This is a genomic window from Pseudoalteromonas sp. P1-25 (assembly GCF_001401805.1).
Lineage (GTDB): Bacteria > Pseudomonadota > Gammaproteobacteria > Enterobacterales > Alteromonadaceae > Pseudoalteromonas.
In genome coordinates, this window is sequence record NZ_LKDW01000007.1 from 1 (window position 1) to 115,343 (window position 115,343).

Consider the following 115,343-nt stretch of genomic DNA (forward strand, 5'->3'; position numbering starts at 1 on the left):
TAAAAAATTCTCATTTACGACTGCATGGATGCAGAAGGTAGAGCAATGCAGGAGCAATTGCCGAGAACAACTAAATAGCGAATTTTTTGCCTTGCCATCAACACGTTTATCCATCCTCAAAATAGATCACTTAATTATGCGGATTGGTATAAATGTTAAATAACGCGCTTCAATAGGCCTCTGTAGTCCAGTTTAAATAAGACTTTAGTCATAAATAGTAATTTTATTTTGAAATTCGAAACTATTAACCCCTTGTTTATAAATATAAATTTTTATAAATACGATTTCATGTAAATGTTTTGTAATAAAAGATGTTGACGTTACATTATTCATTTGTGATTATGCTCACTAGCTGAGCCAATGCTCATTGAGAAGTTTAAAAACACATTTTAGTAAAATGCTCATTTGCTTTAGCTGCACACTGAAAATACACAACACACTAAATAGAGAGTTCATTATGTTAAATAATAAGAAAGCTAAATTTGCGCTAACGTTAGTAGCAGCAGCGTTGGCGGCGCCAGCACAAGCAGATATGTCAGATTACTTTGACCGCCTTGACGTTAACTTTCTAGCAATGCAAAACTTTCAGTCTATTCAAGCTAAAGACGGTTCATTTCGTCCTGAAGATGAAGAGCAATCATCAGGTTTTGGGCGTATAAGAGCTAACTTAATGCTTAAGTTTCATATCAATGAATACATTACTGCCGACATTGATATAGCCGAAGAGCCAAACGATTTTGGCGGCGGCGACCGTGATTTTTCGTTTCATAATGACTTTGCAGGTATTGAATTCGATTTACTTGGCTTATACGGCACACCAAACGAAAACGAAAATTTAACGCTTCGTTTAGGTAATATTGGTGCCTCTCCATTTCAGTTTAAAGGTTTTCAAGATGGCGCTGATAACCAAGGTAATGCCTTAATTGGTAACGGCATTAACGACTACGCAACCGCAGAAAACGGTGCACAATTAAGCTACACAGAAACATTTGACAGTGGTGTGCTTCGTTCTTACAACGTGGCGGGTCATATTACAACATCAAGTTTTGGTGAAGCATTCCAAGAAGATAGAGGCTTTAACTACCGCTTACAAGGTACGTTAGAGTTTGAAGGTGGCTTTAAAGTTGGTTTAAATTACTTACAAGCTAACCAAGGCGACCAGCTTCGTTTTGAAAATGGCGTAGCAAGCTTAGATGGACTTACTACAACAAATTACCGTTTTGGTGATGGCGAAAACTATAACTTTTCGGCTTCTCCTTCAAGCGAACGTGATACTCACGTAGGTGTTATGCCAGGCCTTGATCAGTCTATCATTCAATTAAATTTAGCGTATCAGCCATCAGATCAAACCAGCATCATATTAATGTTAGGTAAATCGTCTGACGATTACACCTTTGCAGACTCTGCAGGTAACGCAGTGGCAGGTATTACCTACTTTGGCACAAATGGCGTAGCAGACGAAAACGGCACCACATTTGATTCAAACAGCGTAATTAAAGGCGAGAGCTCAGTAGAATATTACGCAGTTGAAGCGCAGCAATACATTATTCCTGAAAAACTTTACGTAGCCGCACGCTATGCAGAGTCAGAAAACACTTCCGATTTAATCAGCCAAAACGATAACACCGTTGAGCGCTTACAAGTAGCCGCAGGTTACTGGTTTACTGATTCAACACTATTAAAAGTTGAGTATGTAAACCAAGAAGAAGGCGCAAACTCAGGTGGTCAAATTGGCCGTGGTTTTGACGGTTTCACCTCAGAAATCTCAGTTAAATTTTAAATAGCTTACTAACTTACTGTTTGGTTTAAAGGTAATTTCAGCGTTGTAAATACGTTGAAATTACTCACCGCTTTATTTACTAAGGCGCTTTACAGTTATTTTTTAAGCGTCATTTAACATATTTATGAGGGTTAACCCGATGAAAACTAAATTATTAATGCTCGCGTGTTCAGTTATGGCTATTAACGTAGCCGCTAAAGAAACCATAACCATTGCCACTGTTAACAATGGTGACATGATCACCATGAAAGAGCTAAGCAATCATTTTGAAGAACAAAACCCAGATATTTCATTAAAATGGGTAACACTTGAAGAAAATATTTTACGTCAACGTGTAACAACCGATGTTGCCACAAAAGGCGGCCAATACGACGTAATGACTATTGGCACCTATGAAGTGCCAATTTGGGGTAAACAAAACTGGCTAACTGAGCTTGATAACCTAGGTGAAAATTACGACGTTGATGACTTACTACCTGCTATTCGCAGTGGTTTAACGATAGATAACAAATTATACGCGGCCCCATTTTATGGCGAAAGCTCTATGGTTATGTACCGTACAGATCTAATGGAAAAAGCCGGTTTAGAAATGCCAAACGCGCCTACGTGGAGCTTTATTCAAAAAGCTGCAAAAGCAATGACCAATAAAGATGAAGGTGTTTATGGCCTTTGTTTACGTGGTAAGGCAGGTTGGGGCGAAAATGTGGCTTTAATTACTTCAATGGCAAATTCGTTTGGCGCTCGTTGGTTTGATGAAAATTGGAAACCACAATTTAACACCCCAGAGTGGAAGGCTACACTCCAGTACTATGTAGATGTTATGAAAGAGTCTGGTCCTGCGGGTTCGTCAGCGAATGGCTTTAACGAAAACCTAGCGTTATTTCAAACGGGTAAATGTGGTATTTGGATTGATGCAACGGTTGCTGGCGCATTTGTAACCAATAAAAAAGATTCTGAAGTAGCTGATAAAGTAGGCTTTGCACTTGCACCTGATAATGGCCTTGGTAAACGTGGTAATTGGCTATGGTCATGGACACTTGCAATTCCTTCAAGCAGTAAAAAATCTGATGCTGCAATGAAATTTATTAGCTGGGCTACATCAAAAGAATACAGCCAATTAGTTGCCGATAACAAAGGCTGGGCAAAGGTACCACCAGGGACTCGCGCATCACTTTATGAAAACGAGCAATACATGAATGCAGCACCGTTTGCACAAATAACGCTTGATTCTATTAATTCGGCCGACCCGAAAAATCCTACTGTAAAACCCGTACCTTATGTTGGCATTCAGTTTGTGGCTATTCCTGAATTTCAAGGCATTGGCACGGCTGTTGGGCAACAGTTTTCTGCTGCACTTACTGGGCAAATGACTGTTGAGCAAGCGTTAAGCACATCACAGCGCTTAGTTGAGCGCACCATGCGTAAAGCACGCTACCCTAAATAAGTAGGCGGGTAAGTTAAATGCTTACCTCGTATTTTTCGTCAGCATTAGCATGTTATCTAGTAGCCGTTTGTCGTTGTTACTAAGGTTAATGCTGACTTTTTGAAGGTCACTGATATGGCAACTACACAGTCTCGTACGCTTGCACGCATAATGCTATTTCCTAGTGTAATTTTATTACTAGGATGGATGATAGTGCCGCTGTGCATGACACTCTATTTCTCATTTGTAGATTACAACTTACTTATTCCTGGTGAACGTGAATTTGTAGGCTTTTTAAACTACGAGTTTTTTTTAACAGATCCTGCATTTGTTGAATCCTTTTTTAATACCCTTTATTTAGTAACGGGTGTATTAGCTATCACTATTTGTGGTGGTATTGGTTTAGCTGTTCTCCTCGACCAAGCAATATGGGGGCGAAACTATGTTCGTATTATGGTTCTCGCCCCATTTTTTGTTATGCCAACCGTATCGGCTTTGGTGTGGAAAAACATGTTTATGAACCCTGTAAATGGATTATTTGCACATTTTGCAATATGGCTTGGGTTTGAGCCAATCGACTTTTTTGCACAAATGCCGTTGTTTTCAATCATTATTATTGTTTCTTGGCAGTGGTTACCGTTTGCAGCGTTGATATTACTCACGGCAATTCAATCGCTTGACCGCGAACAACTCGAAGCTGCCGATTTAGATGGTGCCGGGCCTTTTAGTAAGTTTTTTTACATAGTGCTACCGCATTTATCACGCGCTGTTACCGCTGTTATTTTAATTGAAACTATATTTTTACTGTCTATTTTTGCAGAAATTTTAGTGACAACCAGTGGCGGGCCTGGGTATGCATCAACCAACATTACCTACTTAATTTACACCCAATCGTTATTACAATTTGATGTAGGCGGGGGCTCAGCAGGAGGCATAGTTGCAGTAATTATTGCCAATATTGTAGCCATATTTTTAATGCGCCTTATTGGTAAAAACTTAGAGGGTTAATCATGGCTAGTGCAGCAAATAAAAAATCAAAACTAATTTATACCCTGGCAGCATGGACCATCAGTGGGATGATTTTTTTCCCAATTTTGTGGACATTAATCACCAGTTTTAAAACCGAAGCAGAAGCAATATCAGCCACACCCGCGTTATTTGCTTTTGATTGGACGCTGGAAAACTACCAAGATGTGTTAGCGCGCTCGCCGTATTTTGACCACTTTTGGAACTCAGTGGTTATATCACTAGGCTCAAGTTTATTGGGCTTATTAATAGCGGTACCAGCCGCGTGGTCAATGGCGTTTGTACAAACGAAAAAAACTAAAAACCTACTTATGTGGATGCTTTCTACAAAAATGCTCCCGCCGGTAGGGGTGTTAATTCCTATTTATTTACTCTTTAGAGACTTTGCTTTGTTAGATACAAAACTGGGCTTAGTTATTGTTATGACCTTAATAAACTTACCAATTATGGTATGGATGTTATACACCTACTTTAGAGAAATTCCGGGTGAAATTTTAGAAGCGTCACGAATGGATGGCGCAACTATTGGCGAAGAAATATTTCATGTATTACTGCCAATCGCATTACCTGGCATAGCCTCAACATTACTGTTAAACGTAATTTTGGCATGGAACGAAGCATTTTGGACACTCATTTTAACCGCTGCGAATGCCGCACCACTAACGGCATTTATTGCCAGTTACTCAAGCCCAGAAGGGTTATTTTACGCCAAGTTGTCGGCAGCTTCTGCCATGGCCATTGTGCCAATATTAATTCTTGGTTGGTTTAGTCAAAAACAATTAGTGCGCGGCTTAAGCTTTGGCGCAGTAAAGTAGGAGAACACACATGGGCAGCATCACACTAAAAAAAGTAACTAAAAGTTTTGATGAAGTAAACGTAATTAAACCGCTTGATTTAGAGATAAAAGACGGCGAATTTATTGTATTTGTAGGGCCGTCGGGCTGTGGTAAATCAACATTACTACGTATGATTGCCGGATTAGAAGACACAACCAGCGGCACAATTGAGATTGATGGCCAAGATGCAACACAGACGCCACCGGCAAAACGTGGCTTAGCTATGGTATTTCAATCATACGCTTTATACCCGCACATGAGTGTACGCAATAATATTGCGTTTCCACTAAAGCGTGCAAAAGTAAGCCCTGCTGAAATTGAAAGTAAAATAGCAAATGCCGCTAAAATACTCAATTTAACTGATTACTTAGACCGTAAACCAGGGCAATTATCGGGCGGGCAGCGCCAACGTGTAGCAATAGGTCGCGCAATAGTAAGGCAACCGTCGGCATTTTTGTTTGACGAACCGCTTTCAAATTTAGATGCATCGTTGCGTGTAAATATGCGCTTAGAAATTTCAGAGCTACACAAAAGCTTAGCTACAACAATGATTTATGTAACACATGACCAAGTTGAAGCAATGACAATGGCAGACAGAATTGCCGTATTTAATGGTGGCATTATTGAGCAAGTTGGTACGCCACTTGAGCTGTATCAGCACCCGGTAAATAAATTTGTGGCAGGCTTTATTGGTTCACCAAAAATGAACTTTATTGAAGTAGATAACGATAGCCATGCACAAACGCACAGTTTAGGTGTGCGTCCTGAGCACTTTGAAATTTCATCTGAGACAGGTACTTGGCAAGGTACTGTAGGCGTAATCGAGCATTTAGGTTCTGAAAGCTTTTTACATGTAACCATTGAAGGTGGCAGTACGGTTACAGTAAAAGCAGATGGCGATTGCCCACTAAAATATGGCGACACTATCTATTTAAGTGCGCCTGAGCACAAGGTACATAGATTTGATAAAAATGGGTTAACGATTAAAAACCCAACAGTTTAATCCGCTGTTTTAAACCAATACTTTAGAAATAGCAAATTTACCTAAAGTATTGGTTATTAAATTAATGTGACACTTCGGCATTTTATAAATGAATGATATATTTGCAAATATTATAAAATGATTTATCGCTAAAATTAAGCGGCTTATCAAAATAAGAGGTTTATGTGGCAAAGCTATCAAATACAGAAATACGTAAGCTCGATGATGCAGCTAGAGCAGGGTGGCTCTATTATGTTGCGGGTAAAACACAAGACGAAATTGCCAAAAAGCTCAATGTATCTCGTCAATCGGCTCAGCGTATGGTGGCATTATCTGTAAGCCAAGGGCTTATAAAAGTAAGGCTCGATCATCCTATTGCTAAATGCATGGATTTAGCAGAAAAAATTAAAAGCCGCTTTGGTTTAGACTCCTGTGAAGTAGTGCCAAGTGATGGTTCAGATCCAAACTCTACAGTGGGTTTAGCGCAAGCCGGCGCAGCTGAGATACAGCGCCATTTAAAATCGGAAACACCGAAAATTTTAGCTATGGGTACTGGGCGCGTATTACGTGCATGTGTTGATGAACTGCCAACGCTAGATTGTAGCCAACACAAAGTAGTGGCTATGCTTGGTAATATGGCACTTGATGGGTCGGCTTCACCTTATGATGTGGTTGTTAGAATGGCCGAGCATATAAATGCAAAGCATTACCCAATGCCGCTTCCTGTATTACCAAGAAGTGTTGAAGAGAAACAGCAATTGCATTCACAGCATAATATTACCAGTAACTTAAAATTGGCCACTCAAGCCGATGTGACTTTTGTTGGTGTAGGTAGCTTAGGCGAAAAATCGCCATTACATATCGATGGCTTTGTAGATGAGCAAGAACTAAAAGAGCTACAAAATTTAGGAGCTGTTGGCGAAATGATCAGCTGGGTTTACGACAAACGCGGCCAATTAATTGATTGCACTGTAAACCAACGCGTTGCCAGTACGCCATTAAAAATTGAAGGTAATAAACAAATTTATGCCATAGCTGCAGGTGAAGATAAAGTACTTGCGATACTTGGTGCAGTTAGATCAAATATGATCAGCGGTTTAATTACTAATGAATACACCGCAGAACGTATTTTAAGTATGGATTAGCCTAGGTTGTTTTAGGCAACTTTTTAAAACCTACGGTAAAGCTGGCTGAATGAGTTTTTATTTTCAAAAAGGAAACCTAACTGGCTTTTTTAAATACGAACAAACTTTGTATAAATTTAGGCATTTTAAAACGTGTTTAAAAAGTACTGTGATGAATGAACGTTGATGAAAATTACAATCTAAAAGCCTATGTGTTTAAAACTTTAAAGTAACCAACGCTTAAAGTACTTTGTGAGAAATACAGTCAGTAAAGTGCTGAGTGTAATGAATAATAAAAGCGTAATGATCAGGAATAAACTAAAAAGCATAGTTTGCTAAAAACAAACCTAATGTCCGATACCGTCTAGTATTGGACATAGCAGGAGTGTATTACACACTCCTTATTATAATATACATAACTACCTATAATTTATATTATGTTAAATAAGATGAATTATTACATAACCAAAGTAAGTAGCTTCTATTATTTGTGGTTAAACCCCTATTTATGATGTTTTGAGTAATACCGTTTAAAGTTGCTCTTTCAAAGTGCTTTAATACATTCCTATTAAAATTTATGCATGATACATTTATTTAGTCAGCTTTAGTCTCTCTTTTATGTTGGGTTTCCATTTCAGGTTTTAGCTTCTCATGCCAATTCTTTGCTCTAATCCGCATTTTGACTTCGGAAAGACTATTTTCATACAGTCCATCAATTAGTGTTTCATTGTGAATAATTAATCTTTCTAAATGGTATAGTTCTTCTAAGGCATCATTTATTGTTGTGATATTTTTTATATAATCAATCTTTGAATTATATGTCTTCTCAGCATCCTTGAACCTCTTATTAGCTTCATCACTCAAGGTATCAATTAATTTCAAAATACATTTCATATTATCAGCCTCTAAATTAGAGTCAAAAACTAGGCTAGACAATGAATTAACCTTATATTTTAGATTTAGGTGAACAGAATGATATCTAGAAATTAAAACGTACAAATCTCGTTTAATTTTACTTAATTGAACAAGTTCTTCATGCTCTCTAGACATACGCGAATTTTTGTATGTTTTAACACTAATATATACAGCAGAACAACCTATCAAAAAAGTTATCAAGGGTTGAAAAGCTCCTAAAATAAGTAAAAAACTCTCTAAAAGTTTAATCAATTCTATTCCTGTATTTAAAATGTAGTTTTTCAAGTGTCTCCAAAATAGTGGCTTTTCGCAACTTATTTATTATATAAACGCTTCGCTCAATTGTATTGCCATTATCTAAACCTGTTGGGCAACCTTGTAAACAGTTGTCTGCACTTGCACTGTGCGCAAAACATAACCCTGTAAGTACTATTGATGCCTTTATTATTGTGTTCATTGTTTTATCCTCAATTAAATGAGGGTAAAAATTAGCAGTACATTATTACAGCAATATGTATCTAACTAATTGTTTATAAATACAATAATATCGTCTTAGGCTTTTGGTATTACTAATATAAGTCGTGAGTATACAGTTACCCTCGCCTTATATTTAACGCAATAACGTTGTTTGTAGACCTAGCGAATAAAGGGGTTTTTATACACCTACAAGCATTATGTTAAATTGCGCTCTTTGTGGTTTTCTATGTATAATCACCCTAATATAAAGCGTATACGCACACTTATTGCGTGTAAATATTAATCAATTAAAAGCGATTTATACTTTAATGGTTTAATACTAAAAAATAGATGAAAACAAAAAAGCGGTTTGAGTAACCTAATTATATAAAAATTAATACAGCTCTAACGGCATGGTTTTATGTACGTGTTAGCCAAAATGGTTAACTAGGCCTTTAAAACTAAGGTGTTTTGAAACTTTTTATCAGCCAAAAATTCACCCATTAACGAAGTTACTCGTACTAGTTTTTCATCCATTACTCAGTGCCGTGCTTTTTCGGTCCTAGTAGGTGTTACGTTTGCTAATAATTGAACTAATTTAAGTGTGCAACATCATAAAATCTGGGGTTCATGTTCTAAGTTTTTAAACTCACCTGTCATTATTTTTTTGCACTGGGCATTAAGGTACATCAGTATTTTTGAAGTATTTGATACACCATAGTTAAATAAATCGGGTGCAATAACTTTGTGTTATTTGGTAATGTGAAATAAAGGCGTGAACAAATGAAAGGTTTACAGCAAAGTTTATTGGTATGGTACACAACAAAGCTGAGCTGCTTTAATTTTAAAGGCGCATATTCAAATAAAGAATTAAAAATAAAAAGTATTTTAAGTCCTAATAACTATGTCCTTTAAACAAGGGCATAGTAAAAACCATACCCCAATTTATGCACAAAAAAGTGCCCTATTTATTCTTAATGCAGTGCAGCTGTAAAAGGAATGCTTTTACAAATTTCAGCTTCTGCTACTAGTAGCTCTTCTAAACGAACGTCAACTTCTTCTTTATCAAAGTATTCGTACGCTAACTCTACAAATAAGTTTTTATGTTTCTCTTCTGATTTAGCTATGGCTACATAAAAGTCTTTTTCTTTACCCTCTGGTAATGCTTGAGCAACTAACGAAAAACGCTCGTGGCCACGGGCTTCTATTACGCCGCCAACCAATAATCTATCCATTAAAAATCCATCGCGGCCATGTCTAAATAAAGCACGTATTTGTTTGATGTACGGATCTTTTTTGTCATCGCCTAAGTTTGTATCGCGTTCTATAAGCAGTTTAAGCACTTGTTTAAAATGGATTAATTCTTCTAGCGCTAAATCGGTCATGGCTTTTACCAATTTACGTTTGTCTGGGTAATGAGACAGCATAGAAATAGCCATGCCCGATGCCTTTTTTTCAGCAGCGGCGTGATCTTGTAAAAATGTATTAAAGTCGGCTAAAACCGCTTCGGTCCATTCAAATGGGGTGTTGTATTTCAATTCAAACATTTTTTGTACTACTTAGAAAATTATGCGAGGATTTTAGCGTATTTGCCAGTAAAAATCTTGCAGCCTAGCGCAAAATTATCGCAAATAAGGTAAATGCTTATCTATGCGCCCTTTTGCTGTTGAGTCAATTTTTAAAGGGTGTTTTATATCGTTCCAAGCGGTCACTTTGCCGCCACTATTCATTTTTTCAAAGTCGGTGCGCTCGGTTTTAATAGCCAAAAACGCAGTGAGCTGAGCAAAACTTTGTGGATTAGCTATATCAATTTCTAAATAATCGTTATTACGGTGCTTAAAATACTCCCGCGCCTGTGTTAAATGGGTGTCGTAACACGTTGATAAATAATCATCATTGTTAATGTTATCAATGGTTAAGTCATTAAAGGTCGTTAAGTAACAACGTTTAATATGAATATTAAACCCGCCATCTGGGCGCGTTAAATTAGTGTACATACGCTGCAATAATTGCCTAATTGAGGGGATCCAAGCTGTTTTTTCGCGGACTAAATAGATAAATTTAGCGCCGGGGTAATGGTTATCTAATGCTTTGTAGTCATTAAATACAGGGGTATCGGCTATAGCTGTGGCATTTTCAAAACAATACGCGGTGTACGCGGTGTGCGCAGTGGCAATGCCAAACTCTAAAAAAGCGTGGCATACACTCGTGGTGCCTGTACGAGGAAGTCCAATTATAAATAGTTTACTCATAAGGCTATTACTTAACTATTTCGTGTTACAAGTAATATAAAGGCACTAATAACCATTACTAAAAAGGTGGCAATGGTCCCAATTTGGCGGTATTTAAGGTTCTTTTCAACTATGCCTAAATTGTGAAACACGCGCCCTATTAATAATGCGCCACCTAAAATATTACAATAATGGCTGGCAAGGCCTTGGTATTCGGCTAAAAAAAGCAAAATAATCGCAAATGGTACGTATTCCATAAAGTTGGCGTGAGCACGCACAGCACGTTGTAATTTAGTGTTGCCGTTATCGCCTAGCGACACTTGCTCACTGCGGCGCACTTTGATCACATTAAAACTTAAGTAAATATAATAAAACGCTAAAAGCGCAGCATACGTTGAGATTATCACGGTATTGTCCTGTTTTTATTTTTGGCAATAATAACATAGTTTTGCACAATCATAAGTTTACTTGGTAAGTATGCTAAAGTGTGTATTAGTTGAACTTAATAATGCAATTAAAGGAATTTATGTTTGTCCCACGCAAAGTAGCCGACCGCTACCGTGAAATGATCAACAGTATTGGCTTTTATCCTTCTGTACTCTCGGTTGGTTTTTTACTTTTTGCTGTTTTAACCATGTCGCTAGAATATATTGCACCTGTAGAGCAGCTTAAATCGTTTATATCTGTGATGTTAGTAGATAGCGCAGAAAATGCCCGTACAATTTTAAGCACCTTAGCGGGTAGTATTATTTCGCTTACCGTATTTAGTTTTTCTATGGTGATGGTGGTATTAAATTCGGCCAGTGCCAGTTTATCACCACGAGTTGTACCTGGGCTTATTACCCGAAAATCGCATCAAATGGTATTGGGCTTTTATTTAGGTAGCATAATTTACTCAATTATTATGCTCATTAATATTAATAAGCTCGAAGGCGGCGACACGGCTATTCCATCGCTTGGGGTGTTGCTGTCTTTGGTGTTTGGCTTAGTGTCGCTTGGTTTGTTTGTATTTTTTATTCATTCAATATCTAAAGCTATTCAAGTAGATAATGTACTTAATGGTTTATTTAGCCAAACAAAACGCGAAATTAAAGCCATTGTTGATAGGCAATCAGAAAAGCCATTCACTGACTTTCCTGATTTTACACAGTGGCACTCAGTTAATAGTACGACCGAGGGGTATTACAAAGGCGTACACACAGATAAATTATGCGCCATATTAGCCGAGGAAAACATTCGGGTGTATATCTCGGTAAACCAGGGCTATTTTACCGTTAAAGGCTATCCGTTTTTAAAATGTGACAAAGACATTTCTAATAACGATGAGCTAATAGCTAAAATTTTAGATTGCTTTATTTTTTATATAGAAGAGTACATTAGCGATCATTACCGTTATGGTTTAACGCAAATTTCAGAAATTGCCGTAAAAGCGATGAGCCCAGGTATAAACGATCCCGGTACAGCGGTTAAATCGATAGATATGCTAAGTATTTTATTAATTGAGCGGCTGTCGCTTAACGATATAAACTATTCGTTTAAACACAGTGACAATGCCCCTTTGCTCTTTATACACGAAACCAGTTTTGATGAGTTGTTACACGATAACTTTACGCCACTGCGCAATTACGCAAAAGCGGATGCGTATGTGATGACGAACGTTTTAGAAGCTTTTAAAAATATATTGTTTGTGGCGCATAAAGATGAAGATGCACGAAATAGCCTATTTAATTACTTAATCGCCATAGTCGATGACATAAATGAGCATGTGAGTAACGAATATGATAGACAAGAAATTACCAACATGCTCAATGCTATAGCCCGTATTAGCAAGCCTCAAGGGGAAAAACTAGTGGCTCGTTTTACAAACCAACAGACTAGTCAATAATATAAACCGCATAGCTTGACGCAGTTATTTTAATTTCTCCAGCATGATACGCATCAGGAACAAAATTCCCTGGTGCACTATCTGCCACCATCATGGTTTTTTCTGCACGGGTATAAGGCTGCGCAGGTACGTTCATTGGGCTAAGTGACGCCGTATACAGCCCTTTTAGTTCAACACCATAATCTGTACTTAATTCTTTGGCGGCTTTACGGGCATCTTTAATGGCCAGCTTTTGCGCTTGTTTGTGTAGCTCCTCATAATTACTCGCTAAAAACTGAGTTTGGTTTATTTGGTTAATGCCATTATTTACTAAGTTTTGTAACAACTGAGGGTATTTTTCGATTTCAGAGAGTTTAACGCTTAACGTGCGTGATACCCTAAAGCCTTTAAACTCTTGATTACCCGATGTGCGGTTATATTGGCTTTCACGATTTATAGAAATATGCCCTGCATTAATATTAGCGTCTTTAATACCCAGCTCTTTTACTAATTTAATTGCTTTGGCCATGGTTTTATCGGCTTTGTTTTTAGCATCAATTAGGTCTTTATTTATTTCTACAATGCCTACGCTTAATTGTACGTAATCAGGCATAGTGGTAACGGTTGCTTCACCTTTAACATAAATATGGGGAGCGTTAGGCGTTGAGTTTGCATGCGCAGCAAGGCTTAAGGTACTTAAGGCAATTGCGCTACTTAATATAAGAATGTGTGTTTTCATTGCATTATCCATTGTATTTCGTTGTCTCTATTAAAGAGCCTACGTGGTTAACAATAAATGAACAAGCACAAAAAAACAGGCAATTGCCTGTTTTTTATAACGGGCTGTAACACAGTGTACAGCCTTATTTACTTTACGTGACTCAGCGTAATTAAATGCTACAACGTTTGTAGTTACGGTATTTAGGTAACCAGTAATTTTTGTTAATAGCAGCCCACAGTGCATCATCGCTAATCTCTAGCGCTACGCCCTCTTCGATTGCTTTTTTAGCTACTGCAAATGCAATACGCTTACTTAATGTTTCAATTTCGGTAAGTGCAGGTAATAAGCTGCCTTTGCCAGTGTTTGCACGAGGTGATGACTCAGCAAGCATTTCACTGGACATACTCAGCATTGCATCAGTAATGCGTGTTGCCTTTGCTGCAATTACACCCAGACCAATACCTGGGAAAATATAACTATTATTACATTGTGGAATTGGGAACTCTTCACCATTAAATTCTACTGGCTCAAAAGGACTACCCGTTGCTACAAGTGCTTTACCTTCAGTCCATTTAATAACATCGGCTGGGTGTGCTTCAACCTGCTTAGATGGGTTACTTAATGGGAATATAATCGGTTGCTCACAGCCTGAGTGCATAGCGCGGATAACTTGCTCAGTAAATAAGCCCGGTTGCCCCGATACACCAATTAAAATATCAGGTGCTGCACAGTGCATTACATCTAATAATGAAGCGTATTCGCCGCTGTAAGTCCAATCACTTAAAGCCGCTTTTGGTTGTGCTAGTGCTTGTTGGAAGTCGCGTAAGCCTTCCATGCCTTCTGTTAGTAGGCCAAAACGGTCAACCATAAATACTTGGCTGCGCGCTTGCGCTTCGCTAATGCCTTCAAATACCATTTGGCTAATAATTTGTTCAGCAATACCACACCCGGCTGAGCCTGCACCAACAAATACTACTTTTTGCTCGCTAAGGGTTGAGCCTTTAACACGACACGCAGCTAATAAAGAGCCTACCGTTACCGCTGCTGTACCTTGAATGTCATCGTTAAAGCTACAAATTTCGTTACGGTAGCGTTTAAGTAACGGCATAGCGTTTGGCTGTGCAAAATCTTCAAATTGCAGTAATACATTTGGCCAGCGACGTTTAACTGCTTTAATAAATAAGTCTAAAAACTCATCGTACTCATCTTGCGCTATACGCTTATGACGTGCGCCCATGTACATAGGGTCGTTAAGAAGCTTTTCGTTGTTAGTACCTACATCAAGCATTACAGGTAATGTGTACGCTGGGCTAATACCACCACACGCTGTGTAAAGTGATAATTTACCAATAGGAATACCCATGCCACCAATACCCTGATCGCCTAGGCCTAAAATACGTTCACCATCGGTAACCACTATTACTTTTACTTTGCCTTTGGTAGCGTTGCGAAGGATATCGTCAATTTGATAGCGATCTTCGTACGAGATAAATAAGCCACGTGCACTGCGGTAAATATCTGAGAATTTTTCACACGCATCGCCAACGGTTGGCGTGTAAATAATTGGCATCATTTCTTCAAGGTGATCACGCACTAAACGATAGTATAGCGTTTCGTTGTTATCTTGAATGGCACGTAAGTAAATATGCTTGTTTAAGTTATCGTTAAAGCTTGAATACTGCTGATAACAACGCTCAACCTGTTCTTCAATTGTTTCAAAACGTGGCGGAAGCAAACCGGCAAGGTTAAAGTTTTCGCGTTCTTTTTTACTAAACGCACTGCCTTTGTTTAAAAGCGGGGTTTCAATTAGGCCAGGGCCAGAGTAAGGAATATAAAGGTAGTTAGGATCAGTATTAGTTGTCATATTTCCAGGCTTTAACGGAGTCTTAAGTTATGATCTGCCATTATCATTGTAAAAGGTTAAATTGCAATGACAATTCAGCTTGTCAGACCATTGAGAGAAAACACATGCAGGCATCACTGCCTGCATGGCTATTATACATAAATTAAAATTTGATAGTGGCGTTTTTGTCAGTTAAATCCGACAAAGCAACCCCTTCGCGACGCGGGTCGGCACCGCCATACAATTTATTATCTTTGACCTCTACCGCATGTAAACCAGAGTTTAAATCAAGTACACGCACATTATGGCCGCGTTTAGTTAATTGCGGTGCTATGGCTTCAAGCGCGGTGCCTTTTTCAAGGCTAGTGTAATCGTTACGGTTGGTGGTTCTTGGCAGGTTAATCGCCTCTTGGGCCGATAAGTTCCAATCCAGTACACCAATAACCACTTGCGCCACATAATCAATGATACGGCTGCCGCCTGGCGAGCCAACCACTAAACGTAAGCTGCCGTCGTTGTTAAACACCATTACCGGCGACATAGAGCTGCGTGGGCGTTTTCCCGCTTCAACGCGGTTAGCTACTAATTTGCCGTCAATACGTGGCGAAAGCGCAAAATCGGTTAATTGGTTATTTAAAATAAAGCCATTAACCATCACCGTTGAGCCAAACGCCATTTCAATTGAGCTGGTCATAGATACGGCATTACCAAAGCTATCTACAATGGATACGTGAGAAGTTGATGGCAACTCAAAAGAATCATCTTTTGCGTAGCTTAAATAGCCTACGGGGTTACCTGCTACTGCTTTTGTGTCTTGCTCAGTAATAAGCTTGGCGCGTGATGCAATGTACTTTTTATTTAACAGCTCTTTGGTAGGCACTTGCGTAAAATCAGGGTCGCCCATGTACATATTACGATCGGCAAATGCTATGCGTGAGGCTTGGCTAAAGTAATGAATTGCCTCTTCGCTATTAGGCTTAAGCGCACTTATGTCTTTGTGTTCAAGTAAGCCTAAAATTTGTAATACCGCTACACCTCCGCTACTAGGTGGGGCCATAGAGCACACATTATAAGCACGGTATTTAATACACACAGCATCGCGTTGCTTGCTTTTATAATTAGCCAGGTCTGATTCGCTTAATGTACCCGGTGCAATTTTTGAATTTTGCACTGCGTTTACCATTTGTTTAGCGTTATCGCCTTTATAAAATGCATCAATGCCTCGTTTAGCAATGTCTTTGTATAAATTTGCTAAAGGCTGATTTTTTTTAATAGTACCGGCTTTAATTAACTTCCCATTAGGGTAAAAGTACTCGTTAATCACCGGCATGCTCATTACACCTGGGTTTAATTGGCGAGCCAATAACCCGTGTAAACGTGGCGACACCTCAAAACCCTGCTCGGCCAGTTTAATAGCGGGTTTAAATAACTCGCTCCAAGCAAGCTTACCGTATTGTTGATGCGCGTTTGCAAAGGCGTGCAAAATACCTGGCACACCTACAGAGCGACCGCCAACAACCGCCTCAATCCATTTAACGGCTTTACCGTGTTTATCTAAAAACAGGTTTTCGTCTGCATTTTGCGGTGCGGTTTCACGGCCATCAAAGCTTGTGAGAGTGTTATCGGCTTTGTTGTAGTACATCATAAATGTACCACCACCAATGCCCGACGACTGTGGCTCAACTAAGGTCAGAACTAATTGCGTTGCAATTGCCGCATCGACTGCGCTACCGCCTTTGGCTAGAATTTGCTGCCCTGCTTGCGAGGCATAAGGGTTGGCTGCGGCAACCATGTATTGCTCACCTGTGACTAATTGCTTTTGTACAATTGAGGTGGTGGCTTCTGGCTCGCGAATTTCTACTTTGGTAGGTTGTTTGGCTATTGTTGGCAGCGTTACTGCAAACAAACCAATAGTAAATAATGACTTAAGTTTAAAATGCATAAAAATACTAAAAACACTTAATTACGTAGTTGTATTTGGCATCTTAAAGTTAAACGGGCACAATATGCAAAAATTTTGACTAAAAAAATACAATAAAATGCTTAATTTACCGCTTCAACCTCGTTATTTACTTCCACCATTATTTTTGATGCTTTTTAGTATTATTTTTGCTGCATTTGATTTAAATAATTTACTTGAATTTAACCGAGCGCTCATTGAAAACGGCGAAGTTTGGCGGGTGTTTACCAGCCAATTTGTACATGCTAATTGGGTTCACTTAGGGTTAAACGCATTAGGTGTATTTTTAATTTGGTTACTTCATGGTGAGTACACATCGCCTGGGCGTTATGCCTTTAATGTGTGTTTTTTAGCCCTTTGGTGTGGGCTAGGCGTATTATGGTTCTGCCCAGCCATATCTATATATACGGGGTTAAGTGCCCTATTGCATGGTGTCATTATTTGGGGAGCGGTGAAAGACATTACCCTGTCGCTTAAATCGGGTTATTTGTTATTTATAGGCGTGTGGATAAAAATAATAATGGAGCAAGTAAACGGCCCCGATGCCACTATAGGTCAATTAATTGATTCAACCGTTGCTATTGATGCACATTTAATTGGCGCTGTTGGCGGCACATTGCTTGCCTTCCCATTGTTAACTAGCTACGTAAAAAATAAAACGCCACTTAATTAAGTGGCGTTTTTATACGTTTTATAAGCTATTTACAGGGTTTCTTTAAATAACTTATAGATACGGCGGTATTCATCTAACCAGCTTGATGGCTGCACAAAGCCATGCGGTTCAACTGGGAAAATAGCCGTTTCAAAGTTTTGTTTCTCAAGTTCAATTAATCGCTGTACTAAACGAACTGAGTCTTGGAAAAACACATTATCGTCAACCATAGGCGCGTTAATTAATAAGCGCTTGTTTAACCCCTCAGCGAAGTAAATTGGTGAGCTGCGCTCATACGCAATAGGGTCTACATCAGGGTGGTTTAAAATATTAGCCGTGTAAGCGGTGTTGTAATGTGCCCAATCGGTTACTGGACGAAGTGCTGCCCCCGATTGAAACAGCTCAGGTGCAGTAAATAGTGCCATAAAGGTCATAAACCCGCCGTATGAGCCACCGTATGTACCTACTGCGTTGGTATCAACATTGGCGTTTTGCGCCATCCATTTTACGCCATCTGCCAAATCTTGCGTTTCAGGTGTGCCCATTTGACGATAAATGGCAGTACGCCAATCGCGACCGTAACCTTTAGAAGCGCGGTAATCCATATCCATCACTATGTAGCCTTCATCGGCAAGTAATGAATGAAACATAAACTCACGAAAATACACAGACCAACCCATGTGCGAGTTTTGTAAGTACCCTGCGCCGTGGTTAAAAATAACCGCTTTACGGGTTTTGCCTGATTCACCTTCTACATAGTCACTTGGGTAATACACTTTTGCGTAAATTGGCTGGTCGGTATGACTCGATGGCACAGCAACAATTTTAGGTGCGGTGAGCTTTTTAGCTAAAAACTCCTCCGATACAGTGTAAGTTAAACGCGTAGCTTGTGTATTTGCTTTAGCATCGGCAACATAAAGCTCTGTTGGCATTGTAATTTTAGAGTGCTTAAGCAGCAATTTACTTTCATCCGGGCTTAGCGTGTAGTCGGTCATACCGTTTAGATCAGTAATTTGCTCATTTTTACCTGTCTGCGGGTTAACACGGTAAATTTCGTAAAGGCCTGGGTGCTCTACGTTTGCCTTGTAATAAATAGCACTGTTATCGTGCGTTAACGTAATGTCCGATACTTCAAACTGGCCACTCGTTAAAGCGGTTGCTTTGCCATTAAGGGGTTTTTTGTAAAGCTGGCTATAGCCCGATTCTTCTGAGAGGTAATATAAGGTGTTGGAATTATGTAACCAGCCAAAATTGTTAAACGCGTAAGCTATCCACGCATCATCATGTAAGCGGTGCTGCGATACAAGCTCGTTTTTATCAAAGTCGATTGTGGCTATCCAGCGGTCTTTGTTATCCCATGCTTCTAGCATAATAGCGACTTGTGTGCCGTCATCATTCCATACTATGGGGGCTTGGTTTAAACCCCAATTAGTGATTAAGTTAATGCCACGTGGTGACTTTTTAGATTTATACGTTTTACCCTCTCGCGCGTAGTTTTCTTTTTTAACCTCAGCTAAAACATCTTCATCAAAGCCCGGTAGCGTATCAAAGCTCAGTGGCGTTTGTGTTTTATCTACAAGATTAATGTGTATTACACGTGATGTTTGCTCTTTTGCATCAGCAACACGACGGCGCACTTTTTTAGGCTCAATGGTGGCATCATCGGTGATGTAGTTAGGCATAATATCGCCTTTATCACGCCAAGATTGCTGCTTTTGCAGAACAACAATTAAAGCATCGCCGTTTGGAGATAGCTGCGCTTCTTTAATGACGTTGCCATCACCTAAGTAAAAAGCAGTGTTAGCAATGGAGCTATTTTGCGCGTTTATTTGCTCATTGCGTGTTTGACTGTCCTGTTTGTTTTTATGCTGTAGCGCCACAAATTCAATTAGTTTGTGCTGCTCTTTGGCTAGGTAACTACTTGGCTCTTGTAACCCTTTTGGTTCATCTGCCAATTTTAAGTTAACAAGCTCTGTAGTTAGCCCTGTTTTTAAATCAACTTTAAAAAACACATTACCTTGGCGGTAAACTAAATCACCATTATTTAAAAACTGTGGTTTAGACTCGGTTGCAGAGGTAGCCGTTATTTGTTTAAGTTCACCTGTCGTTAGGTTTTTAACAAAAACATTGCCTTTAAACGTATAAGCTTGAAGTGTTCTATCAGATGAATAAACCGCTTTAGAAGCGCCTATGGTATGTAGCTTATCCAGTGATACCTGTTGAGCATTTTTACTATTAATTTGTTGGCTATAAATATCGTTTAGGGTGCTGCCTTGCTGCTTTTGAGCATAAATAATGCTAGTTGAGTCACCTGCCCAGTAGGCATTTTTAGGCTGGTTACCTATCCAATCTGGGTTTGCCATGGCCTGTTCTAAGGTAATATTTTGTGAGCCGGCATCAGCAGGTGTGTTTACAACCGCTGCAACGGGAGTTGCTTGTAAAGCGCTTTGCTGTGATAAAGAGGTATTAGCGGTAGCACTACAACCTGTAAGCATAATGCTTGAGGTTACAGCAAGCGCTACTAATGTTTTTGATGACGATAAGTTAAAAATCATAGTGCTTCTGAACGGTTATTATAATTGAACCGTATTTAAGCAGAAGCACTTGAGTTATTGCAATTTTTTAAGATAAATAACACATTTGCACGGTAAAGCTGAGTTTACTCTATTAGCAAATCTAGCCACACCAATCGATGATCGCTCGATGCGTTTCTGTCTTTTATTAATCTATATTGCTCGCTGTTTTTAGTAGGCCAAAACACGCCGCCGTCTTTTATTTTAAACCCATAGGTAGAAGGTAAAACATAATCTACACGTGCTTGCCAGTTAGCGGTAAAATGCTTAGCGTATGGCTGCGGGTATTGCTCTTTAGCACCAGCGCTTTGTGGTATAAATTGCGAATTTATTAGCGGGTTATTTAAAATTTGATAGGTGGTTTCTAGCCGTGCTTTATCCCCTTCAGCTGCGGCGTTTAAGTCACCTAATATTACAAACCGCGAGTTTGCATCTAACCCGCCTTTTTGGCCTTTATCGTCATAAATATAGGGCTGATTAGCAACATAATCAGCAATTAATCTCACTTCATCGTGATTACGTTTGCCGTTTCTGTCTTCATCACCATCAAATACCGGTGGTGTTGGGTGCGAAGCAAGTACATGCACTGTTTTATTGTTTACGACAACGGGTACATCCCAAAATGATTTAGAGCTGAGCCTAAGCGCTTGCCATTCTTGCGTGTTATACCAATTTTCTTTTGTTTTAGGGTCAATTGGCATTTGCGCATCAGGCATATCTTTATATTTAAAGGTTTGTAATGTACGTAGTTTTTCAATATTAATTGGGTATTTAGACAATACAGCCATGCCATAATGCCCTTCAAAAAAACCAAAGCCTTGTGCATCCCCCATTACTTTTGTTTTTTTACCGTTGTTATCAAGGTCAAAGTCAGTCGCTAAGCCCGTATTCACTGGGGCTATAAAGCTGTATGGGTAATCAATTGGTGATTGTTTATTTTGACTCACATTTAAAAAATGGCGTTTAAAATAATCTATACCTTGCGCTTTTGGTACGTAGTCAAACTCGTTTAATAAAATAATATCAGGGCGAACACGCTGAATTATTTCGGCAATATTTTTTATTTGCTGGTGGTTTGATTTTAGTGCATTAACAAGTGCATCAGGATTAACTTGTTCGCCTTTTGGCGTGTGATTAGTCGCATCCATACTCACGTTAAAGGTGGCAATACGAAGGCTTTCGCTGGCTGTAGCATTTAAACTAAATGAAGCGACAATGGCTAATGCGCCATAAAGTAATTTTTGTTTCATTTTTTTACTTCAAAAAATTAAAAAATAGACTTTACCAGTATTACACAAGTAATACCTATTTTTATGACAAAAAAATACCGGCTAAAGCCGGTATTAAATTACGCTACTCACTTAGCATGAGCGCAGTTGCGGCTTTTAAAACACCGGGGTAGTCCTGCTCAGGAAGGTAATCGGTAAGTTGCCCAAGTTTATCGGCTAAATTGTTAATGCTATCTGCAGATACATTAATATGCCCCATTTTACGCCCAGGTTTTGCTGCTTTTCCGTACCAGTGGCTAGTTACATCACTAACGTTTAAAACCTCGGTAGGAATACATCCTTGGCCCAGCACGTTAATCATGGCGGTAATATGTTTAAGCTCTGTATTACCTAGCGGTAGACCTGCAACAGCGCGCATATGGTTTTCGAACTGTGAACAATGGCTGCCTTGCTGTGTCCAGTGCCCAGAATTATGAACCCGCGGCGCAATTTCGTTAACCAGTAAAGTGCCGTTAACATCAAAAAATTCAATGGCAAGTACGCCAACGTAATTAAGCTCGTTGGCAATTTTTGTAAATGCACTATGGGCTTGCTGCTCAATCAGTGTGTTATTTTTACCTGCAATCGATAATGTAAGCACGCCGTTGGTGTGCTCGTTTTCAGTAATTGGGTAAATAGCTACATTACCGTGTTTATCGCGTGCGCCAATAATAGAGACTTCACGGTCAAACGGGATCATTTTTTCAGCAATAATACTGTGCGGTGCATCCTGAGTGCCTGAGGCAATAAAGTCAGCCATTTCAGACCAAATTTGCTCTATTTGGTCATCTGATTTTAAACGCCACTGGCCTTTCCCATCGTACCCTGCTTGGCAGGTTTTAATAACCAGCGGCTTACCAAGGTTTTTAACCGCTAATTCTAAGTGCGCTTTTTCTGTGATCAGTTGGTAAGGCGCACATGCAACGTTTGTTTTATCGAGTAGCGCTTTTTCTAGTGCGCGGTCCCCACCGGTTTTAATGGCGGCTTTTCCTGGATAAAATTTATTACTGTTACAGCACAGTGTTAGTACATCATCAGGAATGTGTTCAAACTCAGCGGTAATCGCATCAGCGTCACTAATTGCTTGCTCAAGTGTGGTAGTGAAAACTTCACCTGTTAGCGGGTGCATAATCTTTTGGCTGCCTACATCGTACGCAACCACATTTAAATTAAGGGGGGCGCCTGCTAGGCTCATCATTCGCGCAAGTTGGCCGGCACCTAAAATTAAAATTTTCATTTTTACTCTGCAGGATTAGGGTTAGCTAAAATACTCTCGGTTTGCTCTTTACGAAATGCTTCAATTTTTGCAAAAATCTTTGGGTTTTGGCACCCTAAAATTTGTGCAGCCAGTAAACCTGCGTTAGCAGCGCCCGGCTCACCAATGGCAAGTGTCCCTACGGCTACACCTTTCGGCATTTGGCAAATAGACAATAACGAATCGACACCGTTTAAGGCTTTAGATTTAACCGGTACACCTAGCACAGGAAGCGATGTAAATGCTGCTGCCATACCGGGTAAATGTGCAGCGCCACCGGCGCCAGCAATAATCACTTTTATGCCACGATCGCTTGCTGAATTTGCATAATCTGCAAGAAGTTGAGGAGTGCGGTGCGCAGAGACCACTTTCGTTTCGTACTCAATACCAAATTTTTCGAGCATGAGTGCTGCGTGTTCCATGGTTGGCCAATCTGATTTAGAACCCATAATAATGCCAACAGTCATAAATACTCCTCAGTAATGTATTTTAAAAATAGCGGACTTATGTCCGGTTTTAGGCGGGTATTATACCCAAACCAAGTTTAATTGCGACTCACAAAAACAAAAAAAGCCATGTTTAAACATGGCTTTTAAAGAGATGCAATTACAAAGCGATTATACTTCTTTGCTCGCTAGGTATTCACTGTAGTTGCCTCTAAAGTCAATCACCTGGCCGTCTTTAATCTCCCAAATACGGGTAGCAACTGATGATACAAACTGACGATCGTGCGAGACAAATAATAATGTGCCTTCATAGGCTTCTAATGCAAGGTTTAACGCCTCGATAGATTCCATATCCATGTGGTTTGTAGGTTCGTCCATTAACAGTATATTTGGTTTATGCATCATAATTTTACCAAATAACATACGGCCTTGTTCACCACCTGAAATAACTTTTACAGACTTTTTAATATCGTTTTGCGAAAACAACATACGCCCTAAAAAGCCTCGAACCACTTGCTCGTCGTCACCTTCTTGTTGCCATTGCTCCATCCACTCAAACAAGTTCATATCTTTTTCAAACTCGTCAGCATGATCTTGCGCATAGTAACCAATGTTCGCATTTTCAGACCATTTAAACTCACCCGTTTTAGGTGCCAAACGCCCTGCAAGTGTGTTTAGTAATGTTGTTTTACCAACACCATTTTCACCGATAATGGCAATTCGCTCGCCAACTTCCACTAAGCCTTCTAAATTTGAAAACAAGGTATTGTCTTCAAAGCCTTGGCTAAGGTTACTTATCTCCAGCGCGTTACGAAATAGTTGCTTTTCTTGCTCAAAGCGAATAAATGGAGACTGGCGAGAAGAGGCTTTCACTTCTTCTAGCTGAATTTTATCAATGCGTTTTGCACGCGAGGTAGCTTGTTTAGCCTTTGATGCGTTTGCAGAAAAGCGTGATACAAACTGCTGTAGTTCAGCAATTTGGCTTTTCTTTTTAGCGTTTTCGCTTAATAGGCGTTCACGAGCTTGCGTTGCTGCAAACATGTACTCATCGTAGTTACCCGGGTAAATACGCAGCTCACCGTAATCAATATCGGCCATGTGCGTACATACTGAGTTTAAAAAGTGACGGTCATGCGAGATGATGATCATGGTGCAGTCGCGCTGATTAAGTACATCTTCTAACCATTTAATGGTGTAAATGTCCAAGTTATTGGTGGGCTCATCCAGTAACATAATATCAGGATCAGAAAACAGCACTTGCGCAAGTAATACACGTAGTTTAAAACCTGGCGCTATTTCAGACATTGGGCCGTAATGCTGCTCAGTACCAATACCAACACCTAGTAAAAGCTCACCGGCTTTAGACTCTGCAGAATAGCCGTCCATTTCGGCAAATTCAGTTTCTAAATCGGCTACTTTCATGCCATCTTCTTCGCTCATTTCTGGTAATGAGTAAATGCGGTCGCGCTCTTGCTTAATATCCCATAATTCTTTATGACCCATGATCACCGTATCAATTACAGAGTATTCTTCGTAAGCAAACTGGTCTTGGTTTAGTTTAGCCACGCGTTCATTTGGATCTGTACTTACGTTACCTGAAGATGGTTCTAATTCACCACTTAGGATTTTCATAAATGTAGATTTACCACAGCCGTTTGCACCAATTAAACCGTAACGGTTTCCTTCGCCAAACTTTGCAGATATGTTTTCAAATAACGGTTTAGCACCAAATTGCATGGTGATGTTAGCTGTACTAATAATAGCGCTACCCTCCAAGGGGACATGATGTATTTAAATTGCGCGCAGTTTAAACTAAATACAGCTTTTTTTCTATGAAAGTTTAGGGTTGAAAGCACCCGAACTGTACCCTATTCCACTCATTAAATACCTAAATTAATCCCTAGCAAAGAGTGCTTAAAACGTGATTAAGTCAGTGAATGCTTATTCAACTAAAAAATGAGCTTATATCAAATATCACAGTTCGATTCATGCGCCATTACACAATTTTACTTGCCACCAATAAAGCCATTTAACTTAATAAGTCGATTGTTTATCGCAAAGCATTTTATAAAACAGATAGCAGCGTATATATTTATGATATAAAATGATTTTTAGAGTTTTTACACTAGCGTTTTATTTTTATTCAACTTGAAAAATTCTCATTTTTAGCGCAGTTTGAACGCGCGTTTTTTAATCCTATTTAACTAGCTTTTAATCAAATAAAACCCATTCCTTAACAGTATAAAAACACCATTAACCTCCAGTGAATATTTATTCAAATTAGATTCTAATTTCAATGATAATTTTTCACTTTTGAGCCCATAATGGCTTTGCTAGTCTCATCCTTTGAAAATTTAATCTCATATTTAAAGTTAACACACACAAGGCATCACAAATGATTAAAAACTTTGTAACCCTGCTATTAGGAACAAGCATTGTAGTCGCGCCAGCGGTTTCAGCAATAGAGCTCTATAAGGATGATAAAAACACAATTAAAGTGGGTGGTTACCTTGATGTGCGCGTTATTAATACCCAAAACCAAACCGAAGTGGTAAATGGTACATCGCGTATTAACTTTGGGTTTACTCGAGAGCTAAAAAAAGACTGGTCTGCACTTGCGCTAGTTGAATGGGGTGTAAACCCTGTTGGTAGTAGCGATATTATTTACAATAACCGCTTTGAGTCTATTCAAGATGAGTTTTTATATAATCGTTTAGGTTATGCTGGCCTATCTCACGAAAAATACGGACAAATTACCATTGGTAAACAATGGGGAGCGTGGTACGACGTCGTTTACGGCACCAATAACAGCTTTGTATGGGATGGTAATGCTGCGGGTGTTTACACATACAATAAAGACGACGGTGCAGTAAATGGCACAGGCCGCGGTGATAAATTAATTCAATACCGTAATAGCTACAATGAATTTAGCTTTGCAGTTCAGGCACAGCTTAAAAACAGCGAATTTTATACCTGTGATGTTGATAATATTTCTGAAGATGCATGTGAAGCCCTTTGGAATACTGGCGACAGTGCAGCCCAAGAAGTTGAATTTAACTACACATTTGGTGGTTCTGTAACTTATAACGCAACCGATATGCTAACGCTAACAGCGGGAATAAACCGTGGTGAATTTGATGTAACGTACGGTGATGGCACTACCCAAACCGTTGAAGATTTAATTTTTGGTGCCGGTGTTATGTGGGGCAGCATTGAAAAGCCAGGTTTATACGTTGCAGCTAACATTAATAAAAGTGAAAACCACGATACGGATAACCTAGGGCGCTTAATTAAAGACTCTATTGGTGTAGAAACGTTTATGTCGTACCGATTTGACAACGATGTGCGCCCTTTTGTCGCTTATAACATTTTAGACGCTGGTGACGACTATGTTATTCAACCAAACTTTAATGCAGATCCTAACGATGTATTTAAGCGTCAATTTGCTGTAATTGGCGTTCATTACTTAATTGATGAAAACACCATTGCCTATGCTGAAGCACGTAAAGATTTTAGTGACTTTGAAAGTGACGATAAAGTTCAACAAGCGCAAATGGAGCAATCTGAGGACGATGGTATTGCTATTGGTTTTAGATACAAGTTTTAGATGCGACTGAATTTTAAAAAGCCCTGAGATATCAGGGCTTTTTTGTGTCAATTTTGCTATAAGGCCAAGGGTAACCCCTTAATTAAACTTATAATCGAAAATGTTAGCATTGAGTCATGCTTTTTTGAATTTCTGTCCGCGCGTTCAGTGCAATTTCAACAAATGCATCAACTGCGGCGTTGGTAAGTGTTTTTTTAAATTGGATTTCTACTGGTATTTGCGTAGTAATATCGTTAAGTGAAATAAAATGGCACCCTGCACTGTACAACTTGCGAACGCAGTATGGTGCAATAGCGACCCCAAGCCCTGCTGCTACCTCCGTAACTAATGTTTGCATATGCCTAGGTTGGCTAATAATATTTGGCGAAAAACCAGCTTTTTTACATTGCATAATGGTTTCATCAAACAGGCCAAGCGCTTCTTCACGGTTGAAAATAATAAACTGCTCGTTTTTGAAAACCGCTAAATCAATACTGTCAGTAGTAGCAAGTGTATGATTGGTATTTACAATAGCGACTAAAGAATCCACATAGATACAGTGACTAAAATATTCATCAACTATTGAAACCGGTAATGGCCGTGAAAACGCAATATCTATACGCTCGTTTTTAAGCGCCTCTATTTGCTCTGTGGCTGTCATTTCAATAAGTGTAACGTGAACGTTTGGGTATTTTTCTTTGTAGCTACGCACAATCGCTGCCATAAATGTTAAACATGCAGAGCTTAAATGGGCAATGGTGAGAGAGCCAATTTGGCCGATGTGGGCACGTTTTACATTTGTTGTCGCTTGGTCTGTGAGCGCAATAATTTTATTAGCATCATTTAATAATTGCTCACCGGCTTCCGTAATAACTACATCGCGCGAGTTGCGAACAAACAAACTTACACCTAGTTCGGCTTCAAGACCAGATACATGCCTGCTTATTGCGGGTTGTACTGTATGTAATTCTCTCGCCGCAGCAGAGAAGCTCTTATGTTTAGCCACACTAATAAAACTTTTTAGTATTTTAATATCCACAACTTAACCAATAACGAAAATGTATAGATTCTATAAAATAATAACATTTTTGTTATTACAAAAAAGGTTTTATTGTTTACACATTAATTAAACATGGGTATTAAGTATGTCTAGGGTAGAAACTAGTAATCATATAAGTCGATTTTTATTATTGTTAATGACAAGTGCCATTGCTGCAACCACCGCAAACTTGTATTACAACCAACCTATCCTTCCCTTAATAAAAGAAGCGTTTAATTTAAGCGACGCGCAATTAGGAAGCATTCCGGCATTAACACAATGTGGCTATGCCTTTGCACTTTTATTCATATCCCCCCTTGGTGATTCAATCACAAGGCGAAGACTAATCACTATTTTGTCTGGTTTGTTAGTTGCAACGTCGCTCATTGCGGCATTAGCGCCCAATTTAAACGTATTACTTATAAGCGTATTTTTAATTGGCGTAGGCGCTAATATTACACAGCAGCTTATTCCTTTTGCGGCATCAATGGTAAGCGCTGAAAACAAAGGCGCTACGCTGGGTACATTAATGATGGGCTTAACCCTTGGAATATTACTTTCCCGTACGTTAAGTGGTTTTGTGGGTGAGCATTTAGGCTGGCAAAGTGTTTTTTATATGTCGGCAGCATTGGCCTTACTATTTGGCGCCCTTCTCTATGTGTTTTTACCGCTTAATAAACCATCCGCTAATTTACGTTATTTAGCACTTATAAAAAGCAGTTTGAGTTTGTTTAAACAATATAAACAACTGCGTATGTTTACGTTTTCAGGGGCTTGTTGGTTTGCTGCTTTCAATGTGCTTTGGTCAACCCTTGCTATTTATGTAAGTGATGAGCCATTTAATTACAGTGCGCAACAAGCGGGACTCTTTGGTGTTATAGCCCTTGCTGGGGTTATTGGGGCAAAATTGGCGGGTAAGTTTGTAAATAAGTTTGACTCTACAAACGTTATTACACTATCGCTTTGCTTAATTGCGATAGGCTTTTTAATTACAGGACTATTCGGTAGCAGTTTAGTGGCGTTAATCGTTGGCATAATACTCATAGACTTTGGGGTGTTTAGCGCCCAAGTTTCAAATCAAGTACGTGTTTTTAGTATAGAACTCAGTGCACAAAGCAGGATAAACGGCATTTATATGCTCGGTTATTACCTAGGCGGGGCTATTGGTTCTGCTGCGGGTGTAAAAGCATTTGATGTATATGGCTGGTATGGCGTGATCACTATCAGTATTTTTTTCATCGTTACAAGCGCCCTATTTAATGCGCTTGCTAAAAAAGCGTAAATTCAACATAAATTGGAGAGACTATGAATTCACTTAAAGCGGCCGGCAGCTTTACATTATTATGTATAGCTAGCTTAACCATTATGGTTGGCACTCTTTTAGCACCTGGTTTAGTTACCATTGCTGATGGTCTAGGCATACAAAGCAACAGCGTGTTATTAATTACTTTACCTTCTTTAGGTGCTGTGGTGTTTGCGCCTTTGGCCGGCAGGTTTATAGACAAATATGGCGCCTACACCTTACTTATTATCGGCTTATTCTTATACGGCTTATTAGGTGCATGTGCGTATTTTTTACATGGCCCAACCTTAGTATTTATTAATCGTTTTGCTTTAGGCGGAGTAACCGCAGTAGTTATGGCAAGTTGCACTGTATTAATTTCAATGTGGTATAGCGGCACAGCGCGTCTAAATATGATTGCCAAACAAGGCATGGCAATAGAGCTAGGTGGCGTTATATTTTTATTTTTAGGTGGTTTTTTAGCGTCAAAGTATTGGGGGCTACCTCTTGCTTTGTATTTAATAGCTTGGGTGTTTTTAGCAATGTTACTCATGTTTGTGCCCCGAAAACAGCAAATATACACGCAAAACACAGAGCAAACTCAACAAATCAAAAAGAGCAATTCAAACGCATTAACTCTTAAAGGAGTTTATATAGTTTCAACCCTCGCAATGACCATATTTTTTACCTCAACCGTGCTGTTACCTATTACCTTGCACGCACTAAATTTTAATGAGTCTGAAATTGGCCAACTTTTGGCTTTTATATCGTTAGTTGCTGTATTCACCGCGGGTTTTATGCCTAGAGCAACTAAACGCCTTAGTGAAAAAAACGTATTAGCGATTGCATTTATTGCCTTTGGTTTATCTTACCTTTGCTTTATACAATCCAGCACATTGATATTAGTATTAGGCGCGCTATTAATTGGTATTGGCTTTGGTTTTAGCATTCCTCTTTTAAACCACATGACCGTAGAGCTAAGCCCCGAAAACGTTCGCGGACGTAACTTGTCGTATTTTACCATGGCCGTATTCTCAGGGCAGTTTTTTACCTCGTTTATGGAATATATACCAGGGGGTGAACATAACGTATTTATAATATGCAGTATTTTAAGCGCTGTTGTGGCTATCGCCCTTTTTGTAAAACCTAAAGTAACTAAGTAATAATCAAAAGCCGATAGAGTTATCAAATAAGTAGCCAATTATCCCTTATTTGTTGGTTATTTTTATTAATGCACACTCTTTAGCTAAGTTAAGTACTTAAGAATAATTTAGTATGATGTGTTCTTTTACTGTAAGACCACCAGCAATGGTTGTTTATTTTGTAAAGTCAGTTTTTTAGCTTTAGCAAACAAGTATAAATTAAAGCGATTATAAGCAAAAAGGCGCACACTGTATATAAATACAGTGTGCGCCTTTTTTTATAACAAACCAATAAAGTAGATCAGTGCCCCAGCGTTACCCACTGCTTAATTTCAAGTGCGGTCATTATTAGCTCTACAGAAAAAGCGGCCAGTATCATCCCCATTACACGTGTTAAAATAGATGCACCTCCCGTACCTATTAGTTTTATAATTTTGCCCGACAGCAACAACAAAATTAAGGTTACACCCAGCACTGCTAATGTAATTAACGCTGTGCCCATTTGGGTGGTAATCGGGTGAATATGATTATCGGTTAATAATATAACGGCTAAAATAGCCCCTGGTGTCGCGGTAGCAGGTATAGCAAGCGGAAACACTGCAATATCATGCCCTGGGTCTTGTTTTGCTTTATTAGAATCGCTGCCAAATATCATTTGCAGGCCAAACAAAAATAAAATTATCCCGCCCCCTAACTGAAACGATACCAGCCGTATGCCCATCGCATTTAAAATAAGCTGCCCTATTAAAATAGAGCCTAGTAACACAGCCCCTGCATATAGCACCGTTTTAAACGCAGTTTTACGACGTTGTTGATCAGTTAAATGAGAAGTGAGCGCAGCAAAAAGCGCCATGGTACCTATTGGGTCTATGGTGGCCCAAATAACGAGGGCATCTTGAGATAGTTTTTCTAGCATATAAAATCCTTGTTAAGCGAACACGTTTAAAAAACTCGGGTAACAAATTCATTTGCTTACGCTTAACTATAAGCCAAACTGGCTATTTTTTATATTGCATTTGTTCCTCTTATGATGAAATTTACTAACGTGTATAATAAAATACAGCACTAAAACATTCCTAATTCAGCACTAAACGTGTTTATACCAAATAGAATGCTCACCTAAGCTAAAGCCTAATTTAACTAATAAGTTATGCGAACGCGCATTATGTTCACTTACTTGCGCCGCTAAGTAATTAAGCGGTATAGCCTGCTTAAGTGTTTTAACAAAGCCGGTAATCACCTCAAACATAATGCCCTTATCCCAATACATAGGGTCAAGCTCAAACCCAATAAACGCCCTACTTTTACAAGGCGATAAATTATAAAGCCCGCAGGTACCCATTAACTTGCCGTTAATATTATGTTCAATAGCCACTCTTATCACTTCGCCTTCGTAATAGGCGGTAATATCGTCTTGTATTAATTGCTTAACTTGGCACTTACTTAACGGGGTTTGATAGTCGTTAAATTCGCTCACCTGCGGGTGGTTCAAAATAGTAAATAACTGCGGGGCATGCTTATGAGTAATTAAACGCAATGTAACGCGTTCAAGCTGAGTTGTTTTAAACATTTTATACAGGAGTTAAAATAGCGCTTTATGGTTAAGCATTATTAACTTACCATAACGTATTCACAAGCATTATCTTTATAGCCAATATTGAGAGCAATAATGAGCGACGATTTTAAAGTAATTCAACCTACCACAACCGTATACTGCCCTAAACGGGGTGAGGGCTGGACCCTAACAGGCATTACTAATATAAACGAGTTTACTTCGGTAATGTTTAACGGCACACGTTATACACTCCCTGCTCGCGAAATTGTAGAAGAGCTGTTACCAAACCAACTCGCCCGAGAGCAAAATAGCTAGCGCCCGTGTATAAAAGCGGTAGTGGCTGCCAGTGTGCAGCCTCCTATATAAAGCGTAACTAGTGGCTAAAATGTATCGTCTTCACTGTATACATTTACTTTTAATTCGTCTTCATCTTCAAAAACAACAAACGTAATAGGCTTACAACATACTTGGCAATCTTCAATGTATTGCTCATCAGTATCTGCTGCATCTAGCAATACCTCAATACTTTCACCACAATACGGGCAACTTATCGATTTTTCGGTTAACTGGTTCATTTACCACCTGCTACTTTGATCTCAATGTTTTCACTTTAATAAACACACTCTAATAATACAACCGTGTGCTATACGGGTACTCACTCAAATGTGGCTTAAATTAAAAAGAATTACGTACATTACTTAGCACCTTATATACGCCCACGATGAAATAGTAATAACACTTAGTAGGTCTAGCTATTAAGAATATGTATTTAAACTCAAACTAAAGGTAGATTATCCTATGAAAAAATCACTGAAACTTGCATTAACATCTGCCGCCATTTTGTTTAGCACGTTTACTCATGCAGCTAAAACCGAAAAAGCAGAGTTAGCCGGTGGTTGTTTTTGGTGTATGGAAAGCGACTTTGAAAAACTCGAAGGCGTAAAAGATGTAATATCAGGTTTTACAGGCGGTAAAATTAAAAACCCGACCTACAATGGTAACCATCAAGGCCATTATGAAGCAGTACAAATTACTTACGACCCAGACGTAGTAAGCTACAAAGGCATACTTGATCATTTTTGGGTAAATATCGACCCCTTTGATGCCAAAGGCCAATTTTGTGATAAAGGTCCTAGTTATTTAAGCGCCATATTTGTAGCTAACGAGCAAGAACGCAAAATAGCAGAGCAAACCAAACAAGCAGTAATAGCGGAATTCCCTAATCAAACAGTGGTCACGCCAATACTAAATGCCAGTACTTTTTACCCAATTAAAGGTAAAGAAAGCTACCATCAGGATTATTACAAAAATAACCCTATACGCTACAATACCTACCGCTGGCGGTGTGGACGTGACAACCGCCTAGAAGAAATTTGGGGTGACAGAGTCACTCATTAAAAGCCTATAGTAAAATGCTTGATGGGTTAACACAAACCCATCAGCTAAAAGCTAAAAGCTAAAAGCTAACTCTATTTAATCAGCCCATAATTATAAACATTATTTTGATACTGTTTCCTAAAACAGCTTATTTATCTAACTTTATAAATATAATAAATTGCACTCCTAGATTGATAAAACCTAATTCAACAACTGGAGTAACACATTATGTCTGCCACCCAATTACAACTTGCTCGTGCTCTAGCGTTACCTTCAAGAGAAGCCATGTTAAATCGTGAGCACTCAGTACAGCATTTTTGGTACAACAACGACCAACTACTTACACAAGCCTGGAAAGAGTGGGAAGAAACCGAAGTAGATACAACCACCTTTACCCTTGACGATTCATTACTCGATAAAAACTTACGTGAAGCCGTTAATGCTGCATGGCAAAATCCATCAAAAGAGCATTTAGTAAAATCACTACTAGAAGAAGTAGCGACTGATGTGTATCAGTTTCAATTTTTTGATCCTGAACGCCTAGCAGTTTTACGTGGTTACCTAGAAAAAGTATGGAATGCTAATATACCTATGCGTCCACCGTACGGTATTGTATTAAACCGACGCGGCGCCATGCTCGACAAACGCTCAGAGGGCTATTTAGCTGCTCCTAGTTTTCAGGCATTTTATAACCAAGTATTAAATACATACATGCGCCCTATTTCACGTTTATTGTTTCCTGAGATCATAGGTTACGATACGCAAACGTTTGGGTTTTCTATTTATTACGACCCTAACACTGATGCATCTATTCGCCCGCATACTGATGCATCATCAGTAACACTTAATATTAATTTAAATCTGCCAGGAGAAGAATTTAGCGGCTCAGAGCTTGATTTTTATGACCAAAAAAATGGCAAAGTAGTACAACTTAGTTTTAAACCTGGCAGCGCCATGATCCATAAAGGCAGTGTACCACACGCGGCAAAACCGATAACCAGTGGCGACAGAACAAACCTAGTATTATGGCTTTTTGGCGATAATGGCCGTATACCTGCACCGGGTTCAAAGCGCACAGAAATTGATCCAATAGCGCGTTGGACTACACCTAAAACAACACCGGACGGCTATGCTCCTTTTTAAAGCGGAGTTAAACTTGTCCGCATAAGCACTCATATAGCCCATTAAAGTTATTAAATCGTACTTTAATGGGCTATTTACTTGTTATGTAATCACTTAGTTACTATCTTTTGAGTATGATGATTTAAATTATACACCCTAATGAAGTTACCCTTTTTTATAGCAATCACACTACTTTTATTTACTTTTGCCAATACAGCAGCGGCTAAACAAAAACTGGTGGTTGGGTTTGGCGAAACACTGCCGCCATTTGTAATATCACATACACACAGTGGCTTAACCATTGATATTATTAAAGCGGCCTTAACGCCTTTAGGGTACCAAATAGAACCACGCTATTACCCCTATACGCGCCGCGCTAAAGGCTACATTAAAGGCAGAATCGATGTCATTGCCGATATAAATTTAAATACCGCTAACGGAAACCTACTCAATGGGTATATTTCTGATGAGGCGTACGTATACGAAAATATGGCAATATCTCTAAAAAGCAACAACTTCAACTTTACATCAATAGCAGACTTAGCGAATTTCAGCTTAATATCATGGCCCAGCGCAGCCATTCAGTTAGGCGAAGAATACGCAAAAATGGCTAAAGCGAATACGCAATATTACGAGGTTCATGACCAATCGTTGCAAGTAAAAATGCTTTTTTCAAACAAAGCTGATGTCATTCAAATGGATAAACAAAGTTTTGATTACTATCGCTCAACCCTTAAAGGTATTGATACCACACAACCTGTAGATCGTTTCGCGTTGTTTGGTAAAAGCCCAAATGGCTATTTATTCAAGTCTAAAAAGCTACGTGATGACTTTAACTTACAGCTGCAAAAATTAAAAAACTCAGGGGAGTACTACAAAATTTTTGAAAAATACAAACACGCTAATTAATGTTTGTAGTAATTGAGTAAACAAAAATAAAGGCCGCTTTAAGTAAGCGGCCTTTTGATTTTCAGCGAATGAGTGGTCGCTGAACTTTTAGCTTAAAGCATTTTAAAACTTATAGGATGCAGAAAACTTAACGTTTCTTGGTGTACCAGGTTGTACCCACGCATCAGCAAACGAGTTTGTGTAATACGTTTCATCAAACAGGTTATTTACCTCAGCCGTAATGCCAATCGCGTCTGTTACTTGGTAATTTACAAATGCACGTACGGTTGTGTAGCTTGGTAACTCAAAGTCGGTACCAAAAAAGCCATTGCGGTTATCAACATATAATAACCCACCGCCAAATTTTATTGCTTTGCCATGTAGGTCACCCGATTTAACCAGTTGTAAGCTAAGTTGGTGCTCTGGTACGTTTAACAATGGCTCTCCGGCTTCAACGGTGTAGCCAAAGTTAGCATCAAAAAATGAGTTTTCTATTTGAGCATCAACATATGCATACGATGCCCAAATTTCTACACTATCGGTAAGCTCACCCGTTATATCAATTTCTATCCCTTTACTTTGCGCTTCACCAATCGCTGCATAAGTAAACGCGGTAGGGTCATCTACCACTAGCATGTTGTCTTGCTCTACTTTAAATACGGCAACCGTTCCAAATAACGCGCCATCGTTTAATGTAAATTTAACCCCAAGCTCTGCAGAAGTGGATTGGTTAGGCTCAAAACCGTCGCCGTTGGCATCAGCGCCCGAAAGCGGACGAAAGTTTTCACCGTATGCGCCATAAACAGAAACATAATCACTGGCTTCATAAACCACGCCAAGCTGCGGGCTCACGCGTGACTCAGTTTGTTTTGTTTTTGTGCCTGCTAAACGATTATTTAAGCGCTGCACGTAATCATCAAAACGTGCACCAATACGAATATCTAATTTATCGGTTAAGCTTATTTGGTCTTGAATGAAAATGCCTACAGACTCTTGAATTTCTACACGGTCAGTATTCGATGTGGGCGTGGGTAATTCATATGCGCCGTAAACAGGGTTAAATACATTAATGTATTGGTCGCCCCGTACACGCAGAATAACTTGGTCGTTTTCAAATTTATCGCTATCTATACCCATAATTAAACGGTGCTCAAAACCGCCCAGCTCAATACTTCCGCTTAGCTCTGCACGCAATACGTGGTATTTGGCATCAAAGTCGCGGTAGCGTCTAAAGCGATTTACTTCGCCATCTACTACGCCACCAAAACCCGTTTCGGTTGCAAAGCCTTCCATAGAGGTATCGCGGTAGTTTGCACCAAACAAAATGCTCCAGTTATCATTAAAGTCATAAATATATTCTAACTGATGCCCCAGTACGTCGGCTTCAATCGGACCATCCCCCGGCTCGCCTAAAAAGCGACTTTCAGGGATAAGCCCAAGCTCACCGTCTATGGCTAATACGCCTCTATCAAAGGGTACTTCTTGGTTAGAGTATTCAAGTTCGTATATTAATTGGCTGTTGTCGTTTATATTCCACACTATTGATGGGCTAAACCCTTGCTTTGTGGTTTCTATTGTATCTCTAAAGCTTTTTGCGTCTTGGTAAAAGCCAACCAGTCTAATTGCTACGTCGTCGTTAAGTGGCGTTGTGTAATCAACATCGCCGCGGTAAGTATCAAAACTCCCTACTGAAACTTTAATTTCACCTTCGGTATCAAACGTTGGGCGTTTTGTAACTAAGTTTACTGTGCCACCGGGTTCGCCTCGGCCAAATAAAGCGGCACGTGGGCCTTTTAATACCTCAACCGACTCAATACCCGATAAATCACGCGATCCACCAAACCCACGCCCAGCATTAAACCCATTTACTAAATAATTACTGGGTAAGTTTTCATCGCCGACAAAACCACGTAATGCAAAACTATTCCAAAGCCCACCAAAGTTGTTTTGGCGCGCAACAGAAGCTGATAAATCAAGAGCCTGGTCAAGGCTCACTGCACCTGCGTTTTCAAGCGATTCTAAATCAATTTTAAGCTCGGATTGCGGTGTTTCTAAAGGGCTAAAGTTACCTTGATAAGCTTGGCGAGATGCAACAATCGTCACTTTTTCTATTGCGTCATCCTTTACGCCTTTACTTGGTTGGTTTTGCTCAGCAGCTATAACTTGGCTGCTAAATAAGCTTACTAAGCACGTACTTAAATAAGTGAGCTTAAGCCCTGTCGGTTTGGTTTTCATTTTTAACCTTATGAATAATATAAGTATTTTATAATTATGTTGTAATTTAAATAGCGCTAAACAAGTGCGTTTAGCGCTGTATTTTTAGTTACTGCTTTGAGTGGTGTTTTCAAAACGTGGCATGTTTTCAAGTGCTCTTTTTGTTGGCTCGCCTTTGTAAAATAACCAAGGGTAGTAAAACTCCCGCAATTGCTTGTGGTAATCCCTAATTTGCTGCTCATAATCATAAGCTGCAATCGAGTCAGTTTTAGCGGCACGGGTTAAACTACGCTGTAGTAAAAGCGGTGGCGAAATCAACGATACAAAACCAGCTAGCTCATATTTTTTAGCTGCGGCATCGCGGTAGGCTTTCGAAAGCTCAGCGGCTTTTAAATCGCCCATGTGTTGAAATGCGTAATACCATTTCCATTCAAACTCGCTACTCATATCTATATAAGGCGCAAGCGCTGGGTACTCTTTAATAAAAGGTTGCATGGTTGCAGATTTTGGTAAATCCCAAGCATCGTTTACCGCTTCTCGCTGGGTAAGCATAATGTCACCCCCTTTAGGAGAGTGCACAGACTGGTTAATAGCAAGGTCGCCTAAAATAGGAATAATAAAAGCAAATAATACCCATAAACCAATTAAAGAAGAGGCAACACGCGGTGCACTACTGGCATTTTTACCCCACCACACACTAAGCGCGGTCCAAAAGGCAAGATAAGCAATACATAAAACCGATACATAAGCTACTTCAACTGCGTTGGCTCCAGCTATAATTGCCCCCACATAAAATGGCAGCATTAAACACACTATTACTGCTATAAAGCGCACGGTAATACGTGCCCCCCACAATGCAAAGTAAGACTTAGCTGTAGTAACGAGTAAATCGTGCCTGCCGCTGGTACGCTCATTTGCAAATAAATCATGGAACAGCAAAATAATAACCAATGGCGCTAACGCACTAATTACAAATACAAAATCGATTTTACCAGCTTGGGCAAGCTCAGCATTTTGTGCATCGCTTTCGTAAATTTGCCCCTCAAGTGCAAGCAAATTAATACGGTGTTTCCACGGGAATATATCGCGCTCACCTAAAGCCGCAAAGGCAAGCGTTGAAGGCTGCGAATACGTTAAATGAAAACTGTAATACGCTAGCATGCCCGCATCGTTTTGCTTTTGCTGTACTTTAGCGCGGTCGCTTTGATCTGCTGCTTTTAAGCGCTCTATTGTTTGCTGCTGGGCATTTACTTCGCTAAGCCCGCTGTATATAGCAAAACCTGATAAAACAAAGCTACACAGCAACAATACCACTAGGTATTTTTGGCGCAGTAAAAAGCCCCATTCACGTGTAAGTTGTGTAATTAAATAACTCATATCAAACGTTTTCCTACAAATTTAATACCGCCTAACAGAACTACAATCCATAGCAATAACTGTAAAAACGCAGGTACACTCCTTTGTGCACGAACATCTGCACTGTCTACATCAAAGTTAAAGTTTTGCAGTATTTGCCAGTTTTCTGCACTTACACGTGCTTTTTTAGTCGCTACGGCATCGGCATTGCGATTCATATCGGTTTGATAATCAAGTTTTTCAATGTGAACTTTGTTAAGCCCTTGAACAAAATCAAAACGTAACTGCTCGGTTTCGCGTAAAAAACGATGGTGGGTTTCTATACTTGTGCCCACCATAATCATCGACAGCGAGCGAATAGCTACCATATGCGATACCCAACCAAAGTGACGCGATACTTGTGTTTGCTCAAGTTCACTTTGCATACGCTGCTCAGCAAATTGATTAAGCACTTTAGCTTGTTTAGCTTCTGATTCGCTTGCTACTAACCCTCTAAAGTTTACCGGCAGCTCATCAATACTATTTACGTTGTACTTTTTAAGGAGTGATTGTTTAAATTGCTTAAATGCAGGATCGTTGGTGTTATGGCCATCACCTAGTTTTCTAAGCTCAGCTTTAACGGCAAAATCGGTTTCTATTTTACCGGCAGATGGCACAGCTGTTGAGGCACTGGTACTTGCTACGCGTGGCATTACAATGCACAGTAAAATCCATACAAACGCAAGCGCCGTAAAGCTACCGCTGTTTTTACTAAACACGCTCGATGCTAATAAAATAAGTAATACCCACACAGATAAATACAACGCATACCCGGCAACAAAACTTGCAACTGCTAATAGGCTTTCACCCGCCGATAGCGTCAATAAGGCCGATATAGCCAATGGCGTAATGATTAAACCCACAACAGAGAGTAAAGCCAACCCTTTACCGGCAATAAGCGTACTGCCTTTGGTGCCTTGCGCTAATAAGTACGACAGCGTTTGCGATTCACGCTCGCGGCTAATAGAGCTGTAACCAATTAATATAAGCAGTAACGGCGCTAACGTTTGCACTATAAAAGCAGGCGTTAGGCTGCCTAATTTAGTAAGCGCTGTACCTTGGCGCTGCTCTGCAAACATGGCGCTATTTTGTCTGTGCCCTTCTAAAAATATTGAGTTACCTATGTAGGCATCAATCCCAGGGTCAAGTGTGCTAAGTGGTGTTGGCGTTCTAAAAGCGTAATGCCCATAATGCACCATTCTGTGTGGATGACGATCGGGTTGATCAACAAAGTTTTCCTCAGCATGTGTTTGTAGTTCGTGGCGTGCATGGCTAAGTTCGTGCATTGTAATGGCAGTCACCACCACCGATGAAAGCGTTAATAATAAACCGATAGCTAAAACGGTCATTGCCAGTTTAGAGCGACGCCAATAGCGCCACTCATCTTTGGCAACTATCACCACCTTTGATAAATTATTTAAGCCCATTACGCGCCTCTTTGTGCAAACGCAGCATGTACTTGCTCGGTATCAATGCGGCCATTTTCAGGCGCATCAAATTCGCCCACCAGCTCACCGGCTCTTAATAAACCAATACGGTTAGCTACTTGGCACGCGCCGTATACATCATGAGTCACCATTAAAATAGTCGCACCTGTTAATGCCAGCTCGCGTACCAGCTGGTTAAACTCATCTATAGCAACAGGGTCAAGGCCCGAGGTAGGCTCATCAAGTAAAAAGATTGGTGCTTCACGTAAAATAGCCAGTGCAATCGCAGTTTTTTGTCTCATGCCTTTAGAGTACGTTTGCATAGGGCGCTCCCATGCAGCCTGTTGCAGCGCAACACGATTAAACGCTGCATTTACTTGCTCATCTGTTTTTTTAATATCAGCAAGTGATAAAAAATAGTCTACGTTTTCGCGGGCGGTTAAATGCGGGTATAGCGTTGCCGACTCGGGTAAATACGCTGTTTTACCGCGTACAAAATCAAGCGCGTGTGTTACCTCTTTACCCGCTACCTTTACAGAGCCTTGCGTTGGGTTGTTAAAACCCAGTAACGTTTTTAACGTGGTTGATTTACCCGCACCGTTACCACCAAGTAATGCGTAAATTTCGCCTGAAGCTACATTAAAATTTAAGTTTTTTAAAATGGCGTTATTTTTAATGCTAAAACTTAACGAGTCGACTTTAATAATTGCTTCGCTATTAATAGCTTGGGATTTATTCAGCGGTGTTTGATTAATTGCCGTAGGTGTACTCACATTCAAACTCTATTTAGGAAAAAACAATGCGCGGATGTTATACTATATCAAGTAATTTATGCAACACTATAACATCCCCTTTGGTTAACAAATGATAAAATTTTTATATAAAACAGTGCATATTAAAATTTTTTACGCATCACTTACTCATTTTTGGCAAATGCTAAAAACAATCCTAAATACTGTGTGTGTTTTTTAGTTATCAGCCTAATTTATTTAGTAAAATGGTGTAGTTAAGTTGGGTATATAAAATAATGTGCTATCTTTTTATTATATTAAGTGTAAATAAATACGAGCTAACATGCTGCATCGAGGCACAATTGCCATAGCGTTATTGGCAACCTTTGTAACAAATACAACCTATGCAAACGACTTTGATATACAATTTAGTGGATTTGCCTCTTTAACCCTTAGTTACACTGACGACTCAGCTATTGGCTTTGCATCTAGCTACTCAAATGAAAACGACGCCGGTTTTTCCGCAACCCGAGACTCTATTGTAGGTGGACAAGCTAATATATCACTGGCTAAAAAATGGGATTCGGTTTTTCAAGTTGTAATACAAGATCATGCCTTTAAAAGCTTTGATAATTTTTTAGAGCTGGCCTTTGTACGTTACCGCCCTAGCCGCCACTGGGCTATTCGGGCTGGCAGGCTAAACAGCGACCTTTATTTACTCTCTGAATACCCTTATGTTGGATACGCTTATTTATGGGTGCGCCCACCACATTCGTATTACTCGTTTGCTAACATTGCAGGCAATTTTGATGGTGTAGATGTTGAATACAGCAAAGCTATAAACGAGGGCTTTTTACGTATTAAACTTGCCTACGGCAGGTCCACCGCAAAGTTAGAAGCCTATAATGACGACTTTTTTATTGATTTCGATAATTTGGCCACCTTTAGTGCAGCTTATACCTTAGATGCATGGACACTGCGTTTTTCGTTATCACAATCAAACTTTGGTGATTACAAATTAACGTCTTTAGATGAGTATTTAGGTGCCCTTGATGCAGTACCGCAAAGTATATGGCCGCAAGCACGCGCTATATCAGATAAATTTAACACTAAAGGTAACAGCATAGAATACGCTGCGTTTGGGGTTACGTACGATCATAACAACTGGCTTATCCAATCTGAACTAGGTGTTTCAGAGTCTGATTGGATAGTGGCGCCTTCAGTACTAAGCACATATGTTAGCGCAGGTTACCGAGTTGACAACGCAATATTTTATACCGGATTTTCTGGTGCTAAAAATCGTCGTGATGTAGTCGAAATAACCCCCCCTGTGTTTTTGCCAGGCACGCCAGAGCAAGTGTCTCAACCTATACAACAGCTAGCAGCTGTAACTCAATCTGCGGTCAGAATTACCAACGTTCACCAGCACTCTATTAACATTGGCGTAAAATGGCACCTATCTGATCGTATTGCGCTAAAAGCCCAGTTAGACCGCTTTGATATAAAACCCCAAGGCGCTGGTTTATGGAGCTTAAATAACCGCGACGATGCCATAAAAAGTAATACAGTACATATATTTAGTTTAAACGCGAGCATGGTGTTTTAGTTATGATAAATCACCGTACCCTATTCATTAAAGCTGTAGTGCCTATATGCTTACTTATTCTTAGTGTGCATGCACAATCAACAGAGTTTGCCGTAGTCGTAAATAAAAACAACGCAATAAATAGCCTTTCAAAACGCGAAATTATTGATATTTACATGGGCCGCTATTTAACATTCCCAGACGGTGAAACCTCACAACCCTTTGATTTACCCGCACAGTCAGCACTTAAAAACGATTTTTACTTAAAGCTAGTTAATAAAGACGAGCAAAAAATAAATGCTTATTGGGCTAGGCTGTTATTTTCAGGCCGTGCTAAGCCCCCCTCGCCCTCAGCTTCTGTAAAAGATGCGTTAAACAAAATAGCATCATCACCATTTGCGATTGGCTACATTCCGCTATCGCAAGTGACCGATGCAGTAAAAGTGGTTTATACAGTTGATTAAATTTATTAGCCAAAAACTTTATATACGGGTTGCTCTATCAATAGCTATGGTTGCTATTGTTGTGTCTATCGTCTCGTCCATGCTGTCGTATTACTCAGGCTTTAAAGAAAAGAAAAACACCAATTACCTACTCGTTAAACAACTAGCGCAAACAATGGAAAAAACAGCCGCTATAGCCGCTTACTTAAACGACAAAGAATTAAGCCAAGAAATTGTTAATGGCCTTATCAGTAACGATTTAGTACAAGGCGCGAGCCTACAAGGAGAAACAAACGCACAAGGCGAAATAGCGTTGTTTATTGCCAATGGCACGATTAATAAACAAAAAGAAGCCGTGTCAGTGAAGCTCGTTCACCCTTTTTTAGAAGGCGCCTATATAGGGGGATTATCAATATACCCCGACGATAAATTTATACAGCAACAAGCACAGGCAGCACTTAAAAAAGAATTTATTTTAATGCTAATACAATCTATTGTAATCGCATTTTTTGTCTCGCTGGTTGTGCAGCGCTGGCTTACTCAACCCATTCAAAACCTAACCGACAGCTTTGCTAAAATAAACCCGAGCGAGCCAGAAACCCTTAAAATGCTAACGTTTAAGCAAGGCAAACGAGACGAAATAAGCCGCTTAACGCACGGTATAAATGCCCTTATGCACGAGCTACATTTAACCATTAGTAATGAGCAAACACTGCGTAAAAAAACCCAAGCGCTTGAAGCTAAATTTAGACTGATATTTGAACAAGCCAGCGCTGGTATTTGTTTACTTGATGATAAAAACACAATCACCACCTTCAACCCAGCATTTGAGCATTACTTTACGGTACCTGGCGAAAAAGAATTACCAACTTTGCATTTTCCTGAGCTTTTGGGCAATGTAGATGAACTACAAAGCCTACTGGTCGCTATTCGCTCGGCGCAAAACCCACCGCAAACGACCTTAGATATAGAATGCAAAGTGGGTCACAAAACGCTCTGGTTTCATTGCTTATTTGTAAGGCTAACCGACCAAAGAGAAAACAAACGACACTCACACCCACAGCAACTAGTAGAAGTTATTTTACATGATGTAACCGATCGTGCAGAACGTGAACTACAAACCCGCTTTGAAGCCGATCATGACCCACTCACAGGCCTATTAAACCGACGCGCTGGTGAAAAACGCCTTAATAAAGCCTTACAAGAATGCACTGAACACAACCAACACCTAGTTCTTATGATGATAGATTTAGATAAATTTAAACCCATAAACGACACCTACGGCCACGAAGCCGGAGACAAAGTGCTAATTGAAACAGCGCACAGATTTAAAACACTTTTTCATGAAAAAAACGATATGTGTATCCGCTTAGGCGGTGATGAATTTATTGTTGCAAGGCTCGTAACTTTTTACGATAAAGCGGCAACACATCAGCAAGCTATTACTTTACTTAATGAACTACAACAAGCCATTACTATTGCGCCAAGTAAAACATGTGCCATTGGTGCCAGCATAGGTATTGCGATAGCCCCTACTGATGGCACTCAACTTCACCAATTAATGCACAATGGCGATAAAACCCTCTATCACGTAAAAGAAACAGGCCGAGGAAAAGTGGCCTTTTATGAAGATATAAAAAATTAGCTAGCGAATGCTACAGCATTTTTAAGGCTTTTAAATAATCTTTGTTATAAAAATAAGCCGCTAAACCAAAATACGAAATAACACCTAAATAAGCGATTGGAAAGTGACTATATGCGCTAAGGTAGATAAGCAATAATATAAAGAACAGGCTAATGCTAAAGCAAACCACTGCCAAAAGCCTGCCTAACCAAGATATAGATTGGGCAGCAATATTTAAAACAAACAAAACAATAGCGCCAAATATTACATACCCTAAAGTGTTTAAATCTTCGCCATGCGCTAAACCGTCTTCGCTGTAGTACATCATGTAATGAGCAAGCGGAGTCAGTGCTAATAAAGCCCAAAAACCATAACTGCTCCACGTTGATGAAACAAAATAGTGACTACCAATGTTAGGCGCAGGAAACGATGCTTTATATCTATTTTGATTCATAAGAAATGACCTTTCATTTAGTCTGCTAAACTAAAATAGCTACGCTTATTATTGATTTTTATAAAAATAATTACAACTTACTTCATAGTTCACAAATCCACACTAGTAAAAAGTGATAAATCAGCCCTCTAAAACATAGATTTACATCCAAACCTTTAAAGTAAATTGAACAATTAAGTTTTTGATTGCTAGAATGCCAACCTATTTTTCTATAAAGAGATACAATGGCAAATTTCAATACTCATCTTAATACTGCAGTCATCATTACCGGCTTAGGTTCAGCCACTTTATTATCTGCAGGCCATATCGATTTAAACGGCGCACTTTGGTTATGGTTTTTAGGCTCAATTGGCGGCTTATTACCCGACATAGACTCAGATAACTCTACATCACTCGATACTATTTTTAACTTATTTGCACTGAGCGCTGTATTACTGGTGCTGCATTACATAACCACCGAGCTTATTATTACAATTAGTTTTGTAGAGTTAATTGTGGTGCCATTATTAGTGTACGGATTCATGAAATACATTGTTAGGCCCATTTTTAAATGGATAACCGTACATAGAGGTAGTTGCCACTCGTTATTATTTTTGCTGCTATGCGCGCTATTAACCACGCAAGTAACGTGGAAACTTAATGACCAATCAACCGCACACGCCGCTACTTTTGCTTGGTTAGCAGGTGGGTTTGTTTTACTCGGCGGGTTAATTCATTTATTACTCGATGAACTTTACAGTGTAGATTTAAATAATGTCACCATTAAACGCTCTTTTGGTACCGCGCTTAAAATTGCCGACTTTGATAATAAACTGATAACGTTAGCATCGGTTATTGCTATTGCGGGTTTAATTTATGTAGCCCCGCCTATCAAGCAAACGATTACCGCATTAAGTGATTGGTCTGATTTTAGGCTTTTATCTTAATAAGAGGGGTTAATAGCTAAAATCAATGCCACTTTGCTAGTTTAAGTTTAATTAAACGTACACATTTTAGCCTTTTTGTAATTAATTATTATTTTTATTGGTTTAAGTGAAATTTTAAAATCGCTTTACCTGTCTTATAGCGGCAATACTTTCATCTGTTTGATGTGTGCAAAGCGACTGAAACTTTTAAAGCGTCAAATATAAAATTACAAGAGGACCATAATGGAATTTACACATAAACGCACCACCCTAGTTACAGCATCGTTATTGTTGCTATTAGCAATATCACAGGGTATTTATTCAGCGCTTTATACTGCTGAAATTAGTTTTTCAAGGCAGGTTGCGTGGGGGCTAGAGGCACTGGTATTTACTTTACTTGTTGCCTTTGCAGGCACGGCTATGGTGCAAGCAAAAAACGCTCAGTTAGGCTGGTCTGCTATCGCGTTTAGCGCAGTACTTAACATAGTGCAGGTAAGCGTTGGCCTTACGTTGTTTTCAACATTTGGTAAAGTGGCGGGCACAGTAGAAGGCGCACAACCTTTAATTGGTGGTGTGGTGTCGTTGTCATTCATGATTTACTACGCAGCTAAATTATTATTAGGCTTAGCAGCACTTGTATTTGGCTTATCATTTATTGCTAAAGGTGGCAAAGCCGTAGGTAGCCTTACAGCCCTTGCAGGCGCAGTTGCAATGCTTGCCAATGCAATATTAATTACCTGTGGCCGTGACGGGTTCTTGCCATCAGGTGTTGCTGGTGCATCAGGCATGATTGCAACATTACTTTTAGCAATCTGTTTATTTAGCCTTAACCGTAAAGCAGACTAAGGTTTAATACCTTATAAGTAATGTACTTATTTAGATAAGTTATAAACATCGGCGTGTATTAGAGTGCTAATCCGCCGATGTTTTACGTTTAAAGCGTTTAGATTTAAAAAGCTAAACGCCTCAATTATTTATAGCTAATTCATAAAGAGGCTATGAGGCGCTGCGCTTAAGAGGACGTTAATAGTTTGAAATAAAAAGTTTTGGTGTTTAGAGCCAATAGCTGACTTTAATTAGCTAAAAATCACATCAACATGTATTAATCAAAAAAACCAAGTGAATTTAGCAGCGCGAAAAAAGCCCCTAACAAACCTGATAGGGTCAATGTCCAATAGAAGATACAACCAAGTACCCTATCAAATATTGATGTATTTTCGAATAAAGTAGACGAGTTAGCATACATAAATGCAAACTTACTTTTTTCTACCTTGAGCATCCAATTCCTTGGTAGTGAGAATGCTTTAGCTACATTTATTATATCCCAGCCACTTATAAACTCCATACCTAGTAGCTCTTTCGTATTAGGGTTCTTCCTTAATTTGCGCACAGTAACTTGTCCAAAAACGACATAAAGCACAGCACTAAGAAGACAGCCAACGAGAAAAATAACAAACAAAGTTTTCTCAATATCCATTAAGAGTCAAACCACTTCATAATTTCGTCGTATAAGCTACCGCTATTTTCCTTTGTATAATCATTAATTCCTATTGAAGCGGCCGCAGCGGTTCCTGCTACTGCCAATCCACCAACAACAAGACCAACCCAGCCTAAAGGAGTTGCTACAACTAAAAAAGTAAGGGCAGCAGCCCCCGCATTAACAACGCCGATTCCAGTAGCAGCACTTGCAATAAAACTAGTTGATTCTACGAACATTTCGCGCTCCCAGTTATCACCAGCTTTATAAGTGTTGTGTATGTTACCCACCCGACTACCAAAATCAATTACAGCTAAACCGTTCCCTAAAAACTTAGAATATTTAGTAAATTTAACAACATTATCTGCATGAGTAGGAGTTATTAAGTCAAGCTTAGTAACATTACGACTGCTTCTAGCTATATTGGCTCCCCTTGAAAAGTTTGTTAAGGGTGTTCCACGTTTAGACTTGATTTGGTTTGTAACTGCTTTTACTTCTAGTCTAAATTTATTTTGCATTTTATCAAAAGCAAGCTTTGCTTTTTGTTTAGCCGCAGTTTTGGTTGGTGATTTAGACTTGATAGCTTGACGATATTCGAGCAGCGATTTCTGATAATCACTAACTGCATCTGCAAAATCACCAACTCTTTTTGAATAAACGCTAGTCGAAGTTCCCATAAACCCTATATTAAATTCATTTAATTTTGCTGAGATCATGGAAAGTGCTACTAGATTATCACCACCGAAAGAAAGTGATAGATCTGTTAAATTTTTTACATTTGGAATATTGGATATTTTTGCTAAAGAATTTGTACCGGTAGTCGAATTTCCACCTTTCAATAAATATGGTTTGTTCGAAATAACATGTCAGGGTCTGGGCATGTTAAAGAGAATAACCCTTCAATTTCAATACCACACTTGTCTTTTAATGAAGTACTATTCATATTACTTTTACATAAAATTATTTCATCCATTACTCTAGTTCCTTCTAAAATTTTATTACACTATAAATACGTAATCTGCAAAGTCAATTAATTCGTCTTTGACTTAAAGAATTAGGATGACACCCATTCAATTCATTTAGACTTACACCCATCTTAATTTCAAAATTTAAGATGAGTGTCTTATTAATTTTTTGCTTGCTTAAACTTTGATGTATGAAGTCAATATTTGACCTCTTACCGTCTTAATTTCAAAATTTGAGATGGGTGTCTTGTTAAATATTTCTTTTATATCACCCTTATCAAATAGCCCTGCTGAATAGCTACACGGTGAATTTAGCGGTTTAACTAACTTAAGCTTGATGTATGAAGTCAAGATTTGACCCCAATCACCTTACAGCCCTTGCAGGCACAGTTGCAATGCTTACCAATGCAGTATTAATTACCTGTGGCCGTGATGGGTTCTTGCCATCAGGTGTTGCTGGTGCATCAGGCATGATTGCAACATTACTTCTAGCAATCTGTTTATTTAGCCTTAACCGTAAACAAAACTAAGGTTAAAACCTTACAAGTAATGTGCTTATTTGAATAAGTTATAAACATCGGCTTGTATTAGAGTGCTAGTCCGCCGATGTTTTACGTTTAGAGTTATGAGATTTAAAGTGCTAGCCACCTCAATTAGTTATAGCTAATTCACAAAGAGGATTAGAGACGCTGCGCTTTTAGAGGGCTAATAGATTGAATCAAAATTTATATTGGTAGACGCTCTCTTTGACTGAAAATGCTCAATCACTTTCTATAAATAACTTGGTGATATAATTATTGCCGTTATCTTGGATATAATGTATTTCAACATAACCTCCATTAAAAATAACCTTATCGTTATATGCACGGTTTGCAAAAAAATATGGCGCAGTTTGATAGTTATTATATTTAAAAAACACTCCTGACACTAAAAAACTCTGTGTTCGACTTGCTCCTTCTTTTTCTACTAATTTTTCAATTTCGCCTGCTACAACTCTCTGCTCATGCGATTTTATTTTAGCTATATATTGCATTTTCAAATATAAAGAAGCTGTAGAAGCAAGATTGTAAAGAATAAATATAAAAAATAAGACGAAGAAATTAAACTTAAAAAAACGTTTAATATATAAATCGTATAATTTTTTGAGCCTCCCAATAAAGATTAAACTAATAACTATAAAAAGCACATATGGCAAAAATTCAATGCTATTAAAGCTTATTGTTGTTTCGTAGTAAATTTTCATCATATGCACTTAAAATGCCTCAACTTTGGCACGTCTAAATCAAGCACCATGTTCAAAAAAAGATAAAACTTTAAAGACCAATCCATAAAGAGGATTAGAGACGCTGCGCTTTTAGGGGTTATAACTAACTTAGATTAAAAGCTTTTAACAACCCCCATCTTAATTTCAAAATTTGAGATGGGTGTCTTATTAAATTTACTATGACGAGAATTAGGATGACACCCATTCAATTCATTTAGACTTACAGCCATCTTAGTTTCAAAATATAAGATGGGTGTCTTGTTAAGTTTTTATTTTAAACCATCCCCTCAATCACTCTTTCATTTTAGCAAATTAAGGATGGATGTCTCGTTTATTCTGTTCTTACAGAAAGGCAAAAAAGAAAGACCTGACCCCATCCGTTTTTTATGTGTGAAGTCAATATTTGGATCCTTTAGCTCTTAAGTAACTTGTTAAATTTCGCTGTCATCTGCATTTAGTGCCATCTTCAAAAAGCTTGGCATTCTTGGATCTGTAAATTGAAAGCACCCTCTAGCAGGCTTATACAAAATTGTTGTTTTATCGCCTTTAGTCAATAAGGTTAATCGTCTGCTCAAGGCTTGTGGTTCAATTTTAATACCAAACTTTGAAAGAAGCTTCTCTCTTAACTCGACACTTCTGAATTCAGGTGCTTTACAGTACGCTGCGGTTAATAAAAGTAACTTATATTCATTTGGCTTGTTCAATGTTCTTAATGTTGTTTCAAACATTCGCTGGAGGGCACCCTCCGAATCTTTTACTGCTTCACTTAAAGCAACAATAAGAGTTTCTTTAGTTACGTGACGCTCATTATTCGCAATCGCATGCTCGCCACACTTAAGGCTAACTAAATGCGTAAAATGTGGATAACCAGCGCTAATATCGACAATTTTATTTACAACATAATCTTCAGGTATTAAATCCAAGCTTTTCATTCCATTTAAAATAATCTTCTTTAGATCATCATTACACATCCTTTAAAGTGAGACTTCTTTAAGACACCTTTCAACTGATGGATGCCCAGCCGTTAACTCTTCACCTGTTGCCGCTATACCAACTACAACTAATTTAAAATCTGAATTGCTGTCACTTAGCAATTTAATAAGTTCAGCTATTTTCTTCTTGTCATCATCCGATTGTATAGAGTCCGCCTCGTCAATTAAAAAAACACCTGACAAGTCTTTTAACTGATTAGCAACCCATGAGGGCGAGTCCGGTTTAAAGATAGCTGAAGTAGTAGTTTTTATTTCTCTTTTTGATGCAATATTAGCCTTGGCAATTCCAATATCAAGACCTGCTCCAGCCCCCTCATTATGTGTTTGAGTCTTTTCTTTAAAAGAAAAATCAACACCGGAGGCTTCTAATGGTTTCTCAAAAATGGTTGCAAACGTGTCTCTTGAATCACAACTTTTTTCAAAAAAAAGACCTCTTTGTAATTTATGTAAAAGTACCTTACAAGTAGTTTTAGCCAATGATGTTTTGCCCACACCTCTATCGCCATAAACTAAAATATGCTGTCCGGGAGAGTTAATAACACTAACAAGTCTTGTAGCTTCTTCTTCTCGTCCAAAAAAATGTTCTTTTTCATCTACAGGAATATGAGGAGTAAAAATATCTCGAATTCCACTTTTAATTATTTTGAATTCGCGCTCTAGTCCAAACTCACCGTTTGCCACTTAACTCTCCTTTAGAAATTTAACGCCCCACTAAGAGGCAAAAAGCAGCTTACTATAATGCCTGAGGAACGAAGGACAGCAAGCTGCTTTATGTCCTTTTGAATGGCTTATTAGAGCTTAATTAATACAAGACCATCCCCCGAGCACCTGGGCTCAGTAAAGTACAAAACTCAAGAAACCGATTTGAATCATTTTCAAAAACCCACTGAAAACCGTCTGCACCTCTAAAACCTTCAGATACAAACTCCTGAGCATTTATTAAAGGAGCAATTATTGGATCTGAATGTATCTCTACTTGTCCAGGTTCAAGGTACATGTTATGACAACCATTTTTTCTCATAGTACCATCAGCTTTCGTTGGCTGGCCTAGGTGTGATAAAGACGCAACATCCAATAACCACGTTTGTGAAAGTAGATCTGGATTTTTATACATTTCAGTTGTGTTACCGATATTAGGCAAAGCATAAAAAACGGAACGCATACTATTTTGAGCACTCTTTCGTAGAGCATTGAGTTGTTCATGTGGAGTTATGAATTTTCTTTTTGAGTTTTTTTTAAGCACATTATTTGAAGCTTTAAACTGAAAAATCAATAATCTTCCCCCAAGCTTTGTGCAAGCATCGAAACCGGCTTTGGCTTCTTGCTTTTGTGTAAGGCCAAACCAAAATACGTTTTGTCGCCCTTTAAGATGCGCAGAAACTTGAGCGCAAATATTTAATTCCAGTGTTTTTTCAGATAATCGCACAAAATTTCCCTAAGTTCTAACAGCTTATTAAACCCCACTTTTGGGGGGTATAACACCCCAAAACGGCGTATATCACGTTGTTTGATAATTACACCAAGCAACTCATTTATAAACAGGTAATTACAATTGCTACTCAGTAGCCCTTGTTATTTAACCCCAAAACGCCTTTTAATAATGTTATGAGGCAAATTACGCACCACTGTATTTTTATACAGTTCGCGGTGAAAACCATCTTAAATTCAACTTTTAACTAATCGATTTCTAAAATTACCACTCACCTTGAAACCTTGTATCCCTCTCACATGGATCACCATCACCGTCGCCATCCATTTTTGTATTTGGGCAGTTATTTATAAAAAACACCGCCTCTGCACGTGAAGTCATTTGGCTACAGTGCTGCCTGCCATCACAGGTAAAGTTTTGTGAGTTTTGAGGGATCACGATTTTTGGATATTGCTCGTCAAAGGTGGCTAAATCGGTGTTGGTAATAACGGGAGTGTGATTATTAAATTGCTCGTTACTTTTATAGTGGTTGTATTTATTTACTGCGACAAAGCCAAGTACGGCGATAATGCTAATTGAGGCAATTTTGCCTAAAAAGCTGTTGGTAAAATTAGATTTAGCAACACGATGATGGTTTGATTTTTTAGGCGTGACTTTAAGTGCAGCGACGCCTTCAATTCGGCAATTAACGGCTTTGCTTTTACCATCGGGTTGTGTGGCGACTTCAAAATAAATAGTGTCGCCCACTTTTGGCTTGCGGCTCATGTGTTTGAGTGCTGAAATGTGTATAAAGGTGTCGTGCGCTTGGGTGTCTGATTTAATAAAACCAAAGCCCTTTTCGTCATTCCACGCTTTTAACAATCCTTTGTTCATGTATTTACCTGTGCTGATTAAGCTGCGATTACGCAAATTCCATTTAAGTTAACGCTTGTTAGTATACGTTCCTAAATTAGGACGATGCAACCAAATATTCATACTAGGTTAATTTAAATGCGTCAATTAGTTGGTAAAACACCTAACCGTATAGGGAAAATACCGTGCTTTAAGCTATAAAAAACCAGAAAAAAATAGCCTGTTTTATTTTATACATTGCGGCCATTTGTCCTTTATTATTCTACTGCTAACTTTTGCCACCCCACTAGCTTAACAGCTTGTTTACACACGGTTTTGTTATTAGTTATTTCTATCTGAATTAAGCGTTTTTAGTGTGATTTTTCATTCGTTATTTACTTAATTTATCTATACAATCCACACCTTATTTTTACGCTCAGATTTTAAGTGATAATCGCATGCTACTAACCGTTGTTTATATTATTGGTATTACCGCAGAAGCCATGACCGGCGCACTTAGCGCTGGGCGAATGAAAATGGATTGGTTTGGCGTTGTACTAGTTGCAAGTGCAACAGCCATTGGTGGTGGTAGCGTACGAGATATATTACTTGGCAATTACCCCCTTACCTGGGTTCAGCACCCGGAGTATTTATTAATTACCTGTATTGCCGGTATTATCACTACGTGGCTGGCTAAATGGGTGGTTAAATTTAAAGGCATTTTTATGCGCTTAGATGCGCTGGGCCTTGCGGCGTTTAGTATTATTGGCTGCCAAGTTGGGCTAAATATGGGCTTGCATTATGGTATTTGTGCAGTGGCTGCGGTTGTAACCGGTGTATTTGGTGGATTACTGCGAGATTTAATATGTCGCCAAGCGCCGCTTGTATTACATAACGAGCTTTACGCGAGTGTATCGTTACTGGTTGCCTGCCTATACTTAGCGCTGCACTATTATAATATTGATGACAACATCAGCATTATTGTAAGCCTTGTTGCAGGCTATTTAATACGTATGGCGTCAATACGCTTTAAATGGCGCTTACCTACCTTTAGTTTGTTAGAGCAGCACGCTAAATAAATTAGGCTTTAATACAAATTAAGGCAGGTAATATACCTGCCTTAATTAATATAAGTACTAGCGCCTTACTTTATTGCTCGCTTACATCACTCAGCGCCGTTTTTATCCCGCTTTTATTTTGCTTTAGTACACTAAAACTGCCATCGGTTTCGAGCACGACGGCGGCAACATCTTCTATGGCTAATATACCCGCACCACGAATAGCCGCGCGAATTTCTGATTTAGTCACCCGCTGCGATTTAAGAGCCGCCGTGCAGTATTCACCCTCACTTAGTAACAGCGTAGGCTCTGCTTTTATAAGCGAAGCAAATGTAGATGAGCGTACACTTAGCCACGTAATAAAATATTGCAGCCCTATTAACACAATAAACGCGAGCATGCCCTCTAGCAGCGCAACGCTTTTTGTAATGATCACCGAGGCTAAAATAGAACCCAGCGCAATAGTGACAATAAAATCAAACACATTCCATTTAGAAAGCGTACGCTTACCCGATATACGTAGCCAAAATACCAGCGCGATATAACCCAACACGCCAATAATAAGTACACGTATTAAGCCCTGCATATCATCAAAAAACATAGTCACTCCTTTATATGCGATATTTACTTTGTGTAAGTAGTTCCTGCAATAGTTATTTAAACCCTACAGGGCACTTAGTTAAATAACGATGAATAAAGCGCTTTATTTTATTTTGCTAATTGTTTTAAAAACTTAATTTTACTGAGCATCGTACTTTGTTTATCGACATAGCCAGCTATGTGATAGCCATTTGTGATTAACATAGTGAGCATTTGAGGAAACTGGTTCATCGATTTTACATGTATATGGGTATAGCCTTGCTCAGCGGCCCATTGCTCCTGCTGAATAAGTAGCTTTTTAGCTATACCACGCCTTCGGTATTTAAAATGTACGCCACCAAGCCAGCTGTAAAATTGCGTAGTTGATTGTTCATAGCCAATTTTAAAACCGACTAATGTATCTTCAAGGTAGGCCACTAATATAAGTGCTTTTTTATTATTTAAGCGGCTATCCAAAGCTTGGTTATCAATAGTGGTTAAAAGTTCGGGAATATGTTTACTTACAGCGGTTATATCCTTAAATGTGCCCGTGGTTATTGTAATAGCCATGTACTTCCTTATTTTAAAATTGCGCTATGTAATTTAAACGACGGTTGATTATAATAATTTAAGCATTATATCTCTATTTTCGCTTCTTAATTTATACAAAGGATTACCATGTCTAGCTATAACGAATCGCCAGAGCAAATTGAACAAGCCACTAAAGGCTATGTGATGCAACAAACTATGTTGCGTATTAAAGATCCCAAACCGTCGCTCGAATTTTATCAAAATGTATTAGGTATGAAGCTATTAGGTAAGTATGACTTTCCTGAAATGAAGTTTACGCTGTACTTTTTAGGCTACGAGCCAGAGCAGCCGCAAGGTGATGATAAAACCAAAGCTAAATGGGTATTTGGTCGCCCTGCGCTAATTGAGCTTACCCATAATTGGGGCACAGAAGACGACGATAGCTTTGAGGGCTACCACAGTGGCAACCAAGAGCCTAAAGGCTTTGGCCATATTGGTATTAGCGTGCCAGATGTTTACGCTGCCAGCGAGCGCTTTGCAAAGTACGATGTAGAGTTTGTTAAAAAGCCAGATGATGGCTCAATGAAGGGCTTAGCATTTATAAAAGACCCCGACGGCTACTGGATAGAAATTCTCTCACCAGAGGGCATTACTGATATTATTTTTGGTAAATAACCTCAACGCTTGATAAACCAGTCAGCACATACTAAAAAGCCAGCTATTAAGCTGGCTTTTGTGTTTTAAATAAGGGTTACTTATTTACGTAGTGCGTCTATTCGCGCATCAAGTGGTGGGTGAGATGAAAACAGCTCAGCCATCCCTTTTCCACTTGCAATACCAAAGGCCATCATTGAGCCTTGTAATTGCGACGGGTGGTTTTGCTTTAATCGCTCAAGGGCAGAACGCATTTTGTCTGCACCTACCAATTTAGCGGCGCCACTGTCGGCAGCAAATTCGCGTTTACGGCTGTAACTTGCAACCACTATGCTTGCCAGTACACCAAATACAACTTGGAATAACATATCGAATAAAAAGTAAGACCAGCTGCTACCGCCCTCTTCTTCATCGCCATTTAAAAAGTTATCGACTATGCCAGCCAGTACTTTTGCGGCAAATATTACAAAGGTATTTACCACGCCTTGTATTAGCGTAAGCGTTACCATGTCGCCATTAGCTACGTGCGATACTTCGTGGGCAAGTACGGCTTCGGCCTGGTCTTGATTCATGTTATGTAATAAACCTGTGCTTACCGCCACCAGCGAGTTGTTTTTACTTGGGCCGGTTGCAAAGGCGTTCATTTCTGGGCTGTTGTAAATGGCTACTTCAGGCATGTTTATACCTGCTTTTTGAGCTTGTGCTGATACGGTTTGTACAAGCCAGTGCTCGGTTTCGTTGCGCGGTTGAGTAATTACTTGTGCGCCCGTTGATTTTTTAGCAATCCACTTAGACATAAATAACGAAATAAACGAGCCACCAAAGCCAAATACTGAGGCTATAAGTAATATTCCGCCAAGGCTACGATGGCTTAAACCCAGCGCGCTCATTATTATTGAAAGCACGACACCTAATACCAACATAACCGCTAGGTTAGTTAATAAAAACAAAAATATACGTTTCATATTGTCCTCACAAAAATAGGTTTGATCACCGAACATAAAATTAAATTAGGTTAAAGCAATCATTACGCTATGACACACTATGTCATAGCGTTGAGGCTATTCTGTGACAAACTATGTCATAACGCAAGGGTTATTTTTGGGTTTATGAATAAATTTTTAAAGAGGCTTTAAAAAGAGGGAAAGTGCGGCATAACACGATATTGAAACCTCGTTATGCCATTAAAAATAACTAGTTGCGGGTGGTTTTAATACAATTGTTAATGGTTGCCATATCGGTTGGAAAACCACGCTCTGTAGCTAATAATTTAGCAACCTTAGTGATATCTGCATGGTTATGCTGCACAAGGTAGGTCCACTGATGATGAGTGCGATGTGCGTTAATATGTTCATCGTCGCTTAGTAAGCCAAGTTTTGTAAATTCGGCGACTATTTCGTCGGCAGCAATTAAAGTTGATGACGCTTTTACGTTTTCGGCACGTGCATAGCTAATATGCGAATATAAACTAACATCTGCTACGCGCAAAGTGTCGTCTTCGCCAGGGATTTGCTGGCCACCAAACAAGGCATTGTTTTGTGTATTGGCACTTTTAAATGCTGGTACAAACTCGGCTACATAATCAATGGCTTTTTGACTACGTGCTTTTAATACCTGCTGATCCCACCCATTATTAATATAATTTAAATATTTATCAGGCAGTTGTGGCTGCGCCGTTTGCTCAGTAGTATCGGCTAGGCCATCGTTAAACAAGGTAATTGAGTTGGTCATACCATGAATTTGATAAAAGCCATTAGGATAAGGCGTTAGTTGTGCCATGCCCTCGGGTGTACCCCGATTACCATAAATAATAATTTCGGGTATTTGCCCGCCTGCCCCTTGCCAGTGCGTAATGTATGAGGCTTTAAATTCGACCATACGCTTGGGCTTTACGCCGACCATGTCATCAACAACACCAGTTTGAAAGCCACAGGCGTTTATAAGGTAATCTACCTCTACTGTTTGGGTTGTACTGCTTTGGTTGTTTTGGTATTCAATTTGCCATTTTGGCATTTGGCTGCCAGCACTGTTTTGCTCAACTTGGCTAACTTGCTTAACCTCAGTACTGGTAAGTACGTTTGCGTGTTCGTACTGAGCAAGGGCCAGTTGCGCACTGGCCGATAACCTAAAAATATTCCAGCCGTATTCTTGAGCAACAATTAGCGGGTATTTTACTTTGTTTAAGTTTAAGTGCTTAGCTACGGGGATCATCCATTCATCAAGCGTTTTAGGCTGTGCAACTTGCTCTTTTTTACTCAGCGCTATCATTTGCTCATGGCTATACAACTGATAGTAATTATCAGGTTCGCCAAGCACCTTGTTATTGCAATCTTGTTCAACGAGCTCTTTATATGCGTTGGTAATTTTGTCTAAGCGTGGCAGTAAATCGTCGGGTGAATCGTCATCGCGTGTTGGTACTGCAAACACGGTTGGGCGCACGTCTATGGTGTAGGGGTATAGGCGTAAAATATCAATACATTGTTTGAGTAAGTCTATGCAATCTTCGTCTGGTATTTCACGGTATAAGTTACCGCCCGCATGTAAATGACACATGGGCGGGCCATCTATTAGTGACTTTTTTTTCTCAAAAATAGTGGTTTGAATACCAAGCGCAGCCAAACGTATAGCTATTGTTGCTCCCGCTGTGCCGCCACCTAAAATGCCCACACGGGTTTTAGGCTGAGTACTTTGCGGTACTTGCGGCTCTGCCGTGACCTGTGTGTTTTGAGCATAGCGTTTAATATATGGGTGCGTCATATAGCGGGTTATTTCCTTAGTAACAAAAGCTGTAACCTTTAATATGTGTACTAAAGTAGGTAAATTCAAGGCGTAAATACAATTAATAAGCTCATGTATTTAATATAAAAAACTGCTTTGCATTTGAAAATGCAAAGCAGCCCAAATTAGCCTTGTATACTGAGGGTATTAAGTAAGGTTTTGTATATTTGCAGTTTAGGGGTTTGCTCGCTGTATGGGCTTATAGCCAAAATAGGAAATGGCAAGCGTGCTTTTAACGAATCAAGGTTAGCTTGGTATTCGTCCATATTTGGGTCTACTTGGTTGGCAATCCAGCCTACACAGTTTATGCCTAAACTTTGCATATGGGCAGCGGTAAGTAAGGCATGGTTTAAGCAGCCTAGTTTCATGCCTACGACTAAAATTACCGGAAGTTGCTCGGCTTTAACCCAATCGTATAAATAATCGGTGTTATTAATTGGCAGTGCCCAACCACCCGCGCCTTCGGTTAGATGATAATCGGCACCTTGTTGTTTAAGGGTTGCGTACGCTGTGCTTAATTTATCAAGCGTAATAGTGACCCCTACTTGCTCTGCTGCTATATGCGGTGCAATAGGTGGTGCAAAGGCAAACGGATTTATTACATCGTATTTGGCACTTACCGTGGCGCTTTCCATTAGCATAAGTGCATCGGCATTTACTAGCTGATCAAACGCCATTTCGCAGCCTGCTGCAAGTGGTTTAAAGCCAATTGCGTTTTTTTTATGTTGGGCGAGTAGCTTTAACAGCAAACTAGTAACGTGGGTTTTTCCGGCGTCGGTGTCGGTACCGGTAATAAAAAATTCTTTCATTTTACTGCCTTGATCAATTTTAACGTGTGCTACTTACGTATTTGTAATCGGTTTTTTTTAAAGATAATAATACCACATGGTACGACACACACGCTTGATTGTTTAAAAGCGGATATGCCTTGCATACCCGTTGCAAAGCCGACTTAGTTAATAGCCCCTGGCGTGAATTAGCATGGTTTTGCGTGGTAGCACCAATGGCCTTTATAGATTTAATGGCTTTTAGTGGGCTTGAGTAACAATCGGTATATATTACTTTTTGCGAGCTATTAATACTAAACCCCGCTTTTTGGACCGACTGGTTTATATAAGCATGTGTATTAAAGGTATTTACATGGCTGCGGTTATCAAGCGCTGCAAACGCTGTTTTAATTTCGTTAAGCGAGCCCGCCACCACTGTGCTTATATATGCCTGCCCACCTGGCTTTAAGCTTTTATAAAGCGCCTGCATTAATTTTTCAAAATTGGCCGACCATTGCACTGCAAAGTTACTAAATACAACGTCAATACTGTTGGCTTGAAGCGGCAGGTTATCCATATCGGCGCAAACTTTTGGGTTAGTTAATGCAGCGCTTTTAAGCATGTTTAAGCTTAAATCTATAGCGATTACTTGGCCGTATTGTTTGTTTAGCTGTGAAGTATTAACCAGCGGACCAGCCCCTAAATCAACACATAATTTATTTTGATTGTGTGGCTGGGTGTTTATTAATTTAAATAAATCGCTTGCTGCCTGTTTTTGTACATTTGCATGGCTGTTGTATTGCTCAGCTGCTTTAGAAAACTTATTACTTGCCCCCTTTTTAAGGGCTGAATGAGGACGAACTTGCTCAGCATTTATAGCTGAAAGCGCCGGCTTTTTATTTACAGTTTGCGTACTGTGGTTATCAGTTAAGGCCTGCGCAATCATGCTATTGCGCATTTTAAATGCTCAACAAGTGTGGTTATATCTGCACGGGTATGCGCTGCAGTTAAAGTAACACGTAACCGCGCGGTATTATGCGCAACAGTAGGCGGGCGAATAGCCGTTAACCAAATACCCTGCTGTTTAAGCTTTTGCGCTGCGTGCAAGGTTTGCTCGGCGCAGCCAAGTACAATGGGCTGAATAGCAGTGTCTGACTCCATTACAGCAATAGCGTGGTGTTTACAAAGCTGCTTAAAAAAAGCAATGTTACTACTAAGCTGCTGGCGTTTAGTATCTGCGCGCTTTATGGCTTGCAAGCGCGTAAGCGTAAGGGCTGCCATAAGTGGCGACATAGCCGTTGAATAGGTGTAGTCGCGATTAAACTGCAGCATGTAATTAATTAATTGGTTATTTGAAAGTACACAGGCCCCGCTACTTGCCACCGCTTTTCCAAAGGTAATAACCAGTATTTCGGGCAGTGCTAAGCCCTCATCCAACAATACCTCGCAGCTACCTAAACCGGTTTTACCTAATGCGCCAAAACCATGTGCATCGTCAATCATAAGCCAAGCATTGTGCTCTTTAGCTAAAGCAAGCAGCTCTTTTATGGGGGCGGTGTCGCCATCCATCGAAAACACCCCTTCGCTAATAATCAGCTTATTGTGTGCTTTTGATTTTTCGAGCCGCGAACGTAAGTGTTTTAAATCGTTATGATTAAAGCGCACTAGTGCGGCATTTGAGTGCATTGCACCATCAATCAAACTGGCGTGGTTTAGCTTATCTTGAAAAATTGCACTGTTTTGTGCAGCACTTTTATCACTAAACAACGCTTTAATTACACTGCTATTTGCACTAAACCCCGAGTTAAACACCATGCCAGCTTCGTAGCCAAGCGCGCTACATAGGTATTGCTCTAACTCTTGTTGCTGCGCCTGATAACCAGTAACTAAGGGAGAGCTGTGGCTACCAAGTACGTTGTTTTGCTCAAGCTTTATACCGCAATCACCAAAACCTAAGTAATCATTACTGGCAAAATTAAGGTAAGTTGCGTTATTTACTGTAATGGTACGTGCTGTAGCGCGTTGCACCACATGGCGTTTGCGTAATAATGCATCTTGTTGGCGCGCTTGAATATGCGTATTTATAAATTCAAATGGCATAAAGGCTAGGCTTACGCTTCGTAGAATAGTTCAGACGTTGCTTTATCAGCTACTTGCGATGAAAGTGATGCGGCAACGGCTTCGTCTGAGTAGTCTTGGTGTTTTTCTGGGTTCATGCCTAACTTTTTAATTAGCTTCATGTCGGCATCGGCCTCTGGGTTTTCTGTTGTTAATAGCTTATCACCATAAAATATTGAGTTAGCACCTGCAAAAAAACACATCGACTGCATTTGCTCGTTCATGGCGCTGCGCCCTGCCGATAAACGCACGTAGCTGTGTGGCATCATAATACGGGCAGTTGCTATGGTGCGTATAAATTCAAAATGATCTAAATCGTCTACGTTTTCAAGCGGTGTGCCTTTTACTTTTACCAGCATATTAATAGGTACGCTTTCTGGTTGCTGTGGTAAATTTGCCAATTGCATTAATAAACCGTATCGGTCTGCAGGTTGCTCGCCCATCCCTACAATACCACCTGAACATACTTTCATGCCGGCATCACGAACGTGATCTATGGTATTTAATCTGTCTTCAAAGGTACGGGTCGATATAATTTGTTCGTAATATTCAGGCGAGGTGTCGAGGTTATGGTTGTAATAATCAAGGCCTGCATTACTTAGTTCATGTGCTTTTTCGTTGGTAAGTTTACCAAGGGTCATGCAAGTTTCTAGGCCGAGTTCTTTTACTTCTTTTACCATTTTAGAAATATAGGGCATGTCTCTGTCTTTTGGATCTGACCAGGCTGCGCCCATACAAAAACGCGTCGCGCCTTTTTGTTTAGCTAAGCGTGCTTGTTCTACCACTTTTTCTACCTCGATTAAGCGCTCGCGCTCTAAGTCGGTTTTATAGTGCCCCGATTGTGGACAATATTTACAGTCTTCTGGGCAAGCGCCTGTTTTAATAGATAGTAAAGTAGATATTTGTACTTCGTTAGGATTAAAATTAGCGCGATGAACCGAGGCCGCTTTAAACAATAAGTCGTTAAATGGCATTTCAAATAATGCTTTTACTTCTGCGTGGGTCCAATCGTGGCGAACAGGTGCATGTTCCATAGTAGTCTCTTATTTTTCTCAGTGGTGATGTTGGATTAGTCTACGTCTTGAAGTACCATTGTCAACGAAACCCATCACCTCAAAGTTTACATATGAATAAAAAACAAACGATTGACCTAGATTTTGATCGTGACCACATTTGGCACCCCTACACATCTATGACACAGCCTATCCCTGTGTATCCTGTTACTCATGCCAAACACAATATAATTTACTTAGAAACCGGCGAGCAACTTATAGATGGTATGGCGTCATGGTGGAGTGCTATACACGGCTATAATCATCCAATTTTGAATAACGCCATGATTGAACAAATTAATAGTATGAGCCATGTAATGTTTGGCGGCATTACCCATAACAGCGCGGTAGAGCTGTGTAAAAGGCTTATTACAATTACCCCACCGGGTTTAACTAAAGTATTTTTAGCCGATAGTGGTTCGGTTAGTGTAGAAGTAGCCATAAAAATGGCGCTGCAATATTGGCTAAGCCAAGGCATTACCAGCAAGCAAAAGTTAATGACGCCGTATAAGGGTTACCATGGCGATACGTTTGCCGCTATGAGCGTGTGCGATCCGGTTAATTCTATGCACAGTTTGTATAAAGGTTTTTTACCTGAGCATGTGTTTGTACCTGCCCCTGTAAGTAAATTTGATGGCGATTTTGACCAAGCAGAAGCACAAACGCTAGAGCGCTACTTTAAAGCGCACCACCACGAGGTAGCCGCTTTTATAATTGAGCCTATTGTACAAAATGCCGGAGGCATGAACTTTTATCACCCCGCGTATTTGGCCTGCGTTCGTAAATTATGCACGCAATATAATGTTTTACTGATTTGCGATGAAATAGCCACTGGGTTTGGCCGCACAGGTAAATTATTTGCTTTAGAGCACGCTAATATCGAACCCGATATTATGTGTATAGGTAAAGCACTTACCGGAGGCTCAATGACACTTTCGGCAACGCTTACCAGTAATAAAATAGCCACAGGTATTAGCGAGGGGGAGGCCGGCGTTTTGATGCACGGACCTACTTTTATGGGGAACCCCCTTGCCTGCGCAGTGGCGTGCGCCAGTATAGATTTGCTCCTAGCGCAAAACTGGCAGCAACGCATTAGCGATATAAATACGCAACTACAACAACTTAATAAGTGTAATGAATTAGATGCTGTAGCCAATGTACGTACTTTAGGTGCTATAGGCGTTGTAGAGCTAACTGATGTTGCTGGGAGTGTGGATGTTGCAAAAATTCAAGCTTACTTTGTTGAGCAAGGCGTATGGATTCGCCCGTTTGGCAAACTTATTTATCTAATGCCCCCGTATATTAGCGACTCAGCCAGTATAAAAACCCTATGCGATGCTATTTACAAAGCTATTGCTGGTAAGCATTACTGCTAAGCGTTAAATTATACCTAAGAAGCAGAGCCATCATTTGCCTGTTAGGTATTAATTTTTCTCAGGTTTTGAGCTTTTTATTAGCGTATTAGTTATATTGATTTTAGTAAATATTACGGATATGATAATGTCTATCATTTACAATTACCTTTTCGGACTCTCTACTATGAAACACCTTTCTAAATCTGTAAAAACACTAGGTGCAAGCCTATTGTTAGCTTCTGCTTTTGCTACACAGCCTGTGCTAGCTAACGGCCCAATTGGTGAGCACGTAAACCACTTACAAGAAAACATTAAAGACTATTCAGAAGAAGTTGAATGGATGGTTGGTAAAGTCGACACCATGGTAACTGACTACAGCAAAAACGGTGCTAAAGCAGTTAAAAGTGATGATTTAATTGAGTATTGGGAGTCGGTTAAGTTTCATAGTGCTATTGAAACTAACTACGTACCCGTGTACGCCTCTATTTGGCAAGGAATTTATGGCGTAAAAATGGCTATTGATAACAACAAGCCTGCCCAAGAAGTGCGCAAACAGCAAAAAGCCATGAACATAGCCTTGTGGCAAGGTCTTGGTGCTGTTAAGCTTGCCGCAAAATTCCAGCAAAAAGGCTTACTTGATACAGTTAAAGCCACTGCAACAGAAAGCATGACCCAAAGTGCCACAATTGACGAAATCAAGCATAAGCTTGACCGTGTTGTTGCTAAGTTTGCAGAGCGCTTAAACGAAGAAGCCACTGAAATTGTTCACGATACGTATTTACACCTGTTTGAAGGCGTAGAAGGTACGCTTATTGAGCAAGATGCAAAACTAGTAGAAGTACTGGAAAAAGATTTTAACGTAACACTTCCACAAACTATTAAAAGCGCTAAAAGCGTTGATGAAGTACGTGACGTGGTAAGTGATATGCACACTAAATTAGACCGCGCTAAAACGCTAATTGAAAAAGCGGAGAAGTCGCGTAAGGATGTTTTTTAAGTGAAGCGTAGGACCTTTATACAAGGCCTAGCTGCGTTAGGGGTTGTTGGCGCTATGCCACTGCCCCTTTCTCGCGCACTAGCTGCCGATATAGCAAACCCAGTGTCTGTTGATAATTTACCAAAGCTTAAAGGTGATTTAACCTTATACCTTGGCCGTGGTGAAGGTGGTTTGTATGAAAATGTATTACAAGCGATTCAGAAAAAAAATCCCGATTTTAATTTAGCTATTCGCCGAGGTCCAACCGCTGCGCTTGCCAATACCATAGTAGCAGAAGCCAAAGCAGGCGTACGTAGAGCCGATTTGTTTTGGGCAGTAGACTCAGGCGCTATAGGCCTAGTGACTGATGCAGGCCTTGCAAAGCCGCTGCCTAGTGATTTATCTGCGCAATTACAGCCGCAATTTAGATACGATCAATGGGCGCCTGTAACTGGCCGTATACGTACATTACCGTATAACACGTCGCGCTTAACTAAAGATCAAATTCCTACAAGCATAATGGACATTGCAGATAGCGATTTATCAATTGGTTGGGCCCCTGCTTATGCTTCGTTTCAATCGTTTGTAACCGCTATGCGTATTTTAGAAGGCGATGATAAAACGGCTAAATGGCTTAAAAAAGTTAAAAAGCGCGCTAAAACCTACGCCGGTGAACTCGGTGTTGTTATGGCGGTTGAACGTGGTGAAGTAGATATTGGCTTTGCTAATCACTATTACACATTACGTCTAAAATCAGGTAAACCCGATGCTAAACTAGATTTAGCCTTTACCGAGCAAGATGCAGGTTGTTTAGTCAATGCCTCTGGCATACTAACGCTAAACGATGACCCGCTTGCAACCAACTTTATGCGATATTTACTAAGCGAAGAAGTGCAAGGTTATTTAGCTCGCGAAGCTTACGAAATACCGCTGGTTAATGGTATTACTCAACCTCAAGGTTTACCATCGCTAAGTGATATATCTCCACCAAAAGTTGATTTAACGCAACTTGCGGATTTACGCCCTACCATCAACTTGATGCGCAACAACGGCGTTTTATAAATGCGAATACCTGCTTCTTACCCAATGGCGCTGCTTGCAGCGCTCATTACGATTACCCCTGTTTATATTTTAATTACCCTTGCTAGCGACACCAGTACCCTTTTTGACAGTCATAACTTAAAAATACTGGGCAATACGTTATCGCTAATGGGATTGACCGTATTAGGTTCAATTCTAATTGGGGTGCCACTGGCTTTTATTAGTGCATATGTGCATTTGCCTTTTAAGAAAATATGGCTGGTAATTTTTGCCGCGCCATTGGCTATTCCAAGTTATATTGGCGCATTTACTTTATATGCTGCGTTTGGCCCAGGCGGTGAAATAAATAATCTACTTGGCTTTGAAACCCCACCCATGTACGGGTTAAGTGGTGCAGCCATTGTAATGACCTTATATACATTTCCTTTTGTAATGATGACCACACGCTCATCTTTACTTAGTTTAGATGCCAGCATGGTAAACGCAGCGCGTACTTTGGGTATGTCGATGACACAAAGTGTGTTTAAAGTGATTTTACCTCGTGTGGTAAATGGTATTGCAGCAGGCTCGTTATTAGTAGCGCTTTATACCCTTTCGGATTTTGGTACTCCTGCCATGATGCGCTTAGATACCTTCACTCGGGTAATTTACGTAGAATACAATGCGTTTGCGTTAGGGCGTGCTGCTATGTTGTCGTTACAATTAATGGTAATTGTGGGCTTTTTACTATTAATAGAGTCACAAATAAAAACCGCCTCTGAGCGCCACGGTCGTCCACTTGTGTTGTTTCCATCTAAATGGCAAGTAACTGCGATGATTGCTACCTTTGGCCCTATTTTATTACTCGCTATTGGTTTACCGCTGGCAATATTTTTTGTTTGGTTAGCGCGTGATGGTTACAGCAATTTTGACTTTAGCATAGCGTGGAATTCAGCCTATGCCTCAGCGATTGCCGCCATAGTGGCAGTTATTGTGGCTATTCCTGTAGCTCATGCTGCTTTAAGCGGAAAGGCCGGTAGAATTATGGAGCGTGTTACCTACTTTGGTTTTGGTATTCCCGGTATTGTAATGGGCACCGCCCTTGTTTATGGTGGTTTACAGCTGCCATTTTTATACCAAACGTTAGCGCTTTTAATTATCGCTTATATGCTTAGGTTTTTACCACTTGCCGTAGGCTCTGTTCGCACTAGCACAGAACATTTAGATCAAAGCTTAATTAAATCGGCACGCGTACTCGGTGCAAGCCCACGTGAAGCCTTTACTCGCATTACCTTACCATTAACAATGCGTGGAATTATTGCCGGCGCTGCATTAGTGTTTTTAGAGTCAATGCGCGAACTTGAAGCAACACTATTGCTAGGCCCTACCGGGTTTGAAACCCTTTCAACTTATTTATGGCGGGTCTACGAAGCCGGATATTTTGGCCGTGCTGCCATTCCCGGTTTATTGTTAGTGGTGATTTCTGCTTGTGGCTTAGCTATTATGATGTCTGGCGAAAAACGTAACCAACTCGAACATTGAGGATTTAAATACAAATGCTATCTGTAAGCCAGTTGTCTATAGATTACGGCAGTAACCGTGTTGTAAGCGATTTAAATATATCGTTAGGTGACAATGAAATTCTCATGCTAGTGGGCCCTACGGGTTGTGGTAAAAGTACAATATTGCAAGCACTTGCAGGGCTTATCCCTATCAGTGAGGGTGAAATAAACGTAGGTAAGTGGCGAGCAACGCCCACCCTCAATGTGCCTCCTGAAAAACGCAGTGTGGGCATGGTATTTCAAGATTTTGCGTTGTTCCCTCATTTAACCGTTGAGCAAAACATTTGTTTTAGATTAAAAAACACTGCCATTGCGGATCACTGGATTAAACTACTTGGTCTAAATGACTTTAGAGCAAAAAAACCAGCCACCCTCTCTGGTGGTCAAAAACAGCGTGTGGCACTTGCCCGTACACTTGCCCACCAGCCTGATTTTGTGTTGCTTGATGAGCCACTTTCTAACCTCGATGCCGCATTAAAAGATATGCTGCGCTGGGATATTAGAAATGCCCTTAAAGAAGCTGGTGTGCCTGCAGTGTGGGTTACTCATGACCAAGAAGAAGCGCTTTCTGTAGGTGATCGTGTGGGTGTATTACAAAACGGTAAAATACAGCAACTCGATAGCCCTGAACAATGTTTTAGCATGCCAAACAACCGCTTTGTGGCACGCTTTTTAGGTGAGGCAAGCTTTATTGCTGGGCAGTTTGAAAATGGCCAAGCAACCACCAGCATTGGTGTAGCACCTGGCCAAGGTGTAGACTGTGATAGCGGCGATGTAGATGTATTACTGCGTCCCGATGATGTACAGCTTATCCAAAACTTAAATCAACCTAACGGTGAAGTTGTTTGGGTACGCTTTGAAGGTGGCAGCCGTTTATGTGCGGTTAAATTAAGCTGTAATACGCTCGTTACTAGCCGTGTCAGCCACGAGGTTGTGGTCAACCCCGGCGACAGCGTTCATGTTTCAATTGTGACTACTCACCCGCTGGCTGTGTATAAAAGACAATAATTAAACGATGAGGTAGCTATGCCTAAACAGGGTCCTAATCCAAATAACCCAGCCCCTGTTGAGGGCTTTCCTCAGGTAGGCTTTTTAAAAAACTTTATTACCTCGCCTAATATAGTTGTGGGTGATTATACCTATTACGACGATCCTGATGGCCCTGAAAACTTCGAAAAAAATGTTCTTTACCATTTCGATTTTATTGGAGACCGCCTCATTATTGGGAAATTTTGCGCCATAGCTAAAAACGTAACCTTTATAATGAACGGCGCAAATCATCAAACCGCGGGGTTTTCTACCTATCCATTTTTTATATTTGGCAACGGCTGGGAAAAATCAGCCCCGCAGGCTGGCGAGTTACCCTTTAAAGGCAATACGGTTATCGGTCACGATGTATGGATTGGTTATGACGCAACCATAATGCCGGGGGTTAATATTGGCAGTGGCTCTATCATTGCAAGTAAATCGGTGGTGACCTGTGATGTACCTGCTTATAGTGTGGTAGGTGGTAACCCAGCAAAAGTAATTAAAACTAGGTTTGATGGCAACACTATAAGCACCTTATTAGATATAGCCTGGTGGGATTGGAGCAATGAAAAAATCACTGCTCATCTAGATGCCATTACTCAGTGTAACTTAAGCGCTTTAATAAAGCTTAAGTAATCCATAAGTAACATTCACCTACCATTCAAACATATACGCCATTTTGCTAATAGTTTTTAAGGGCACATTATGCGTATTGCGCTTGGCGTATAAGTGTTGCATAGATTTATCTTTAACCTCACCTACAATCACCTCTTTAACTTGGTAGCCAAGTGCATGTGCAGCTTGAGAGTACGCAATAAACTCCCATTTTTTTATATTGGTGTTATCAACAATGACAAGCGGAATATTTTGCGCTAACGCATTTATAAAGCGCGCTAAATTTAAGTTATGGTATTGCGGTAATTTAAATTTATCAAAGTGGTATTCACCTTGCTCATTAACGAAGTAATCATCGGTTGAACAAATCAAATACTGGCTTGAATCTACTCCACCTAGCTCATCTGCTAGGGTTTGGGCATAGTAAGACTTACCACTTCCTGGTAGCCCTCTTAAAATAAAAACTTGTTTCATAGCATCCATTTTTGGGTAATGGTAAACGTTTATACGAATACTTTAATAATGCCACAAAATCAGTAAATTTAAGAGTACCAAATAATAATAGTGGTAATTTAAAGCAAAAAACGCTGTAAAAGTAACCCACATGCATAAAAACTTTTAAAGAGTTGCTCACAATAGTTTTTTTATTTTATTTAACTAGGTAAGATACACGGTTCAAGTTCAACGCACTAAATTTAACCGCTGCGTTGAGTAGTTAATATTATACAGTTAGGCAACTTATATCATTGGAGTGAAGATGAGCCATTTAGCGATTTCAGAGCTATTAAAAGGCAATGTTGCGGTAGACAGCCAAGTAACAGTAAAAGGCTGGATCCGTACACGCCGCGATTCAAAAGCAGGAATATCATTTTTAGCCGTTCATGACGGTTCGTGTTTTGATCCTATACAAGCGGTAGTTCCTAATTCACTAAATAATTATGATGAAGTTACTAGCTTAACAGCCGGTTGTTCTGTGTCGGTTACTGGTGTGTTAGTACAATCTGCAGGTAAAGGACAGTCTTTTGAAATTCAAGCTAATTCTGTCACTGTGTTAGGTTGGGTAGAAAACCCTGATTCATACCCTATGTCGGCTAAACGCCACAGCATTGAGTATTTACGTGAGCACGCTCACCTTCGCCCTCGCACAAACATGATTGGCGCAGTAACACGTGTACGTAACTGTTTAGCACAAGCTATTCACCGTTTTTACCACGAGCAAGGTTTTTACTGGATCAGCACACCAATCATCACAGCAAGTGACTGTGAAGGTGCAGGTGAAATGTTCCGCGTTTCAACGCTAGACATGCAAAACTTGCCGCGCACTGATAAAGGCGATGTTGATTACAGCGAAGACTTTTTTGGTAAAGAAGCCTTTTTAACGGTATCTGGCCAATTAAATGGTGAAACATACGCATCGGCTATGTCAAAAATTTACACCTTTGGTCCTACGTTCCGCGCAGAAAACTCAAACACATCTCGCCACTTGGCTGAGTTTTGGATGGTTGAGCCTGAAGTTGCATTTGCTGATTTAGAAGACATTGCAAAACTTGCTGAAAACATGCTTAAGTATGTATTTAAAGCGGTACTAGAAGAGCGCCGTGATGATATGGAGTTTTTTGCTCAGCGTATCGAAAAAACAGCGATTAGCCGTTTAGAAGAGTTTGTAGAAAAAGACTTCGCGCAAGTTGATTACACTGATGCCGTAGAAATACTTAAGTCATGTGGTAAAAAGTTTGAATACGCTGTTGAATGGGGTGTAGATTTACAATCAGAGCACGAGCGCTACTTAGCAGAAGAGCACTTTAAAGCACCGGTTGTTATTAAAAACTACCCGCGCGATATTAAAGCGTTTTACATGCGCCAAAACGAAGACGGTAAAACCGTTGCCGCTATGGACGTTGTAGCACCTGGCATTGGTGAAATTATTGGTGGTTCACAACGTGAAGAGCGCCTTGATGTGCTTGATGCGCGTTTAGATGAAATGGGCTTAAACAAAGAAGACTACAGCTGGTACCGCGATTTACGTAAATACGGTAGCGTGCCACACTCTGGCTTTGGTTTAGGTTTTGAACGCCTGGTTGCCTATGTAACAGGTATGGGCAACGTACGTGATGTAATTGCCTTCCCTCGTACTAAAGGTAGCGCGACCTACTAGTCAAGTTAATTGATTTAAAAGCCAGCTTTTTTGCTGGCTTTTTAATGCCTGTTTAAGATACTGTTTATAAATTAGAGATTTATAAATTTTGAGCTATAGTTTTATAACGAATTCGTTATCGGACTAATAGCATGATAAAAAACCTTATTTTAGCAGCTACTGTACTGCTTTCTTCATCAAACATAGCAACATCCGTTTCCAATATTGATCCACAACACAAACCGTTACTTATTGGTGGCTCCTCTTCGGTTACACACCTTTTGCATTTAATCAAACCTACCTTTGAAAAACAAACCAATACCGCCATGCAAATTCGCTCTATGGGAAGTACTAAAGGCATTAAAGCCATAGCGGAGAACATTATAGATATTGGCACGTCTTCGCGTTATTTAACCAACGCCGAACAAGAAAAATACCCTCACGTTCGCCAAATTATTATTGCGCAAGATGCGTTGGTCTTTTTCACTAACAAGAAAAATAGTATCGACTCGCTAAGTATTGAGCAGCTTAGTAATATTTATGCGGGTAAATATAAAACATGGCAAGAAGTTAACCCAGGTTATGTACCAGAGACACAAAGAGATAACAAAATTTTACTTTTTAGTAAGGCCTATAATCATGGCACATTTGATATTTTGTTAGAATTTTTAAACCTAACGTTTATGCGCGTACCAAATGCCAATACTATTAAATTAAAGCAAACCGGTAACCGCGGTTTATTTCCAAAAACTGAAGTACAAATGTACGACGAATTTAATCAAGCGCTTGGCATAGTACAACGTATGCCTAATGCTATTGCCTTTGACTCTTATGGCGCTGTATCTCAACTACAGGGGTCTAAAAAAATTAATAAAATAAATTTACTGGGCATCAATGGCGTTGACGTTTCCGATGAAACCATTAAAAACGGTGAATATACGTTTGTTCGCCCCCTTATTTTATTAGTAAATAGCCAATCTAGCCGCTCTGTAGAGCAAACCGATTTGTTGCTTAATTTATTAAAAAATAAACGTGTTTTAGATACTTTGTCAGCACATCATTACTCTATGGTTGAGGTGGAATAAAAAAGCCGCAGGAACCTAAGTTCACCGCGGCTTTACAACCAGAATGTGTTTAAAGCGCGTTTTCAAGCTGCGGTAATACATCAAATAAATCAGCAACTAGACCGTAATCTGCTACCTGAAATATTGGCGCGTCTGGGTCTTTGTTTATTGCAACAATGACTTTTGAATCTTTCATACCTGCTAAGTGCTGAATAGCACCACTAATACCGACTGCAATATATAAGTTAGGGGCAACAATTTTACCTGTTTGCCCCACTTGCATATCATTAGGTACAAAGCCTGCATCAACGGCTGCGCGTGATGCACCAATAGCTGCACCTAACTTATCGGCAATACCGTTTAATAACGCGAAATTTTCACCGTTTTGCATACCGCGACCACCAGAAATAACCACTTCTGCAGCTGTAAGCTCAGGACGTTCCGACTCAGTTTGCTCAACGCTTACAAAGTCACTTAGTTGTACATCATTCGCAGCTTCCAATGCACTAATATTGGCAGGTGATTGTTCGTTTTGTAAGTCAAAGCTGCTCGCACGTACGGTGATTACTTTTTTGTTATCTAGCGACTTAACCGTGGCAATGGCATTACCAGCGTAAATTGGACGTTTAAAAGTTTCGCTATCTACCACTTCAATTATTTCTGAGATTTGCGCCACATCCAAAAGAGCGGCCACGCGTGGCATAAAGTTTTTGCCGGTGGTCGTTGCACTGGCAACAATATGTGTATAGTCATCGGCTATGCTTAAAACAAGTTCAGCCATATTTTCAGCTAATTGATGCTCATAAAGGGTATTGTCAGAGGTCAATACATTAGTAACCCCTTCAATACAGGCCGCTTTCTCACTCATTGCGCCTAGTTTTGTCCCTGCTATAAGCACATCTATATCAAAACCTAATTTACTTGCCGCATTTATTGTTTTTGAGGTTTCTGGTTTTAGTGCACCGTTATCGTGCTCTGCAATTACAAGTGTTTTCATTTAAATCACCTTTGCCTCTGTTTTAAGTTTTTCAACTAGTTGGGCAACATCTTCAACAATAATGCCCCCACTGCGCTTAGCCGGCTCTTCTACTTTTATTAATTCTACGCGCGGTGTTAAGTCAACACCTAACGAATCTGCTGCTATGACATCGAGAGGTTTGCGCTTCGCTTTCATGATATTAGGCAGCGATGCATAGCGCGGCTCGTTTAAGCGCAAATCGGTAGTTACAATAGCAGGCAGTTTCAGAGCAACCGTTTGTAAGCCACCATCTACTTCTCGGGTAACACTAACTGTATTACCGTTTATATCTACTTTAGAGGCAAATGTACCTTGGCTGCGCTTAGTTAAAGCCGCTAACATTTGGCCTGTTTGATTGTTGTCTGAATCAATAGATTGCTTGCCAAGGATAACCAACTCAGGAGCCTCTTGCTCCACTAATTTTGCTAATAATTTAGCGATGTGCAATGACTCTAGTTTTTCATCCGTTTCGATGTGAATGGCTTTATCTGCACCTAATGCAAGTGCAGTGCGTAGCTGCTCTTGTGCAGCTTTTGCACCAATTGTTACTGCGATAACCTCAGTGGCTGTACCCGCTTCTTTTAATCGAATCGCTTCTTCTATAGCAATTTCACAAAATGGGTTCATTGCCATTTTTACATTTGCTAAGTCAACGTCACTGTTATCAGCCTTTACGCGTGCTTTAACGTTGTAATCGATCACTCTTTTTATTGGAACGAGAACTTTCATAGGAACTCCATCTATATTTAAACCTACAAGCTAACGTGTACGTCAACCTATTTATTTTATGAATTCAGACTACTTCCTGTTGACGTAAACGTCAACCTAAAATAACCTTAAAGTATTCACAGCCTGTAACATTTAATGTGTAAGTATTAAAAAGGCTGCATTGCTTATCTAATTTAGCTAAGCCCGTCATTGATTAAGAGGTTATTATGGTCGAACGTGAAACCATGGAATTTGATGTAGTTATCGTAGGCGCGGGCCCAGCAGGTCTTGCCAGTGCCATTAAACTCGCGCAATTAGCTCAAGAAAAACAACAAGAGCTGAGTATTTGTGTAGTAGAAAAAGGCTCCGAAGTAGGCGCGCATATTCTTTCAGGGGCGGTATTTGAAACTAAAGCCTTAGACGAGCTTTTACCAAACTGGCAAGAACTTGATGCGCCTATTACAACGCAAGTCTCCCACGATGAAATTTATTGGTTTAATAACAGTGAGAAAGCCACCGCTCTCCCTCGCTTTGCGACCCCTAAAACATTTCATAATGAAGGCAATTACATTGTATCGATGGGGAATGTGTGCAGGTGGCTTGCAGAGCAAGCCGAAAACTTAGGCGTTGAGATATTCCCAGGCTTTAGTGCTCACTCTTTAATTATTGAGCAAGACATTGTCAAAGGGATTATCACAGGTGACATGGGTGTTGATAAAGATGGCAATGAAAAAGATGGCTATATGCCAGGTATGGAGCTTCGTGCGAAATACACGATATTTGCTGAGGGTTGTCGCGGCCATTTAGGGAAACAACTTATCAATGAGTTTGCGCTTGATAAAGAAGCTTCGCCACAACACTATGGCTTAGGCTTTAAAGAAATATGGCAAATTGATGCAAGCAAACACCAACAAGGCAAAGTCGTTCATGGTACGGGCTGGCCACTGTGTGGCAATACTAATGGCGGCTCATTTATGTACCATTGTGAAAACAATCAGGTGGTTGTAGGTTTAATTGTTGACTTAAATTACGCGAACCCTCACCTAAGTCCATTTGATGAGTTCCAACGAATGAAACACCACCCTGTGTTTAAACACACCCTTGAAGGGGGTGAACGTATTGCTTATGGTGCTCGCGCTATTGCCAAAGGCGGCCTTTATTCATTACCAAAAATGCATTTTGCAGGTGGACTATTAATAGGTTGCGATGCAGGTACACTCAATTTTGCCAAAATCAAGGGTAATCATACTGCAATGAAGTCGGGAATGGTGGCGGCAGAAGTTATTTTTAATGCACTCAACATGGGCCACGCCAATACAGATTTAGCTGAATACAAAAACGCGTTTGAAAATTCATGGGCTTATAAAGAGCTATACCAATCTCGCAATTTTGGCCCTGCGATGCATACATTGGGTAAATTTGTTGGAGGTGCGTACAACACCCTAGATCAAAACATATTCAAAGGTGCTCTGCCCTTTACCTTTAAAGATAACACGCCCGATTACGACACGCTTAAAGATGCAGCTAACAGCCCTAACATTAACTACCCTAAGCCAGATGGACAAATTAGCTTTGATAAACTCTCTAGCGTATTTTTATCAAACACTAACCATGAAGAATCGCAGCCGTGCCACTTAAAATTAAAAGATGACTCAATTCCTATCTCAGTTAACTTAGTTAAATTTGATGAACCCGCACAGCGTTATTGTCCGGCTGGTGTATATGAAGTGCAAAAAATAGAAGGCGAAAACCAATTGGTCATCAACGAACAAAACTGTGTGCATTGTAAAACCTGCGACATTAAAGATCCTAGCCAAAATATTACCTGGGTTACACCCGAAGGCGCTGGCGGCCCTAACTACCCAAATATGTAACTATTTTATGCATAAAGGCGTATAAAAAACGCCTCTTTTACATATAAATTATAAACCTATCCTAAATTGCAGGGGCTTCGGCCCCTTTTTTACGTTATGCTCTTAATTAAGTTTAACAAAGTGAGAGTTTAATATGCCGTCGTCAAATGTTGTATTTCGTTTTTTAGCAGAGCCAACCGATGTAAATTTTGGTGGAAAGGTCCACGGTGGTGTGGTCATGAAATGGATTGACCAAGCGGGCTATGCCTGTGCTGCCGGATGGAGTGGTCATTACTGTGTGACTGTTTCTGTAGCTGGGGTTAAATTTAGACGCCCTATCCTTGTAGGTCAAATTGTAGAGGTAGAAGCCAAAATAGCGCATACAGGCTCAACCAGCATGCAAATATTTATTCAAGTTCGCTGTGGCGATCCTAAAACACAAAACATGGTTGAAACTAACCACTGTGTTATTAGCTTTGTAGCTATGGACGAAACAGGTTACCCAGTAGAGGTTCCTGCATTTAAAGCAGTAACAGATGAAGATAAAAAATTAGAAAACTATGCAATTAAGATGAAGCAGATTGCGATAGAGACAGAAAACTTGCTTCATAAAGTATAAACGTACAATGTAAAACTCACAAAAAACCGTGTAAAAGGTACAAGTTTTATTTAGAAAACAAAAATTCAAAAAAGTTCACTCTGCTTATAAAAAATACAAAAACAACCTATATTAGCCGTAAATGTCCTTTTTACGGCTATTTTGCAATCAATTATTGTTGTTGGCATGCTCGCTGCAAATATCTAATTGTCGTTTGATAAGTTGGTCAAACATATATTATTTTTTAAAGGAGCTATACAATGATTAAAACACTTTCTCTTTCTGCAATTGCTTTAGCAACACTGGGTTTTAACTCTGCAGCACACGCTGATATTACGGATTTTGATTCTCCTCGCATTTATACAGGTGTAGGCTATGGTCAATACTCGTTTGAATTTGAAGACAGCGAAAATGACACTGAATTTGACGACGATGCACAAATGCTTAAAGGGTACATTGGTACACAGTTTAATGAACACTTTGGCCTTGAATTGGCTTATCAAAACTTTGATGAAGTAAGTGACATCGACAGTAAAGCGGAAGTTGATGGTGTATCATTAGCAGCCACTTTAGCGGCACCGCTTTCTGAAAGCTTTTCGGTATATGCTAAAGGTGGTTGGTTTGAATGGGATGCAGATGTAGAGCAAGAGCTTCCTGTTGGTAGCATTTCAGCCTCACAAGACGGCGGCGACATATTTTACGGTGCAGGTATTCAATACGCGTTTTCTAGCAATGTTCAAATGCGTTTAGAATACGAACGTTACGAATTAGATGATGACATTGACCCAGAAATGGACGTAGCATCAGTGTCAATTCAATACATGTTTTAAGAATAATTAAATTAAAGTTAAGGGTGGGCCATGTGCTCACCTTTTTTAATTAACCCATGTTTACCCGCCACCTTGACCTTTGTTTTAGATGCATATAAACCATACGGTCTAAAATATTACTCACTAACTGTACTGCTATAACTCATAAATAGAGGTAGAATACTCCCCTATTTTTTAAATAAATAAGCATTATGAGCGAATATAGCATTTCGGCAGTTGGTCACATTCAGTCTCCCTATAAACAAAAGTTTGCAATACCTAGACAACCCCGTTTAGTACCTCAAGCAAAGGCCAAACTTATTTTTACCACTGAGTTTAACCGCGAAGAGTTTGTGCGTGGTATTGAAGAATTTAGCCACATTTGGTTATTGTTTAGATTTCATGAAACTGCTGATAAAGGCTACTCTGCGATGGTGCGCCCTCCACGATTAGGCGGAAATGAGCGTAAAGGGGTATTTGCAACCCGTGCTACGTTTAGACCCAACGCTATTGGTATGAGTGCTGTAAAACTTGAAGGTGTAGAGTATAAAAATGGCCAACTTAGTTTACTGCTTGCTGGTATAGATTTACTCGATGGCACGCCTATTGTGGATATAAAGCCTTATTTACCGTATTCAGATGCAATGCACGACGCCAGTGCAGGCTTTGCCGATACCCGCCCAGAAACACAAATGAGCGTTGAGTTTACACCCGAGGCAATTGACTTTATTGCGACACAAACACACTACCCTGAGCTTAAAGATTTTATTGCTAATGTACTAAAACAAGACCCACGCCCAGCTTATAAAAAACAAAAACAAGGCGAGCAAAGTTATGGCATGACACTGTATAATTATAATATACGCTGGCAAGTCAACGGCGAGCATAACTTAGTAACAAGTATAGAAAATACCTAAAAAGTGCAGTTAGCGCTTTAGTGTAAAAGCAAGCGCTGGTAAACTTAGCGCCCTATTAAAAAGAACATATTACTTAATTTCGGAAAAATCATGCGTACCAGTCAATATATACTCGCAACACTTAAAGAAACGCCATCAGATGCTGAAATTATTTCGCATCAATTAATGCTTAGAGCCGGTATGATCCGTCGCGTCGCTTCGGGTTTATATACTTGGTTGCCCTCTGGTTTACGCGTACTTCGTAAAGTAGAAAATATTGTTCGTGAAGAAATGGATAAAGCCGGTGCAATAGAGATGCTTATGCCGGTAATTCAACCTGCCGATTTATGGCAAGAGTCTGGCCGTTGGGAACAATTTGGCCCTGAGCTGGTACGATTTAATGACCGTCATAATCGTGAATTTGCGCTTGGTCCTACTCATGAAGAAGTGATCACCGATTTTGTTCGCAAAGAAATTAGCAGTTACAAACAACTGCCTGTTACTTTGTACCAAGTACAAACTAAAGTACGTGATGAAAGACGCCCTCGTTTTGGTGTAATGCGTGCGCGTGAATTTACGATGAAAGACGCCTATTCATTTCACTTAAGTGAAGCGTGTTTAGACGAAACCTATCAAGTTATGCATAAAGCATACTGCAATATTTTTGAACGTTTAGACTTAGAGTACCGCCCTGTGCTTGCTGATACAGGCTCTATTGGTGGTAGCTTGTCGCATGAGTTCCATGTACTTGCTGAATCGGGTGAAGATGCAATTGCCTTTAGTGATGCAAGCGATTATGCAGCTAACATTGAAAAAGCAGAAGCGCTAGCACCAACTCAAAGTCGTCCTGAGCCTTCTAAAGAGCTTAAAGCGTTTCCTACACCGAATGCTAAAACAATTAGCGAGCTTAAAAAGCACTACGGTGTTAAACCACACCGCGGCGTTAAAACATTAATTGTGTACGGAGCACCAGATGAAAACGGTCAACGTGGTTTAGTTGCTCTCGTACTGCGTGGCGATCATGAGTTAAACGAATTAAAAGCAGAAAAGCACCCACTGGTTGATTCACCGCTAGAAATGGCAACTGAGGCCGACATAGTTGCTGCCGTTGGCGCAAAGCCTGGGTCACTTGGCCCTGTGGGCTTAACAATGCCTATTATCGTTGATAGAACTGCTAACGTAATGGCTGATTTTGTAGCTGGTGCTAATAAAGATGACGAGCACTTTAGCGGAATTAACTGGGATCGCGATGTTAAAGAATATCAAGTTGCTGATATTCGTAACATTGTTGAAGGCGATCCAAGCCCGTGTGGACAAGGCTCTTTACAAATTAAACGCGGTATTGAAGTTGGCCATATTTTCCAACTGGGTACTAAGTACTCAGAAGCCATGAAAGCAGGCGTACTGAGCGAGTCGGGTAAAAACCAAGTAATGACGATGGGTTGTTACGGTATTGGTGTATCGCGCATTGTAGCAGCGGCTATTGAGCAAAATAATGATGATTACGGTATCATTTGGCCACAATCTATCGCCCCATTTGATTTAGCGATAGTGCCAATGAACATGCATAAGTCGCATCGTATTCCTGATATTGCTAATAATCTATATCAAGGTTTGAAAGATGCCGGCCTCGATGTTTTATTTGATGACCGTAAAGAGCGCCCAGGCGTTATGTTTAACGACATGGAATTAATGGGTGTACCTTATACTTTAGTTATTGGTGAGCGTAATCTTGATGAAAACAAGGTTGAGCTTAAAAATCGCCGCACCGGTGAAAAGTTAATGGTTGATTTAGACACCGCAATTGAGACTATCAAAGCGGCTGTTAAAGGTTAATAACATCTACGCTTAAGCACACTACGAGGCCGCATTTAAACATGCGGCCTTTTTTATATGCCTTTAATCGTAATGTATATAAGAGCCGCTCGGCTAATCGCCTCTTCTAACACAATAAACTTTTAATTGCTTGGCATAAGATAATTGTCATGGAGGCTTCGCTAAAGTGTCTCATAAGTGTCATTAGATTTATCTACAGTGTTTAATTATTACACTATGGATGACGGGCATGACAAACAATCAACAGCGCAAAAAGCAGCATTATCCAGCCGTTTGGATATCGGATGTACACTTAGGCTATAAAGACTGTAGAGCCGACTATTTATTAGATTTTTTAAACGCAATTGAATGCGATACGCTTTATTTAGTGGGTGATATTGTTGATTTATGGTCGATGAAACGGCACTTTTATTGGCACCCATCCCATTACCAAGTGCTTAGTTGCATTCAACAAAAAGCCCTTGACGGCACCCGTGTAATATATATACCTGGCAATCACGACGAGACCTTTCGCCACTACATAAATCAAACTTTATTTGGTGTAGAAGTCCACCAGCAGTTTATTCACACAACTAAAGCCAATAAGCGCTTTTTGCTGCTACACGGTGATGATTTTGACTCGGCAACCCGCTACAACAAGCTAATTAGTATTGCAGGCGATGCAGGTTACGACTTGCTACTGTTTTTAAATCGTTGGACTAACCGCGTTCGTAAAGTGTTTGTCGGTAACTACTATTCGCTTGCTGCGTGGATAAAAGCACGCGTACATAAAGCCCGTGAAGCCATTTCTGCTTTTGAAGATGCCGCTATTCATGAGGCAAAAAAACAAAAGGTCGATGGCATTATTTGCGGACACATCCACCACCCTAAAATTAAAGTGGTAGATGGCATAGTGTACTGTAATGATGGTGATTGGGTTGAAAGCTGTACCGCATTAGTTGAGCAACCAAACGGAAAAATAGCGCTGTTGCATTGGTCTGATACGCAAAAAGTACTTGATACAGCCGATGTAACCAGCATAGTTAAACCTATTCAAACTGATACCAAACCAAATAAGTCAGCAGCGTAACTGCTGACTTAGCCAATTTAGTTTAACCAGGTTAATAGCCTATTTTTAAGCGTTTTAGGCTTTATTGGCTTGGTAATATAATCATTCATGCCAGCGGTGATACAGCGTTCTCTATCGCCTTCCATAGCACTTGCGGTCATAGCAATAATTGGGATACTAATATACTCAACCCCCGCTTTAGCATTTCTTATCTCGCTGGTGGTATCGTAGCCATCTAGGTTAGGCATTTGGCAGTCCATTAAAATTAAGTCAAACGGTTGCTCTTGATTAAATTTAAGTGCAGAGAGCGCTTCTATGCCATCATTGGCACAGGTAATTTTTATACCAGTGCGTTTTAAAATGGCTTTAGCTACCTCAATATTGATCATGTTGTCATCAACCAATAATACATGATACCGCGATAACTCCGGCTCTGGCTCCAAGTCATTTGGTTGTTTGGGTGCGGTTAAAACAAACTCACTATTAGCGCCAAAAATACTGCCAAGCTTATAAGTAAATTGATCTTGCGTAAGCGGTTTGTGCAAAATGTGGCTATGATCGGGAAACACTTTTTTAGATTGTTTATTAACCACCATGTCTCGCAATATAAGCACGTATTTTTTATCTGCCTTTTCGCAATAGCTTATTAGCGCATTAACTTGCGGGTGCTCGTCATCAATAATCAGTAAATCGGCGTCAAACTCACTGTGCTCGCTAAAATAGTCGAGCCGTGTAATGCGGCTTGGCAGAATTTTACAGGTTTGGGTTAGTAAACCACACACGTTTTTAAATACGTTATCACGTGCAATAAGTGCTGCCACGCTTACCTCTTTTGCAAGCTCAATACCCGTATTAAGTTTTTTCTGTTGCGCCACATGTAATTCTACCGTTGCAACAAATGTGCTGCCTACTCCTTTCTCACTGTTCACAGTGATATTGCCACCCATTAACTGTGCCAGCTTTTTACAAATAGATAACCCTAACCCCGTACCACCAAAATGGCGCGTCGTGCTTGAGTCCTCTTGAGTAAACACATCAAAGAGTTTATCTATGTTTTCAGGAGCAATACCAATACCAGTGTCTTTAATTATAAAGCTCATTAAAATTTTACTGTCGGTAATGTATTTAGAGTTTAGGGTTAAACTTACTTCGCCTTTATGCGTAAACTTAAACGCATTATTGATTAAATTAATTAAAATTTGCTTAAGTCGGTGGCTATCTCCGATAACCATTCTATCAATAACATTTTGGGTATTTAAAAACACCTCTAACCCTTTACGCTGACCTTGAAGTGCAATCGAATTAATCATATCGCTGCAAACCGAGATTACGTCAAACGAGTGATTATCAATATCTAACTTACCCGCTTCAATTTTAGAAAAGTCTAAAATATCGTTAATTAAATTCATTAACGAGTGAGCGCTGTTATTAGCCAATTTTAAATAATGCTGTTGTTGCTCAGAGAGGCTGTCTTCTTTTAGCATTTCAAGCATGCCTAAAACGCCGTTCATAGGGGTACGTATTTCGTGGGAAATATTAGCGACAAAGTCACTTTTTGCTTGGCTTGCAGCTAGTGCCTGATCAATTGCTCGCTCTAGCTCTACAGTACGCTGAGTTACCTTAAGTTCTAACGTGCTATTGAGCCCCTGTAACTGTGATTGAATGTACTTTAACGAGCTAATATTACGTAAAATAGCAGCCACTTGATAACGATTGCTAAATACATCAAATACACTGGTAAGCGTAATTGAGTAATATTCTTTTTTGCCATCATCAGTATACACCGCTTCAAATGGCATTTTAGAACCCTGCTCAATGGTTTCTCTAATACAGTCTTTGTCTTCATCTGCAAGGATAAATAAGTCATTAAAGCGGATGTTGTCATTACCGAGCCTAGTTGCAAATACCTTTTTAGCGGTTTGGTTACAATGAATAATAGTTTCATCATTGTCTATGGTAAAAATGGCATCGAGTGAATTTTCAATTACTTTATTATTTTGCTCTGTCAAAGAGTTTATCAGCAGCTTGCGCTTAATATAACGCTGGTACAATAACGTAATAATTATAAATATGGTAAAAAATGAAGCAATTATAGCAATAAAGCTTTCTCGCCTTTTTGCAACGCGTTCAAGTAACGTTTTTGAATCAATAGAAACCGCAAGCTCTAAAGGCAGCATGGCAACATCGCCTTCAAAACTTACTCGTTTATTTAAAAAATACTGCTTTGGTATATCACCTATTAACAAGGTTTCGTGTAAATTCATGTTTTGTGAAGGGCTAAATTCATCACCCCACGTTTTGCCTTGGTTAAATTCAAAACCAAAACGTAAATCAGGGTTTGGATGGTATAAAAACTCGCTTTCATTGTTAAGCAGGTAAATATTAACCCCAGGAGGGAGTTCAAAAGTTAAACTTTCAAACAATTTATCGGCAGAATAATTTGTCACCAAAATAGCAAATACTTGCTTTAAGTTATCAAAAACAGGTTTAGCTACACGGTATGTGCTTACAAAGGGCTTTTGTATTTCACCGTTTTCACGATTGTAATTAATTGGCGATATATACACGCTTTTTTCATCAAGCATACTGGCTTTAAGTACATAATCTCGCCCCCCTTTTTTTTGTAATTGCGCGCCCTCAAGTCTATTTATATCTCCTAGCATGCGATCAACACGTACTATTTCTTGGCCGTTTTCTGCCAGCATAATGTATCGTGCTTGCAAAATAGAATCGTCTGTACGCATAAACCCGCTAAAAATATCCGCAAGGCGGTCTTGCCATACAGCAATGGGGGTCTGTAAAAGTGGGTCAATTAATTGATTGTCGGTTGCTCTAGAAATACCTTGAATGGGTGGAGTCGCGTTTAAAAAGCGAATAGCGGTAATACTGTCGTTTAAATGATTTTTTAAAGACGCCGCTTTTGTTTCAAGCTCACGACTAAGCTCATTGTGCGCATCGCTGTATATTTCCGCACGCACTTTTTGTTCAAACACATACGCTGAAGGCAATGCAATAACTAAAAAAACAATAATAGCAACAAGTAATAATTTATTACCTCTTGCTGCTGTTATAAATACATTCCTTTTTAGCATTGAACCCTTACTCCTCACTATTTTCTAGCTTAGATTATAGAGGATTATTTAATAAAAAATAGAAGTAAAAATAATTAGTTATTTAAAAATACGTAATTAAAATTCGAACAAATACTCTAAATTAATCACTTAGTATTACTATTAAGTTGCAGCATTAATTTAAGATGAATTAAAGACAAAAAAACACACAAATAAGAGCCCTTTAATAATAAACGCGCTAAAAATTACATTTATAAAAATACACAAACGGGCAAGATAAAAACCCTGCCCGCTTCCAAAAATATTTAATTACCTAAACAATACATCTTCGCGGTTAAACCACTTAACACAAAAGGCAAGTAATGCCCCGGCAATTAATGCCGTTGCTAAAAAGATTAAGCCTACTAAGGTGTAATCAACTGTGCCTTTTACTATTTCTTTTATAGCCAGTGCTACGTTAGTGACAGGTATAAATGCTGTTTTGGCTGTAAGTTCCATATTCGGCATGATAGAAACAATAATAGGAAAAAACACCCCCATGCTTAAAGGAGCCATATAATTTTGTGCTTCTTTAAAGGTGCGTGCATATATTGATATAGCCAAAGCAAGGGCTGAAAATATTGCTGCAATGGGTAATAACAGAACAAAAATCATCAATAAGTCACTTACCGCAAGTGAACTAAACGCTGTTTTAATTACTTCAAGGTCTGCAAATGCAAGGGCTACGGCTATCCACCCGCCCATACTCAACACTGTTATTGTGGTAGATGCAATTGAGGTGGTTAATAAAGTGATAAATTTGCCCAATACCAACTCTGTACGCGTTATGGGTGTAAGCAGTAAAGTCTCTAATGTGCCGCGCTCTTTTTCACCTGCACCTAAATCAATTGCTGGGTACGTTGCCCCCATCAAAACTAAAGGTATAAGTAAATAAGGTAAAAATCCGCCGAGCTTTTCACCTAGGTTTTCTCGTTTGTCTGCGGTGTCAACTTTCACAACTTCAATAGGAGTAAGTAAAGCTGTGTGGGCCTTTTTATCAATACCAAAGCTTTCTAATTTTTCGCTTTGCAGCACATCGCTGTATTCTTTAGCCAGCTCTTTTACACGCTGGAATAAAAAGTTTATAGACTTAGCATCATTGAATACTACTTGCCATTTACTTTGTTCAAATTGATCTAAAGATTGCTTAGCGTTGGCTGGTAAATAAATACCCATATCAATCTCACCATCAATAACACCCGCTTTTAGCTCTTCAATGTTGTTAAAGGTTCTAGACCCTTTATAAAGCTCAAAGCTTTTATGGTAAAACACGTTTTCGGTAAATTCTGGGGCGTATTCGCCATTAATAATCGCGTAGGTATGTACTTCTTGTTCAGCGTCTAATGCAGCTTGAGAGCTAATGAAAGCCATAACAGCAAACAAGAGTGGAAATACGGCAACAGGCAGTGCCACTACAAATAACAGGGTTTTTTTGTCGCGTAGGAGTTCTTTTAATTCCTTTTTAAACACTTCAAACATCATGCTTCTCCGTTAATATATTCATAAACGCTTGGTTTAGCTCTTCACTGTTGCCTTTTTGTTTAAATTCAGCAAGCGTGCCATCAAAGCAGCTAATTCCTTCATTAATTACCGCTACGCGGTCACATAAAAGTGCGACTTCATCTAAATGGTGCGTTGAAAAAATAACAGGCGTGCCTTGCACCTTTAACCCTTTAATAAAGTTAATCACTGTTTGTGTTGTCATGATGTCGAGGCCTGTTGTTGGCTCATCGAGTACCACTACCTCTGGGTGGTGTACCACAGCGCGAGCAATATTGGCTTTTTGCTTCATGCCGGTAGATAAGTTTTCTGCACGTTTATCAATAAATTTATGCATGTCGAGCAAAGTAAAAAGCTCTTCACAACGCGCCGCTATTTGCTCTTTGTTCATGCGATGAAGCTTTGCAAAGTATTCAATATTTTCTTTAACAGTCAGACGTCCATATAAGCCCGTCGAGCCTGATAAAAAACCTATTGATTTACGCCCTACTAACGGCTTTTTAATTATGTCATTGCCGGCAACAGTGATTGCACCTTCATCAGGCTTAAGTGCAGTTGAGAGCATGCGTAAGGTAGTGGTCTTTCCTGCGCCATTAGGGCCAAGTAAGCCTAATACTTCGCCTTTTGCGCATTGAAAGCTGACACCTCTCACTGAATGAAAAAAATCTTTATCTTCACGGGGGTCTATATCATCAACTTTATTTTTCTTATGATCCTTGGTTAACTTAAACTTTTTTTTAAGCCCTGCGACTTCTATCATTTTCGTATCCTTCGTTTAGCTCTAAAGTAGTCGGTATTATCATAGAACGATTCATTTACATTTGCGTCATGCCATCCTGGTACACCTAATAATGGCAATGGAGAAAGCTGTTTATTATCGGCTAAGCAATGCTCTATTTTTATCTTCTCATAAAGTAATTGGTCTAGGTACTGATATTGAGTAACTAAATCTTTACAAAATATTTCATCAGGTACACATACAAATAGTGCTTTACCCGTGAGTCCTATATATGGCTTTGTCATCATTTCATAATTAGCATGTCCAAACATAAATGGTTTTATTGTTTTGCTCCACTCATCTCGGTGCGTAACAAATGCAGTTTTCCATTGGTGCTCTGTTAAAAGTGCTTGCCACTTAGACTCACTAATGGCAAGCACCACACCACATTCGTCAAACAAGGTAAGAGCATTGCGATGCTTAGTACGCTGTTTTAAACCGTGTTGCGCTATTTCTTCTACGTGTCGCTGATTTATAAGTGCCTTTGTTTTTGGAAACAAGCACCAAATAAACCCACCAAACAAATCGTGCCAATTTTTAGTTCGGGTTGGGACTATGCCGGTTTCAAAAATAACTTGTTCATAATAGCGCTCACCAAAATCTATGGTTGCATCGTCTTCAAACCTTATTGGGAGGTTATTTGCATTAATGGCTTTTAAATACGGGGCAAACCAATCAGGGCATGGCCAATCAGTTTGTTTATCAATATTAAACAGTGTTCGTAAGTGCTCAAACGCACCGCTTTTTAAACTACTAACTTGCCATTGCTCGGGCGGAGTAAAGCGCTTCATTTATACCTTTAACAATTTATCCTGTTAATTTGCGGGCAGTTTACCGCAAAAACTGGTTCTAATTAATAGAAGTTAATATACTAATCTCATCTTAGAACAAGAATAGAGCTACTATGAAACGATATTTCTCTCTCACACTAATTGCTGGCGCTGTTGTAGCTGGCTGTGCAACAACAAGTATTACACCTACCGATGTAACAAATGGTTACAACAGTATTAAAGAAGATGAACTTGCGGCCCACATTAAGGTACTTGCATCTGACAAATTTGGCGGCAGAGCCCCATCATCTGAAGGCGAAAAACTAACTTTAGATTACTTAACAACACAATTTAAAGCATTAGGGTATGAACCCGGTAATGGCGATAGCTTTTTGCAAAAAGTACCGCTTGTTTCGTTAGAAGCAGATTCAGATATGGTATTAAGTATTGGTGGTAAAGACTATCAATATAAAAAAGATATGGTTATGGGCAGTAGCCGTATCAGTGAACAAGAAGGCATAGAAAATTCAGAGCTTGTATTTGTTGGTTACGGTGTAAACGCCCCCGAATATAACTGGAACGATTACGAAGGCCTAGACGTAAAAGGCAAAACTGTTGTTATGCTAGTTAACGACCCAGGTTTTGCTACTAAAGATCCTGCGCTATTTACGGGTGATGCTATGACCTATTACGGACGTTGGACCTATAAGTACGAAGAAGCGAGTCGTCAAGGCGCCGCAGGTGCAATTATCATTCATGAAACAGCACCTGCATCTTACCCATGGTCGGTAGTTGAAAACTCGTGGAGTGGAGAGCAGTTTGGCTTTCAAAAAGAAAACAACAATATGGACCGCGTTGCCGCTGAAGGTTGGGTAACTAGTGATGTAGCAAAAGAGCTATTTACTAAGGCTGGCCTTGATTTTGAGACTGCTAAGGCCAATGCTGCTAAAGGTGCTTATAACGTTGATATGGGCGATTTAACTGCAACGGTTAATGTAAAAAACACAATTAAAAAGTCAGTATCGTATAATTTTATCGCCACGCTACCGGGTAGCGAGAAAGCAGATGAGCATGTTATTTATTCAGCGCATTGGGATCACTTAGGAACAGATACAACCCGTAAGGGCGATCAAATTTATAATGGTGCACACGATAACGCCACAGGTACCGCAGGGCTAATTGAAGTAGCAGAGGCATTTACTAAGTTGCCAAAGCACCCTACTCGCTCAATGACTTTTTTAGCTGTTACGGCTGAAGAGCAAGGCTTACTTGGCTCTAAATACTACGCTGCAAACCCAGTTATTGCGGCTGATAAAACTGTCGCCAATATAAACATGGATAGCCTAAACTTATTAGGTAAAGTAAAAGACATGAACGTCGTTGGTTTAGGTAAATCGCAAATGGACGACCTGCTAGCAAAAGCCGCAAAAGAGCAAGGTAGAACCATAGCTGGCGACCCTAAACCATCATCAGGTGGTTATTACCGCTCTGATCACTTTGCATTTGCAAACATGGGTATTCCGGCTATGTATGCAGGCGGCGGTACAATTGCCGCTGATGAAGATACAGCCAATTACCGAAAGCGTATGAGTTTAGTTCTACGTGGATGTTACCATCAGCCATGTGATAGATACCGCGACGAGTGGGATTTATCTGGTGCGGTGCAAGACTTACAGCTGTTTTATAAAGTAGGCTTTGATATATCAGAGCAAGCACAATGGCCGTTATGGTACGAAAACTCAGAATTTCAACGTAAATAGCAAATAGCCCGTAATCGATAAACTCAAACTGAGCCATCGATTTAAATAGATGCAAATGATATTGATTATCATTTGCAAAAATTATACAGTGTGTCCTAGATAAAATAAAACTGGGGCACACTTATGATTTTACTCTCTCAAATAGGATTTATTACGCCAGCTTCCAAACGGTTTGTTAGCCAAAATAAACGCTTACTCCTACCACTTTTTTTATTGGTATGTTTAGCTGTACCTAGCCTTCGCGAAATAACCATTACTGCACTCAGTGATGCGTTTTTTCAAGTTAGTGTATTTGTAGCAGCTACGTTACTTATTTACTACTACGCAATAGAACATATCCCTCAGTTAGAAATGAGCTACTTAAGCGCTAAATCTAAACCACTTGAGGTATTGTTTGCATCCGTCCTTGGCGCTTTACCTGGCTGTGGTGGTGCTATTATTGTGGTGACTCAATATACTAAAGGCCAAGCAAGTTTCGGGGCCATTGTTGCAGTACTTACCGCTACAATGGGTGATGCTGCTTTTTTACTGCTTGCTACGCGCCCTACTGAAGGTTTAACAATAATGGCTATAGGTTTAGTGGTAGGCACACTATGTGGGTTAATAGTCAATGCAATTCATACACCTGATTTTTTACGCCCAAGCGCACAAGAGCAAAAACACCAAGTAAAAGTTTTGCCTACAAAAATAATAAAAGTAAGCAAACCTGTGTGGATGTTTGCCATTATTCCAAGTTTAATCATTGCGCTTTTAATTGCATTTAATGTTGATTTTAGCCAATTTGGTCAGTATACCAGCACCGGAATTAGCTTATTTGGTGCAGCAATGGCCCTGTTTACGGTTGTTATTTGGGCCTACTCTTCTAAAGGTGAAACCTATAAAGAGATCACCTCAGAGGAGGATGAATGTAATCCGCCTTCAAAGCTTATAAAAGTACTTCAAGATACGCATTTTGTTACTGCATGGGTGGTTGCTTCGTTCATGCTGTTTGAAATATTAGTCAGTGTAGTAGGCCTTGATTTAAAAACGTGGTTTATGCACTACGCCTATTTAGCACCGTTGATTGCAGTCATCATTGGTTTTTTACCAGGTTGTGGACCACAAATAATTGTTACCACACTTTATATACAAGGCATTATTCCTTTTAGTGCATTAGCTGCTAATGCAATTTCAAACGATGGCGATGCACTATTTCCGGCAATTGCAATGGCACCAAAAGCGGCTGTAATTGCTACCTTGTATACCTCTATACCTGCTTTAGTTGTTGGTTACGGACTCTACTTTTTAAGTTAACAGTTTTAAAAATCATAAGTACAAAAAAGCTCAGCAATTGCTGAGCTTTTTTAATACTCGCGTGTTATTTATACCGAAGCAGGTTCAGCCGATAACTCTTTAGGATTTGGACCAAAATCATTCTCACCTTCATGTGAGTCTTGCGCAAGGAACACAATTAAGACAATCCAACCAATAATTGGCACTAACCAAAGTAGCTGCCACCAGCCAGAACGGCCAGTATCGTGTAAACGGCGTGCGCCAGCGCTCAAACCTGGTATTAATAGCGCTAAACTATAAATAGAGCCAATAAACATAGTACCTAGTGCGCTATCAATCACATTGCAGATGATTGAAAAGATAGTATTAAACAATACAAACATCCAGTAAGCTTTGCGACGATTACGTCCTGAAAAATCTGCGTAGCTACGCAGTGCGTTCATATAATGTTCCATAAAAATTCCTTAGTGTTAGTTTTATATTCCCTAGCGGGTTTTAGCTGTTACTTTTTAGTAACAATTGTATCTTAATTAAAAACACAGCGTTTTAAAACAAAAAACCAGCAAATTGCTGGTTTTTTACGAGGCTAATTTTAGCTCATTGCCATCATCATTACAGATGGGTTTTCTAAATACGACTTCCACAAATTATTGAAGCGCGCAATTGTACCGCCATCAATAACACGGTGATCGCCCGACCAACTTACTTGCATAATCGCTCTGCTTACAACTTCGCCGCTTTCATCAAAACGCGGTAAGTGTTGTAACTTTCCTAGGGCAACAATTGCAACCTCGGGCTTGTTAATGATTGGGGTCGCAATAGTGCCACCAATTGCACCAATATTTGAAATGCTAATGGTGCCCCCTTTTAGGTCATCGGGAGATACGCGCCCTTCGCGTGCAGCATCAGTTAAGCGAGTTAGGCTGTTTGCAACGTCAACAATACTCTTAGATTGGCACGATTTAATGTTAGGGACTAATAAACCCACCTTGGAGTCCACCGCTACCCCAATATTGTGTTCGTCATAGTAGGTAAGCTCAGTGCAGTCATCATTTACTTTAGAATTAAGCAATGGGTACTCTTTCATCGCAAGCGATAACGCTTTGATAAAAAATGGCATCATAGTGAGCTTTATGCCTTGCGCTTTATACTGCTCTTTTAAGCTGGCTCGCAGGGCAATTAATTGCGTCAAGTCTATCTCGTCACTAAAAGTAAAATGCGGGATTGTAGAGACCGAGGCCATCATTTGCTTTGCCATAGCCGCTTTAATGCCTTTAATTGGCTCTGTACGCATACCCCCGCTTTGTGTTTTTGGTTCTGTGCTTTGTGTCACACTATTTTTAGAACTAGCGCCGCTAAGTGGTGATGTATCTATTGTGTTAGGTACCTCACCTTTAATAAATTCTTCTATGTCTTGTTTATAAATACGGCCATTTTTTCCGCTGCCCGGCACGCATGTTAAATCAACATCTAACTCGCGTGCTTTTCGCCTTACAGCAGGTGAGGCAACCGCTTTTTTATTAACAATTTTATTTGCTGCTGTTTGTGGCTTTGCCACAGCTTTATCTGCCGCTTTGCTTTGAGCTTTTACAACGGCTTCGTTTACATCAACATTTGGTTTTGCTGAACTGCCAGCTATGCTCATTTGAAATAGCGGGCTGTGTACTTGAGCAATTTCACCTTTTTGATAGTAAAGCTTTTTCACTGTACCTGTATATTTAGCAGGAATTTGTACCAGCGCTTTATCGGTCATAACATCACACACAGCCTGATCTTCTTGTATTTCATCGCCTTCAGCTACCAGCCAATCGACAATTTCACACTCAACAATGCCTTCACCAATATCCGGTAGGATAAAATCTTCTAATTGTGCTGAGGATGAGGTATCACTTTGTGTATTTTTTACTTCATCTGTGGGAGTTTCCTCGCTTTGGCTTTCGCCAGCTACATCCATAGCAAACAAGGGGGCATGAACCTGCGCTATTTCCCCTTTTTGATAATACAGTTTAGTGATTACGCCATCGTGCACAGCCGGTATTTGTACGAGTGCTTTGTCTGTCATTACATCACAAATGGGTTGATCTTCTTTTACTGTGTCACCCTCTTGTATTAGCCACTCAACCACTTCGCACTCAACAATGCCTTCACCAATATCGGGTAATATAAAATCTTTAGCCATGGTATCCCCTAAAAATCCATTGATTGTTTAATTGCGGCCATTACTTTTAGCGCATCAGGTACATATTCTTTTTCAAGCGCAAGTGGATAAGGTGTATCTAAACCACAAACCCGCATAATGGGTGACTCTAGGTGTAAAAAGCATTCTTGCTGAATAGTCGCCGCAATTTCGGCGCCAAAACCATTGGTAATAGGCGCTTCGTGGCTTATCACTAAACGCCCTGTTTTAGTGACCGACTTCGCAATTGTCTCAACATCCCACGGTAATATGCTTCTAAGGTCAATCACCTCACAACTAATACCTTGTTCATTGGCTTGTTTTGCTGCGTTTTCAACAATTTCCATTTGCGCACCCCACGCAAGCACGGTGATATCTGTGCCTTCTTGTACTACTTCGGCTTTACCAAGCTCAATGCTGTAATCATCCTCTGGTACTTCGCCGGTAGAAGCGCGGTATAAGCGTTTAGGCTCGAAGAAAATAACGGGGTTATCGTCTTTAATGCAAGCGCGTAGTAACCCTTTTGCTTGGTAAGGGTTACGCGGTACCACTATTTTTAGCCCTGGCGTATGGGCAAAGTAGGCCTCTGGTGATTGTGAGTGATATAAGCCCCCCGCTATACCGCCACCATACGGTGTGCGAATCGTTAAATTGCCCACATTAAATTCATTACCACTACGGTATCTAAATTTGGCAGACTCATTCACTATTTGGTCAAATGCCGGGAAAATATAATCAGCAAATTGAATTTCAGCAAGTGCAGGCGCGCCAAACGCGGCTAAGCCATTGGCAAAACCTAAAATACCTTGCTCTGTAAGCGGGGTGTTAAATACGCGGTGTTTACCGTACTTTTCTTGCAAACCTGAGGTCGCTCTAAAAACCCCCCCAAAATAGCCAACATCTTCACCAAAAATACACGCCTGAGGGTGCTCATTCATAGTGATATCAAGTGCAGAGTTAATTGCGTGTAGCATGTTCATTTTAGCCATTACTTAATTCTCCCTGCAGTGACTGGGTACGCGTCTGGGTGTTGCTTTATATGTGCTTTTAAATCATTATATTGGCGAGTAAGCGAAGGAATTGGCGTATCGTAAACATCTGATATAAGCTCTTCAAGTGCTGGCTTTTGCACTTTTTCAGCACGTTTTAGGGCGGCTAAAATATCTTCTCGAATAACCTCTTTGGCCTTAGCATCGTCCTCTTCATTTAACCAATCTTGTTTAATTAACCATTTTTTAAATTTATCTATTGGGCAAACTTTATGTGTAGCTTCTTCATCTTTTGAGCGGTAACCACTTGGATCATCTGAGGTAGAATGAGCACCCAATCTATACGCTATTGACTCAATTAATACCGGCTCACCTTGCGTTGCTGCAATGTCGCGAGCCTTTTGTGTTGCTGCAAACACAGCTAATGCATCTGAGCCGTCAACACGTATGGTTTTAATACCATAGCCCACGCCTCGAGAGGCTATGCCATCACCTTTAAATTGCTCATCAGCAGGCGTTGAAATAGCATAACCATTATTTCGTGCAAAAAATATCACAGGGGCTTTGTGCACCGCAGCCATATTTAACCCCGCATGAAAGTCACCTTCAGAGGCAGCGCCTTCACCAAAGTAACATATCGTTACATTATCTATGGTGCTTGCAAGCTCGCCGGTTTTTGCGTCAATGTGTTTTACTTTTTGACCATAGGCATACCCTGTCGCTTGAGGGATTTGCGTACCGAGAGGCGATGATATGGTCATATAATTTAATTCTTTTGAACCATAATGAATCGGCATTTGGCGCCCTTTTCCTAAATCTAATTCATTAGAAAACATCTGATTCATAAATTGATCAAGCGTAAACCCGCGGTAATGCAAAGCTGCTTGTTCGCGGTATTGCGCCATAATCATGTCGTTTTGGTCAAGTGCAGCAGCAGACGCTGTAACAGCAGCCTCTTCGCCTAAACACTGCATGTAAAAACTCACGCGGCCTTGGCGCTGCGCGCCTTGCATACGCTCATCAAGTAAGCGAATAAAACGCATTGTTTCATAAAGTTTAAGTGCTGTGTGTTTAGAAATAGTCGGTGCGGTAGCACTAGGATGAATGTCGCCGTCCTCAGTTAAAATACTAAGGGTTGGAATAGTTAGCGCATGACCGTCTATAAACTCGAGGTCGTGGTTAATATTCAGCGATACGTTATTTGGGTTACTCATAACCTACCTTCTCTTGTTGTCTGTGATACAGCACCCCTTTTAAGTTTTTGTTATGGGTGAGGCTTGCGAATAAACTTTGCAGCATCTGCGCTGTATTTAATTAAAGCTGCCACCACCTTACGTTAACGTAAGCTGTTATTCAACACGTGTAAGACGAAACAAAAGTAAAATACGATTAAAAAGCTGGAAAGTTAACTGTACGCATTTATTAAACCAATAAAAACATACAGTTAAACATATAAGAAAAGTGGTCTGATGAGTTTTATTAGACGAAATTACTATCTACTTGCATAGGAGTAACGGTAAGCAATGCCCTTTGCCCGAGCGCAACGTTTGCATTTGGAAAGATAATCGCTTCCCCTTCAACATCGGCATAATAAGGAGTATCGCCGTCTGTTGCTAGCAACTCACCTTTAGCAAACCCAGTGAAATTTTCTGCATCGTCTGAAAAAGGAAAGCTAAAATCTTCCTGGGTTCTATTAATGGTACGATGCACAGCAAACAACTCAAAGTCACTTGCATTAAAATGCGGGTATTGCACCTCTTTTTGACTAATTAATGCAGTTAGTGTTTGCTTGGTTTTTGCAAAGCGAGCCATGTCGTTTTCACCAAACGGTTTAACTTGACCTAATTCAACCGTAAATGAATCTGCGCCGTGCACATACGAAGAATAATAACTAAATGTGGTTGCAGGCGATTTCATCATCAATACGGTATTAACGCCGCAGCTAAGTAAAAATTGTAACTGCGATTTTTTCCATGGTTTACCATGAAGATATGGATACACAGCAAATTTCTCATTTTTTGAGCCACGAATAGCAGTATGCAAATCATAGTGGTATCGTGCACTGCCTTGCTGACCACGTGAAAAGAAGTCAGTTACATATTGTTCTAGTTTTGCCGCACGTTTGCGCTCGTCATTCATTGGCACACCTTCAACAGTGTGGTGCCCGTTAAACAAACGATTTAAGTTTTCTTCTACAAAACGCAGGCCAATATTTATTGATTTTGGATTACCAAAAATAAAGAGCACACGCTGATTTAATTCAAGCTCACCTTTTATTATTGTTTTTATTAAATCGTCACATATTTCTATGGGTGCGGTTTCGTTACCATGTACCGCACTTGACAGTACTATATCTTTTGTCGTTGTAACCTTTGGTTGAAACTCAATAACACCTGTATCGTGAACAGTAACGCCTGTGCCATTCTCTAACGTAAATTCACTTGGCTCTATATGCCATTCATTATTACGACTAAGCGTTAAAAAATCACCGGTATTTTTTAAATCATTTAAATAATCTGGTTTGGCTAACATGATAAGCCCTTTTCTAATGTGAGAGATACAAACAAAAACGGCTGAATAAATCAGCCGTTTTAAACTAGTTTTACTTGTTTTAGCTGATCACAGAATCAACTAATTGTTTAGCTTCTTTTTCCAGTAGCGCCAAGTGTTCTTCACCTTTGAACGACTCAAGGTATATTTTATAAATATCCTCAGTTCCTGAAGGGCGTGCTGCGAACCAGCCATTTTCAGTCACTACTTTTAAGCCGCCGATCGCTGCATCATTACCTGGAGCATGCGTCAGTTTTTGTAAAATAGGTTCGCCAGCCAGCGTATCCGCTTTTACATCACTTGCACTAAGCGCTTTTAAGCGTGACTTTTGTTCACTGCTAGCAGGGGCATCTAAACGCTTGTATAGCGGAGAGCCAAATTCTTGCTCTAACTCTTTATAAAGCGCTGATGGTGTTTTACCCGTCACAGCTAGTATTTCAGCTGCAAGTAAACCCATAATAAAGCCGTCTTTGTCGGTACACCACACGCTACCATCGAAACGCAAAAATGCAGCGCCAGCACTTTCTTCGCCACCAAAAGCAAGTTTGCCTTTATTCAAGCCATCTACAAACCACTTAAAGCCAACCGGTACTTCTTTAACTTTGCGCTCATTGCGAGCAACAACACGGTCAATCATAGAGCTGGAAACCAGCGTTTTACCAATTTCTACACTGCTGTCCCAGTCGCGGTGCTTTAGTAAATAATCAATCGCTACAGCTAAAAAATGATTAGGGTTCATTAATCCATCTGGCGTAACAATACCGTGGCGGTCATAATCTGGGTCATTGCCTATGGCAATATCAAAGTCGTCTTTTAACTTAATTAAATTTGCCATTGAATACGGTGATGAACAATCCATACGGATTTTGCCGTCTTTATCAAGGGGCATAAATGCAAAACGCGGGTCAACACTGTCGTTTACTACGGTTAAATCTAAATTATATTTTTGCGCTATTAGCGGCCAAAAGTTAATACCAGAGCCACCAAGCGGGTCAATACCCACTTTAATATCCGCATCGCTAACAGCTTTCAAATTAACAATATTTTCTAAGTCGTTAATGTATGGCGTCATTAAGTCTTCGTATTTAATAAAGCCAGAGCGAGATGCTTTAGCAAATGGAAATAGCTCAACTTCGACTAAATCTTCTAATAGCAATTGATTTGCTCTATCTTCAATCCATTTAGTTACATCGGTATCAGCTGGGCCGCCGTTTGGTGGATTGTATTTAAAGCCACCGTCTTCAGGCGGGTTATGTGAAGGCGTTACCACAATACCGTCGGCTAATTCGTTAGGGTTTAATTTGTTATGGCAAACAATCGCATGGCTAATAACAGGGGTCGGAGTGTAATCATGATTTTGCTGGGTGATTACTTGCACCTCATTAGCGACTAATACTTCTATGGCAGAGTTAAAAGCAGCTTCACTTAATGCATGTGTATCTTTACCTAAAAAAAGCGGACCAAAAATATCATTTTGCTTTCTGTAGTCACAAATAGCTTGTGTAATGGCTAAAATATGAGATTCGTTAAACTTAACATCGTAAGAGCAACCACGGTGACCCGACGTACCAAAAGCAACACAATGCGCTGGGTTTTGTTCTAAATCTGGCTCATTTAAGTAATAAGCCGATACCAATTTTGGTACGTTAACTAAAGATGATTGTGGCGCAGATTTCCCAGCACCTGAATGAATAGCCATGTTTATTTCCTTACAAGTAATCGCGAATTTCTTCTGCTTGCTCTGCTGAATAACCTAAGCACAGTGCAACCTCGTGTAGCATCATTTTTTTACGTGTTGTATTTGAATTCGTCATAACCCAGTACTCACTGTCAGTAATATTTTTAGGATTCATACTACTGCCACTATTAATTAAGTCTTCTTTGCTGGTGGCAAAGTAAACGCGGTCACGCCCTTTTATATCAAGCACAGCACTAAATTCTTTTTTATGTGTTCTATAAAAAGCACTTAAAATAAATAAAAACCTACCGACAACCCCTTTTTGCATTGCTAGTTCTTCTTTATTTAAGATATTAAATACATTAGCGTTTGTTTGCTTCACGGGTGTGACAACCTCTTGCTCTTGGCTGTCGTCGTTAGCTGGCGTGTCATCAAGTGGGGCTTGAGTCGTTGTTTGGTTGTTTTGATTGTTGTTAGCAACGGTCGTGTTGTCAGTGCCGTTTAGATTTAATAAACGACGTAAAATAGTGGATGCGCTTTCGCCAATACTTTGTGTATTACTAGCAATATACTGATATAACTCGTCGTCTATGTCGATTTGTTTCATGTTGTTCCTGTCATTACGGGCCACATTTTTCTTTCCCCGTGATTATACCCAAACCAAATATAAATGCGAGTTACAACAAGCACTCGCATAAATATATCCGTTAAGCGCGAAAATTAAAGTGTGTTGTTTATTTTTTCATAAACCCAATGTAGTAAATAGTCAGTCACTAAAAATTTAAAGTGTTTACTTTGTTTATTTATAAACCGCTTTGGGCTGATATCTCTAAATAGCAAAAGTGGCGTAAAAATAAACTTTCTGTCGTTTAAAAACGCGTACAGCAAAGTTAGCCGCTATATTTTTTGCTTTTTAAAGCAATGCTCGGCAAACTAAGCCAAAATTTGAGGAGACGGTCATGCTTTTAAACTATAAACAATATGGTGAAGGCCCTGATGTAGTGATTATTCATGGTTTATTTGGGTCTTTAGAAAACCTAAATGTGATTGCAAAACCATTAAGCGAGCACTTTAGGGTAACTAATGTGGACTTACGTAACCATGGCGCGTCACCGCATAGCGAAGAAATGAACTACCCTGCAATGGCGGCGGATATTGTTGAGCTGATGAACGCATTAAATATTAATAATGCGCACCTGATTGGCCACTCAATGGGCGGTAAAGTGGCAATGGAAGTGGCGCTAATGCATAGCCAAAAAGTAAATAAACTGGTGGTACTTGATATAGCCCCTGTGAGTTACCCTGCCCGCCACACACAAATTATTAGCGCACTTAAAGACGTAGCAACCAGTCATATTACTGATAGAAAACAAGCCGATGCAATTATGAGCGAGTACATAAATGAGCTAGGTGTTAGGCAATTTTTGTTAAAAAGCTTGGTTAAAAACGAAGATGGTGAGTACCGCTGGCGTTTTAATTTAGATGTACTTGATAAAAAATATTCGACAATCACTGCCAATGTTAATGAAAATAATTCTTGTTTGTGCGATACTTTATTTATCAAAGGGAATGACTCTGATTATATACTGCCAGAATACCGCGATGAAATAACAAAGCGCTTTAAAAATACTCGAGCAAAAATTATACACGGTGCAGGACATTGGCTTCATGCACAAAAACCTGTTGCGGTTAATAAAGCAATAAATGACTTTTTAACAGGGCTTTAATGCAATTTTAATCATGTGTTTTTGGTTATCCGTACTAAATTAATGCATATTTATATGCTATAGTACGCGCCGTTTAATTTAAAGGTTATACGTTGATGGTCAGTCAGTTTATTAACGAATTTGATACCCTAGGGTTGTACTTTGGCTTAGCCGGTATTTTTGTATTCATCGGCTTGGCAATTAAAGACGTACTTAATAGTGGTAATGTACCTAAGTTTGGTCGCTACATTGTATGGGGCGTCCTCTTTTTAGGTTGTTCTGGCTTTATTGCGAAAGGGCTTATACAAGTTTTTTGGCAAGGTGCAGGTGTAGGTTAGGCATGGCGAAGTCAGAAACAGATAGAACAACTCCCGATTTATTTGAATACGAAAAGCGCCCTGGTAGGCCGAAAACAAACCCTTTACCAAGGGATATGCAGTTAAAGGTTAATAAACGTAATCAAATAAAACGAGATAAAGCACGTGGTTTAAAGCGTGTAGAATTTAAAGTTTCATCACAGTTATATCAGGCACTGAGTGATATGGCGGATGCACAAAATATTAGCCGTAGTGCGCTGATTGAAACAATTTTACAAGAAAGATTGGCTATTGATAGATAAAAGGTTTGAAGTCCATGGCAAGTGTAGGCATTTTTTTCGGAAGTGACACAGGTAATACAGAGCACGTAGCAAAAATGATCCAAAAAGAATTGGGTAAAAAGCTAGTGGCTGTTCACGACATTGCAAAAAGCTCTAAAGAAGAGATTGCAGAGTTCGATTTAATCTTATTTGGTATTCCTACTTGGTACTACGGTGAAGCACAATGTGATTGGGATGATTTTTTCCCTGAACTTGAAGAGATAGACTTTGAAGGTAAGCTAGTGGCTATTTTTGGCTGTGGCGACCAAGAAGACTACGCTGAATACTTCTTAGATGCTATGGGAATGATTAACGATATCGTTACCGAGCGTGGCGCTATTGTTGTTGGACATTGGTCAACTGAAGGATACGATTTCGAAGCATCTAAAGGCATGGCCGATGACACCCATTTTGTAGGTTTAGGCATTGATGAAGACCGCCAACCAGAACTGACAGAGCAACGTGTTAAAGCATGGTGCGCGCAAGTGTATGACGAAATGTGCTTAAGCGAACTAGCAGACTAACCTCCCCCCTTTTTATCGCTAACTGTTTAAATATTTATCAAACAGTTAGCGACTTTAGATTTAATAGCAAAATTGATCAATTGTTCTTTGCACTCAGTGCTTAGGCGCGTTATCCTTGTTATTGCTAATGTGTCGTGTGCATCTGTAAGAGATGTCTAGTATAACCAAACAAATTTGAGACAGATTTAATGACTGATCATAACTTGGAACTTAAAAAAGCCGGTCTAAAAGTAACTTTACCGCGTATTAAAATCTTAGAAATTTTACAATCTCCAGATAACCAACACATCAGCGCTGAAGATGTATACAAAATTCTATTAGATTTAGGTGAAGAAATTGGTCTTGCGACTGTTTACCGCGTACTAAACCAATTTGACGACGCAGGTATTGTAAGCCGTCACCATTTTGAAGGCGGAAAATCAGTATTCGAACTTTCTGGCAGCACTCACCACGACCACCTTGTGTGTTTGAAGTGTGGTAAGGTTGTTGAATTTGAAGATGACTTAATTGAGCGTCGTCAGTTAGAAATAGCCGAAGAAAACGGCATCACGTTGACGAACCACTCTTTATACCTATACGGTGAGTGTCAAGACAAAGTAGCGTGCAAAGCATTTAGCGAGTCAAATAGCTAACAACAACGCTTAATGAATTATAAAAAAACCTGCAATTGCAGGTTTTTTTATGTTCTAAATTAAGCATTTAAACTATGTTAAATACCAATTTGCAATAATGATATATTATGCAAATTGGTATTTTAAAGCGTTACTGCTTCTCGATTTTAGCCCAAGAATCTCTAAGGCCAACCGTTTGGTTGAATACTAAATGTTCTGACTTAGTATCACGTGAGAAATAGCCGGTACGCTCAAACTGAAAACCTTGTGCTGGTTCGGCTTTAGCAAGCGACGCTTCTAGTTTTGCATTTTCAAGTACAACTAACGAATCAGGGTTTAATGTTGATTCGAACTCTTCAGCCGCAGCTGGGTTTGGCACATTAAATAAACGGTCATACAATCTAACTTCTGCATTAACCGATTCAGGCGCTGAAACCCAATGAATAACCCCTTTTACTTTTCGGCCATCACTTGGGTTTTTACCTAAAGTTTCGCTGTCGTAAGTACAGTAAATAGTGGTAATTTCACCACTTTCGTCTTTTTCTACACGCTGAGCTTTAATTACATAAGCACCACGTAAGCGTACTTCTTTATCGAGTACTAAGCGTTTAAATTTATTATTTGCTTCTTCGCGGAAATCTTCACGCTCGATGTAAAGCTCACGAGTAAACGGTACTTCACGACGACCCATTTCTTCTTTATTAGGGTGGTTAGCTACCGACAATGTTTCTACTTTATCAGCGTCAAAGTTTTCTATTACCACTTTAACGGGATCGAGTACTGCCATTGCCCGTGGTGCGTTTTCATTTAAGTCTTCACGGATACATGCTTCAAGCATGCCCATTTCAACCATGTTTTCTTGCTTAGTCACACCTATACGTAAGCAAAACTCACGAATAGAAGCCGGTGTATAACCACGACGACGTAAACCAGCAATCGTTGGCATACGTGGGTCATCCCACCCTTCTACATAGTTATTCACAACTAAATCGTTTAGCTTACGCTTAGACATAATTGTGTATTCAAGATTTAAGCGCGAAAACTCAATTTGTTGTGGGTGGCATTCAAGGCTGATGTTATCAAGTACCCAATCGTATAAACGGCGGTTATCTTGAAACTCAAGCGTACACAATGAATGGGTTATGCCCTCAAGTGCATCAGAAATACAGTGCGTAAAGTCATACATTGGGTATATGCACCACTTGTCACCTGTTTGATGGTGGTGAGCAAAACGAACGCGATAAATAATTGGATCGCGAAGCACCATAAATGAGCTTGCCATATCAATCTTAGCGCGCAGGACACACTCGCCTTCTTTGAATTCACCCGCACGCATTTTTTCAAATAATGCAAGGTTTTCTTCTACTGAAGTGTCTCTGTATGGGCTGTTTTTACCTGGCTCTTTCAACGTACCGCGATACTCACGTGCTTGATCGGCAGTTAAAAAACACACATACGCTAAGCCTTTTTCAATAAGCTCAACTGCATAGCCGTATAGAGTATCAAAATAGTTTGACGAGTATTTTATCTCGCCACTCCAATTAAAGCCTAACCACTGTACGTCTTCTTTGATTGAATTAACGTAGTTAATATCTTCTTTTTCTGGATTTGTATCATCAAAGCGTAGGTTACATAAACCATCGTAATCTTTTGCAATGCCAAAATTCAAACAAATTGATTTTGCATGGCCAATATGTAAAAAGCCATTTGGTTCAGGTGGAAAACGTGTATGCGTAGTTGCATGTTTGCCACTTGCTAAATCTTCATCAATTCGAGTTCTTATAAAGTTACTTGGGCGATTCTCAATTTCCGCCATAGGAGTGCGATCCTCTGAATATTCGTGATAACAAAACTAATGCATTATTACAAAAACAAACACTAACATACAGCACTAGATGCGCCTTTATTCTAGTTATTATGGCAATGCTGCATTAGTTTATTACTTAAATTTGTTTTAGCGCAATATTTGAGTCATGAAAGCCATTTATAGTACCTAAACTTAAGCACCATAAAAGGATTCTAAAATGGCCAGTTCTACACAACACAGAGTTTATATTCCAACAAATGCGCGCGCTAATCACTATTTACTCGCTGAAATTACCCCCTCTGATGACTTTTATACTAGCTTTACAAACATTGATAGTTGCTATAACCGTATTGCTAAACAACTATTCGCAAGTTGTGATGAATACGAGCTGCATAATGTACACCTACTCGCTAACGACAAATTACCCGTTGTGAGATTTCATGATGAGTCGTATCAATTAGAAACAGCAAAGCAAATGTTGTTTTTTTACAACCCGCGTTACCACGAAGCGCATAAACTACACTACACCCCTACTTGTAAAAGTAAAAAAATTCGCTTGTTATTTTTAGCAACTGGTGATGATTTACGTGCAAGCTCGGCACAGTTTCACAGCAAAGTGCAAAAAGTGTTAGATAATTTACAATCCCAATTATTTATTGAACAACCTCAGTTTAAACTTCGCGATCATCAACATTTAACCTATGACTTGTTTGCTAAGAACAAAGGCTGCAACCAAAGTTACGGCTACAAGCTAAGAAGCCTGTATCCTCGCTATTTAGCTCGCCAATGTAAAATACCCGCAGAGCATGCAGAAATGACCTATGCAACATTTTCTGTACAGGTTTCTCGGGGCATTAAAACGCAGTTTCAAAGCTTAATAAATAAAAATAACTACACTGATTTTTACAATTACTTTGCCACATCTTTTAAAGACTGCTGTGAGCGATACGCTTTAACTCACGGTGCTATGGTTGCCAATGGTGCAAGGCCAATAGTGCGAAATAGCCAAATAGATAAAAATGATGGGAATGCAGAATTACAAAAAATAAGTTTTGATGTAAATGGTACAGCCACGCAAATACATATTTTTTTCAATGCTGAAAAGTTAGTCGAGTCTCTACATTTTGTGATTGTTGCCACTCATAAAGATAAACATGAAATGGGATATGGCCGCTTTATGAATCAAGTAGAGAAAACAATACACGCTATGTGCTCAGAATTGGCAATAAATAAAGAACGGCAAGATTTATCAGTAAGATTTTTTCAACACATTAGTTACCCGTACTAATTTTTAAACTAATAACAAAAAGGCTCGCATTCGCGAGCCTTTTTTAAAGATTAAGCAAACTGATTACCAGCCTGTTTTCTCTTTAAGTGCTTTACCAATATCAGCAAGTGAACGTACAGTTTGTACGCCAGCAGCTTCTAGTGCAGCAAATTTTTCATCAGCAGTACCTTTACCGCCTGCGATGATTGCGCCAGCGTGACCCATACGCTTACCTTCAGGTGCAGTTACACCCGCAATGTAAGAAACAACAGGCTTAGTTACGTTAGCTTTAATGTACTCTGCAGCTTCTTCTTCTGCAGTACCACCGATTTCACCAATCATTACGATTGCTTCAGTTTGTGGATCTTTTTCGAACATTTCTAGCACGTCGATAAAGTTAGTACCTGGGATTGGGTCACCACCAATACCAACACACGTAGACTGACCAAAACCAGCGTCTGTAGTTTGTTTAACTGCTTCGTACGTTAAAGTACCAGAGCGAGAAACAATACCTACTTTACCAGGTTTGTGGATGTGACCAGGCATGATACCAATTTTAGTCTCGCCCGGAGTGATAACTCCTGGACAGTTAGGACCGATCATACGAACACCCGAGTTATCAAGCTTAACTTTAACGTCAACCATGTCGAGTGTTGGGATACCTTCAGTGATACAAACAATTAGCTCGATGCCCGCATCGATAGCTTCTAAGATTGCATCTTTACAGAACGGTGCTGGTACGTAGATCACTGACGCTGTTGCGCCTGTTTCTTTAACTGCATCGCGTACTGTGTTGAATACTGGAAGACCAAGGTGCGTTTGACCGCCTTTACCTGGGCTTACACCACCAACCATTTGTGTACCGTACTCAAGCGCTTGCTCAGAGTGGAAAGTACCTTGTCCACCAGTGAAACCTTGACAGATAACTTTTGTATCTTTATTGATTAATACAGACATTATTTGCCCTCCGCAGCAGCTACAACTTTCTCAGCAGCGTCTGTTAGTGATTCAGCAGCGATGATATCAAGGCCTGAGTTCTTAAGAACGTCACGACCTAGTTCAGCGTTAGTACCTTCTAAACGTACAACTACAGGCACGTTTACACCTACTTCTTTAACTGCGCCAATGATACCTTCAGCAATCATGTCACAACGTACGATACCACCAAAGATGTTAACTAAAACAGCTTTTACGTTATCGTCAGAAAGGATGATTTTGAATGCTTCAGAAACACGCTCTTTAGTTGCGCCGCCACCAACATCTAGGAAGTTAGCTGGCTTGCCGCCGTGTAGGTTTACGATGTCCATAGTACCCATCGCTAGGCCAGCACCGTTAACCATACAACCTACGTTACCGTCTAGTGCTACGTAGTTAAGCTCGAAGCTTGCTGCGTGTGCTTCACGAGCATCTTCTTGAGATGGATCGTGCATTTCACGGATTTTTGGTTGACGGTAAAGTGCATTTCCATCGATACCGATTTTGCCGTCAAGACAGTGAAGGTTACCTTCGTCTGTGATTACTAACGGGTTGATTTCAAGAAGTGCGAAATCAAAATCATTGAACATGTTGCCAAGACCCATAAAGATCTTAACGAACTGCTTCATTTGTGTAGGGTTAAGACCCAGTTTAAAACCTAACTCACGTGCTTGGTAAGCTTGAGGACCCACTAATGGATCGATCTCTGCTTTGTGGATAAGCTCTGGAGTTTCTTCAGCAACCGTTTCAATTTCAACACCGCCTTCAGTAGACGCCATGAAAACAACTTTGCGAGAAGCACGGTCAACAACTGCACCTAAGTACAATTCGTTAGCGATATCTGTACAGCTTTCTACTAAAATTTTAGCAACAGGCTGACCATTTTCGTCTGTTTGGTAAGTAACTAAGTTTTTACCTAACCAGTTAGCAGCGAATTCTTTTACTTCTTCGATTGTTTTAACTAGCTTAACACCGCCAGCTTTACCACGGCCACCTGCGTGAACCTGAGTTTTAACAACCCACATATCACCGCCAATTTTTTCGGCAGCTGCTGCAGCTTCTTCAGGTGTATCGCAAGCGAAACCCTGAGAAACTGGTAAACCATATTCGGCAAAAAGTTGTTTTGCCTGATACTCATGCAAATTCATGATGCTTTATCCAATTTTTTATACTAAAAGAGCTGAATATTTATGCAAATAAACAGCTATCCCAAATTGCGCACCTAGTATAGATCCCAAGGCTTAACATGAAAACCCCAGTAAGACCAAAGGCGCAAAAAAAAAGCTGTGAATTGTCATTCACAGCTTATATTTCATACTACTCGATTAAACATCCAGTAATAAGCGAGTTGGATCTTCAAGTAACTCTTTAATAGTCACTAGGAAACCAACTGATTCTTTACCATCGATTTGGCGGTGATCGTAAGATAGTGCCAAATACATCATTGGAAGAATTTCAACTTTACCATTTACAGCCATAGGACGCTCTTGGATTTTGTGCATACCCAAAATTGATGACTGTGGTAAGTTGATAATAGGCGTAGAAAGTAACGAGCCAAATACACCACCGTTAGTAATGGTAAAGTTACCACCTGTCATATCGTCAAGTGTTAGTTTACCGTCACGGCCTTTAAGGGCTAATTCACGAATACCTTTTTCGATTTCTGCAACAGACAGCTTGTCACAATCTTTAAGTACTGGTGTAACCAAACCACGTGGCGTAGATACAGCGATGCTGATATCAAAGTAATTGTGATAAACAATATCATCGCCATCAATTGATGCATTTACTTCAGGGAAGCGTTTAAGTGCTTCAGTTACTGCTTTCACATAGAAAGACATAAAGCCTAAACGAATACCGTGACGCTTTTCAAATACTTCTTGGTACTGCTTACGAAGGTCCATAATAGGTTTCATGTTTACTTCGTTAAACGTAGTTAACATTGCTGTTGAGTTTTTCGCTTCTAATAAACGATTAGCAATGGTTTTACGTAAGCGCGTCATTGGTACACGTTTTTGTGTACGGTCACCCATAGGTGCAGCTGGTGCTGAAGTATCTTCTTTCTTAGCCGCTGGAGCAGGCGCTTTTAAGAAAGTATCAACGTCTTCTTTCGTTACGCGGCCATTTTTACCTGTGCCTTTAATTTTAGACGCATCAAGACCTTTTTCAGCAATTAAACGACGTACAGAAGGCGTTAACACATCTGAGCTATCGTTAGACTCACTTGCAGCCGGCGCTTCTTCTGCTTTAGCTGCAGGTGCAGCTGGAGCACCGCCCGCTTTAACGTTACCAATAACTTGTTCACCAAGTACAGTATCGCCTTCTGCGTTTAGTTGCTCGCCCATGATACCGTCTTCTTGAGCTACTACTTCAAGAACAACTTTATCAGTTTCAATATCTACCAAGTTTTGGTCGCGAGTTACCGCTTCACCTGGTTGTACATGCCATGTAGCAATTGTTGCGTCTGCAACTGATTCTGGAAGTACAGGTACTTTAATGTCCACTTCTTTACCTTCTGATGCTGGAGCTGATTGCGCCGCAGGCGCGTCTTCTGATTTTTCAGGTGCGGCTTCTTCTTTTGCCGGAGCACTGTCACTTGCTGGTGCTGCATCAGCATCACCAAGTAAACCGATAACTTGGTCACCAAGTACCGTTGCACCTTCTTCTTGTGATATTTCAGTAATTACACCATCGTTTTGTGCAACCACTTCTAAAACCACTTTATCTGTTTCAATGTCTACTAAGTTTTGGTCACGGCTTACTTTGTCGCCTACACTTACATGCCATGTAGCAACGGTAGCATCTGCAACCGACTCAGGAAGAACAGGAACTTTAATTTCTGTGCTCATTGCTTATCCTTTCTTTTGTATAGTAAGCGCGTCTGCAACGAGCGCTTGTTGTTCTTTAGTATGTACTGACATGTAACCACACGCTGGAGATGCTGATGCCTTACGTCCCGCGTAAGTTAATTTAGCACCTTGTGGGATTGCATCAATAAAGTGATGTTGCGAACAGTACCAAGCACCTTGGTTTTGTGGCTCTTCTTGACACCAAACAAAATCAGTAACGTGCTGGTAACGCTCCATAATCGTGTCCATTTCTGCATGTGGGAACGGGTAAAGTTGCTCCACACGTACAATAGCAATGTTGTCTTGCTCAAGCTTACGACGCTCTTGTAATAGTTCGTAATAAACCTTACCACTACAAAATACCACGCGCTCTACTTTCTCAGGATTAATATCATCGATTTCGTCGATCATATTATGGAATACACCCTGTGAAAGTTCTTCAAGCGAAGATACCGCAAGTGGATGACGAAGTAATGATTTTGGTGTCATTACAATCAGTGGTCGACGAAGTGGTCTTACAGATTGACGACGAAGCATAGCGTAAACTTGTGCAGGTGTTGAAGGAACACACACTTGCATGTTGTGATCAGCACATAGTTGTAAAAAACGCTCTAAACGTGCAGAGCTATGCTCTGGACCTTGTCCCTCGTAGCCATGCGGCAGTAAACACGTTAGGCCACATAAACGCCCCCACTTTTGTTCGCCAGAACTTAAGAATTGGTCAAATACTACCTGTGCACCATTAGCAAAGTCACCAAATTGGGCTTCCCAAAGTACTAATGAAGTAGGTTCAGCTGTTGCATAACCATACTCAAAAGCAAGCACGGCTTCTTCAGATAATACTGAATCGTATACTTCAAACGTACCTTGTTCTTCACTTAAGTGCTGAAGAGGTAAGTACGTTGAACCATCTGATTGACTATGAACTACAGCATGGCGGTGGAAGAAAGTTCCACGGCCTGAATCTTGACCCGTTAGACGAATATCAGTGCCTTCAGAGGCAATTGTTGCATATGCAAGTGTTTCTGCCATACCCCAATCTAGTGGTTTTTCGCCACTGGCCATAAGCTTACGGTCATCGTAAATCTTTTTAACACGAGACTGTGCTTTATATTCTTCAGGGAACTGCGCAACTTGTTCGCCAAGTGCTTTTAGCTTGTCTACCGGTACGCTTGCGTCGTAGTCAACATTCCACTCGTGTCCTACATACTTAGCCCAATCAGATGAGTGTGAAGTCTCTGGCTGGATTTCTTCAACAACACAGTTACCTTCATCTAAGCCGTTACGATATTCATCGGCTAAAGCTTTCACCTCATTCTCTGTGAATGAACCTTCAGAAATAAGTTGATCAGCGTAGATAAGGCGAGGTACCGCATGTTTTTTAATTTTTTGATACATAAGAGGCTGTGTAGCATTAGGCTCATCAGCTTCGTTATGGCCGTGGCGGCGGTAACATACTAAATCGATTACTACGTCACGTTTAAACTGATTTCTGAAATCAAGTGCAAGTTGAGTAACAAATGCAACGGCTTCAGGATCATCAGAATTAACGTGGAAGATTGGCGACTGAACCATTTTTGCAATGTCAGTACAATAATCAGTAGAACGTACGTCATCTTGTTTTGAGGTTGTAAAACCAACTTGGTTATTTACAACTATACGGATACTACCACCACATGAGAAGGCGTTTGTTTGTGACAAGTTAAATGTTTCTTGTACAACACCTTGGCCTGTAATTGCCGAGTCACCGTGGATGGTAATTGGTAATGCTTTACTACCTGAGCTGTCACCTAAGCGGTCTAAACGAGCTCTTACAGAACCCATAACCACAGGATTAACAATTTCTAGGTGAGATGGGTTGAACGCAAGCGCCATGTGAACATTGCCACCTTTGGTCGCAAAGTCAGAAGAATAACCCATATGGTATTTAACATCACCCGAGCCTAACGTATCGTTGTGTTTGCCAGCAAACTCATCAAACAACTCAGATGGGTTTTTACCTAACACGTTAACTAGTACGTTTAGACGCCCGCGGTGAGCCATACCAATAACAGCTTCTTTTTGCCCGCTTTCGCCAGCACGGTGAATAAGTTCTTTAAGCATAGGAACTAACGCATCACCACCTTCAAGTGAGAAACGTTTAGCACCAGGGAACTTTGCACCTAAATATTTTTCAAGACCATCTGCTGCGGTTAATCCTTTAAGGATACGCAATTTTTCTTCTTTAGAAAAAGTAGGTCGTGATTGAACAGACTCTAAACGCTGTTGTAACCAACGCTTTTCTTCTGTTGATGTGATGTGCATATACTCAGCACCGATAGAACCACAATAAGTAGTTTTTAGTGCTTGGTATAGTTCACCTAAAGGCATAGTATCGCGGCCTACGGCAAACGATCCTACATTAAATTCGCGGTCAAAATCAGCTTTAGATAAGTCGTGGTACTCTAGCTCTAAATCTCGAACACGCTCTCGTTGCCAAATGCCTAGCGGATCTAGGTTAGCATTTTGGTGTCCTCGAAAGCGGAAAGCATTAATAAGTTGTAGTACTTTGACCTGTTTAAGATCACCGCCACTACCCTCAGCTACCACTACCTCTCTATGCTTGTTTTTAGCAAGCGCCGCAAACTGTGAACGAACTTCTGAATGCTTTACTTCAACATCCACACCATCTACTTTTGGTAATTGTTCGAACACTTCTCGCCATTCTTCTGGCACAGAAGTCGCATCATCTAAATACGCTTCATAAAGCTCTTCTACATAAGCAACGTTGCCGCCGTTTAAATGTGAAGATTCTAGCCATGCCTTCATCACACCTTCGTGCATTTATAAGCCCTTTTCTTTAGCGCAGAAATTAATAGTTGTTATAACAAGATGGCTAATAAAAATATTAGCCATCTTACGTTACTAAGTGATTAAACCGCGCGGTTTAATAACATAGATTTGATTTGTCCAATTGCTTTGGTCGGGTTAAGACCCTTAGGACAAACGCTAACACAGTTCATGATACTGTGGCAACGGAACACACTGAACGCATCGTCTAAGTCTGCTAAACGCTCTTCAGTTGCCGTATCGCGGCTATCAGCCAAGAAACGGTAAGCATGAAGAAGGCCTGCTGGACCAATGAACTTGTCTGGATTCCACCAGAACGAAGGACACGATGTAGAACAACATGCACATAAAATACACTCGTAAAGCCCATCTAATTTATCACGTTCTTCAATAGATTGAAGACGTTCACCAGCCGCTGGCTGATCGTTAATTAGGTATGGTTTAACTTTTTCGTACTGAGTGTAGAACTGACTCATGTCAATAACAAGGTCACGTACCACAGGTAAGCCAGGTAAAGGACGAATTACAATAGTACCTTTGCCACCTTTTTGCAGCGTAGATAATGGTGTAATACATGCTAAACCATTTTTACCATTCATGTTAACACCATCAGAACCACACACGCCTTCACGACATGAGCGACGGAATGATAAAGTAGGATCTTGCTCTTTTAATAATAAAAGTGCGTCCAATACCATCATGTCCTGACCTTCCTCTGTTTGCAAAGTGTATTCTTGCATTCGAGGTGCGTTATCAACGTCCGGATTGTAACGATAAACTGAAAATTGTACTTGTGCCATCGTCTCGCTCCTAGTAGGTACGTGCTTTAGGTGGGAACGCTTCACGCGTCTTAGGCGCGTAGTTTACTTCACGCTTGCTCATTTCATCCGTAACAGGATTGAATACTGAGTGACATAACCAGTTTTCGTCATCACGATCTGGGTAGTCAAAGCGAGAGTGTGCACCACGGCTTTCAGTACGGAAGTTTGCAGCAACTGCAGTTGAGTATGCTGTTTCCATAAGGTTATCTAGTTCAAGACATTCGATACGCTGCGTATTAAAGTCAGATGATTTATCATCAAGACGCGCATGTTGTAGACGTTCACGAATCTCTTTAAGCTCTTTAAGGCCTGTCGCCATAGAGTCACCTTCACGGAATACCGAGAAGTTAAGCTGCATACATTGTTGTAAGTCTTTTTTGATTTGTACTGGGTCTTCACCTTGACCAGCCGTTGAATTTTCCCAACGATTAAAGCGAGCAAGCGAAGCATCTATGTCAGATGCAGAAGGCGCTTTAGTAATTTCAACTTCGTTTAGGTATTTACCTAAGAAGTTACCAGCAGCACGACCAAATACAACTAAATCAAGTAATGAGTTACCACCTAGGCGGTTTGCACCATGAACAGATACACAGGCAATCTCACCAACTGCAAACAAGCCTTCTACTACTTTTTCGTTACCATTGGCATCGATTTGTAGCGCTTGACCATTTACGTTAGTTGGAACACCACCCATCATGTAATGACACGTAGGTATTACCGGAATTGGCTCTTTAGCAGGGTCAACGTGAGCGAATGTTTTAGCAAGATCACAAACACCTGGTAGGCGTAGATTAAGTGTCTCTTCACCTAAGTGGTCAAGTTTCAACTTAATATGTGGACCCCATGGACCATCACAACCACGACCTTCACGGATTTCAGTCATCATTGAACGTGCAACTACATCACGAGACGCTAAGTCTTTTGCGTTTGGTGCATAACGTTCCATGAAGCGTTCGCCATCTTTATTTAAAAGATAACCCCCTTCACCACGACAACCTTCTGTTACAAGTGTACCAGCACCTGCTATACCCGTTGGGTGGAATTGCCACATTTCCATATCTTGCATAGCAACGCCAGCGCGGGCTGCCATACCAACACCATCACCCGTATTAATGTGGGCATTCGTTGTCGATGCGAAAATACGACCAGCACCGCCGGTTGCAAGCACAACAGCTTTTGATTTGAAGAAAGTGATTTCACCTGTTTCAATCTCAATTGCTGTACAACCTACTACATCACCGTTATCGTTTTTAACTAAATCAAGTGCATACCATTCAGAGAATACATTGGTTTGGTTTTTTACGTTTTGTTGGTATAGAAGGTGTAATAAAGCATGACCAGTACGGTCAGCTGCTGCTGCAGTACGTGCAGCTTGTTCACCACCAAAGTTTTTCGATTGACCACCGAAAGGACGTTGGTAAACACGGCCATTTTCAAAACGCGAAAATGGTAAACCCATGTTTTCTAATTCAGTAATAGCTTCTGGGCCAGTTTGACACATGTATTCGATAGCGTCTTGGTCGCCGATAAAATCGGAACCTTTAACGGTATCGTACATATGCCATTCCCAGTTATCTTCGTGCGAATTACCTAGCGCTACTGTAATACCACCCTGTGCAGATACAGTGTGAGAGCGTGTTGGGAATACTTTAGATATTAACGCACACGTTTTGCCTGATTCTGTAATGGCAAGAGCGGCGCGCATACCTGCACCACCTGCACCAATTACAACGGCGTCAAATTCACGAACAGAATATTTCACTTAAACACCCCATAAAACGATTAGACCAATAGCTACGTAAGCAACGGCCATCAGGTTTAATACAAAGCCTAAAACAGCGCGTAGTTTAGCGTTTTTAACGTAATCCGTTAAAACTTGCCAAAGGCCAATGCGGGTATGAACCATCATGCATACTAGGGTAATTAGCGTAAACCCCTTCATAGCAAGATTAGAGAATAGGCCTGTCCAGGCTTCGAAAGTGACTTCAGGCATTGCTAAAAAATAGCCGATAATAAAAATCGCATATGCGGTAATTACTAGAGCCGTGGTACGTAAAGATACGAAATCTTGTACACCATCACGTTTAAGAGTTGCTTGATTTAAGACCATATCCACACCCCTGCCAGTACGGCAAATACAACGCCAAGTGCCATTGCAACTTTAGCGCTCAGGTTACCCGATTCAAGTTCTTCCCAGTGGCCCATATCCATAATGATGTGACGGATACCACCAATAAGGTGATAACCCAATACAGAAAGTGTGCCCCAAGCTATGAATTTGGCAATGAATCCGCTAAACAGACCCTTGACGGATTCAAAACCTTCAGCTGAAGAAAGAGACTCAGACCAAGCCCAAATGACAAACGTTAAAGCAAAAAATAATGCAACACCGGTGACGCGGTGAAAAATTGATGCTTTAGCCGTTGCCGGCATAGATATAGTTGTTAGATCTAGATTTACAGGTCTTTGCTTTTTCACAGTTACTTGCCCATCTTGCTCACATTGGAGCTCATCTACTTGTTTTTCTAAAACCCACCAAAATTTCTGGTGGAACTATCAAAGTAAACGTGTCAATACAGCAAAAGTTCACAAATCTGCAAAAATTACGCTGTAAAAATATGTTTACCTAAATACAAAGCGGTTTAAAACCTCCGATAGTATATATACCCAAAGGTTGTTTTACAATTCTTGTTTAGTTAGAGACGTTTGCGAATTAGCCGATAGTATAATATTTAATTGATGGCGAATATTTATTATACATATGTGCATAATGTTTATAAAAATTGACTTTAACCCCCTCTTTCACGTTAAAATGCGAAGATGTGCTTAAAACAAGATTTCAGAACTTTAAAAATCTAAAAATCAGAATAGATATCTTAATAGGAGATACATAGATGGCAGATAAAAAAGCCACAGTCCATATTGATGGACTAGATCCAATCGAACTTCCAATTTATCAAGGCACTGCTGGCCAAGATGTAATCGACGTACGTACGCTCGGTTCACATGGTCACTTTACTTATGACCCAGGTTTCATGTCGACTGGCTCTTGTGAATCTGCAATCACCTACATTGATGGTGGTAAAGGCGTATTATTACACCGTGGTTACCCAATTGAGCAATTAGCTGAAGACTCTAACTACATCGAGCTTTGTTACTTACTATTAAACGGTGAGTTACCAACTCAGGCGCAATACGATGCATTTGCAAAAGAAATCACGCATAACACTATGCTTGATGAAAAAATTGCTAACTTTTTCCAAGGTTTCCGCTTCGATGCTCACCCAATGGCCATGCTATGTGGTGTAGTAGGAGCATTATCTTCTTTTTACCACGAAGATCTTGATATTACTGATGCAAGCCAACGTAAAACAAGCGCGATTAAACTTGTTGCTAAATTACCAACTATTGCAGCTATGGCGTACAAAACAAACATTGGTCAACCGTTTGTTTACCCACGTAACGACTTAAGCTATGCAGAAAACTTCTTACACATGATGTTCTCTGTACCGGCTGAAGAATACAAAGTTAACCCTGTTACAGCCAAAGCAATGGATAAAATCTTCATGCTTCATGCTGATCACGAGCAAAACG

General features: G+C 40.0%; 105 protein-coding genes and 1 pseudogene (1 of these 106 running past the window's edge). 46 read left to right on the forward strand and 60 right to left on the reverse strand.

Features of this window, described 5'->3' with window-relative positions:
* Window positions 1-457 precede the first annotated feature (457 nt).
* The 6 genes from AN393_RS06285 (at window position 458) to AN393_RS06310 (ending at window position 7,192) form a co-directional block, all read left to right on the forward strand.
* Window positions 458-1,780: a hypothetical protein gene (locus tag AN393_RS06285; RefSeq protein ID WP_082422682.1), complete on the forward strand. Its 1,323-nt coding sequence runs from the start codon at window positions 458-460 to the stop codon at window positions 1,778-1,780.
* Between the two features lie 139 nt (window positions 1,781-1,919).
* A complete protein-coding gene (locus AN393_RS06290; protein ID WP_055014787.1) occupies window positions 1,920-3,224 on the forward strand; it encodes a sugar ABC transporter substrate-binding protein in 1,305 nt (434 codons plus the stop codon).
* A gap of 114 nt (window positions 3,225-3,338) precedes the next feature.
* Window positions 3,339-4,211 (forward strand): carbohydrate ABC transporter permease, encoded by an 873-nt coding sequence (locus tag AN393_RS06295; protein ID WP_024033631.1) that lies wholly within the window; start codon window positions 3,339-3,341, stop codon window positions 4,209-4,211.
* A gap of 2 nt (window positions 4,212-4,213) precedes the next feature.
* Complete coding sequence (locus AN393_RS06300; RefSeq protein ID WP_004586533.1) at window positions 4,214-5,044, forward strand: carbohydrate ABC transporter permease; 831 nt, start codon at window positions 4,214-4,216, stop codon at window positions 5,042-5,044.
* Window positions 5,045-5,054: 10 nt separating this feature from the next.
* Complete coding sequence (locus AN393_RS06305; RefSeq protein WP_055014788.1) at window positions 5,055-6,068, forward strand: ABC transporter ATP-binding protein; 1,014 nt, start codon at window positions 5,055-5,057, stop codon at window positions 6,066-6,068.
* Window positions 6,069-6,232: 164 nt separating this feature from the next.
* A complete protein-coding gene (locus tag AN393_RS06310) occupies window positions 6,233-7,192 on the forward strand; it encodes a sugar-binding transcriptional regulator (RefSeq protein WP_004586535.1) in 960 nt (319 codons plus the stop codon).
* A gap of 573 nt (window positions 7,193-7,765) precedes the next feature.
* On the opposite strand, the gene AN393_RS06315 is transcribed toward AN393_RS06310, so the two are convergent.
* From AN393_RS06315 to AN393_RS06335, 5 genes are all read right to left on the reverse strand, one after another.
* Window positions 7,766-8,371: a hypothetical protein gene (locus AN393_RS06315; protein ID WP_161804164.1), complete on the reverse strand. Its 606-nt coding sequence runs from the start codon at window positions 8,369-8,371 to the stop codon at window positions 7,766-7,768.
* Window positions 8,331-8,543, reverse strand: a complete 213-nt coding sequence (locus AN393_RS20430; RefSeq protein WP_055017626.1) for a hypothetical protein — start codon at window positions 8,541-8,543, stop codon at window positions 8,331-8,333. The genes AN393_RS06315 and AN393_RS20430 overlap by 41 nt, the downstream gene beginning before the upstream one ends.
* 973 nt (window positions 8,544-9,516) lie before the next feature.
* Window positions 9,517-10,089: a tRNA-(ms[2]io[6]A)-hydroxylase gene (locus AN393_RS06325; RefSeq protein ID WP_055014789.1), complete on the reverse strand. Its 573-nt coding sequence runs from the start codon at window positions 10,087-10,089 to the stop codon at window positions 9,517-9,519.
* A 75-nt stretch (window positions 10,090-10,164) separates the two neighbouring features.
* A complete protein-coding gene (locus tag AN393_RS06330) occupies window positions 10,165-10,794 on the reverse strand; it encodes a sulfotransferase (RefSeq protein WP_055017627.1) in 630 nt (209 codons plus the stop codon).
* A gap of 11 nt (window positions 10,795-10,805) precedes the next feature.
* Window positions 10,806-11,180, reverse strand: a complete 375-nt coding sequence (locus tag AN393_RS06335) for an MAPEG family protein (RefSeq protein ID WP_055014791.1) — start codon at window positions 11,178-11,180, stop codon at window positions 10,806-10,808.
* 119 nt (window positions 11,181-11,299) lie between these two features.
* Here AN393_RS06335 and AN393_RS06340 point away from each other — a divergent pair, with 119 nt between their 5' ends.
* Entirely contained in the window at window positions 11,300-12,658 is a 1,359-nt protein-coding gene (locus tag AN393_RS06340) for a DUF2254 domain-containing protein (RefSeq protein ID WP_055017628.1), read from the forward strand.
* Here the strand turns inward: AN393_RS06340 and AN393_RS06345 are convergent.
* From AN393_RS06345 to ggt, 3 genes are all read right to left on the reverse strand, one after another.
* A complete protein-coding gene (locus tag AN393_RS06345) occupies window positions 12,648-13,376 on the reverse strand; it encodes an SIMPL domain-containing protein (protein WP_055017629.1) in 729 nt (242 codons plus the stop codon). The genes AN393_RS06340 and AN393_RS06345 overlap by 11 nt on opposite strands.
* Before the next feature lie 151 nt (window positions 13,377-13,527).
* Window positions 13,528-15,222 (reverse strand): NAD-dependent malic enzyme, encoded by a 1,695-nt coding sequence (locus AN393_RS06350; RefSeq protein WP_055017630.1) that lies wholly within the window; start codon window positions 15,220-15,222, stop codon window positions 13,528-13,530.
* A gap of 142 nt (window positions 15,223-15,364) precedes the next feature.
* The gene (ggt, locus tag AN393_RS06355; protein WP_055014795.1) at window positions 15,365-17,143 is read right to left on the reverse strand and encodes a gamma-glutamyltransferase; all 1,779 of its coding nucleotides are present in this window, start codon (window positions 17,141-17,143) and stop codon (window positions 15,365-15,367) included.
* 97 nt (window positions 17,144-17,240) lie between these two features.
* Between ggt and rrtA the strand changes: the two genes are divergently transcribed.
* Window positions 17,241-17,834, forward strand: a complete 594-nt coding sequence (rrtA, locus tag AN393_RS06360; RefSeq protein WP_055014796.1) for a rhombosortase — start codon at window positions 17,241-17,243, stop codon at window positions 17,832-17,834.
* Window positions 17,835-17,863: 29 nt separating this feature from the next.
* On the opposite strand, the gene AN393_RS06365 is transcribed toward rrtA, so the two are convergent.
* The 5 genes from AN393_RS06365 to AN393_RS06385 form a co-directional block, all read right to left on the reverse strand.
* The gene (locus AN393_RS06365) at window positions 17,864-20,368 is read right to left on the reverse strand and encodes a prolyl oligopeptidase family serine peptidase (protein ID WP_055014797.1); all 2,505 of its coding nucleotides are present in this window, start codon (window positions 20,366-20,368) and stop codon (window positions 17,864-17,866) included.
* A gap of 104 nt (window positions 20,369-20,472) precedes the next feature.
* Window positions 20,473-21,636 carry an endonuclease/exonuclease/phosphatase family protein gene (locus AN393_RS06370; RefSeq protein ID WP_055017631.1) on the reverse strand — a complete coding sequence of 388 codons (1,164 nt, stop codon included), beginning with the start codon at window positions 21,634-21,636 and terminating at the stop codon, window positions 20,473-20,475.
* A 103-nt stretch (window positions 21,637-21,739) separates the two neighbouring features.
* Window positions 21,740-22,891 carry a 5-(carboxyamino)imidazole ribonucleotide synthase gene (locus tag AN393_RS06375; RefSeq protein WP_055014799.1) on the reverse strand — a complete coding sequence of 384 codons (1,152 nt, stop codon included), beginning with the start codon at window positions 22,889-22,891 and terminating at the stop codon, window positions 21,740-21,742.
* A gap of 2 nt (window positions 22,892-22,893) precedes the next feature.
* Complete coding sequence (gene purE, locus AN393_RS06380; RefSeq protein ID WP_055017632.1) at window positions 22,894-23,376, reverse strand: 5-(carboxyamino)imidazole ribonucleotide mutase; 483 nt, start codon at window positions 23,374-23,376, stop codon at window positions 22,894-22,896.
* A 150-nt stretch (window positions 23,377-23,526) separates the two neighbouring features.
* Entirely contained in the window at window positions 23,527-25,116 is a 1,590-nt protein-coding gene (locus AN393_RS06385) for an ABC-F family ATPase (RefSeq protein ID WP_082422686.1), read from the reverse strand.
* A 634-nt stretch (window positions 25,117-25,750) separates the two neighbouring features.
* Between AN393_RS06385 and AN393_RS06390 the strand changes: the two genes are divergently transcribed.
* Entirely contained in the window at window positions 25,751-26,962 is a 1,212-nt protein-coding gene (locus tag AN393_RS06390) for a porin (protein ID WP_055017634.1), read from the forward strand.
* A gap of 103 nt (window positions 26,963-27,065) precedes the next feature.
* On the opposite strand, the gene AN393_RS06395 is transcribed toward AN393_RS06390, so the two are convergent.
* Entirely contained in the window at window positions 27,066-27,980 is a 915-nt protein-coding gene (locus AN393_RS06395; RefSeq protein WP_055014803.1) for a LysR family transcriptional regulator, read from the reverse strand.
* A 106-nt stretch (window positions 27,981-28,086) separates the two neighbouring features.
* Here AN393_RS06395 and AN393_RS06400 point away from each other — a divergent pair, with 106 nt between their 5' ends.
* Both AN393_RS06400 and AN393_RS06405 read left to right on the forward strand, forming a co-directional pair.
* Complete coding sequence (locus tag AN393_RS06400; protein WP_055017635.1) at window positions 28,087-29,262, forward strand: MFS transporter; 1,176 nt, start codon at window positions 28,087-28,089, stop codon at window positions 29,260-29,262.
* A 23-nt stretch (window positions 29,263-29,285) separates the two neighbouring features.
* A complete protein-coding gene (locus AN393_RS06405; RefSeq protein ID WP_055017636.1) occupies window positions 29,286-30,425 on the forward strand; it encodes an MFS transporter in 1,140 nt (379 codons plus the stop codon).
* Between the two features lie 280 nt (window positions 30,426-30,705).
* Here AN393_RS06405 and AN393_RS06410 read toward each other — a convergent pair whose 3' ends face one another.
* The gene (locus tag AN393_RS06410; protein ID WP_055014806.1) at window positions 30,706-31,320 is read right to left on the reverse strand and encodes a MarC family protein; all 615 of its coding nucleotides are present in this window, start codon (window positions 31,318-31,320) and stop codon (window positions 30,706-30,708) included.
* A 171-nt stretch (window positions 31,321-31,491) separates the two neighbouring features.
* A complete protein-coding gene (locus AN393_RS06415; protein ID WP_055017637.1) occupies window positions 31,492-31,974 on the reverse strand; it encodes a GNAT family N-acetyltransferase in 483 nt (160 codons plus the stop codon).
* Between the two features lie 99 nt (window positions 31,975-32,073).
* Between AN393_RS06415 and AN393_RS06420 the strand changes: the two genes are divergently transcribed.
* On the forward strand, window positions 32,074-32,274 hold the full coding sequence (locus tag AN393_RS06420; RefSeq protein WP_055014808.1) for a hypothetical protein: 201 nt from the start codon (window positions 32,074-32,076) through the stop codon (window positions 32,272-32,274).
* Between the two features lie 65 nt (window positions 32,275-32,339).
* Here AN393_RS06420 and AN393_RS06425 read toward each other — a convergent pair whose 3' ends face one another.
* A complete protein-coding gene (locus AN393_RS06425) occupies window positions 32,340-32,534 on the reverse strand; it encodes a CPXCG motif-containing cysteine-rich protein (RefSeq protein ID WP_055014809.1) in 195 nt (64 codons plus the stop codon).
* Between the two features lie 223 nt (window positions 32,535-32,757).
* Between AN393_RS06425 and msrA the strand changes: the two genes are divergently transcribed.
* The 3 genes from msrA to AN393_RS06440 all read left to right on the forward strand — a co-directional run bounded on the left by msrA (window position 32,758) and on the right by AN393_RS06440 (window position 35,367).
* The gene (msrA, locus tag AN393_RS06430) at window positions 32,758-33,357 is read left to right on the forward strand and encodes a peptide-methionine (S)-S-oxide reductase MsrA (RefSeq protein WP_055017638.1); all 600 of its coding nucleotides are present in this window, start codon (window positions 32,758-32,760) and stop codon (window positions 33,355-33,357) included.
* A gap of 207 nt (window positions 33,358-33,564) precedes the next feature.
* Entirely contained in the window at window positions 33,565-34,479 is a 915-nt protein-coding gene (locus AN393_RS06435; RefSeq protein WP_055017639.1) for a 2OG-Fe(II) oxygenase family protein, read from the forward strand.
* A gap of 138 nt (window positions 34,480-34,617) precedes the next feature.
* Window positions 34,618-35,367 carry an ABC transporter substrate-binding protein gene (locus tag AN393_RS06440; protein WP_055014813.1) on the forward strand — a complete coding sequence of 250 codons (750 nt, stop codon included), beginning with the start codon at window positions 34,618-34,620 and terminating at the stop codon, window positions 35,365-35,367.
* Window positions 35,368-35,469: 102 nt separating this feature from the next.
* On the opposite strand, the gene AN393_RS06445 is transcribed toward AN393_RS06440, so the two are convergent.
* The 4 genes from AN393_RS06445 to AN393_RS06460 form a co-directional block, all read right to left on the reverse strand.
* Window positions 35,470-37,581, reverse strand: a complete 2,112-nt coding sequence (locus tag AN393_RS06445; protein WP_055017640.1) for a TonB-dependent siderophore receptor — start codon at window positions 37,579-37,581, stop codon at window positions 35,470-35,472.
* An 84-nt stretch (window positions 37,582-37,665) separates the two neighbouring features.
* A complete protein-coding gene (locus AN393_RS06450; RefSeq protein WP_055017641.1) occupies window positions 37,666-38,937 on the reverse strand; it encodes a DUF3526 domain-containing protein in 1,272 nt (423 codons plus the stop codon).
* Window positions 38,934-40,382, reverse strand: a complete 1,449-nt coding sequence (locus AN393_RS06455; protein WP_055017642.1) for a DUF3526 domain-containing protein — start codon at window positions 40,380-40,382, stop codon at window positions 38,934-38,936. Before AN393_RS06455 ends, AN393_RS06450 begins: the two co-directional genes overlap by 4 nt.
* Complete coding sequence (locus AN393_RS06460; protein WP_082422683.1) at window positions 40,382-41,155, reverse strand: ABC transporter ATP-binding protein; 774 nt, start codon at window positions 41,153-41,155, stop codon at window positions 40,382-40,384. The genes AN393_RS06455 and AN393_RS06460 overlap by 1 nt, the downstream gene beginning before the upstream one ends.
* A 301-nt stretch (window positions 41,156-41,456) precedes the next feature.
* On the opposite strand from AN393_RS06460, the gene AN393_RS06465 reads away from it, so the two are divergent.
* Genes AN393_RS06465 through AN393_RS06475 form a run of 3 tightly spaced genes read left to right on the forward strand, consistent with a single transcriptional unit; the run spans window position 41,457 to window position 44,786 of the window.
* On the forward strand, window positions 41,457-42,719 hold the full coding sequence (locus AN393_RS06465) for a hypothetical protein (RefSeq protein WP_055017643.1): 1,263 nt from the start codon (window positions 41,457-41,459) through the stop codon (window positions 42,717-42,719).
* A 2-nt stretch (window positions 42,720-42,721) separates the two neighbouring features.
* Window positions 42,722-43,162 carry a hypothetical protein gene (locus tag AN393_RS06470; protein ID WP_055014818.1) on the forward strand — a complete coding sequence of 147 codons (441 nt, stop codon included), beginning with the start codon at window positions 42,722-42,724 and terminating at the stop codon, window positions 43,160-43,162.
* Window positions 43,155-44,786, forward strand: coding sequence for a sensor domain-containing diguanylate cyclase (locus AN393_RS06475; RefSeq protein WP_055017644.1), 1,632 nt, complete (start codon window positions 43,155-43,157; stop codon window positions 44,784-44,786). Before AN393_RS06470 ends, AN393_RS06475 begins: the two co-directional genes overlap by 8 nt.
* Before the next feature lie 10 nt (window positions 44,787-44,796).
* Here AN393_RS06475 and AN393_RS06480 read toward each other — a convergent pair whose 3' ends face one another.
* Complete coding sequence (locus AN393_RS06480) at window positions 44,797-45,219, reverse strand: hypothetical protein (protein WP_055014820.1); 423 nt, start codon at window positions 45,217-45,219, stop codon at window positions 44,797-44,799.
* A gap of 224 nt (window positions 45,220-45,443) precedes the next feature.
* Here AN393_RS06480 and AN393_RS06485 point away from each other — a divergent pair, with 224 nt between their 5' ends.
* Complete coding sequence (locus tag AN393_RS06485) at window positions 45,444-46,145, forward strand: metal-dependent hydrolase (protein ID WP_055017645.1); 702 nt, start codon at window positions 45,444-45,446, stop codon at window positions 46,143-46,145.
* A gap of 222 nt (window positions 46,146-46,367) precedes the next feature.
* The gene (locus AN393_RS06490; protein ID WP_055017646.1) at window positions 46,368-46,970 is read left to right on the forward strand and encodes a hypothetical protein; all 603 of its coding nucleotides are present in this window, start codon (window positions 46,368-46,370) and stop codon (window positions 46,968-46,970) included.
* A gap of 256 nt (window positions 46,971-47,226) precedes the next feature.
* On the opposite strand, the gene AN393_RS06495 is transcribed toward AN393_RS06490, so the two are convergent.
* Window positions 47,227-47,601, reverse strand: a complete 375-nt coding sequence (locus tag AN393_RS06495) for a hypothetical protein (protein ID WP_055017647.1) — start codon at window positions 47,599-47,601, stop codon at window positions 47,227-47,229.
* A complete protein-coding gene (locus AN393_RS06500; protein WP_235576189.1) occupies window positions 47,601-48,440 on the reverse strand; it encodes a hypothetical protein in 840 nt (279 codons plus the stop codon). Before AN393_RS06500 ends, AN393_RS06495 begins: the two co-directional genes overlap by 1 nt.
* A 494-nt stretch (window positions 48,441-48,934) precedes the next feature.
* Here AN393_RS06500 and AN393_RS06505 point away from each other — a divergent pair.
* Window positions 48,935-49,096: pseudogene (locus AN393_RS06505) on the forward strand (thiamine biosynthesis protein ThiC); the annotation flags it as partial.
* A gap of 230 nt (window positions 49,097-49,326) precedes the next feature.
* Here AN393_RS06505 and AN393_RS06510 read toward each other — a convergent pair.
* From AN393_RS06510 to AN393_RS06530, 5 genes are all read right to left on the reverse strand, one after another.
* Window positions 49,327-49,812 carry a hypothetical protein gene (locus tag AN393_RS06510; protein WP_152968271.1) on the reverse strand — a complete coding sequence of 162 codons (486 nt, stop codon included), beginning with the start codon at window positions 49,810-49,812 and terminating at the stop codon, window positions 49,327-49,329.
* A gap of 449 nt (window positions 49,813-50,261) precedes the next feature.
* Window positions 50,262-50,753 (reverse strand): hypothetical protein, encoded by a 492-nt coding sequence (locus tag AN393_RS06515; RefSeq protein WP_152968272.1) that lies wholly within the window; start codon window positions 50,751-50,753, stop codon window positions 50,262-50,264.
* Between the two features lie 51 nt (window positions 50,754-50,804).
* The gene (locus AN393_RS06520; RefSeq protein WP_055017651.1) at window positions 50,805-51,503 is read right to left on the reverse strand and encodes an ATP-binding protein; all 699 of its coding nucleotides are present in this window, start codon (window positions 51,501-51,503) and stop codon (window positions 50,805-50,807) included.
* Window positions 51,504-51,624: 121 nt separating this feature from the next.
* A complete protein-coding gene (locus AN393_RS06525) occupies window positions 51,625-52,248 on the reverse strand; it encodes a hypothetical protein (protein WP_055017652.1) in 624 nt (207 codons plus the stop codon).
* 267 nt (window positions 52,249-52,515) lie between these two features.
* Window positions 52,516-53,124 (reverse strand): cold shock domain-containing protein, encoded by a 609-nt coding sequence (locus AN393_RS06530; RefSeq protein WP_055017653.1) that lies wholly within the window; start codon window positions 53,122-53,124, stop codon window positions 52,516-52,518.
* A gap of 416 nt (window positions 53,125-53,540) precedes the next feature.
* Between AN393_RS06530 and AN393_RS06535 the strand changes: the two genes are divergently transcribed.
* Window positions 53,541-54,161, forward strand: coding sequence for a trimeric intracellular cation channel family protein (locus tag AN393_RS06535; protein ID WP_055017654.1), 621 nt, complete (start codon window positions 53,541-53,543; stop codon window positions 54,159-54,161).
* Window positions 54,162-54,231: 70 nt separating this feature from the next.
* Here the strand turns inward: AN393_RS06535 and AN393_RS06540 are convergent, their stop codons facing one another.
* Both AN393_RS06540 and AN393_RS06545 read right to left on the reverse strand, forming a co-directional pair.
* Window positions 54,232-54,741, reverse strand: a complete 510-nt coding sequence (locus AN393_RS06540; protein WP_055017655.1) for a DUF421 domain-containing protein — start codon at window positions 54,739-54,741, stop codon at window positions 54,232-54,234.
* 107 nt (window positions 54,742-54,848) lie between these two features.
* Window positions 54,849-55,289 (reverse strand): GNAT family N-acetyltransferase, encoded by a 441-nt coding sequence (locus tag AN393_RS06545; RefSeq protein WP_055017656.1) that lies wholly within the window; start codon window positions 55,287-55,289, stop codon window positions 54,849-54,851.
* A 108-nt stretch (window positions 55,290-55,397) separates the two neighbouring features.
* On the opposite strand from AN393_RS06545, the gene gloA reads away from it, so the two are divergent.
* Complete coding sequence (gene gloA, locus AN393_RS06550; RefSeq protein WP_024033580.1) at window positions 55,398-55,925, forward strand: lactoylglutathione lyase; 528 nt, start codon at window positions 55,398-55,400, stop codon at window positions 55,923-55,925.
* Window positions 55,926-56,005: 80 nt separating this feature from the next.
* On the opposite strand, the gene htpX is transcribed toward gloA, so the two are convergent.
* The 6 genes from htpX to bioB form a co-directional block, all read right to left on the reverse strand.
* The gene (gene htpX, locus AN393_RS06555; RefSeq protein WP_055014831.1) at window positions 56,006-56,869 is read right to left on the reverse strand and encodes a protease HtpX; all 864 of its coding nucleotides are present in this window, start codon (window positions 56,867-56,869) and stop codon (window positions 56,006-56,008) included.
* A 229-nt stretch (window positions 56,870-57,098) separates the two neighbouring features.
* Window positions 57,099-58,661: an FAD-dependent oxidoreductase gene (locus tag AN393_RS06560; RefSeq protein ID WP_055017657.1), complete on the reverse strand. Its 1,563-nt coding sequence runs from the start codon at window positions 58,659-58,661 to the stop codon at window positions 57,099-57,101.
* Between the two features lie 146 nt (window positions 58,662-58,807).
* Complete coding sequence (gene bioD / locus AN393_RS06565) at window positions 58,808-59,491, reverse strand: dethiobiotin synthase (RefSeq protein ID WP_055014833.1); 684 nt, start codon at window positions 59,489-59,491, stop codon at window positions 58,808-58,810.
* 19 nt (window positions 59,492-59,510) lie between these two features.
* Entirely contained in the window at window positions 59,511-60,395 is an 885-nt protein-coding gene (locus AN393_RS06570; RefSeq protein ID WP_055017700.1) for a methyltransferase domain-containing protein, read from the reverse strand.
* On the reverse strand, window positions 60,392-61,549 hold the full coding sequence (locus AN393_RS06575; protein WP_055017658.1) for an 8-amino-7-oxononanoate synthase: 1,158 nt from the start codon (window positions 61,547-61,549) through the stop codon (window positions 60,392-60,394). Before AN393_RS06575 ends, AN393_RS06570 begins: the two co-directional genes overlap by 4 nt.
* 11 nt (window positions 61,550-61,560) lie before the next feature.
* Complete coding sequence (gene bioB, locus AN393_RS06580; RefSeq protein ID WP_055017659.1) at window positions 61,561-62,601, reverse strand: biotin synthase BioB; 1,041 nt, start codon at window positions 62,599-62,601, stop codon at window positions 61,561-61,563.
* Between the two features lie 92 nt (window positions 62,602-62,693).
* Here bioB and bioA point away from each other — a divergent pair, with 92 nt between their 5' ends.
* From bioA to AN393_RS06610, 6 genes are all read left to right on the forward strand, one after another.
* Window positions 62,694-63,995 carry an adenosylmethionine--8-amino-7-oxononanoate transaminase gene (bioA, locus tag AN393_RS06585; protein ID WP_055017660.1) on the forward strand — a complete coding sequence of 434 codons (1,302 nt, stop codon included), beginning with the start codon at window positions 62,694-62,696 and terminating at the stop codon, window positions 63,993-63,995.
* 163 nt (window positions 63,996-64,158) lie between these two features.
* On the forward strand, window positions 64,159-64,971 hold the full coding sequence (locus AN393_RS06590) for a hypothetical protein (protein WP_055017661.1): 813 nt from the start codon (window positions 64,159-64,161) through the stop codon (window positions 64,969-64,971).
* Window positions 64,972-66,012, forward strand: a complete 1,041-nt coding sequence (locus AN393_RS06595; RefSeq protein ID WP_055014839.1) for an extracellular solute-binding protein — start codon at window positions 64,972-64,974, stop codon at window positions 66,010-66,012.
* The gene (locus AN393_RS06600; protein ID WP_055017662.1) at window positions 66,013-67,512 is read left to right on the forward strand and encodes an iron ABC transporter permease; all 1,500 of its coding nucleotides are present in this window, start codon (window positions 66,013-66,015) and stop codon (window positions 67,510-67,512) included.
* A gap of 14 nt (window positions 67,513-67,526) precedes the next feature.
* The gene (locus AN393_RS06605; RefSeq protein WP_055014841.1) at window positions 67,527-68,540 is read left to right on the forward strand and encodes an ABC transporter ATP-binding protein; all 1,014 of its coding nucleotides are present in this window, start codon (window positions 67,527-67,529) and stop codon (window positions 68,538-68,540) included.
* A gap of 18 nt (window positions 68,541-68,558) precedes the next feature.
* The gene (locus AN393_RS06610) at window positions 68,559-69,197 is read left to right on the forward strand and encodes a Vat family streptogramin A O-acetyltransferase (RefSeq protein ID WP_055017663.1); all 639 of its coding nucleotides are present in this window, start codon (window positions 68,559-68,561) and stop codon (window positions 69,195-69,197) included.
* 18 nt (window positions 69,198-69,215) lie between these two features.
* Here the strand turns inward: AN393_RS06610 and AN393_RS06615 are convergent, their stop codons facing one another.
* Entirely contained in the window at window positions 69,216-69,650 is a 435-nt protein-coding gene (locus AN393_RS06615) for an ATP-binding protein (RefSeq protein ID WP_055014843.1), read from the reverse strand.
* 283 nt (window positions 69,651-69,933) lie between these two features.
* Here AN393_RS06615 and asnS point away from each other — a divergent pair, with 283 nt between their 5' ends.
* Window positions 69,934-71,331, forward strand: coding sequence for an asparagine--tRNA ligase (gene asnS / locus AN393_RS06620; protein ID WP_055014844.1), 1,398 nt, complete (start codon window positions 69,934-69,936; stop codon window positions 71,329-71,331).
* Between the two features lie 131 nt (window positions 71,332-71,462).
* Window positions 71,463-72,395, forward strand: coding sequence for a PstS family phosphate ABC transporter substrate-binding protein (locus AN393_RS06625; RefSeq protein WP_055017664.1), 933 nt, complete (start codon window positions 71,463-71,465; stop codon window positions 72,393-72,395).
* Between the two features lie 49 nt (window positions 72,396-72,444).
* Here AN393_RS06625 and AN393_RS06630 read toward each other — a convergent pair whose 3' ends face one another.
* Window positions 72,445-73,371: an electron transfer flavoprotein subunit alpha/FixB family protein gene (locus AN393_RS06630; RefSeq protein ID WP_055017665.1), complete on the reverse strand. Its 927-nt coding sequence runs from the start codon at window positions 73,369-73,371 to the stop codon at window positions 72,445-72,447.
* Window positions 73,372-74,121 carry an electron transfer flavoprotein subunit beta/FixA family protein gene (locus AN393_RS06635; RefSeq protein WP_055017666.1) on the reverse strand — a complete coding sequence of 250 codons (750 nt, stop codon included), beginning with the start codon at window positions 74,119-74,121 and terminating at the stop codon, window positions 73,372-73,374.
* A gap of 206 nt (window positions 74,122-74,327) precedes the next feature.
* Between AN393_RS06635 and AN393_RS06640 the strand changes: the two genes are divergently transcribed.
* The 6 genes from AN393_RS06640 (at window position 74,328) to AN393_RS06665 (ending at window position 81,161) form a co-directional block, all read left to right on the forward strand.
* Window positions 74,328-75,974: an electron transfer flavoprotein-ubiquinone oxidoreductase gene (locus tag AN393_RS06640; protein ID WP_055017667.1), complete on the forward strand. Its 1,647-nt coding sequence runs from the start codon at window positions 74,328-74,330 to the stop codon at window positions 75,972-75,974.
* 133 nt (window positions 75,975-76,107) lie between these two features.
* Entirely contained in the window at window positions 76,108-76,572 is a 465-nt protein-coding gene (locus AN393_RS06645) for an acyl-CoA thioesterase (protein WP_055014849.1), read from the forward strand.
* 239 nt (window positions 76,573-76,811) lie between these two features.
* Window positions 76,812-77,381: an outer membrane beta-barrel protein gene (locus AN393_RS06650; RefSeq protein WP_055014850.1), complete on the forward strand. Its 570-nt coding sequence runs from the start codon at window positions 76,812-76,814 to the stop codon at window positions 77,379-77,381.
* A gap of 191 nt (window positions 77,382-77,572) precedes the next feature.
* Complete coding sequence (gene tsaA / locus AN393_RS06655; RefSeq protein ID WP_055014851.1) at window positions 77,573-78,277, forward strand: tRNA (N6-threonylcarbamoyladenosine(37)-N6)-methyltransferase TrmO; 705 nt, start codon at window positions 77,573-77,575, stop codon at window positions 78,275-78,277.
* 90 nt (window positions 78,278-78,367) lie between these two features.
* Entirely contained in the window at window positions 78,368-80,092 is a 1,725-nt protein-coding gene (locus AN393_RS06660) for a proline--tRNA ligase (RefSeq protein ID WP_055014852.1), read from the forward strand.
* 229 nt (window positions 80,093-80,321) lie between these two features.
* Window positions 80,322-81,161 carry a UDP-2,3-diacylglucosamine diphosphatase gene (locus AN393_RS06665; protein ID WP_055017668.1) on the forward strand — a complete coding sequence of 280 codons (840 nt, stop codon included), beginning with the start codon at window positions 80,322-80,324 and terminating at the stop codon, window positions 81,159-81,161.
* A 17-nt stretch (window positions 81,162-81,178) separates the two neighbouring features.
* Here the strand turns inward: AN393_RS06665 and AN393_RS06670 are convergent, their stop codons facing one another.
* From AN393_RS06670 to AN393_RS06685, 4 genes are all read right to left on the reverse strand, one after another.
* Window positions 81,179-84,232 (reverse strand): ATP-binding protein, encoded by a 3,054-nt coding sequence (locus AN393_RS06670; protein WP_055017669.1) that lies wholly within the window; start codon window positions 84,230-84,232, stop codon window positions 81,179-81,181.
* Window positions 84,233-84,520: 288 nt separating this feature from the next.
* The gene (locus AN393_RS06675) at window positions 84,521-85,729 is read right to left on the reverse strand and encodes an ABC transporter permease (protein ID WP_055017670.1); all 1,209 of its coding nucleotides are present in this window, start codon (window positions 85,727-85,729) and stop codon (window positions 84,521-84,523) included.
* Entirely contained in the window at window positions 85,722-86,510 is a 789-nt protein-coding gene (locus AN393_RS06680; RefSeq protein ID WP_055017671.1) for an ABC transporter ATP-binding protein, read from the reverse strand. Before AN393_RS06680 ends, AN393_RS06675 begins: the two co-directional genes overlap by 8 nt.
* Window positions 86,507-87,319 (reverse strand): DUF3025 domain-containing protein, encoded by an 813-nt coding sequence (locus tag AN393_RS06685; RefSeq protein ID WP_055017672.1) that lies wholly within the window; start codon window positions 87,317-87,319, stop codon window positions 86,507-86,509. Before AN393_RS06685 ends, AN393_RS06680 begins: the two co-directional genes overlap by 4 nt.
* Before the next feature lie 113 nt (window positions 87,320-87,432).
* Between AN393_RS06685 and AN393_RS06690 the strand changes: the two genes are divergently transcribed.
* Both AN393_RS06690 and AN393_RS06695 read left to right on the forward strand, forming a co-directional pair.
* Window positions 87,433-89,058 carry a M28 family metallopeptidase gene (locus tag AN393_RS06690; protein ID WP_055017673.1) on the forward strand — a complete coding sequence of 542 codons (1,626 nt, stop codon included), beginning with the start codon at window positions 87,433-87,435 and terminating at the stop codon, window positions 89,056-89,058.
* A 123-nt stretch (window positions 89,059-89,181) separates the two neighbouring features.
* Entirely contained in the window at window positions 89,182-90,351 is a 1,170-nt protein-coding gene (locus tag AN393_RS06695) for a putative manganese transporter (RefSeq protein WP_055017674.1), read from the forward strand.
* Between the two features lie 68 nt (window positions 90,352-90,419).
* On the opposite strand, the gene AN393_RS06700 is transcribed toward AN393_RS06695, so the two are convergent.
* From AN393_RS06700 to seqA, 7 genes are all read right to left on the reverse strand, one after another.
* Window positions 90,420-90,785: a DUF805 domain-containing protein gene (locus AN393_RS06700; protein ID WP_055015970.1), complete on the reverse strand. Its 366-nt coding sequence runs from the start codon at window positions 90,783-90,785 to the stop codon at window positions 90,420-90,422.
* A 137-nt stretch (window positions 90,786-90,922) separates the two neighbouring features.
* Window positions 90,923-92,509 (reverse strand): dihydrolipoyllysine-residue acetyltransferase, encoded by a 1,587-nt coding sequence (locus AN393_RS06705; RefSeq protein ID WP_055017675.1) that lies wholly within the window; start codon window positions 92,507-92,509, stop codon window positions 90,923-90,925.
* Between the two features lie 8 nt (window positions 92,510-92,517).
* Window positions 92,518-93,495 carry an alpha-ketoacid dehydrogenase subunit beta gene (locus AN393_RS06710; protein ID WP_055017676.1) on the reverse strand — a complete coding sequence of 326 codons (978 nt, stop codon included), beginning with the start codon at window positions 93,493-93,495 and terminating at the stop codon, window positions 92,518-92,520.
* Entirely contained in the window at window positions 93,495-94,709 is a 1,215-nt protein-coding gene (locus AN393_RS06715; RefSeq protein ID WP_055017677.1) for a thiamine pyrophosphate-dependent dehydrogenase E1 component subunit alpha, read from the reverse strand. The genes AN393_RS06710 and AN393_RS06715 overlap by 1 nt, the downstream gene beginning before the upstream one ends.
* Window positions 94,710-94,974: 265 nt before the next feature.
* Window positions 94,975-96,027: a succinylglutamate desuccinylase gene (astE, locus tag AN393_RS06720; RefSeq protein WP_055017678.1), complete on the reverse strand. Its 1,053-nt coding sequence runs from the start codon at window positions 96,025-96,027 to the stop codon at window positions 94,975-94,977.
* A gap of 79 nt (window positions 96,028-96,106) precedes the next feature.
* On the reverse strand, window positions 96,107-97,744 hold the full coding sequence (pgm, locus tag AN393_RS06725) for a phosphoglucomutase (alpha-D-glucose-1,6-bisphosphate-dependent) (protein ID WP_055015975.1): 1,638 nt from the start codon (window positions 97,742-97,744) through the stop codon (window positions 96,107-96,109).
* A 10-nt stretch (window positions 97,745-97,754) separates the two neighbouring features.
* The gene (seqA, locus tag AN393_RS06730; protein WP_055015976.1) at window positions 97,755-98,330 is read right to left on the reverse strand and encodes a replication initiation negative regulator SeqA; all 576 of its coding nucleotides are present in this window, start codon (window positions 98,328-98,330) and stop codon (window positions 97,755-97,757) included.
* 352 nt (window positions 98,331-98,682) lie between these two features.
* Between seqA and AN393_RS06735 the strand changes: the two genes are divergently transcribed.
* From AN393_RS06735 to fur, 5 genes are all read left to right on the forward strand, one after another.
* Window positions 98,683-99,450, forward strand: coding sequence for an alpha/beta fold hydrolase (locus AN393_RS06735; protein ID WP_055015977.1), 768 nt, complete (start codon window positions 98,683-98,685; stop codon window positions 99,448-99,450).
* Window positions 99,451-99,545: 95 nt separating this feature from the next.
* The gene (locus AN393_RS06740) at window positions 99,546-99,767 is read left to right on the forward strand and encodes a DUF2788 domain-containing protein (protein ID WP_004586672.1); all 222 of its coding nucleotides are present in this window, start codon (window positions 99,546-99,548) and stop codon (window positions 99,765-99,767) included.
* 2 nt (window positions 99,768-99,769) lie between these two features.
* A complete protein-coding gene (gene ybfE / locus AN393_RS06745; RefSeq protein WP_004586673.1) occupies window positions 99,770-100,048 on the forward strand; it encodes a LexA regulated protein in 279 nt (92 codons plus the stop codon).
* Between the two features lie 14 nt (window positions 100,049-100,062).
* Window positions 100,063-100,590 carry a flavodoxin FldA gene (gene fldA, locus AN393_RS06750; RefSeq protein ID WP_055015978.1) on the forward strand — a complete coding sequence of 176 codons (528 nt, stop codon included), beginning with the start codon at window positions 100,063-100,065 and terminating at the stop codon, window positions 100,588-100,590.
* Between the two features lie 188 nt (window positions 100,591-100,778).
* Entirely contained in the window at window positions 100,779-101,222 is a 444-nt protein-coding gene (gene fur, locus AN393_RS06755; protein ID WP_055017679.1) for a ferric iron uptake transcriptional regulator, read from the forward strand.
* A 130-nt stretch (window positions 101,223-101,352) separates the two neighbouring features.
* On the opposite strand, the gene glnS is transcribed toward fur, so the two are convergent.
* Window positions 101,353-103,017 carry a glutamine--tRNA ligase gene (glnS, locus tag AN393_RS06760; protein ID WP_055015980.1) on the reverse strand — a complete coding sequence of 555 codons (1,665 nt, stop codon included), beginning with the start codon at window positions 103,015-103,017 and terminating at the stop codon, window positions 101,353-101,355.
* Window positions 103,018-103,225: 208 nt separating this feature from the next.
* On the opposite strand from glnS, the gene AN393_RS06765 reads away from it, so the two are divergent.
* Window positions 103,226-104,296, forward strand: a complete 1,071-nt coding sequence (locus tag AN393_RS06765) for a DUF3083 family protein (RefSeq protein WP_055015981.1) — start codon at window positions 103,226-103,228, stop codon at window positions 104,294-104,296.
* A gap of 63 nt (window positions 104,297-104,359) precedes the next feature.
* Here AN393_RS06765 and sucD read toward each other — a convergent pair whose 3' ends face one another.
* The 8 genes from sucD to sdhC all read right to left on the reverse strand — a co-directional run bounded on the left by sucD (window position 104,360) and on the right by sdhC (window position 114,227).
* Window positions 104,360-105,232: a succinate--CoA ligase subunit alpha gene (sucD, locus tag AN393_RS06770; RefSeq protein WP_004586678.1), complete on the reverse strand. Its 873-nt coding sequence runs from the start codon at window positions 105,230-105,232 to the stop codon at window positions 104,360-104,362.
* Window positions 105,232-106,398, reverse strand: a complete 1,167-nt coding sequence (gene sucC, locus AN393_RS06775) for an ADP-forming succinate--CoA ligase subunit beta (RefSeq protein ID WP_004586679.1) — start codon at window positions 106,396-106,398, stop codon at window positions 105,232-105,234. Before sucC ends, sucD begins: the two co-directional genes overlap by 1 nt.
* Before the next feature lie 177 nt (window positions 106,399-106,575).
* The gene (gene odhB / locus AN393_RS06780) at window positions 106,576-108,099 is read right to left on the reverse strand and encodes a 2-oxoglutarate dehydrogenase complex dihydrolipoyllysine-residue succinyltransferase (protein WP_055015982.1); all 1,524 of its coding nucleotides are present in this window, start codon (window positions 108,097-108,099) and stop codon (window positions 106,576-106,578) included.
* A 3-nt stretch (window positions 108,100-108,102) separates the two neighbouring features.
* The gene (gene sucA, locus AN393_RS06785) at window positions 108,103-110,922 is read right to left on the reverse strand and encodes a 2-oxoglutarate dehydrogenase E1 component (RefSeq protein WP_055015983.1); all 2,820 of its coding nucleotides are present in this window, start codon (window positions 110,920-110,922) and stop codon (window positions 108,103-108,105) included.
* An 89-nt stretch (window positions 110,923-111,011) separates the two neighbouring features.
* Complete coding sequence (locus AN393_RS06790) at window positions 111,012-111,728, reverse strand: succinate dehydrogenase iron-sulfur subunit (protein ID WP_004586682.1); 717 nt, start codon at window positions 111,726-111,728, stop codon at window positions 111,012-111,014.
* Between the two features lie 10 nt (window positions 111,729-111,738).
* Window positions 111,739-113,511, reverse strand: a complete 1,773-nt coding sequence (gene sdhA, locus AN393_RS06795) for a succinate dehydrogenase flavoprotein subunit (protein WP_055015984.1) — start codon at window positions 113,509-113,511, stop codon at window positions 111,739-111,741.
* The gene (sdhD, locus tag AN393_RS06800) at window positions 113,512-113,859 is read right to left on the reverse strand and encodes a succinate dehydrogenase, hydrophobic membrane anchor protein (RefSeq protein ID WP_055015985.1); all 348 of its coding nucleotides are present in this window, start codon (window positions 113,857-113,859) and stop codon (window positions 113,512-113,514) included.
* Window positions 113,850-114,227 (reverse strand): succinate dehydrogenase, cytochrome b556 subunit, encoded by a 378-nt coding sequence (gene sdhC / locus AN393_RS06805; protein ID WP_082422685.1) that lies wholly within the window; start codon window positions 114,225-114,227, stop codon window positions 113,850-113,852. The genes sdhD and sdhC overlap by 10 nt, the downstream gene beginning before the upstream one ends.
* Before the next feature lie 416 nt (window positions 114,228-114,643).
* On the opposite strand from sdhC, the gene AN393_RS06810 reads away from it, so the two are divergent.
* Window positions 114,644-115,343, forward strand: the 5' portion of a protein-coding gene (locus AN393_RS06810; protein ID WP_055015987.1) for a citrate synthase. 587 nt of this gene lie beyond the right edge of the window; the window shows 700 of its 1,287 coding nt (coding positions 1-700); it begins with the start codon at window positions 114,644-114,646; the stop codon falls past the right edge of the window.

Excerpts from the sequence above, each read along its gene's own strand:
- AN393_RS06285 (WP_082422682.1), top strand. The coding sequence starts at position 458 with ATGTTAAATAATAAGAAAGCTAAATTTGCGCTAACGTTAGTAGCAGCA.
- AN393_RS06290 (WP_055014787.1), top strand. The coding sequence starts at position 1,920 with ATGAAAACTAAATTATTAATGCTCGCGTGTTCAGTTATGGCTATTAAC.
- AN393_RS06295 (WP_024033631.1), top strand. The coding sequence starts at position 3,339 with ATGGCAACTACACAGTCTCGTACGCTTGCACGCATAATGCTATTTCCT.
- AN393_RS06300 (WP_004586533.1), top strand. The coding sequence starts at position 4,214 with ATGGCTAGTGCAGCAAATAAAAAATCAAAACTAATTTATACCCTGGCA.
- AN393_RS06305 (WP_055014788.1), top strand. The coding sequence starts at position 5,055 with ATGGGCAGCATCACACTAAAAAAAGTAACTAAAAGTTTTGATGAAGTA.
- AN393_RS20430 (WP_055017626.1), bottom strand. The coding sequence starts at position 8,543 with ATGAACACAATAATAAAGGCATCAATAGTACTTACAGGGTTATGTTTT.
- AN393_RS06325 (WP_055014789.1), bottom strand. The coding sequence starts at position 10,089 with ATGTTTGAATTGAAATACAACACCCCATTTGAATGGACCGAAGCGGTT.
- AN393_RS06330 (WP_055017627.1), bottom strand. The coding sequence starts at position 10,794 with ATGAGTAAACTATTTATAATTGGACTTCCTCGTACAGGCACCACGAGT.
- AN393_RS06340 (WP_055017628.1), top strand. The coding sequence starts at position 11,300 with ATGTTTGTCCCACGCAAAGTAGCCGACCGCTACCGTGAAATGATCAAC.
- AN393_RS06345 (WP_055017629.1), bottom strand. The coding sequence starts at position 13,376 with ATGAAAACACACATTCTTATATTAAGTAGCGCAATTGCCTTAAGTACC.
- AN393_RS06350 (WP_055017630.1), bottom strand. The coding sequence starts at position 15,222 with ATGACAACTAATACTGATCCTAACTACCTTTATATTCCTTACTCTGGC.
- ggt (WP_055014795.1), bottom strand. The coding sequence starts at position 17,143 with ATGCATTTTAAACTTAAGTCATTATTTACTATTGGTTTGTTTGCAGTA.
- rrtA (WP_055014796.1), top strand. The coding sequence starts at position 17,241 with ATGCTTAATTTACCGCTTCAACCTCGTTATTTACTTCCACCATTATTT.
- AN393_RS06365 (WP_055014797.1), bottom strand. The coding sequence starts at position 20,368 with ATGATTTTTAACTTATCGTCATCAAAAACATTAGTAGCGCTTGCTGTA.
- AN393_RS06370 (WP_055017631.1), bottom strand. The coding sequence starts at position 21,636 with ATGAAACAAAAATTACTTTATGGCGCATTAGCCATTGTCGCTTCATTT.
- AN393_RS06375 (WP_055014799.1), bottom strand. The coding sequence starts at position 22,891 with ATGAAAATTTTAATTTTAGGTGCCGGCCAACTTGCGCGAATGATGAGC.
- purE (WP_055017632.1), bottom strand. The coding sequence starts at position 23,376 with ATGACTGTTGGCATTATTATGGGTTCTAAATCAGATTGGCCAACCATG.
- AN393_RS06390 (WP_055017634.1), top strand. The coding sequence starts at position 25,751 with ATGATTAAAAACTTTGTAACCCTGCTATTAGGAACAAGCATTGTAGTC.
- AN393_RS06400 (WP_055017635.1), top strand. The coding sequence starts at position 28,087 with ATGTCTAGGGTAGAAACTAGTAATCATATAAGTCGATTTTTATTATTG.
- AN393_RS06405 (WP_055017636.1), top strand. The coding sequence starts at position 29,286 with ATGAATTCACTTAAAGCGGCCGGCAGCTTTACATTATTATGTATAGCT.
- AN393_RS06410 (WP_055014806.1), bottom strand. The coding sequence starts at position 31,320 with ATGCTAGAAAAACTATCTCAAGATGCCCTCGTTATTTGGGCCACCATA.
- AN393_RS06415 (WP_055017637.1), bottom strand. The coding sequence starts at position 31,974 with ATGTTTAAAACAACTCAGCTTGAACGCGTTACATTGCGTTTAATTACT.
- AN393_RS06420 (WP_055014808.1), top strand. The coding sequence starts at position 32,074 with ATGAGCGACGATTTTAAAGTAATTCAACCTACCACAACCGTATACTGC.
- AN393_RS06425 (WP_055014809.1), bottom strand. The coding sequence starts at position 32,534 with ATGAACCAGTTAACCGAAAAATCGATAAGTTGCCCGTATTGTGGTGAA.
- msrA (WP_055017638.1), top strand. The coding sequence starts at position 32,758 with ATGAAAAAATCACTGAAACTTGCATTAACATCTGCCGCCATTTTGTTT.
- AN393_RS06435 (WP_055017639.1), top strand. The coding sequence starts at position 33,565 with ATGTCTGCCACCCAATTACAACTTGCTCGTGCTCTAGCGTTACCTTCA.
- AN393_RS06440 (WP_055014813.1), top strand. The coding sequence starts at position 34,618 with ATGAAGTTACCCTTTTTTATAGCAATCACACTACTTTTATTTACTTTT.
- AN393_RS06445 (WP_055017640.1), bottom strand. The coding sequence starts at position 37,581 with ATGAAAACCAAACCGACAGGGCTTAAGCTCACTTATTTAAGTACGTGC.
- AN393_RS06450 (WP_055017641.1), bottom strand. The coding sequence starts at position 38,937 with ATGAGTTATTTAATTACACAACTTACACGTGAATGGGGCTTTTTACTG.
- AN393_RS06455 (WP_055017642.1), bottom strand. The coding sequence starts at position 40,382 with ATGGGCTTAAATAATTTATCAAAGGTGGTGATAGTTGCCAAAGATGAG.
- AN393_RS06465 (WP_055017643.1), top strand. The coding sequence starts at position 41,457 with ATGCTGCATCGAGGCACAATTGCCATAGCGTTATTGGCAACCTTTGTA.
- AN393_RS06470 (WP_055014818.1), top strand. The coding sequence starts at position 42,722 with ATGATAAATCACCGTACCCTATTCATTAAAGCTGTAGTGCCTATATGC.
- AN393_RS06480 (WP_055014820.1), bottom strand. The coding sequence starts at position 45,219 with ATGAATCAAAATAGATATAAAGCATCGTTTCCTGCGCCTAACATTGGT.
- AN393_RS06485 (WP_055017645.1), top strand. The coding sequence starts at position 45,444 with ATGGCAAATTTCAATACTCATCTTAATACTGCAGTCATCATTACCGGC.
- AN393_RS06490 (WP_055017646.1), top strand. The coding sequence starts at position 46,368 with ATGGAATTTACACATAAACGCACCACCCTAGTTACAGCATCGTTATTG.
- AN393_RS06495 (WP_055017647.1), bottom strand. The coding sequence starts at position 47,601 with ATGGATATTGAGAAAACTTTGTTTGTTATTTTTCTCGTTGGCTGTCTT.
- AN393_RS06510 (WP_152968271.1), bottom strand. The coding sequence starts at position 49,812 with ATGATGAAAATTTACTACGAAACAACAATAAGCTTTAATAGCATTGAA.
- AN393_RS06530 (WP_055017653.1), bottom strand. The coding sequence starts at position 53,124 with ATGAACAAAGGATTGTTAAAAGCGTGGAATGACGAAAAGGGCTTTGGT.
- AN393_RS06535 (WP_055017654.1), top strand. The coding sequence starts at position 53,541 with ATGCTACTAACCGTTGTTTATATTATTGGTATTACCGCAGAAGCCATG.
- AN393_RS06540 (WP_055017655.1), bottom strand. The coding sequence starts at position 54,741 with ATGTTTTTTGATGATATGCAGGGCTTAATACGTGTACTTATTATTGGC.
- AN393_RS06545 (WP_055017656.1), bottom strand. The coding sequence starts at position 55,289 with ATGGCTATTACAATAACCACGGGCACATTTAAGGATATAACCGCTGTA.
- gloA (WP_024033580.1), top strand. The coding sequence starts at position 55,398 with ATGTCTAGCTATAACGAATCGCCAGAGCAAATTGAACAAGCCACTAAA.
- htpX (WP_055014831.1), bottom strand. The coding sequence starts at position 56,869 with ATGAAACGTATATTTTTGTTTTTATTAACTAACCTAGCGGTTATGTTG.
- AN393_RS06560 (WP_055017657.1), bottom strand. The coding sequence starts at position 58,661 with ATGACGCACCCATATATTAAACGCTATGCTCAAAACACACAGGTCACG.
- bioD (WP_055014833.1), bottom strand. The coding sequence starts at position 59,491 with ATGAAAGAATTTTTTATTACCGGTACCGACACCGACGCCGGAAAAACC.
- AN393_RS06570 (WP_055017700.1), bottom strand. The coding sequence starts at position 60,395 with ATGATTGCGCAGGCCTTAACTGATAACCACAGTACGCAAACTGTAAAT.
- AN393_RS06575 (WP_055017658.1), bottom strand. The coding sequence starts at position 61,549 with ATGCCATTTGAATTTATAAATACGCATATTCAAGCGCGCCAACAAGAT.
- bioB (WP_055017659.1), bottom strand. The coding sequence starts at position 62,601 with ATGGAACATGCACCTGTTCGCCACGATTGGACCCACGCAGAAGTAAAA.
- bioA (WP_055017660.1), top strand. The coding sequence starts at position 62,694 with ATGAATAAAAAACAAACGATTGACCTAGATTTTGATCGTGACCACATT.
- AN393_RS06590 (WP_055017661.1), top strand. The coding sequence starts at position 64,159 with ATGAAACACCTTTCTAAATCTGTAAAAACACTAGGTGCAAGCCTATTG.
- AN393_RS06600 (WP_055017662.1), top strand. The coding sequence starts at position 66,013 with ATGCGAATACCTGCTTCTTACCCAATGGCGCTGCTTGCAGCGCTCATT.
- AN393_RS06605 (WP_055014841.1), top strand. The coding sequence starts at position 67,527 with ATGCTATCTGTAAGCCAGTTGTCTATAGATTACGGCAGTAACCGTGTT.
- AN393_RS06610 (WP_055017663.1), top strand. The coding sequence starts at position 68,559 with ATGCCTAAACAGGGTCCTAATCCAAATAACCCAGCCCCTGTTGAGGGC.
- AN393_RS06615 (WP_055014843.1), bottom strand. The coding sequence starts at position 69,650 with ATGAAACAAGTTTTTATTTTAAGAGGGCTACCAGGAAGTGGTAAGTCT.
- asnS (WP_055014844.1), top strand. The coding sequence starts at position 69,934 with ATGAGCCATTTAGCGATTTCAGAGCTATTAAAAGGCAATGTTGCGGTA.
- AN393_RS06625 (WP_055017664.1), top strand. The coding sequence starts at position 71,463 with ATGATAAAAAACCTTATTTTAGCAGCTACTGTACTGCTTTCTTCATCA.
- AN393_RS06630 (WP_055017665.1), bottom strand. The coding sequence starts at position 73,371 with ATGAAAACACTTGTAATTGCAGAGCACGATAACGGTGCACTAAAACCA.
- AN393_RS06635 (WP_055017666.1), bottom strand. The coding sequence starts at position 74,121 with ATGAAAGTTCTCGTTCCAATAAAAAGAGTGATCGATTACAACGTTAAA.
- AN393_RS06640 (WP_055017667.1), top strand. The coding sequence starts at position 74,328 with ATGGTCGAACGTGAAACCATGGAATTTGATGTAGTTATCGTAGGCGCG.
- AN393_RS06645 (WP_055014849.1), top strand. The coding sequence starts at position 76,108 with ATGCCGTCGTCAAATGTTGTATTTCGTTTTTTAGCAGAGCCAACCGAT.
- AN393_RS06650 (WP_055014850.1), top strand. The coding sequence starts at position 76,812 with ATGATTAAAACACTTTCTCTTTCTGCAATTGCTTTAGCAACACTGGGT.
- tsaA (WP_055014851.1), top strand. The coding sequence starts at position 77,573 with ATGAGCGAATATAGCATTTCGGCAGTTGGTCACATTCAGTCTCCCTAT.
- AN393_RS06660 (WP_055014852.1), top strand. The coding sequence starts at position 78,368 with ATGCGTACCAGTCAATATATACTCGCAACACTTAAAGAAACGCCATCA.
- AN393_RS06665 (WP_055017668.1), top strand. The coding sequence starts at position 80,322 with ATGACAAACAATCAACAGCGCAAAAAGCAGCATTATCCAGCCGTTTGG.
- AN393_RS06670 (WP_055017669.1), bottom strand. The coding sequence starts at position 84,232 with ATGCTAAAAAGGAATGTATTTATAACAGCAGCAAGAGGTAATAAATTA.
- AN393_RS06675 (WP_055017670.1), bottom strand. The coding sequence starts at position 85,729 with ATGTTTGAAGTGTTTAAAAAGGAATTAAAAGAACTCCTACGCGACAAA.
- AN393_RS06680 (WP_055017671.1), bottom strand. The coding sequence starts at position 86,510 with ATGATAGAAGTCGCAGGGCTTAAAAAAAAGTTTAAGTTAACCAAGGAT.
- AN393_RS06685 (WP_055017672.1), bottom strand. The coding sequence starts at position 87,319 with ATGAAGCGCTTTACTCCGCCCGAGCAATGGCAAGTTAGTAGTTTAAAA.
- AN393_RS06690 (WP_055017673.1), top strand. The coding sequence starts at position 87,433 with ATGAAACGATATTTCTCTCTCACACTAATTGCTGGCGCTGTTGTAGCT.
- AN393_RS06695 (WP_055017674.1), top strand. The coding sequence starts at position 89,182 with ATGATTTTACTCTCTCAAATAGGATTTATTACGCCAGCTTCCAAACGG.
- AN393_RS06700 (WP_055015970.1), bottom strand. The coding sequence starts at position 90,785 with ATGGAACATTATATGAACGCACTGCGTAGCTACGCAGATTTTTCAGGA.
- AN393_RS06705 (WP_055017675.1), bottom strand. The coding sequence starts at position 92,509 with ATGGCTAAAGATTTTATATTACCCGATATTGGTGAAGGCATTGTTGAG.
- AN393_RS06710 (WP_055017676.1), bottom strand. The coding sequence starts at position 93,495 with ATGGCTAAAATGAACATGCTACACGCAATTAACTCTGCACTTGATATC.
- AN393_RS06715 (WP_055017677.1), bottom strand. The coding sequence starts at position 94,709 with ATGAGTAACCCAAATAACGTATCGCTGAATATTAACCACGACCTCGAG.
- astE (WP_055017678.1), bottom strand. The coding sequence starts at position 96,027 with ATGTTAGCCAAACCAGATTATTTAAATGATTTAAAAAATACCGGTGAT.
- pgm (WP_055015975.1), bottom strand. The coding sequence starts at position 97,744 with ATGGCTATTCATTCAGGTGCTGGGAAATCTGCGCCACAATCATCTTTA.
- seqA (WP_055015976.1), bottom strand. The coding sequence starts at position 98,330 with ATGAAACAAATCGACATAGACGACGAGTTATATCAGTATATTGCTAGT.
- AN393_RS06735 (WP_055015977.1), top strand. The coding sequence starts at position 98,683 with ATGCTTTTAAACTATAAACAATATGGTGAAGGCCCTGATGTAGTGATT.
- AN393_RS06740 (WP_004586672.1), top strand. The coding sequence starts at position 99,546 with ATGGTCAGTCAGTTTATTAACGAATTTGATACCCTAGGGTTGTACTTT.
- ybfE (WP_004586673.1), top strand. The coding sequence starts at position 99,770 with ATGGCGAAGTCAGAAACAGATAGAACAACTCCCGATTTATTTGAATAC.
- fldA (WP_055015978.1), top strand. The coding sequence starts at position 100,063 with ATGGCAAGTGTAGGCATTTTTTTCGGAAGTGACACAGGTAATACAGAG.
- fur (WP_055017679.1), top strand. The coding sequence starts at position 100,779 with ATGACTGATCATAACTTGGAACTTAAAAAAGCCGGTCTAAAAGTAACT.
- glnS (WP_055015980.1), bottom strand. The coding sequence starts at position 103,017 with ATGGCGGAAATTGAGAATCGCCCAAGTAACTTTATAAGAACTCGAATT.
- AN393_RS06765 (WP_055015981.1), top strand. The coding sequence starts at position 103,226 with ATGGCCAGTTCTACACAACACAGAGTTTATATTCCAACAAATGCGCGC.
- sucD (WP_004586678.1), bottom strand. The coding sequence starts at position 105,232 with ATGTCTGTATTAATCAATAAAGATACAAAAGTTATCTGTCAAGGTTTC.
- sucC (WP_004586679.1), bottom strand. The coding sequence starts at position 106,398 with ATGAATTTGCATGAGTATCAGGCAAAACAACTTTTTGCCGAATATGGT.
- odhB (WP_055015982.1), bottom strand. The coding sequence starts at position 108,099 with ATGAGCACAGAAATTAAAGTTCCTGTTCTTCCTGAGTCGGTTGCAGAT.
- sucA (WP_055015983.1), bottom strand. The coding sequence starts at position 110,922 with ATGCACGAAGGTGTGATGAAGGCATGGCTAGAATCTTCACATTTAAAC.
- AN393_RS06790 (WP_004586682.1), bottom strand. The coding sequence starts at position 111,728 with ATGGCACAAGTACAATTTTCAGTTTATCGTTACAATCCGGACGTTGAT.
- sdhD (WP_055015985.1), bottom strand. The coding sequence starts at position 113,859 with ATGGTCTTAAATCAAGCAACTCTTAAACGTGATGGTGTACAAGATTTC.